Origin of the sequence: Streptomyces sp. RPT161, from assembly GCF_027533845.1 — a bacterium.
Classification (GTDB): domain Bacteria; phylum Actinomycetota; class Actinomycetes; order Streptomycetales; family Streptomycetaceae; genus Streptantibioticus_A; species Streptantibioticus_A silvisoli_A.
The window spans coordinates 114,884-224,585 of sequence record NZ_JAPZVN010000007.1 but is presented as its reverse complement, the minus strand read 5'-3'; the positions used below and the strand labels follow the sequence as shown (position 1 = coordinate 224,585).

Sequence of the window (109,702 nt, the reverse complement as noted above, 5' to 3'; positions counted from 1 at the left end):
CGCCCTCAACAACGCCGGCACCGAAGGAACGCCCGGCCCGGTCACCGAGGTGACCGACGAGAGCTACCAGGCCACCTTCGACACGAACGTCAAGGGCACGCTGCTGTGTCTGAAGCACGAGTTCCGGGTCATGAGGGAACAGGGCAGTGGCAGCATCGTCAACGTCAGCTCCACCTTCGGCTTGATGGGTTACCCCGGCGCGACCCTGTACGTCGGCAGCAAGCACGCGGTCACCGGCATCACGAAGGCGGCCGCACTCGAGGGCGCCGCGCACGGGATCCGGGTCAACGCCGTGGCCCCCGGCTACACCCGGACCGCGATGTACGACCGATTCACCGGCGACGACACCGCGCGGGACGCGGTCGATTCGGTGCTGCCCCTTCACCGGGCGGGTACCCCCGACGAGATCGCCGAGGCCATCCAGTACCTGGGCTCTGACAAGGCAAGCTACATCACCGGCCATGTCCTGGTCGTCGACGGCGGCCTCATGGCGGGCGGACCCGTGATCGCGGGCTCGTGAGTCAGCCACAGCCGAGGAGCGATCATGGCGAACCGCTGGGGCGTCGAGGTCCACACCTTCTGGGAGCAGGTCAGGCAGTCTTCCCGGAACTTTGACGCCACCGAGGACCTCGGCGTCGAGGCGTCCACCTCTGCGCATGGCGCTGCCCAGCCACACCCCCAACGCCGGTAAGGGGTCGGCAGAATGCCGACTTCTTGCGCACGGCGCCCTCGGCTACGGGACCTGCCTGCGAATGACGAGGGCATCCGATGGAGGGAGTCGCAGGGGCTCTCCCGCGCATGCAGGAGTTGCTCCGGCCCTGCGCTTTCAGGGTCAGATGGTGGCCATAGTCCCCGGCACGGGCTGGAGTTGGCCCTCCTCAAAGCGGCCGGGCTGCACCCGCGTATGCGGAACAATCTGCCGCCGGTTGTTCGTATCCGCCACCCGCAGCGCCCCGGAGGTGGTGGACCTGTAGGGGCGAACGGCGGCATCCGGTTCGTGGATCTTGTTCCTCACCACCAGGGAGCGGCAGTGGTCCGAGAGTCACGGCCACCTCATCGTCAGCTCCGCCCTGGCTTCCCCTCGTCGTCCAACCGGTGCACGCGGGTCCGCGGAGCGTGCTCCCCGGCACTCCCTGCCTACCCTGGAGGAGAGCACGTGCCGCCCCTGCCTGTAGCCACACGTGTGAAGGTTCCTTGACCGCACACCAGTACCTGATGGATTGTCGGCAAGTCAGGCACGCAGTCAGCACCGGCCCCGCCGGAGGGCGCGTCGGGGCACGGCGGACCGCCAAGACCACGAACCTCAAAAACAGACCACGACCTGCGAAGACGCTAGTCACGGCCGCGGTCCCCGAGCTAGGCTGGAGGCCCACATGAAGATGCTGATCAACGTGCCGGAGACGGTGGTCACCGACGCGCTGCGGGGACTGGCCGCGGCGCATCCGGAGTTGACGGTGGACGTGGAGAACCGCGTCGTGGTCCGGCGGGACGCGCCCGTCGAGGGCAAGGTGGCGCTCGTCTCCGGTGGGGGCAGCGGGCACGAGCCGCTGCACTCGGGGTTCGTGGGCCGGGGGATGCTGGACGCCGCATGCCCCGGCGAGGTCTTCACCTCTCCGGTCCCCGACCAGATGGCGCGTGCCGCGGCGGCCGTGGACAGCGGTGCCGGGGTGCTGTTCGTGATCAAGAACTACACCGGTGACGTGCTCAACTTCGACATGGCCGCGGAACTCGCCGAGGACGAGGGCGTACAGGTCGCCAAGGTCATCGTCAACGACGATGTCGCGGTCACCGACAGCCTCTACACGGCGGGGCGGCGCGGCACCGGCGGCACGCTGTTCGTGGAGCGGCTGGCGGGCGCCGCCGCCGAGGAGGGCGCGCCGCTGGACCGGGTGGCCGCCCTCGCCCAGCGGGTCAACGACGGCTGCCGCAGCTTCGGCGTGGCGCTGAGCGCCTGCTCCACCCCCTCCAAGGGCGGACCGACCTTCGATCTGCCGCCCGGCGAGCTGGAGTTGGGCATCGGCATCCACGGCGAGCCGGGCCGCGAGCGGCGCGCGATGATGACCTCGGGGGAGATCGCGGACGCCGCCGTCGACGCCGTGGTGACCGACCTACGGCCGGACGGCCCGGTGTTCCTCCTGGTCAACGGGATGGGTGGAACCCCGCTGCTGGAGCTGTACGGGTTCAACGCCGAGGTGCGGCGGGCGCTGGGCGAGCGCGGGGTGCCGGTGGTGCGTACCCTCGTCGGCAACTACGTCACCTCGCTCGACATGGCGGGCGCCTCGGTCACCCTGTGCCGTGCCGACGACGAGTTGCTGCGGCTGTGGGACTCGCCGGTGCGTACGCCCGCGCTGCGCTGGGGCTGTTGAGACACCTCTGGCACGACCGATCCCGTACAACAGGAGGGACGCACCCGGAAATGAACACATCCGCAGCTGGCACCCCCGATCCGCTGATCGACACCGCGTTCGTACGACGCTGGCTGAGCCTGGCCACGTCGGCGATCGAGCGCAAGTCCGGCTGGCTCACCGAACTGGACTCCGCGATCGGCGACGCCGACCACGGCACCAACATGCAGCGCGGTTTCGCCGCCGCGTCCGCCGCCGTCGAGAAGGAGCCGTCGAACACCCCCGGCGAGGTCCTCACCCATGTGGGGCGGCAGCTGATCAGCTCGGTGGGCGGCGCCGCCGGTCCGCTGTACGGCACGCTGCTGCGCCGGGCGGGCAAGGCTCTGGGCGACCAACCGACCGCCACCCCCGAGGAGTTGTGCGTCGCCCTGCGGTCCGGGGTGGACGCGGTGGCCCAGCTCGGCCGCTCCGAGCGGGGTGACAAGACGATGCTGGACTCGCTGTACCCGGCGGTCGAGGCGATGGGGTTCGCACTCGGTTCCGGTGCCGGGCTGCTGGCGGCGCTGGCGGCGGCCCGTACGGCGGCGGACGAGGGCGCCGCGGCGACGGTGCCGCTACTGGCGCGCAAGGGGCGGGCGAGCTACCTGGGCGAGCGCAGCATCGGCCACCAGGATCCCGGTGCGACGTCGGCGGCGCTGCTCATCGCCGCGTTCGCCGAGGCGGCGGAGGCGGGGGCGGCATGACGGAGCGACAGGTGGGTGTGGTCCTGGTGTCGCACAGCGCCGAGGTCGCCACGTCGGTCGCGCAGATGGCCCGCTGTCTGGCGACAGGTGGCGCCACGGCCGCGGTGGCCGCGGCGGGCGGCACCGAGGACGGCGGCATCGGAACCAGCGCCGAGCTGATCAAGCGGGCGGTCCGCGCGGTCGACACGGGCGCGGGCGTGGTGGTCGTCGCCGATCTGGGCAGCGCGGTACTGACCGTCAAGGCCCTGCTGGAGGACAAGGAGCTGCCGGACGGCACCCGGCTGGCCGACGCGCCCTTCCTGGAGGGCGCGGTGGGCGCCGTGGTCACCGCCTCGGCGGGCGGTGACAGCGCGGCGGTCACCGCCGCGGCCGAGGAGGCCTACGGCTACCGCAAGACGTGACGGACGACCGCTAGCCGACCGGCTTGTCGAACCACGTCGGCTCGTCGCCCAACGCCATCCGGATGCGCGTGAGGCATCCGTCGCCGAGCGGCGGCAGCTCGTCGAGGCCGAACCAGCCGACGTCGATGGACTCGTCGTCGTTGACCCTCGCCTCGCCGCCCACCGCGCGGCAGCGGAACGAGATCGTCATGAACTGCACCTGGTCGCCGTGCGGATAGACGGTGGGTTCCTCGGCGAAGACACTGATCACCCGCTCGGGCACCGCGTGCACCGCCGTCTCCTCGTACACCTCGCGCACCACCGCCTGGGCGGGCTGCTCACCGGGCTCGGGGATGCCGCCGACGATCGTCCACTGACCGTTGTCCGATCGGCGCACCAGCAGAACCCGCCGCCGGTCGTCCAGGACAACGGCGGAGACGCCGGGCAGGAAAACCAGCTTCTGGCCGATGCTGGCCCTCAGTTCGCGCAGGAATTCAGGTATGGCCACCCGCCGAGCATAAGAGGGGTAGCTGTCAGGAAGCCGACATGCGGATGGCCGACGGGTGGTGGCGGTTCAGACGTCGCCGAGTGCCCGCGAGGCGCGGTTCCGCAACCGGGCCCGGATCGCCAGCAGCGCGTCTTCCGGGTGGTCCACCGTCACGGTGAACCGGCGGCCGTCGCCGAGATCGAGCACCAGGCCGGGCCCGCGCCGCACCACTACGGCGGTGCCCATCTCGGGCCGCCAGCGGTACCCCCAGCCGCCCCAGTGCCGCGGGCTGATCGACGGCGCGAGATGAGCGGAGTCCACCTGGTCCAGCGGGATGCGGCGGCGCGGCAGGCCGATGTGGCCGCACCGCACCTCAAGGCATTCGCGGTCCACCCGTACCCGCACATGGGTGAACGCGATCGTCCCGAACAGCACCAGCAGCCCGGCCGCCAGGCAGCCGACCACCGACATGGCGAGCGGTGCGATCCCCGAGGTCCAGGCCGAGTCGACGGCCAGCTCGATGCCCAGCGCCACGCACCCGGCGCCCGCGGCGGCGAGCAGCCACTGGACCCGGTTGGTGGCGTGTCCGGTCCACACCTCAGGCACGGGGCCAGCGGCCCCTGCGCTGCGGGAGTCGTCCATGTCTCGGAGCGTACTCGGAGTGCGGCGGTTCGGCACTCAGTGTGCGGAACCGCGCTCAGTGAGTGGCGGCCGCCCCGGCGAGCTCGCGGCCCTCGGCGTAGGCCAGTGCCGCGGCCTCCAGCGGTTCCGGGCGGCCGTTGAGGAGGACGGTGAGGCCGCCGGTGGGCTCGGCGTCGGGCGCGGGGGTGGCACCGATCCGGCGCAGCGCCTGGGCGGCGACCGCGTCGGCCGAACCGTACATGACGATCTCGGGCGCGGTCGGCGGCTGGACGGCGGCACGGATACGGTCGGTGACCAGTTCGTAGTGGGTGCAGCCGAGCACGACGGAGCGCACGTCGCCGGGGGTGTGCTGGGCGGCGGAGGCGATGGCGGCGTCGATGGCGGCGTCGTCGGCGTCCTGCAGGGCGTCGGCGAGGCCGGGGCAGGCCACCTCGGTGACCCGTACCCCGTCGGCGAACTCGGCGATCAGAGCGCGCTGGTAGTCGCTGCCGGTGGTGGCCGGGGTGGCCCAGATCGCCACCGGACCGCCCGCCGCGGCGGCGGGCTTGACGGCCGGAACCGTGCCGATCACCGGAATGTCCGGCTCCAGGTGCTGCCGCAGCGCGGGCAGGGCGTGCACGGAAGCGGTGTTGCAGGCCACGATCAACGCGTCCGGCCGCTCCGCGGCGGCGGCTTTCGCGCAGGCCAGCGCGTGCTCGGTGACATATTGCGGGGTGCGCGGACCCCACGGCATGCTCGCGGGGGCGGAGGACAGCACCAGGTCGGCGTCGGGACGCAGTCGACGCAGCGCCGCGGCCGCCGCCAGCAGACCGATACCGGAGTCCATGAGCGCGATCTTCACTGCGGCGTGCCTCCCGGTGTCGTGTTGTCGCTGCGGTCCGACCTGGCCATCAGGGGCCGTCCGGCCGGACAGCGCCCCGGCAACTCTAATAGATCGTCTTGTCTGCTCTTGGCCCGCCTCGCAGGCGCGGGTCCGCCCGCCGTGGGCGCGGGAGCGGACCGGAGTGCGGCAGACTGCGCCGGTGACCTTGTGGACCGTGATCGCTGTTGTCTCACTGCTCTGCTGGCTGTGGCTACTGCTCGCACAGGGATTCTTCTGGCGCACCGACGTGCGCCTGCCACCCGCCGCGGAACCGGACACCTGGCCGACGGTGGCCGTGGTGGTGCCGGCCCGGGACGAGGCCCATGTGCTGCCGGTCAGCCTGCCCTCGCTGCTCGCGCAGCAGTATCCGGGCCGGGCGGAGGTGTTCCTGGTCGACGACGGCAGCTCGGACGGCACGGGCGCGCTGGCCCGCGCCCTCGCCGACGAGCACGGCGGGCTGCCGCTGACCGTGACCTCGCCGGGCGAGCCGCCCGCGGGCTGGACCGGCAAGCTGTGGGCGGTACGGCACGGGATGGCGACCGCGTCCGCCGCGTACCGGGCGGAGTACCTGCTGCTGACGGACGCCGACATCGCCCATGAGCCGTCCTCGCTGAGGGAGTTGGTGGCCGGTGCGGTCGGCTCGGACCTGGACGTGGTCTCGCAGATGGCACGGTTGCGGGTGGCGACGGCCTGGGAACGGCTGATCGTTCCGGCGTTCGTGTACTTCTTCGCCCAGCTGTACCCGTTCCGCTGGGTGAACCGGTCCGGACGCACCGCGGCGGCGGCCGGGGGGTGCGTACTGGTCCGGCGCGCCGCGGCCGAGCGGGCGGGGATCCCGGAGGCGATCCGCCAGGCGGTGATCGACGACGTGGCGCTGGCCCGCGCGGTGAAGCGGTCGGGTGGCCGCATCTGGCTGGGGCTGGCCGACCGGGTGGACAGCGTACGCCCGTATCCGCGGCTGTCGCAGCTGTGGCGGATGGTCTCCCGCAGCGCGTACGCCCAACTGCGGCACAACCCGCTGCTGTTGGTCGGCACGCTCGCCGGTCTGCTGCTGGTCTACCTGGTGCCGCCGGTCGCGGCGGTCGGCGGCGCGGCGGCGGGGAACGCGGCGGTGTGCGCGGCGGGCCTCGGGGCGTGGGTGCTGATGACGGCCAGCTATCTGCCGATGCTGCGCTACTACCGGCAACCGCTGTGGCTGGCACCGCTGTTGCCGTTGACGGCGCTGCTGTACGCGGCGATGACGGCCGACTCGGCGGTGCAGCACTACCGGGGGCGGGGCGCCGCCTGGAAGGGCCGTACCTATCCGCGCCCCGACCCCGCCGCGGTACCCGACCAGCGGGGATAGGGCCGGAACACGGCACGTGGCCGCCCACGGACCGGGGGTCCGGGGCGGCCACGTTTCATGGATGCCGGAGGAAACGGTTCGTCAGGCGTGCGGTCCTGTCGTTACCCAGGACTCACTCGCCTGTACGGCGACGGCGCAGCGCCCAGGCGCCACCACCGATGGCCGCGGCGGCGAGAGCACCGCCCGCACCGGTCTCCAGCGCGTTGCCGTTGTTCACCGAGCCACCCTCACCGGCCTTGACGCCGCCGCTGGGGTAGCTGCCGCCACTGCGCTTGCCCCCGTTGTACCCGCCACCGTTGTAGCCGCCACCGTTGTAGCCGCCACCGTTGTAGCCGCCGCCGTAACCGCCACCGCCGTGGTGGTGGTGGTGACGACGGTGGTGACGCCGCTCGATGACCTGGATGTGGGTGCGGAAGAAGCCGTCGTGCGGGCACCGACCGGTGATCAGGAAGTGCCTGCGGTGACGACGGTGGTGACGGTGGTGACGGTGGTGCCGCTTGGGGCCGGTCCAGCCGCCCCAGCGGTCGTCGCGGTCGGCCTCGCGACGGTGGCCCCAGTGCTTGTACTCGACCTTGCCGGACCCCACGTACAGCCGCTCGTCGCGGTTGCGCCCGTCGCGGTGGTCGCGGTCGCGGAAGATGCCGTCGCGGTGGAGCGTGATGTGGTCGCGACGGAACGCCTCGGAGAAGGCGCGGATGGTACGGACGTCGTCGGCCTGGGCCCTGGGGCAGCGGACCCGGACGTGGACCCGCTCGCCCGACCACGCGACCTTGGGGTGGACCCGGATGTGAGCACGCCGGTGATGGTCGTTGTCGCCGCCGGTTGCGAACGACGCGGGAGCCGTGAGGCTGATGACTGAGGCCGCGCCCACGAGGGCTGCGGTTGCCAGGCGCATAGTGCGCATGTGTGATCTCCGATTCCCGGGCGCAGCCGCAGACCCATACCGCCTGCGTAGCCAGATAACTACGCCCCGTCATATCTGACGATATGTAGGCACCTGACGACCCGCCACTTAAGATCGGCATAAGAGTGAAGAAGATCTGACACTCACCTCTAAAACATGACATTTCCCCTGCTCAAGGGCGCACTAAAGCGCCGTCAGAAATTTCTCTGACGGCACACCAGATGGACTAGTGCTTGCGTCCCGGGGTCCAGTTCATGCCCCATCCGTACGCCTGGTCGACGGTGCGCTGCGGGCTCACGCCCGGTCGCGGCACGAGGTACCGGGCCTCCCGACGCACCACCAGTTCCCCGCCATCGTTGCTGATCAGGGCCAGGGCGCAGACGGTGGACGGCACCGTGCACTCGTCCAGGAAGAACTCGACCGGCGCGCCGCCTTCCGGCCGCAGCGTGGTGGTGGCGTGCAGCCCCGCGAAGCTGCGGGCGCCCTCGTAGATGGTGACGAAGACCAGGATCCGCCGGAAGGCGTGCCGGTGGTCGAGGTTGATGGTGAGGTTCTCGCCGCTGTCGACCGCGCCGGTGCGGTCGTCTCCGTCCAGCTGGATGTACGGGGGTCGGTCGACCGCGCCGAAGGCGTTCCCCAGCGCCTGCACAACTCCCCTGGTGCCGTCGGTGAGTTCGTACAGGGCGCACAGGTCAAGGTCGATCTCGGCGGCCTGTGAGCCCATCAGCCCGGCCTTGCGCAGCCAGCCCCTCGGCTGCTCGCGCATCCGCCAGTTGAGATTGACCCGCATGGCGCCCGAGGTACCGCCCTGTTTGGTCAAGGAGACGGAGGGGGCGTCCTTCGTCAGGGTGACCTTTGTGAGCCGCACGGGGGGCGCGGAGGGCGCGGGAGGCGTCAGGGGTTGCGGAGCGGTGGCGGGGGGCGCGGGCACAGGCTCGGGCGCCGCCTGGGGCTCGGACGGCACGAACGCGTCCGCCGGTATCCCGAAGTCGGCCGCCAGCCCGGCCAGCCCGGTGTCGTACCCCTGGCCGACGGCCCGGAAGCGCCACTGCCCGGCGCGCCGGTACAACTCCCCCAGCACCAGCGCTGACTCCACGGTGGTGTCGGCGCACTCGAAGTGCGCGACCTCGTCGCCCGCCACCGCGTCCGTCACCCGGACGCGCGCTCCGGGCAGCTGGCCGAACGTTCCGCCATCCACGGAGGCGACCAGCACGACCCTGTCCAGCCCCTGCTCAACGCGTGTCAGATCCACCAGCAGGCTGTCCACCCGCTCCCCGTCCACCGGCCGCGCGCCCTCGTGGCGGACACCTCCGGACGGATGCGCCCGGCCGTACCCGACGACGTCCGCCCGCCCGTCGGCCAGCAGCAGCGCGCAGGCTTCGGTGCGCGGCGCACCGGGGCCCGTGCGCCAACCGAACTCCACCCGCAGCGGCCGCGCGGGCACGGGCACGTTGGACCCCTTGGGCATGGACATGAACTCCCCCTTCGTACAGCCCGGGACACCCCCGGCAACTCCCCTTAAAGGCTGGCGTTTACACGATCAGAACGCCGCTCCGCGACCGATTTTCACAGTTTCGATCGCATTGGGGATCAACGTTCACTCGCGGAGCCTCAAACAACCCTCTTACCGGACTCCCCATCCAGCACATCGTGGGCTTAACTTATGGAGCATGACCACCCCCCGCGGCACCTACGGCGGCGGCTACTACGCCTCGTCGTCCTTCCCGGACACCCCCATCTACGACAGCCTGGTCGCAGAGCGGGGCACCCCTCAGATCGCACCCATCCGGGTCCCGTCGCCGTACGACTCCGGCAGTTACCTGCCCGCGCTCACGGCACTCCCGGCCCTTCCCTCCGGGCCGTCCACCCACACACCCCCGCAGGGCGCGTACACCGGCTACGTGCCGAACACGCCGCCCGCCGCGTACCAGCCCCAGCAGCCCGCGCCGGCGCCGTACATCCCGCAGCAGGCGACCGCCCCGCGCGGGTACCCCGGCGGATATCCGGCCCAGGGCCCGCAGCAGGGTCCCGCCCCGACCGGGTACGAGGCGGTGCGGCCGGTCGTACCGCGCCCCGTGCCTCCGCGTCAGGTTCCCGGCGGCTTCGGGGACGACGGGTACCAGTACCGCCGCCCGTACAACGGTCAGGGGTACTGAACCCGTCCCACGAACACGCTCGGGTGGCATCCGTACTGTCGGCGGCTGCTGGCACCATGGCCGCATGAGGAGACCACACCTGAGCGCCCTGCACATCTACCCGGTCAAGTCGGTCGGTGGGCTGACCCTCGGCGAAGCGGCCGTCGAGCCGTGGGGGCTCGCCGGTGACCGGCGATGGCTGCTGGTCGACGGCACGGGCCGGTTCCTCACCCAGCGCCAGCTACCGCGGCTGACGCTGATCCAGGCCGAGTCGCTGCCGGACGGCGGGATCCGGGTGAGCGCGCCCGGCATGGCGCCGCTGGAGGTCGCCGTGCCCGAGCCGGTCGGCACCGCCGCGGTGCAGATCTGGCGCGACAAGGTGGAGGCGGTGCCCGCCGCACCGGAGGCGGGCGCCTGGTTCAGCACGTTCCTGGACAGCCAGGTGGCGCTGGTGCACCTCGACGATCCGGCGCGCCGCCGCCCGATCGACCCCGACTACGCACGCCCCGGCGAGACGGTGAGCTTCGCGGACGGCTACCCGCTGCTGCTCACCTCGACCGCGTCGCTGGACGCCCTCAACACGCTCATATCCGGGGGCCGGTTCCCCGACGAGGGGCCGCTGCCCATGGACCGGTTCCGGCCGAACGCGGTCGTGACCGGCACCGAGCCCTGGGCGGAGGACGGCTGGCGCCGGGTGCGGATCGGCGAGGTCTCCTTCCGCGTCGTCAAACCGTGCTCGCGCTGCATCGTGACCACCACCGACCAGCGGACCGCGAGGCGCGGCCGGGAACCGCTGCGCACCCTCGCCGAACACCGCAGGTTCGGCGACAAGTTGGTCTTCGGACAGAACCTGATCCCGGAGCACCCCGGAACCGTTCGGGTGGATGACCCGTTCTCGGTGCTGGAGTGACGCGTCAAGGCGGTGCTGCGGTCACGCCCCTTAGTGGGTTGTTTCGGCCGACTTGCGGCCCGCCCCGCGCGTACGCCGTGCCGTGTGCGGTACTTGGACGTGCGAAGGGGGTGTGGTGCGATGCGATCGGTTCCGGGACTGTGGCGCTGGCGGCGCAATCCGCTACGGCGCCGCAGCGATGTGGTCGAGGCGTGGGCGAGCCTGGTCACCGTGGGCCTGGTGGTCGTCGGTGCGCCCCTGGCCGGGCTGGCGGCGGGTCAGAGCGTGGGCTCCGACCTCCAGCGCACCGTGCAGCGGCAGCGGGCCGAGCGGCACCGCACCACCGCGCATGTGGTCAGCGTCGACCGGCACCGCGCCCCGGTGGTCGACTCCGAGGCCGCGCACGGGCAGGACGGCACCCGCGTGGCGCTGGTGCGTTGGCGAACGCCTGACGGGGAGTCGCGCACCGGTGTGGTGCGGATCGAGGCCCGGCACGTGGTGGGAGATCCGCTGGCGGTGTGGACCGATCGGCGCGGGCGGCTCACCGAGCGCCCGATGGACGAGTCGACGGCGACCACCAACGCGGTCGCCGCGGGCTTCGGCGTGGCCGGCGCTGCGGCGGCGCTCGTCTGCGGGGCACGGCAGTTGCTGGGCTGGCGGATCATGCGCAGACGGCTGGCCGACTGGGCGCGCGAGTGGACCCGGGTGAGCGAGGACTGGGGCCGGGCGGGCGCGGGCGGTTGACGCGACGGGAACGTCGTCGCGATCACATGCGTTTCGAGGGCGGAAGAGGACCTACGTTGTCCACCCGAACCCGCCCAACTGTGCTGATTCCCAAGCCTCTCCGCGTACGTCGGCACCTCCGGCGCGCGCTACGGTGGAGCACCGGTTGCGGGGACGGATCCCAGGGCAAGAAGGTGGGGGCAGAGCAGCACCATGGCACAGGGCGTGGCTCAGGTGACGCACACCAGCACGTCGCGGTGGCGGCGCCGCACCGGCGAGTACGAGACCCTCGCCGCGGCCCTGGAGGCGGCGGGCGACGGCGACGTCGTGGCAATCACCCCGGGCACCTACCGGGAGAACCTGGTGGTCCAGAGGGCGGTGACGCTGCGCGGCGCCGAGGGGCCCGGCTCGGTGCGGATCGCCCCGCCCGGCGGTGTCGCCCTGACCGTCCGTGCCTCCGCCACGGTGCAGGACCTGCACATCGAGGGCCAGGACAGCTCCGCCGCCGCGCTGCTGGTCGAGGGCTCCGCACCGGAGTTGCAGGACCTGCGGGTGGTCACCCACTCCGCGGTCGGCATAGAGGTGCGGGACGGCGCCCGGCCGACGGTCAAACGCTGCACGGTCGACAATCCGGCCGGGCTCGGGGTGAGCGTGCTCGACGGCTCCGGCGGGGTGTTCGAGGAGTGCGAGGTGATCGCGGCCGGGCAGTCCGGTTTCTCGGTGCGCGGTGGCGCCTCGCCGCGCCTGGAGCGCTGCCGGGTGCACCACACCACCGGCGCGGGCCTGACCGTGACCGGTGACGGCACCACGGTCGAGGCCGTCGGCTGCGAGGTCTACGAGATCAAGGGCACCGGTGTCCAGGTCGCCGCCCGCGCCACCGGCCATCTGACCGACTGCCAGGTGCACCGCACCACCGGCGACGGAGTGACGCTGGACACCGACGCGGTGCTCACCATGGCCGACTGCGATGTGCACGACGTGCCGGAGAACGCGATCGACCTGCGCTCCCGCTCGGTGCTCACGCTGACCCGCTCCACCGTGCGCCGCTTCGGCCGCAACGGCCTGTCGGTGTGGGATCCGGGCACCAGGGCGGACGCCAACCGGTGCGAGATCCACGACAGCACCGGCGACTATCCGGCGGTGTGGATCAGCGACGGGGCCGCCGCGGTCTTCGACTCCTGCCGGGTGCGTGACGTGCCGGACGCCCTGTTCGTGCTGGACCGCGGTTCCCGCGCCGATGTTGTCGACAGTGATATCTCGCAGGTCCGCAACACCGCGGTGTCGGTGAGCGACGGCGCGACGGTCCAGTTGGACGACTGCCGGATCCGCGAGGCCGCCACCGGCGCCTGGTTCCGCGACCACGGCAGCGGGGGCACGCTCGCCGCGTGCACCATAGACGAGACGGCGACCGGCGTGATCGTCACCAAGGGCGCCGACCCGGTCATCGAGCGGTGCACCGTGAACAGCCCCGCGGAGTCCGGCTTCTACGTCTCGGCGGGCGGCCGCGGCACCTTCACCGGCTGCACCGTCACCGGCAGCCGGGGCTACGGGTTCCACGTCATCGACGGCTGCCGGTCCACCGTGACCCGGTGCCGCACCGAGCGCTGCGCCCGTGGCGGTTACGAGTTCTCCGAGCCGGGCCCGGTCGCCGAGGGCTGCACCAGCGACGAGAGCGCCGAACGGCGCCCCGCCCCGGACGCCGCCGCGGGCACCGCCGACGGCCTCCCCCCGCACCCCGCCACACCCCCGGCCACCGCACCGGCGACCGCCGTACGCTCTTACGGGCTGCTCGGCGGCATCCCCGAACCGCGCCGGCCGGAACCACCCGCGCCGCGGGCCAGCACCCGCCCCTCGCAGGACGTGCTCGGCGAACTCGACGCTCTGGTCGGCCTGGAGAGCGTCAAGCGGGAGGTACGGGCGCTGATCGATCTGATCGCGGTCGGCCGCCGCCGCCAGGAGGCGGGCCTCAAGGCCCCGTCGCTCCGCCGCCATCTGGTCTTCACCGGCTCCCCCGGCACCGGCAAGACCACGGTCGCCCGGCTGTACGGCGAGATCCTGGCCGCCTTGGAGGTGCTGGAGACCGGGCACCTGGTGGAGGTCTCCCGGGTGGACCTGGTCGGCGAGCACATCGGGTCGACGGCCATCCGCACCCAGGAGGCATTCGAGCGGGCCCGTGGCGGAGTGCTGTTCATCGACGAGGCTTACGCGCTCGCGCCGGAGGACGCCGGACGCGACTTCGGCCGGGAGGCCATCGACACCCTGGTCAAGCTGATGGAGGACCACCGTGACGCGGTGGTGGTGATCGTCGCCGGGTACACCGCCGAGATGGAGCGCTTCATGGCCGCCAACCCCGGTGTGGCCTCGCGCTTCTCGCGCACCATCGCGTTCGGCGACTACACCCCTGAGGAACTGCTGCGGATCGTCGGCACACAGGCGGACGAGCACGAGTACCGGCTGGCCGAGGGCGCCGACGAGGCGCTGCTGAAGTACTTCACCGCGCTGCCCAAGGGGCCGACGTTCGGCAACGGCCGCACCGCCCGGCTGACCTTCGAGGCGATGGTCGAGCGGCACGCCGGACGGGTGGCCCAGCTCGCCGCCCCTACCCACGACGACCTGCAGTTGCTCTACGCGGAAGATCTCCCGGAACTGCCCTGAGCCCGGTACCCGCCACGTGCGAAGATGGCCCTGCCGCGGGTCGGCGGAACAGCGGGTCTATGGAAGGGACGGGGGAACAGGTGGGCGACAACCAGAACCTCCTGGCCGAGCAGCGGCGCGCCCTGATCCTTGACGAGGTCAGGCGGCGCGGCGGGGTGCGGGTCAACGAGCTGACCCGCAAGCTGAACGTCTCGGACATGACCGTGCGCCGTGATCTGGACGCGCTGGCCCACCAGGGCGTGGTGGAGAAGGTGCACGGCGGCGCGGTCCCGGTGGCCGAGGCGAGCACCCACGAGCCGGGGTTCGAGGCGAAGTCCGGTCTGGAGCAGGGCGCCAAGGAGGCCATTGCCAGGGCGGCCGCCGCCATGGTGGTGCCGGGCAGCGCGATCGCCCTGTCCGGTGGCACGACGACGTACGCGCTGGCGCACCATCTGCTGGACGTGCCGGACCTGACCGTGGTGACGAACTCGGTGCGGGTGGCGGACGTGTTCCACTCCGGTCAGCGCCGGGTCGGCGGCGGCGCCCAGTCGGCGGCGCGCCCGGGCGCCGCGACGGTGGTGCTGACCGGCGGGGTGCGCACTCCGTCGGACTCGCTGGTGGGGCCGGTGGCGGACCGGGCGATCCGGTCGCTCCACTTCGACGTGCTGTTCCTGGGCGTGCACGGGCTGTCGGTGGAGGCGGGCCTGTCCACGCCGAACCTTGCGGAGGCCGAGACCAACCGGCAGTTCGTCCGGTCGGCGCGCCGGGTGGTGGTGATCGCGGACCACACCAAGTGGGGCACGGTGGGCCTGAGTTCGTTCGCCACCCTGGAGGAGGTCGACACGCTGGTGACGGACGCCGGCATACCGGAGGTGCTGCGCGCCGAGCTCTCCGAGCATCTGGCGGACCTGGTGTTCGCGGGCGGTCCGGACGCGAGGGACCGACCAGACATGTGATATCGCGTCAGGTATCGTGTCGGGGCCAACGACCGCTTCCCGTCTGGAGGTACCGCCATGGCGCGCCGACTCCGTCCCGTGGGGCTGGACTTCATCGCTTCGGCCCAGGTGCGGCTGGTCTTCGCGGCCGGAACAAAGGCCGAGACCCCGGCCGTCTACCGGGCGTTGGCGGAGGACACCGAGGGTTGGACGAGCTGGTTCCGTTCGGTGGTCTCGGCGCTGCCGACCGACGGCGGGCGGAACATCAGGCTGATCGGCGGCGTTCGCTTCGCCGAGACCATACTGGAGGCACGGCCGGACGAGCGGTACGTGTACCGCGTGGACGAGACGAACGTGCCCGCCGTCGAGGCGATGGTCGAGGAGTGGCGGGTCGCTCCGCTGGCCTCCGGCGGCACCAGGGTGCAGTGGACCTTCGCCGTGGACGCGCCGGCGTCCGTGCGCGTGCTGCTGCGGTACGCGCGCCCAGGGTTCGGCCATGCCTTCCGGGACGCGATGCGCACCCTGGACCGACGGCTGGCGGTCACCCGGACCACCGCCTGAACCGCTACCGGTACTCGGCGAGCCGCGGCCGTACCCCGACCAGGACGAGTGCCGCGGCGCCCGCCAGCGTTCCGGTCGGGATCGCGGGCCAGCCGTCCAGCGCGTGCCCGGCGGACGCCATCCGCGTCTCGAAGTCGGCGCGCCGGGCCTGCTCCAGGCCGTCGAGACGGGTGGCGAAGTCCCAGTAGTCGAAGGCGACATGGTCGCGTCCCACATCGGTGAGGACGACGGCCGCCTCGTCGAGTCGCCCGGCGGCGAGCAGCCGACGCAGCGTCGCGTCATCGGACCGGAAGGCGGCCAACGGCTTCAAGGCCGCCGCGTACTGCGGCAGTTCGGCCGCGCTGGTGCCCGTGTCGGGGCTGAGCAGGCCGTCAAGGCGCCGCATCTGGGCCTCGTAGTCGTCACGGTAGGCGGTGCCCGCTCCGGGGTCCTGGACGAACCAGCGGCTTTCCGCGGCCACCGCGTCGGCCGCCGCCGTACGGGCCTCCGCGAGCCGCGCCCACGGCCCCAAGCCCTGTTCGGCCGCCCGGCCCAGTTCGCCCGCGGCCGCCAGCAAACCCGTCGCCCCGACCACCGTGACGGTCAGTACGGCGAGCGAGGCCGCCACCAGTGCCGGGTTGATCCGTCGCCGGTACCGCACGGCCAGGTCGCGCTGCCACCACACCAGCACGACCAGCGCCAGCACCCCGAAGACGCTCAGCGCGACGGCGTACCACCGCTGCGCGTCCCGCGCCCGGACGCGCAGTGTGGCCGCCTGCCGTTGGTAGGTCTGACTCAACTCATCGACTACGGGCAGCAGTTGGTCCCGCATCACCGCGCCCGCCTGCGCGGACAGGTCGACCGCCGGGGTCGGCGGATGGCCCGCCGCCGGGTCGGCGTCCTGGTCGTCGGCGTACTCCACCTGCCCGCTGAGTTCGTCGTACCGGCCCAGTGCGTCGAACACCGCCCGCACCCTGGCGGCTTGGGCGGGATCACCGCCGAGCTGCCGCAGCAGTCCGCTGATCTCGGTGCGCCGCTGATTGGCGGTGATCAGCGCCAGCACCTGGTCGCCGACCGGGACGTCGGGCTGGCCGGGAGCGTGACCGGGGATGAGTTCGTCGGCGCGCTCGGCGTCCAGATCGGCCAGCGCGAAGTGGAGTTCGGCGGCGGCCGCGGCCCGGTCCACCACCGCCCGGCGCAGCGCCGCGGTGCCGTCGCGCGCCGTGCCGAAGCCGAGCACGGCGGCGGCGCACAGGGCGCCGACGGCGAGCAGCGCCGCCACGGCCTGGACGACCAGTCGCACTGGCCCGGTCAGCCGGGACAGTCGCCTTCGGCCGTGAGTCATGCCGGGACGCTAGGGGCGCCGGTCGTACGGAGGGTGACGTTCCTGGGGGCTCCGGATGTCCCGCATGTCACGGAACCGCCCCGGAGGCGGCGGGAGTTCAGCTCGGCCAGGCGCCGGTGGCCAGGAAGGTGTCGATCGCCGCCGTGTACGGGAGGATGTCCAGGCCCTCTTGGGCGAGCCAGTCGTCGGAGTAGTACTTGTCGAGGTAGCGGTCACCGGGATCGCACAGCAGCGTGACCACGCTTCCGGTGCGGCCCTCGGCCAGCATCTCGGCGACGATGCGCAGCGCGCCCCACAGTCCGGTTCCGGTGGAGCCGCCCGCCTTCCGGCCGATCGCCTGCTCCAGCGCGCGTACCGCCGCCACCGAGGCGGCGTCGGGCACCTTCATCATCCGGTCGATCGCGCCCGGTACGAAACTCGGCTCCATCCGGGGACGGCCGATGCCCTCGATGCGGGAGCCCCGCTCACAGGAGACGTCGGGGTCGCCGCTGACCCAGCCGTCGAAGAAGCAGGAGTTCTCCGGGTCGGCGACGCACACCCTGGTGTCGTACTGCATGTAGTGCACATAGCGGGCGATGGTCGCCGAGGTGCCGCCGGTGCCCGCGGTGGCCACGACCCAGGCGGGTTCCGGATAGCGTTCCCTGCGCAGCTGTTGGTAGATCGATTCGGCGATGTTGTTGTTGCCCCGCCAGTCGGTGGCGCGTTCGGCGTAGGTGAACTGGTCCATGTAGTGGCCGCCGGTCTCCTGCGCGAGCCGCGCGGAGACCTCGTACATCGTGCGCGGGTCGTCCACCAGATGGCACCGGCCGCCATGGAACTCGATGAGCCGCTGCTTCTCGCGGCTGGTGGTACGCGGCATCACCGCGATGAACGGCACGCCTGTCAGCTTGGCGAAGTAGGCCTCGGAGACCGCCGTGGATCCGCTGGACGCCTCGATCACCGGACGGCCGGGCCGGATCCAGCCGTTGCACAGCCCGTACAGGAAAAGCGAGCGGGCCAGCCGGTGCTTGAGGCTGCCGGTGGGGTGGGTGGACTCGTCCTTCAAGTACAGGTCGATTCCCCAGTGTTCGGGGAGCGGGAAGCGCAGCAGATGGGTGTCCGCGCTGCGGTTGGCGTCGGCTTGGACCTGGCGGACGGCTTCTTTGAGCCAGATGCGGTATTGCTGGTCGGAGCGGTCCACGTCCATGGTGGGAAGGGGCTCGCGGGGGCTGTCGGCACCACCGCTGCCGGTGTGTTCGACGGTGTCCACTGGCCTCCGCCTCCCGCTCGTAGCCGTTCCCGGCCACGCTGCCGGGCACTCGTCGATCATAGGCAGCCGCTGACCGACGGGCGCGCCGCGGCACATCGACGCGACGGCGCCGGGTGGTCCGGGGTACGCACCATACGGGGTGCACGCCACCGGAATGGCGAGGGAGCGCGCTGCGGGAGTTGCGGAATGCGCCTCCCGGGGCGAACCTGGTCCCGCACACGGAGTACAGAAACGGTCACTCTGGGTGTTCCCGCACAGGCTTTCCCAATCGAGCGGGACGGGGCACGGTCCCGGAGGTCGGCCCCACCGCGGAGGGAGTCGCAGCCGTGATCTCTACCCAGCACAGCCTGCGGTGCGCCGTACGACTGGAGGCACTGCCGCATCGGATCGGACAGGTCCGCCGAATCGTTTCAGCACAGCTTCGGTACTGGGATCTGGAACCGCTCCTCGACACCACGCTGCTCGGCATCACCGAGCTGCTGGCCAATGTGCACCGCCATGCCCAGCCCGACAAGCAGTGCACCGTAGAGCTGTCCTACGACCGGGGCCGACTGACCGTGTCGGTCACCGACAACGATCCGCGCCCGCCCTCGATCGCCCTGGGGGCGGACGCGTTGGACACCTCGGGCCGCGGGCTGGCCATGCTGGCCGCCCTCAGCGACGGCTGGGGTACACGGCCCAACGGCGAAGGCGGCGGCAAGGTCGTCTGGTTCACCCTCGCCAAACGCGCCCCCACCACCCCACGGGTCCGCACGGCGGCACCGGTCCACACCGCAACGGTGCTACCGATCGGTAAACGCGGCGTGCCGATCGCGGCTTCGCTGGCGTAGAGGCCACCGACGGGGCCGCGGGTGGCGCGGACGGGGGCAGGTCCAGGAGGCTCGCAGGAGGCACGCGGGGGCGTCGGGGCACGCGTGCAGGGGCTCAGCGGCCTTCGACGGCGGGCAGCACGACCGGCGAAGAAGCCTGCGGTCCGGCCCCGCCCTCGCGCGCCCCGGCCCCGCTGACTCCGCGGCGACCGCCCGGCGCACATCGGGCCGGGCCGCCCGCCGCGTTGGCCCCAGCCCGGCCATCAGCCCGACCAGCGGCACCACCACCGACCGCACCGGCGGTACCGAAAAGGCGCTGACTCCCGAGGAGTCGGCGCCACGCACCAGCGCCCGGCGCAGGAACGCGCCGAGCCCCGGACCGCCGACCGTGCCGAACGCGGCCACCGGCACCGACTGCCAGCGGACCACCGCCCGCAGCTGCGCCCGGGTCTGCTCGACCGCGCGCAGCAGCCCCCCTTTCCGTGTCCGCTCGTGGACCGCGAGGGTGAGCGCGTTGGTGATGCCGAGCTGCGCGATGAGGACGGCCAGCGCCAGCAGCGCGTAGACGAGGATGGGCGTGGTGTCGATGCCCGACGCCGAGGACTTGGCGTACTCGGCGCGGGTCCGTACCGTGGGGTTCCCGTGCCCGGCGGCGACGCGTGTCACCACGGCCTTGCCGTCGGACACGGACGCCCCGGGCCGGAGGGAGACCGCGACTAGCGTGACGCTGTCCTGAGTTCGGTGCGGCTCCCATGCCTGGCGTCGGATCACGTAGTCGCCCATGCGATCGGCGTGTTGGTAGATCGCGCCGACCGTGAACCGCTGCGCGCTGCCGTCGGTGAACAGCGGTTTCGTGCTGGAACCGACCCGCCAACCATGTTTGACGGCCTGATCGCCACATAGCGCGGTGCTCCACGTACCCATCGCGTGGGGCGCGCCGTCGGCCTTCCCGAAGTCCGCCGCCCGCCTGAGCCCGGCCGTATCCGCGACCGTCAACTGCGCACCGGCGCCGTTCACCTGGGCCGTTCCCTTGCCGAGCCCGACGGCGGTGGCCACCTGCGGAAGCCTCGCGAGGGCGGGGCCCGCCGCGGGCTCAGTCCGCTGCCGCCCGCGCCGAACGCCGGTGCGCTGACCGCCACATCGCACGCGAAGGACCGCGAGACGGTCTGGTGCAAGGTGGCATTCGGCGAGGCGCCGAATGCCATGAACAGGTCACCACAGCCACCCCGGTCATCAGCGCGGTCGCGGTGGCTGCCGTCTGTTTGGGGCCGCGCAGAGCGTTGCCCCGGACCAGCGCCCACGTGACCCCGCGCAGCCGGGCGAGCGGGGCGCCGAGTACCCGAACGGCGTATCCGACCGCTACCGGATATCACGACGATGAACGCGGCCCCCTCCCCCGTGATCGTCGCCCCGACCGCGGTGACCAGGAAACAGTGCCTGCAGCTCGGCCACGCTGCGGTTCCGCCGAACAGCCCGGCGGTTGACGCGACCACGGCGACGTCCAGCGGCTCAGCCAGCGTCGAGCCGATGACCTGGCTGCTGCGCGCCAAGCGCATATCGCCGGTCAGCTACCCGGCGCCCTCAATGCGGGGCTCGGCGGCGACCCCTGGCACACCGAGGACCGTGCGCACGGGCGCGGTGTCCACCGGCTGCCGAACACCCTGGCTCTTGCCGGACACGGCGACGACGTTCGAACTGCGGACGTGGCGTCCCGCCCCCCGGCCCCAGTGGACCGACACCCCGAGCAGTACCGCGGGGAGCGTTCCGGCGAACCGGCGCTTGTACGTCCGCAACGAGGCGAGGCCCAGCCTCAGGCCGACCCGGCCGCCGTTGGTGACGGTCATGAGCGTGCCTTCTGTCGCGCCCGCCCGTCAAACGCCCTCATCCGGTCAACTACCCGGCCGAGGTGGGGCGTTACATGCGCTCGACCAGCCGTCCGTCGGCGAGGAACATCACGTCGCCTGACCGGTGGCCACCGGGGGCGCGGTGACCACCATCACGGTGCGGCCCAACTTGTGCGCGGCGTCGCGTTCTCGACGACAGTGAGGGCGGGCCACCAGATTGAACGACCGGAAGCCGAACCCGACGTGTTCCCGCCGCAGCAGCGTCAACTGGCCGTCGATCAGCGACCCCCCAGCTCGGTGTCGCCGATGTACCCGGAACCGGAGGTGAGGGTGCCGAGCCCCGGCCGCGCAGCGCATCAGCGTGGACTTGCCGGAGCCCGAGGGTCCCGTGGTCGTGGTGAAGCGCATCCGGGGAAGCCCCACGATCACTCCGTCGAGTGCCCGCGCCTCTGTGTCGCCGATGCCCTTAAACCTTCACCCGTCGCGAACTTGGGCGGCGTGCGCGACGGTACGTACCGCGCTGGCGGCGGTCATCGCGCACCGCCGAACCGCTCGTCCAGCACGGACAGCCTGCGCCAGTACTCGTCCTCGTCGATCTCACCGCCCGCGAACCGGCGCCCGAGCACGGCCACCGGTGACTGCTCGTCCGACCGCGGCGGGAACGGCCGCGCCCAAGGGCCGCCCCGGCCCCGCCACACGGTGCGCCGCAGCACGGTCACCACGCCGATAACCCCCGCCGTCCACACCAGTGGGAACAGCAGGATCCAGGGGCCGGGTCCACCCTCGTGCCAGGGGGCTGCCAGGAGGTTCATGACGTTCAACTCCTCGATGCCACCGGTCCGTTCGTTGACCGGTTTCCGGTCCGCGGCCATGGGTGGTCGCGGACACCATCGAGCGTCGCGCGTCGGGCAGTTCTGGTCGTCGTATGGCAGGCGCCAGTGTGCGTACTTCGCCAGAAGTACCGGCATCGGCTGCGGCTGCTACCCGGCGAGTGCCTCCAGCGGGTCATCGAGCACCGGCTGCCAGGCCAGCTCCGCGGCGCCGACCAGGCTGTTGTGGTCCAGCGAGCAGCTCAGGATCGGCACCGAGCCGCTGCGCCCCCACAGGCTTCGGTCGGCGACGACGGCGCGCAGCCGCTCCGGATCGGCCTCGAACAGGTACCGGTGCAGTCCACCCAGGGCGATGCGGTCGGGGTTGAGCACATTAACCAGTCCGGCGAGTCCCAAACCGAGCCGGTCGATGAGCGCCTCGGCGGCGGAGCGCACCAGCGGATCGTCGTACTCCGTGCGCAGCAGTCGGGCCGAGCTGTCCAGCAGCGACACCTCGGGGCTCGTCGGCCGTCCGGCGGCCTCAAGGAAGGCCACCGGGTCGACCTCGACGTCCAGGCAGCCGCGGCTGCCGCAGTGGCAGGGGCGTCCCTCGGGGTTGACGGTGAGGTGGCCGACCTCCAGGGCGAGGCCTGAACTGCCGGTGTGCAGCCGGCCGTCGAGCACCAGGGCGCCGCCCACACCACGGTGCCCGGTGGCGACCACGAGCAGGTGCTGGGCACCGCGTCCCGCGCCGTGCCGGTGCTCGGCTAGCGCGGCCACGTTGACGTCGTTGCCCACGAAGGAAGCCACCGGAGCGCCGCTCGGGCCGGTGACACCGTGTGCCCTGATCTGCTCGGCGAAGACATCTCTCACCGGCGCACCGGCGGGCCAGGCGACGTGGAGCGGGTTGAGCGCGGTGCCCTCGGGCTCGGCCACCGCGGACGGCACCGCGAGTCCGGCGCCGACGCAGTCGCGTCCGGAGGACTTCAGCAGTTCCACCCCGGCCTCGACGACCAGACCGAGTACGTGTGCCGGGTCGGCGGGCACCGTCATGCAGCCGGGCGTGGTGGCGATGATGCGCCCGCCGAGGCCGACCAGGGCTGCCCGGAAGCCGTCGGCGTGCACCTGGGCGGCAAGGACCACCGGCCCGTCGGGGGCGACCTGGAGCCGGTGCGAGGGGCGGCCCTGCGAACCGGCCTCCACGGTGGGGCGGGTGTCCACCCGGATCAGCCCGAGGGTTTCGAGTTCGGCGGCCACCGCACCGGCGGTCGCCCGGGTCACCCCCAGCTCCGCGGTGAGCACCGCACGGGTGGGCGCGCGCCCGGTGTGTACGAGCGCCAGCGCGGGGCCCAGCGCCGCGCGCCCCCTCTCAAGCCTTGTCCGAGTCTGCGTCACGGTCCTATTCTTACTTTGTGCCGACGCTAAACAAAATACGGACGGCCCTCACTGGAACCGCCCACAGGCCGTCCGGTACCCCTCTGACCGCCCTGCGCACCGCGCTCACCGCCTTCTTCGCCGTGGACGGATTCGTCTTCGCCGGATGGGTGGTCCGCATCCCTGCCATCAAGGCCCAAGTGGGCGCCTCCTCAGGCGCGTTGGGCCTCGCGCTGCTCGGCGTGTCCGCCGGGGCGGTCGCCACGATGGTCATCACCGGGCGGCTGTGCCACCGGTTCGGCAGCCATCCGGTCACCGTGGGGTGCGCGGCGCTGCTGGCGCTCAGCGTAGCGCTGCCGCCGCTCACCCACTCGGCGCTGGCCCTGGGACTGGTCCTGCTGGTCTTCGGCGCCGCGTACGGCGGGCTGAACGTCGCCATGAACAGTGCCGCCGTCGACCTGGTCAGGGCGCTACGGCGCCCGGTCATGCCAGGCTTCCACGCGGCGTTCAGCTTCGGCGGACTGGTGGGCGCCGGGCTCGGCGGACTGGTCGCGCCGCACCTGTCACCGACCCGGCACCTGCTCCTGCTCACCCCGGTCGCCCTGGTGGTGTCGGCGGTCGCGGGCCGGGTACTGCTGCGGCACGCGGCGCCCCGCACCCAGACGGTGGAATCGGCGCCTGTGCGCCCGCGCGCCGGTACCGGAACCCGCTGGCTCGTCGGCGTGTTCGGCCTGATCGCCCTGTGCACCGCGTACGGGGAGGGAGCGCTGGCCGACTGGAGCGCGCTGCACCTGACCCAGGACCTGGACAGCGGACCAGGTCTCGCGGCGGCGGCCTACGCGCCGTTCGCGCTGGCCATGGCCGTGGGACGGCTGTCGGGCACCGCACTGCTGGAGTGTTTCGGTCAAACCCGCACCCTGGTCCTCGGCGGGCTGACCGCCGCGTCCGGGATGCTGCTGGGAGCGCTCGCCCCACTGCCGTGGCTGGCGCTGACCGGATTCGCGGTGACCGGCCTGGGCCTGGCCAACATCTTCCCGGTCGCCATCGCTCGGGCCGGGGCACTGGCCGGACCCGGCGGGGTCGCCGCCGCGTCCACGCTCGGCTACGGCGGCATGCTGCTCGGGCCGCCCTCGATCGGCTTCCTCGCCGAGGCGGTGGGGCTGCCACTGGCGCTGACCACGGTGGCGCTGCTGGCGGCGGCCGCCGCGCTGATCGCCTTCACGGTGCGCAACGCGGAGCCACGCACGGCGTGACGCCACCCCGAGGGCCGTTGTCAGACCCCGGTGCCACCATGTGGTCATGGAAACAGCCGAGTTCATCGAAATCCTCCGCCAGGACGGCGAGTTGTTGGCGGATGCGGCGGAGGCGGCCGGGTGGGACGCGCCCGTGCCGCCGTGCCCCGACTGGCGGGTACGCGATCTGGTCGCGCACTTGGGCGGCGTGCACCGTTGGGCGACCGGCTTCGTCGCGGGGGCGACGCAGCCCGCGCGGCTGGTGGTCGACGCCCCGCCGGACGAGGCGCTCGCCTCCTGGTACAGGGACGGCCACCGGCAGTTGCTGGACCGGCTCACCGCGGCCCCGGCCGACCTGGAGTGCTGGGCCTTCCTGCCCGCCCCCTCCCCGCTGGAGTTCTGGGCCCGTCGCCAGGCGCACGAGACGGCGATCCACCGCTTCGACGCGGAGGCCGCGCTGGGCAAGGGCCACTCCCCGTACCGCACCGACTTCGCCCTCGATGGCATCGACGAGTTGCTGACCGGCTTCCTGGCCGGATCCCGCAGCCGACTGCGCTGCCAGACGCCGCGGGTGCTGCGAATACAAGCGGCGGACGGCCCCTCCGGCCCGGTCGACTGGTGGCTTCGGCTGTCCCAGGACCCGCCGCGCGTGGAGCGTACGGACGGCGCGCCGCCCGTCGGCATCGGAACGCCCGACTGCGCCTTCAGCGGCCCGGCCACCGCGCTCTACCTCGCACTGTGGAACCGGGGACCGTATGACGGCATCGAGGTGACCGGCGACGGCTCGCTGGCCGAGCTGTTGCGCGACAACTCGTCGGTCACCTGAGCCTTGTCGGCTCAGCCAAGCCAGCCGGGCCGCACCAGGCCGGACTCATAGGCCAGCACGACGAGTTGGGCGCGGTCCCGGGCGCCGAGCTTGACCATGGCCCGGCTCACATGCGTCTTGGCGGTGAGCGGGCTGACCACCAGGCGGCGGGCGATCTCGTCGTTGGACAGCCCGATGCCGACCAGCGCCATCACCTCACGCTCGCGCTCGGTGAGTTGCTCCATGCCCTCGGCCGCCGCCGGCTCCTTGGAGCGGGCGGCGAACTCGGCGATCAGCCGCCGTGTCACGCCGGGCGACAGCAGGGCGTCCCCGGCCACCGCGGCCTGTACCGCCCGCAGCAGTTCGTCCGGTTCGGTGTCCTTGACCAGGAACCCGGTGGCGCCGGAGCGGATCGCCTCGAAGACGTACTCGTCCAGTTCGAAGGTGGTGAGGATGACGACCTTGACGTCGGTCAGCGCCGGGTCGCCGGTGATCCGGCGGGTGGCGGCGAGCCCGTCGAGCACCGGCATGCGGATGTCCATCAGCACGACATCTGGTTTGAGCCGGGCGACCTGACGCAACGCCTCCTGACCGTCGGCAGCCTCGCCGACCACCTCGATATCGGGTTGCGCGTCCAGCAGCGCACGGAATCCGGCACGCACCAGCACCTGGTCGTCCGCCAGCACCACCCGTGTCATCGGTCCTCCTCCGTCACCACGCCGTCCAGCCCGGTCACCGGAAGCGTGGCGACCACCCGGAATCCGCCGTCACCGCGCGGACCGGCCTCGACGCCGCCGCTGAGGGCCGCCGCCCGCTCGCGCATGCCGATCAGTCCGTTGCCGCCTCCGGAGTCGCCGCCCGCGGTGGCGGGCCCATCATCGTCGATCCGCAACTCCACCTCCCGCGGCCGGTAGCCGATCCGCACCCGAGCGGTACGGGCGCCCGAGTGCCGCACCACGTTGGTCAACGCCTCCTGAACGATCCGGAACGCGGCGAGGTCCACGCCTGGCGGCAGCGTCCGTGCCCTTCCGTCGATGTCAACGCTGACCTGAAGCCCAGCAGCCGCCGCCTGCCCGGCGAGTTCCGGAATCCGGTCCAGGCCCGGTGCGGGGGTACGTGGCGCCGAGCCCGGGGAGCGCAGCGTCCCGAGCACCTGCCGCACCTCGCCGAGCGCCTCCTTACTCGCGGCCTTGATGGTGGTCAGCGCGATCCGCGCCTGCTCCGGGCGCTCGTCGATCAACGCCAGGCCCACGCCAGCCTGGACGTTGATGACCGACAGGCTGTGCGCGATCACATCGTGCAGCTCCCGGGCGATCCGCAGCCGCTCCTCGTCGGCCCGGTGCCGTTCGGCCTCGGCGCGCTCCCGGCGGGCCCGGACGAACTGTTCCCGGCGCACTCTGATCAGTTCGGCGACGGCGCCCAACGCCAGCAGCGAGGCCGCGATCCCGAACTCCTGGCCCCAGCCCTGGGCAGGTTGGCCGGCGGGCGGCAGCCAGCGGTAGAGCCAGTGGCCGACCAGCAGGTGACCCGCGTACAGCCCGGTCGCGGCGGCCCAGGCATCCCGGCGGCGGCCGTGGACGACGGCGGAGCAGAAGGCGACCAGGAAGCAGAGGAAGAACGGCCCCCGGGCAAAACCGCCGGCCAGATAGCCAAGGGTCGTGACCATCGTTCCGTACACCGCGACCTGCGGCAGCCGTAGTCGCAGCACGAGCAGTGCTGGCCCGGCGAGCAGCAGGGCATAGCCGAGCGCGTTGAGGTGGACCTGGTCGACAGCGTGGCGGCTGGCGAACGTCGAGGCCATCACCTGGATGAAGGCGACGGCGAGCGAGGACCGCACGGGCCAGCGGAGCGGCGAGTCCGGCCCGTTCCGCATCCAGGGGCCAACGCCCCATGGCGGGCCACCCCGCAGTGCGGCGCCACCGGGCCACTCGCGCCGGGGCACCTGATCGTCGCTCATGCCGCAACGCTAGACCGGGCGGGGCCGCCGCGGCGTCCCTCGCACGTGGTGATCGTCCGTACTCCCGGGGAAGTAGGTGGCGGCCCGGCGCCCTACAGCCCCACCTGCCGGGCGAGCACGGCGCACGAGTGGTCGAAGAACGCGTCGCGGGCTTCCACCACGCGATGGAAGTGACCGAAGACCTCGAAGCCGATCAGGCCGAAGAGTTGCGACCACGCGGCTGTCAGCCCGGCCAGCGTTGGCTCCGGCAGATCGGCCGCCAGCAGGGCAGCGAACCGTTCCACATCGGTGCGCAGTTCATCGGGCAGCGGTTCGTCGGCAGGTGGGGTCAACTCGCCCGCGGCTTGGGCGTCGCGGGCGATGGCCACCAGCGCCAGACCGACTCTGGAGGCGGGCGCGACGGTGTCCTGCGGAGCCGTGTATCCGGGCACGGGCGAGCCGTACAGCAGGGCGTACTCGTGCGGATGCGCCAGCGCCCAGGCTCGCACCGCACGGCACACCGCCGTCCAGCGTGCGACGGGAGCGTCACCGGCGGTCTCGCCCAAGGCGGCTTCGGCGGCCTCGCCGACGGCGTCGTAGGCGTCGATGATGAGCGCCGTCAGCAACTCGTCCCGGCTCGGGAAGTAACGGTAGAGCGCGGAGGAGACCATGCCCAGCTCCCGCGCCACGGCCCGCAGGGACAGCCGGGCGGCGCCCTCGGCGGCCAGCTGGCGCCTGGCCTCGTCCTTGATGGCGGCGGTTACCTCGATGCGCGCGCGTTCCCTGGCCCCTCGGATCACACTCATGGCCACAGTCTGCCAGTTCACGGAGCGGCAGCCAACAACCGGATCGGAGGACATAAATGAGAGCAGTGCTCTTGCGCGGGTGCGTCGACGATGCCAGACTGATCTGGAACGAGAGCACCGCTCTCACCAATGCGATGGGGAACCGCCGTGACTGAGCAGCGCTATCTCAAGCCGGGCCGGATCCAGGTCCAGCTCCTGCACAACGCCGTCGGCTGGCTGACGCGGCACGGCATCAGCATCGCGGGCTCCCGCGAACTGGCGGTGCGCGGACGCAAAAGCGGTGAGTGGCGGCGCAATCCGGTCAACCCGGTGACCGTCGGAGCACAGCGCTTCCTGGTCGCGCCCCGCGGCCAGACCCAGTGGGTGCGCAACCTGCGCGCGGCCGGAGGCGGCGAACTGCGGCTGGGCAACCACATCGAGCGGTTCACCGCACAGGAGGTGCCCGACGCGGAGAAGCCAGAACTGCTCCGCACCTACCTCGCCCGATGGCAGTGGCAGGTCGGAGCGTTCTTCAAGGGAGTCAATCCCAACTCCTCGGACGAGGAGCTACTGCGCATAGCCCCCGACCACCCGGTCTTCCGCATAACCGAGCAAGCCTGACCCGGGCACCCAGGACGCCACCGGCCGCGAACTCTCAATAGGACGAAGCAGCGGCAAGTTGACCCGCCCCTTCACCACCCGTCGACACCAGCGGCCCACTCGATGCCGCCGAACCCCGCGACCCAGGGGCCACGGCTCCGTCGCCCCAGAAGACGTTACGGGCGGCCCAGGCCGGAGAGCAGCCGCCCGGCCATGGGGTGGTTGCGCACGATCTCGGCCAGCGACGTCGAACCGTTGGTGATCCCGGCGAAGGCGTTCCAGGCGGGCGGAAGCGAGATCAGCGCCGAGTGCAGCAGACCCGGGCGGCGCTCGAAGACGGACAGCATCCGGCGGCCCACCGCCATCTCCACACCCAGACCGGCCTTCACAGCGAACGCGTAGTTGAGCGCCTGGCGCCGCGCGTCCACCGCGTCCTGCGCCTCGGCGATGCGGACCGCCCACTCACCCGCCATCCGCCCCGAGCGCAGCGCGTACGAGATGCCCTCGCGGGTCCACGGCTCCAACAGCCCGGCCGCGTCACCACAGACCAGCACCCGCCCGCGGGAGAGCGGGGAGTCATCGGCCCGGCAGCGGGTCAAGTGGCCGGAGGACACGCTGGGTTCGAAGCCCGCCAGACCGAGCCGGGCGATGAAGTCCTCGAAGTACCGCTTGGTCGCCTCACCCTGCCCACGCGCTGAAATCACCCCGACCGTAAGGGAGTCGCCCTTGGGAAAGACCCAACCGTAACTACCGGGCAGCGGGCCCCAGTCGACCAGCACCCGGCCCGCCCAGTCCTCCGCCACGGAGGCGGGCACCGGGATCTCAGCCTCCAGGCCGAGGTCGACCTGGTCGAGCTTGACCCCGACATGAGCGCCTATCCGGCTGGCGCTGCCGTCGGCGCCGACGACAGCGCGAGCCAGCAGCGTCTCACCCGTGCTGAGCACGACCGCCACCGTCCGGCGATCGGGCACGGCGGGGCCGTGCTGCTCGACCCGGGAGACCTGGGTACCGGTGCGCAGTACGGCACCGGCACGCTGGGCGGCCTCGGTCAGCTGCGCGTCGAACTCGGGCCGGTTGATCAGTCCGAACAGCGTCCGGCGGGAGCGGCGGGTGCGGGCCATCCGGCCGTTGAGGCTGAAGGTGACCGCGCGCACCCGGTCGCGCAGCGGGAGTTCGAAGCCGGGCGGCAGGGCGTCGCGGGACGGGCCGATGATGCCGCCCCCGCAGGTCTTGTAGCGCGGCAGCTCGGCCTTCTCCAGCAGCAGCACCCGTCGCCCGGCGGAGGCCGCGGCGTGCGCGGCGCTGGCGCCCGCGGGCCCGGCGCCCACCACGACGACGTCCCACACCTCCGGGTGCCCGCCGTCCGCCGTCTCCCCGCCCCGCGCTGCGTAGTCGCTGCTCACGTGTGTTCCGCTCCCGCTTCGTCTGCCGGTCTCCCGCATCCTATGGCGCGGCGCGAATTGGTCCGCTATGGGACCATCGGCTGCGCGGTCACCCGCACCCACCAACCACCGCACCCACAAGGAGCGCCCATGTCGCAGGCCTCGCACGCCCCACTCGCCGAGGCGGTCGCCGCACTGATGCCCCGAGCCAGGGCCGAACTCGCCGAGTTGGTCTCCTACCGTTCGGTCGCCGACCCGCGCCAGTTCCCCAAGAGCGAGTGCGAGAAGGCCGCGCGCTGGGTGGCCGACGCACTGCGCGTGGAAGGCTTCCAGGACGTGGCGCTGCTCGACACCCCGGACGGCACCCAGTCCGTCTACGGCTTCCTGCCCGGGCCCGAGGGAGCGCCCACGGTCCTGCTGTACGCGCACTACGATGTGCAGCCGCCTCTGGACGAATCAGCGTGGATCAGCCCGCCGTTCGAGCTCACCGAACGCGACGGCCGTTGGTACGGGCGCGGCGCGGCCGACTGCAAGGGCGGTCTGGTGATGCATCTGACCGCGCTGCGGGCACTGCGCGAGCACGGCGGTGTCCCGGTCTCGGTGAAGGTGATCGCCGAAGGTTCCGAGGAGCAGGGCACCGGGGGGCTCCAGCAGTACGCCGAGGCACACCCCGAGCTGCTCGCGGCGGACACCATCGTGATCGGCGACACCGGGAACTTCCGGGTCGGGCTGCCCACCGTCACCGCGACGCTGCGCGGGATGACGCTGGCCGAGGTCAGCGTCGAGACGCTGGAAGGCAATCTGCACTCCGGCCAGTTCGGTGGCGCCGCGCCCGACGCGCTCGCCGCGCTGATCCGGATACTCGACTCGCTGCGTGACGAGTCCGGTTCCACGACCGTGGACGGCCTGCAGCCGGACGCGAGTTGGCAGGGGCTGCAGTACGGCGAGGAGGAGTTCCGCGCGGACGCCAAGGTGCTCGACGGTGTCGGCCTGGTCGGTACCGGCACCATCGCCGACCGCCTGTGGGCGCGCCCCTCGGTCACCGTGCTGGGAATCGACTGCCCGCCGGTGGTGGGCGCCACCCCGTCGGTGCACGCCAGCGCCCGTGCCCTGGTCAGCCTTCGGGTGCCGCCGGGCACCGACGCCAGCAAGGCCCAGGATGCGCTCAGCGCCCACCTTCGGTCGGCGGCACCGTGGGGCGCGCGGGTCAAGGTCACCCAGCGCGGTGAGGGCCAGCCGTTCCGCGCGGACACCTCCAGCCCGGCGTACACCGCGATGGCGGAGGCGATGCGCGCGGCCTACGACGGCACCGAGATGCAGGTCGCCGGGCAGGGCGGCTCGATTCCGCTGTGCAACACCCTGGCCGCGCTCTACCCCGGGGCGGAGATCCTACTGATCGGGTTGAGCGAGCCGGAGGCCCAGATCCACGCGGTGAACGAGAGCGTCTCACCGCAGGAGTTGGAGCGGATGTCGCTCACCGAGGCACTGTTCCTGGCCAACTACGCACACAGCAAGCGCGGCTGAAGCGCATGGTGACCGTCCAGCGGTGAATCGTGCCGTTCGACAGCTAGTCGACCGCCGCGATCGGTTCGCCCGCTTCGAGGTCTATCGCCTTTCCCTGGGCGCGAGCCCGTAGCGCCCAGTGGAGGCGGGCGAACCGCTCGGCCGGCAGCAGAACGGACGCCTCGTCCTCGGTGACGAAGCGCCAGCCGCGCAACTCGGCCGCGGGCAGCAGCAGCCGCCCGGCATCGGTGGCGGTCAGCAGGCCGCCGTCGAACAGCAGCCGCAGCCCGCCGAAGCCCGGCGGCCGTGGCGGCTCCCAGTCGACAACGAGCAGCCGTAGACCCGCGCCGGTCCCGAGGTCGACGCCGAGTTCCTCGGCGACCTCGCGCAGCGCGGCCCGCGTCGGCGGCTCACCGCGCTCGACCACGCCACCGGGAAACTCCCAGCCTGGTTTGTAGGTTGGGTCGACGAGCAGCACGCGGTCGCGTTCGTCGAACAGCAGCACCCCGGCCGCCAGCGTCTCCCGGGTCGGCTCGGGCGTCTGCACGATGCCACAGGCGCCAGCGCCCTCTCCCACGGCGACCGCGACGCGCTCCGCGATCTCGCGCGGCGGTGCGCCACCGACGTCGAGGACATGGGCGTCCCGAGTGAGCCAGGGCAGCGCCGCACGGTAGGCGGCGAGATGGTCAAGGCACCAGCGGCGCACCGAGGCGCTGGCCTCCGGGTCGCCGGGCACCTCCTCGCGGTGCGCGATGCGCTCCCGCAGGATCGTTTCCTCAACCCGCAGCAGCACATGTCTCACCGGAATGCCCCGGGCGGCCAGCGCACCGAAGATCTCGTCCCGGTAGTCCTGACGCAGCAGCGCCATCGGCGTCACCAGCGGCCCGCCGGTCTCCATCAGCAAAGCGGCCGCGGTGTCGACGACGAGCCGCCGCCAGGAGGGCAGCTCCTGGTAGTCGGTGATCTCACCGAGACGCTTCTCCGGCAGCAGTAACCGCAGTGTGCTGCCGATCAGTTCGGGGTCGTACAGGGTGCTTCCGGGTATCAGGTCGATCAGTTCGCGGGCGGCGCTGGTCTTTCCCGCACCGAACGCGCCGTTCAGCCAGACGATCACGGTGCCCCCTCCTCCGTAGCCCCCTAAGAAGTGCCCGGGCGGCACGGTCGGGCAAACGCGCGGGGCGCGGCGAGACCGCAATGGAACCCAATGCCGCCCACCCTCATCCAGCCATCATCGAAACTCACCACCACCAAACAGCCTCGCACGCCGCCCACTCAGACAAAAGCGGCACAACACAACCCGCCACTCACCGCCTCCCACCAATCCCAAACACCATCCAACGTAACCGATCGAGCCTGACGGGAACATGACGCACTCACAGGTCGGCTCAACAGCACCAGCGGCACGTCGACCGACCGGAAGGAGACACCGCAGCCATGCACCCCCTCGCCACCGGCACCGCACACCACAAAGCCCTGGCGGCGCTGGGCACAGCCCTGTTGTGCTCCGCCGGGCTGGCCACCCCGCCACCGCCGCAACCCACCAGCGCCAAACCACCGCCCCCTCCCCTCCGACGCGCGAGAACCCCCAACCCGCTGCTCAACAACGGGCTGGCCCGCACCCCGCCCATGGGCTTCAACAACTGGAACAGCACGCACGGCGGCCCCTACCTCAACGAGGCGATGGTCAAGGGCACCGCTGACCTCTTCGTCAGCAAGGGCCTCAAAGTGGCCGGTTACCGCTAGGTCAACCTCAACGAGTGCTGGGCGGTCCCGAACCGCGACGCCAACGGCCACTGGGCGCCTGACTCCGCCCAGCTCCCGTACGGCCTCAAGGCAATCGCTGACTATGTGCACGCCAAGGGACTCAAACGTCTACACCAGCGCGGGCACAAAGACCTGCCACAGCAAAGGCTTCCCAGGCGCTCTGGCCATGAGTACCCCTACGCACGGCAGTTCACCGACCAGGGAGTGGACTACCTGAAATACGACAACTGCAACACCCAAAGCGTGGACGCCAAGCACCGCTACACCACGATGCGCGACGCACCGAAGGCCACCGACCGCCCAATCATCGCGGCCGCCACCCCAACGACTCAGCGCTTCACACACCCGAACGGCCGCCGCCCAGCCCCCACCTGCCAGGCCACGTGCCCCTCGGACACCGCCGTCGAACGCCACGCCCTGACGCTGGCCGCCGCAGCCAGTTCCCGCTCGGCCAGCGCGCCAGCGCAGAGGCGTAGGCGCTCACGCCACCACCGACATCAACCAGCCAAGCACCAACAGCGGTTAGCGCCACGCCCCATCAACACCAGACAAACTGGCACCGCGACCAGCAGCCGCCTCAGATGTTTCCGCAAACCCCGCGCCCGCCACCCCGGCCTCCAACGCCGACGAGTGCCAGCCCCCGCCCCCCGGAAGCCGAGTCCCCGAACGTCAACCGGCATCCGCCGCCCCAGCAGTTGCCGCCGCCGCCGCACCGTAGGCCGCGGCGGCGGCCCCCACCAGGCCCGCGTCCGTGCCCAGTTGGGCCGGAACCACCTCAACCCCCGAGGCGAAGGACAGCGTGGCGTAGCGCCGCAACTGTTCGCGAAGCGGACCGAACAGCACCTCACCGGCCCCCGCCACTCCCCCGCCGATCACCACCACTTGGATTTCCACCAGGGTCGCGCAGGCCGCTATCCCGGCGGCCAACGCCTGCGCGGCCCGCTCGAAGGAGGCGCGGGCTATCGGATCCCCGGCCTGCGCCGAGGCGGCCACCGCCGCGGCGGTCGGTTCGGCGCCGTCCTCCGGCTTCCAGCCCTCCTCCAGCGCACGTCGGGCGATGTTGGGGCCACTGGCCAGGCGCTCCACGCAGCCGCGCGCACCGCAGGGGCACGGCGGCCCGTCGAGATCGACGCTGATGTGCCCGATGTGCCCCGCGTTCCCGGTGGGCCCCGGGTGCAGCGCACCGCCCAGTACGAATCCGCCGCCGACACCGGTGGACACCACCATGCACAGCGCGTTGTCATAGCCGCGGGCGGCGCCCTGCCAGTGTTCCGCCGCTGCGATGGCCACCCCATCCCCCGAAAGGGTGATGGGCAGCTCTCCGGTCATCTCCCGGACCCGCTGGACCAGCGGGAATCCGCGCCACCCCGGGACATTGACCGGGCTGACGGTACCGGTCGAGGCATCGACCGGCCCGGCGCTGCCGATACCGACGGCGCTCGCCCGCGCCCAGGACGGGTCGACGGCCAGCTCGCGCAGCACCTCCGCGACCGCGCGCATCACCGTCTCACCGTCCTCCGCGGCCGGGGTGCGCCGCTGAGCGCGTACGAGCAGCCGCCCGGTGCTGTCGACCAGCGCTCCCGCGATCTTCGTTCCGCCGATATCGAGGGCCACGACCGGCCCTTCGACGGCCGGGACCCGCACTGCGGCGCCTTCGCTGTGCATCGGTACGGTGTCTCCCTTGTCCACGTTGGCGTCCCGTACGGGGGCGACCCCTGGGCGGTGGCGAGCCAGAGTAGTCTGGCCCTTGTTGACAACGTTGTCTAGCCCTAGGCTCACGTTACCCCGTGCGCTCGACGACAGGACTGCCGCCCGTGCCCGACTCCCAGCACGTCCCCCGCCCCACCGCCACCGCCGTACGGTACGGCAGCCGCCCGACGATGAAGGACGTGGCCGCCAGGGCGGGCGTCGGCCTGAAGACCGTCTCCCGCGTCGTCAACGGCGAGCCCGGTGTCACCGCCGACACCGAGTCGCGGGTTCGCGCCGCGATAGAAGCACTCGGCTTCCGGCGGAACGACAGCGCCCGCATCCTGCGCAAGGGCCGCACAGCCAGTATCGGCCTGGTCCTGGAGGATCTGGCCGACCCCTTCTACTCCCCGCTGAGCCGCGCTGTCGAGGAGGTGGCCCGGACCAACGGCAGCCTGCTGTTCGCCGGATCGAGCGCCGAAGTACCGGAACGCGAAGAGGAGTTGGCGCTGGCGCTGTGCGCCCGCAGGGTGGACGGACTCGTGATCGTTCCGGCCAGCGATGACCACCGCTACCTCGAACCGGAGATCGCCGCGGGCATCGCCACTGTCTTCGTCGACCGCCCCGCTAGCCGGATCGACGCGGACGCGGTACTCACCGACAACGCGGGGGGCGCCAGAGACGGTGTGGCCCACCTGATCGCGCACGGTCACCGGAGAATCGGCTTCATCGGCGACCGCCCGCACATCCACACCGCGGACGAACGCGTTCGCGGCTATCGCGAGGCGATGGCCGCGCACGGCCTCGCCGTGCGCGAGGACTGGGTGTCGATGGGCGGCACCGCGCCGGATCGGGTTCGGGCCGAACTGGAGCGCATGGCGTCCGGGCCGGACGCCATCACCGCACTGTTCTCCGGCAACAACCGGGTGACGGTCACCGCGGTGCGGGTGCTGTCCGAGCGCGATCGTCCGATCGCGCTGGTGGGCTTCGACGACTTCGAACTCGCGGATCTGTTGCGGCCGGGAGTCACGGTGATAGCGCAGGACCCGGCCCGGCTGGGCCGGACCGCGGCGGAAATGCTGTTCCGCCGCCTCGACGGGGAGACGGCGGAGCCCCGACGCGTCGAGTTGCCCGGGCGGCTCATTCCCCGGGGGTCCGGGGAGCTGCCCCCGCCCCAGTGACGGTGCGTTGAGGGCATTTCCCCGCAGACCCGATCACCGGCGCCCGTATCTCACCGTTGCGCACAGCCTGTTGGAGGTCGAAGGCGCGCCGGGTCGTCTCCTCACTCCAACCACCGCCTCACACTCGCGGTACACGCGAGGTCGCTGCGGGGGCGCCCCGGCACGCCATCCTCCGCGCCCGCAGCTGGTCGGTGACGGATACGAGGCCCAAGGAGCAGCGAGCCACAAGCGGCCGCACCCCTGCGGGCCCAACAGGCGGGCGGGCGGGAAAGCCCGCTCACCGCAACCCGAGCAGCACCTCCCGCCCCACCCCCGCCACAGCCGTGACCTCAGCAAGGTCGACGGCCCCGCACTCGATCCCCCGCAGCAAGTACCCGCTGAGGGCCCGAGCCGTAGCGGGCTCGTCCATGACATCACCGGAGGCCCGAGCGACGTACGCGGCGAGCCGCTCCGCCGCGGCCGTGAATCCCTCACGGTAGAAGGCGTAGACGGCCGCGTACCGGGTCGGCAGGTGCCCCGGATGCATGTCCCACCCCTGGTAGTAGGCGCGCGCCAGCGACCTGCGCACCAACCCGTAGTGCAACTGCCAAGCCGCCCGCACCTGTTCGCTTCCGCCGACCGGCAGCACGTTCGTGGAACCGTCCGACAGCCGCACCCCGGTACCGGCGGCGGCGACCTGCATCACGGCCTTGGCATGGTCGGCGACGGGATGGTCCATGGACTGGTACGCCGCGCTCACCCCGCACGCCGCGCTGTAGTCGAACGTCCCGTAGTGCAGCCCGGTGGCGCGCCCCTCGGCCGCGTCGATCAGCCGCGCCACGGTCGCGGTGCCGTCCGGCCCGAGGATCGCCTGGGTGGTCTCGATCTGGATCTCGAAGCCGACCCGTCCCGCCTCAAGCCCGTGCGCCTTCTCGAACTCCTCACACAGCCGCACCATCGCGGAGACCTGCTCGGGAAAGGTCACCTTGGGCAGGGTGAGGACCAGCCCGTCCGGCAGCCCGCCGGCCGCCATGAGCCCGGTCAGGAAGACGTCCAGGGTGCGGATGCCACGGTCCCGCACGGCGGCCTCCATGCACTTCATGCGAATGCCGATGAACGGCGGCGCACTCCCGTCGGCGACCGCGGCGGCCACCAGCCGCGCCGCGCGGACCGCGGCGGCGTCCTCCTCCGCGTCGGAGCGCGGACCGTACCCGTCCTCGAAGTCGATCCGCAGATCCTCGACGGGCTCGCTGCGCAGTTTGCCCCGCACCCGCTCGTAGACCTGCCCGGCGAGCCCGTCGGGCAGCCCGAGCGCCGCGGCGAAGGACCCGGCATCAGGCGCATGCCGATCGAGCAGGTCCAGCGCCTGCTCCCCCCAGACCCGCACGGTGTCGGCCGCGAAGGCATCGGCAGGCACGTAGACGGTGTGCACCGGCTGCCGGGTGCCGGGATCCCCCGGATAGCGCCGGGCCAGCTCCGCGTCGACCCCGGCGAGGGATGCGGCCACTCCGTCCCGTACCGCCCCCGACAGGCTGGTCGCCACCGGCATATCGTCCGAGCCCATCCGACACCCTCCAGATTCCGCAAACCGAAATACCCAATCCGCACAGCGGATTTTCCCAGCGTCCCAGCGTCAACGTCAATGCCCGGTCACCCAGGTCAGTCGGGCGGCAGCAGCCGCCCCCGTATGTGCCCGAAGATCAGGCTGGTCTCGGTGTGCTGCACCGCCGGGTGAGTGGTGAGGTGATCGAGCACGAAGTCCCGCAAGGCGTCGGAGTCCCGCACCGCCACCCGCAGCAGGTAGTCGTCTGCCCCGGAGACATGGAACAGCTCCACCACACCGGGAAGCCGCGGCACCTCCCGAACGAAGCGGTCCACCTGGTCCCTGCGGTGCGAGTGCAGCCGCACGGAGATCATCGCCTGGATGCCGAGCCCGAGCGCCGCGGGATCGAGTTCCGCCCGGAACCCACGGATCACCCCTCGCTCGCGCAGTGAGCGGATGCGGGACAGACAGGTCGACGGCGCGACGCCGACAGCCGCCGCGATGGCGCTGTTCGGCATCCGGGCGTCCTGGGCCAGCAGGTCCAGGATCGAACGGTCGACCGGCCCGAGGTCATCGGCCTGCTGATTCTTCGGCATACGGCCGAGAATGACTCTTGACACCGCACATTGCCAAGGCCCTTCGGCCGGTCCGCGAATTATCTGCGGCTACTCACCAGTTCGGGCATCGGATTCTTCACCATGGCGCCAGCCACGAGCCACCGCAGGCCGCGCATCACAGATAGGGGCCGTCAATGCAGCCGACCGCACTTCGTCCGGACACCGCCGCCGTACACGCCGGACGCGGGGACCTGCGCACGCTGGGCGTGCATGTGCCGCCCGTCGACTTGTCGACGACCAATCCGCTGCCGGACGTCGAGATCGGCGGTGAAAGCTACGAGGCACTGGCGACCGGCGGCACGCCGTTCGACGGCGGCAGCCATGTCTACCAGCGGTTGTGGAATCCGACGACCGCCCGCTTCGAGCAGGCGCTGGCCGAGGTGGAGCACTGTGCCGAGGCGGTGGCGTTCTCCTCCGGCATGGCCGCCATCACCGCCTGTCTGCTCGCCGCGCGCGCCGAGGGCAGGGGCCATGTGGTCGCGGTAAGGCCGCTGTACGGCGGCACCGACCACCTGCTGGCCACCGGCCTGCTGGGCACCGAGGTGACCTGGGCGGAGCCGGACCGGATCGCCGAGGCGCTGCGACCGGACACCGGGCTGGTGGTGGTGGAGACCCCGGCCAACCCGACCCTGGAGCTGATCGACCTGGCGGCCGTGGCCGAGCGCTGCGGCGATGTGCCGCTGCTGGTGGACAACACCTTCGCCACCCCGGTGCTCCAGCAACCCGCCCTACACGGTGCCACGTTGGTGGTGCACAGCGCGACGAAGTACCTCGGCGGTCATGGCGACGTGCTCGCCGGAGTGGTGGCGACCAACGCCGAGTGGGCCCGCCGGCTGCGTCCGGTGCGCGCGCTGACCGGCGGCATCCTGCACCCGCTGGCCGGATACCTGCTGCACCGCGGGTTGCAGACGCTGCCGCTGCGGGTACGCCACCAGTGCGCGTCCGCGGACAAGCTCGCCGGGCGGCTGGCCGAACACCCCGCCGTCGAGCGGGTCTTCTATCCGGGCCTGCCCGAGTGCGACCCGTCGGGGCTGATAGGCCGCCAGATGTCAGGGCCGGGCGCGGTCATCTCCCTTGCGGTGCACGGCGGTTACCGGGCGGCGGCCGGTGCGGCGGCGAACTGCCGGTTGATCACGCACGCGGTGTCGCTGGGCGGCGTGGACACGCTGATCCAGCACCCGGCGGCGCTCACCCACCGTCCGGTGGCCGCGGAGGCCAAGCCGAACGCCTCGATCCTTCGGGTGTCGGTGGGACTGGAGGACGTGGAGGACCTCTACGAGGACCTGGACCAGGCCCTGCGGCGGGCCTGAACAGCGCGAGGGGCCACGCGGAGCGATCCGCGTGGCCCCTCGGCTTCGCGGGTCAGCCCTTGCGGGCCTTGACCTCATCGGTCAGCTGCGGCACGACCTCGAAGAGGTCGCCGACCACGCCGTAGTCGACCAACTCGAAGATCGGCGCCTCGGCGTCCTTGTTGATGGCCACGATGGTCTTCGAGGTCTGCATGCCGGCCCGGTGCTGGATCGCGCCGGAGATGCCGGAGGCGATGTACAGCTGCGGCGAGACGGACTTACCGGTCTGGCCGACCTGGTTGCTGTGCGGGTACCAACCGGCGTCCACGGCGGCGCGGGAGGCGCCGACGGCCGCGCCGAGCGAGTCGGCGAGGTCCTCGATGACCTTGAAGTTCTCGGCGCCGTTGACACCGCGGCCACCGGAGACCACGATCGCGGCCTCGGTCAGCTCGGGGCGGCCGGTGGACTCGCGCGGGGTGCGCGAGACGACCTTGGTGCCGGTGGACTTCTCGCCCACGGTCACCGCGAGCGGCTCCACGGTGCCCGCGGCCGGGGCGGCCTCCGGAGCGGCCGAGTTCGGCTTGACCGTGATCACCGGAATGCCCTTGGTGACCCGCGACTTGGTGGTGAACGCGGCGGCGAACACCGACTGCGTGGCGACCGGGCCCTCGTCCCCGGCCTCCAGGTCCACCGCGTCGGTGATGATGCCGGAGCCGAGGCGCACCGCGAGGCGGGCGGCGATCTCCTTGCCCTCGGCGGAGGACGGTACGAGGACGGCGACCGGCGAGACGGCGGCGACGGCCTGCTCCAGGGCGTCCACCTTCGGTACCACCAGGTACTCGGCGAACTCCGGCAGGTCGGCGGCGAGCACCTTGACGGCGCCGTGCTCGGCCAGCGTGGCCGCGGCGGTCTCGGCACCCGGGCCGAGGTGGACGGCGACCGGCTCGCCGATCCGGCGGGCCAGGGTCAGCAGTTCGAGGGTCGGCTTGCGGACGGCACCGTCCACGTGGTCGACGTAGACGAGGACTTCACCCATGGGATTGCTCTCCTGCGCGTATAAGAAGGGGCGTTGGGAAGGCGGCTCGGCGGCTCAGATGAACTTCTGCTCCGCGAGGAACGCGGCAAGCTGCTTGCCGCCCTCGCCCTCGTCCGTGATGATCGTGCCCGCGGTGCGGGCCGGGCGCTCGGCCGCGCTGTCGACCTTGGTCCAGGCACCGGCGAGACCGACCTCGTCCTCCTCGATGCCCAGGTCCGACAGGTCGAGCGACTCGACCTTCTTCTTCTTGGCGGCCATGATGCCCTTGAACGACGGGTAGCGGGCCTCGCCCGACTGGTCGGTCACGGACACCACGGCGGGCAGCTGGGCCTCAAGCTGCTCGCTGGCGGCGTCGCCGTCGCGGCGGCCGGTCACCTTGCCGTCCTCGACCTTGACCTCGGACAGCAGCGTGACCTGCGGGACGCCGAGGCGCTCGGCGAGCATCGCGGGGACGACGCCCATGGTGCCGTCGGTGGACGCCATGCCGCACACCACCAGGTCGTAGCCGACGTGCTCGATGGCCTTGGCCAGCACCAGGGAGGTGCCCAGCGCGTCGGTGCCGTGCAGGCCGTCGTCCTCGACGTGCACGGCCTGGTCGGCGCCCATGGACAGTGCCTTGCGCAGCGCGTCCTTGGCGTCCTCGGGGCCGACGGTCAGCACGGTGATCTCGGCGTCGTCGGCTTCCTCGGCGATCTGCAGCGCCTGCTCGACCGCGTACTCGTCCAGCTCCGACAGCAGGCCGTCCACGGCGTCGCGGTCGGTGGTCAGGTCCTCGGCGAAGTGACGGTCGCCCGTGGCGTCGGGCACGTACTTCACAGCGACTACGATCCTCAAGCTCACGCCTGCTCTCCTACTGCATCGGTTCGGCGGTCCGGGCCGCGACACCGCACCGGCGTCGTGGGCCGTGGAACCCAGTAACTGCCCTGTGAAGGCAGCATAGGCGCCTTCGACGGCGACTTTCGGCCGGGACTCCTAGGCGCTCCAACCGAAATATTACTCGCCAGTACACTCGGCTGATTCCCAGTCCGCAAGGCCGTTGAACTGTGACCTTGCCGACGCCCTACCGCAGACCCGGACGGGGAGGATTCAGTGCCGCAGGGCGTTGAAGCGGCCCTGGTGGTACAGCAGCGGGCGGCCGGGACCGTGCGGGTCGCCGTGCACGGCCTCGGCCACGACTATGCGGTGATCACCGGCCGGAACGCGTGCCACCACCCGGCACACCAACCATGCGGAGACGCCCTCCAGCAGCGGCACCCCGTGCGGGCCGCTGCGCCAGACGGTGGGCGGCCCGAAGCGGTCCGCACCACTGCGGGCGAACGTAGCCGCCAACTCCTCCTGGTGTTCACCGAGGACATGCACTCCGACGTGCTCGGCCGCGGCGACCGTCGGCCAGCTCGACGAGCCGATGCTGATGCCGAAGGAGAGAAGGGGAGGTTCGGCGGCGACGGAGGTGAGCGAGGTGGCGGTGAAGCCGACCGGACGGGCACCGTCCGCCGTGATCACCGCGACTCCGGCGGCGTGCCGACGGAAGACGGAGCGGAAGACATCGGTCGCGGAAGGGGCGGATCCGAGATCGGTCGAAGCAGTCATGGAGTTGTCCTTCTGATGCGGTCGAGCCGGAACTGAATGGGAGTCAGAGGCGCTCAACGGCTTGGACAACGCGCACTCGCGTGCCGACCGAAGTCGACATCGGCTCGCTCATAGAGAAGGACGACCTTCGACATAACGTCAGGCTGACGATTCAGGACGCGCTCCGTCAAGGGCGGTCTGTCATCTGGGATGTGGATCACGGCGGGTCCCGGCACCGGTCGGTTCACGCCTCCACCGCCGCGCCGACCGCCGCGATCACATCGGCCTTGCGCGGCTGCCCCGCGGCGCGCCGGGCGACCACACCGCGGGCGTCGAGCACCAGGACGGTGGGTGTCTTCAGCACCGACAGTCGGCGCACCAGGTCGAGACGGGCCTCGGCGTCGATCTCCACGTGCGCCACCCCCTCGACCATGGCGGCGACTTCGGAGAGCGTGCGACGGGTGGCCCGGCAGGGTGCGCAGAAGGCACTGGAGAACTGGAGCAGCGTGGCCCGCGCGCCGAGCGGCTCGCCGATCTCGGCCGCCGTCAGCCGCTGCGCGCCGTCCTTCTCCCGCATTCGCATCCTTCCGTCATGCCAGCGGTGGAGCAGTCCCAACAGCCCTGCCGCGGCAAGCACCGTGAGGTACACCACCGTCCCCACCATCTTCGCCTCCCGCAGGAGTGCAGCGCTCATCGGACCGCGATGATTCCCGGGCATCGGGCCGAACGCCGAGGAGAGCGGCTGCCATGGGTTCGCGGAGCATCGACGTTCGGGGGCAGCGCCTCGGCGCGGCGATCATCGGCCACGCCGGTTGCACCGCGCGGGGCCGCTGTGGCTGGGGCTGGGGCCGGCCGCGACGGGCTGCGCCGGCGCCGCGTTCCTCGGCTCGGTCCGCGAGGTGTACCTGCTGCCGCGCCGGGCCACACGTGACAAGAATCTCCCCAGGTTCCGGGCACTGCGGATGACAACGCACGCGTTGACGGGGCACCATCCTGCGACGGCCCTAACCTACGGCCGCGTAACTGCTGACCCAAGAGGTGTCCCCCGACGTGGCTGAACTCGTCTACCCGCCGGTCATCGGCTTCGCCCGCACCATGTTCCAGGTGCAGGGCCTGCGCTTCGACATCGCGGGCACCGAGCATGTGCCACGGCGCGGCGGCGCGGTGCTGGTCAGCAACCACATCAGCTACCTGGACTTCGTCTTCTGCGGGCTGGCCGCCCGCCCGGCGAAGCGTCTGGTGCGTTTCATGGCCAAGGAGTCGGTCTTCCGGCACAAGGTCTCCGGGCCGCTGATGCGGGCGATGAAGCACATCCCGGTCGACCGGGAGCGCGGGGTGCACGCGTACGAGAACGCGCTGAGCGCGCTGCGGTCCGGCGAGATCATCGGGGTCTTCCCCGAGGCCACGATCTCCCGCTCGTTCACCCTCAAGAACTTCAAGTCGGGCGCCGCGCGGCTGGCTCAGGAGGCGGGGGTTCCGCTGCTGCCGATGGCACTGTGGGGCACCCAGCGGATGTGGACCAAGGGCCGTCCGCGGCGGCTGGGCAGGCACCGCTTCCCGATCACGCTGCGGGTCGGGGCGCCGATGGCCGCGGCCCCCGAGGAGAACGCGGAGTCGCTGACCGAACGGCTGCGGTGCCGCGTCCAGGACCTGCTGGAGGCGGCCCAACAGGCCTACCCGGTACGCCCGAAGGACGCTCAGGGCGCCTGGTGGCTCCCCGCCCACCTGGGCGGCACGGCCCCCTCCCCCGAGGAAGCCGCCGCTCCGACACCGGGCCTGGCGTAGGGCCGGCGAAGACCTCCGCCGCCGCAACGGCGAGCGACCACACCGGCGAAGCCCGGCGGTGCCGAACCAACCGCGCGCCCTACTGCGGACCGCGCACCGTGACATCCGCCCCCGGGCTCAACCGCCGTACGTGGTCGGCGAGTTCGTCGGCAGCCGCCGTCAACTCGCCCAGAGGCATGGGATCCAGCCGCTCCAGCAAGAAGAGAGCCGAGCCCGACCCTTCCGTCAGGCGAGTCCGCAGCCCCTGCCGCCAGTTCCAGCGACGGCAGGTGACCCCGGCGCCGTCGCGCCAGACCACCTCGCCGGGCTCCGGCCGCTCGATGACCGGCTCGCCGCCCGCCGCCGTCTCGAACGGTTCGTCCCCGCTGGCGCGGACCAGCCGCATGCCGCCCTCGATCCGGTCGGTGTCCTCCCCTCCGACCGGCACCAGGTACGCCACACTGATCGCGTTGTAGGCGTCGACCAGAAGGTTGATCCGCGGCAGCCCGCCGTCCGCGAGCGCCCGGCGGGCCAGCGCCTCGGCGGAGTTGCGGGTACGCGAGGGCTTGGCCCCGAAGGCGGTGTACGCCGCGCGCCACGCGGCAACATGCTCGTCCTCGTGCGGTGCGCGTCCGGCGAGCCGGGTGGTCAGCCGTCGTTGGGCGTCGGCCAGGAGGGCCGAACTGCGCTCGTCGCTGGGTCCGTTCACCAGGCCGCGCGCCTCGACGGCGATGTGGGTGAAGCTGGGCGCGAGGGCGCGGACCTCGTCGCTGACGGTGAGGTCGAGGGGCGGTGCGGTCGTCATGCTCCGACCGTAACCGCCACCCCACCATCGATCAATTCACTTTCCGAACCTCCGCATACTTATGCGGAGATTATGCCGCCGCCATCTCCTCGGCGATCGCCGCCGCGAAGGCGTCCACATCGGCCTCGGTGGTGTCGAAAGCGCACATCCACCGCACCTCGCCGGTCTCCTGGTTCCAGGTGTAGAAGCGGTACCGCTTCTGCAGCCGCTCGGTGACCTCCCGCGGCAGGGTCGCGAAGACCGCGTTGGCCTGGACCGGACGTACCACCGTCACGCCGTCGATGCCGGAGACGGCCGCCGCGAGACGGGTCGCCATGGCGTTGGCGTGCCGGGCACTGCGCAGCCACAGATCCCCGGCGAGCAGCGCCTCGAACTGCACCGAGACGAAGCGCATCTTGGACGCCAACTGCATGGACAGCTTGCGCAGGTACTTCATCGTCGTGGTCGGCACCCGGTCCGGGTTGAGCACGACGACGCACTCACCGAACACCAGGCCGTTCTTGGTGCCGCCGAAGGTGAGGATGTCCACGCCCACGTCACTGGTGAACTCCGCCAGCGGAACCCCCAGTGTGGCGGCGGCGTTCGCCAGCCGGGCGCCGTCGAGCTGGACCAGCATCCCGCGCTCGTGGGCCCGTTCGACTATCGCCCGAAGCTCCTGGGGCGTGTAGCAGGTGCCCAGCTCGGTGGTCTGGGCGATCGAGACGACCTGCGGCTGGGCGCGGTGCTCGTCGTCGAAGCCCCAGGCCTCGGTGTCGATCAGTTCGGGGGTCAGCTTGCCGTCGGGGGTGGCCACCGGCAGCAGCTTCAGGCCGCCGACGCGTTCCGGCGCGCCGCCCTCGTCCACGTTGATGTGGGCGGTGGCGGCGCAGATCACCGCGCCCCAGCGGTTGGTGACCGCCTGCAGGGCGGTGACGTTGGCGCCGGTGCCGTTGAAGACCGGGAACGCTTCGGCGCGCGGGCCGAAGTGGCGGCGGAAGACCTGTTGCAGATGGGCGGTGTACTCGTCCTCGCCGTAGGCGATCTGGTGACCGCCGTTGGCGAGGGCGAGGGCGGCCAGCACCTCCGGGTGCGCCCCCGCGTAGTTGTCACTGGCGAAGCCGCGTGCGTCCGGGTCGTGCCGCCGGACGGCGTCGGTGGTGTGCTGTTCTGTCATGGTTGGGGCGTCAGCCACAGACGGGTTCCGTTCACTTCTTCTGCGGGCCGGCTCCACACGCCCCCGATGGCCTGCGCCAGGTCGTTGACGTCGGTGAATCCGGCGAACTTGGCGTTGGGCTTCTGTGCCCGCATCTCCTCGTGCACCAGGGCCTTGATCACGATGATCGAGGCGGCGGCGGTGGGTCCGCTGTCGCCGCCCGCCTTGCGGAAGGAGTCGGCGAGGGCCAGCGTCCACGCCTCGGCGGCGGCCTTGGCGGCGGCGTACGCGGCGTTGCCCGCGGTGGGCTTGGTCGCGCCGGACTGGCTGATCAGCACATAGCGGCCGGCGGAGCTGCGCAGCAGGGCGTCGTGGAAGGCGAGCGAGGTGTGCTGGACGGTCCGGACCAGCAGGTCGTTCAGGACCGTCCAGTCCTCCAGGCTGGTCTCCGGGAAGGTCGCGGAGCCGCGCCAGCCGCCCACCAGGTGGACCAACCCGTCGACCCGGCCGCACTGCTTCTCGGTGCGGTCCGCCCAGTCCCGGGCGGCGGCCGGGTCGAGCAGGTCGACCGACTCCCCGGTGATGTAGGCGCCGCCCCCGGCGTAGCGGGCCGCGTCGACCGCTTCGGCCAGCCGCTCCGGGTTGGCGTCCGCGGCCACCACCTGCGCGCCGCTCTCCGCCAGGTGCCGCAGGGTCGCCTTGCCCGCGGGGCCACCCGCCCCGGCCACCGCGATCACCATGCCGCTCAGCGGTCCGTTGTTGTTGCCCTCTGCCATCGCCTTCGCCTCCTTGGCCGCCACGCGCGTCATGCCGCCACCTGGACCGCGCTGTCCGCCGTGATCCCCTTGGTCGAGGCGATCACATCACGCAGCTTCTTCGCCAGGGCCTCATAGAACATGCTGAGCGGAAATTCGTCCGGCAGCACGTCGTCCACGAGTTTGCGCGGCGGCTGACTGAGGTCCAGGGCGTCCGGGCCCTTGGCCCAGCGGGAGGCCGGGTGCGGCGCCAGGTGGCTGGAGACCAGCTCGTAGGCGGCGAACCAGTGGACCAGCTTGGGCCGGTCGATGCCGTCCCGGTAGAGCTTCTCGATCTCGGCGCACAGCCGCGTGGTGGCCTCCGTAGCCCGCGGCCAGTCGATGCGCAGGGTGTTGTCGGTCCAGCGGACCGCGTCGTGCTTGTGCAGGTAGGCGAACAGCAGCTGCCCGCCGAGGCCGTCGTAGTTGCGCACCCGGTCGCCGGTGACGGGGAACCGGAAGAGGCGGTCGAAGAGGATCGCGTACTGGACGTTGCGGCCCTGCTCGTAGCCCTCGGCCTCCAGCTTGACCGCCTCCTTGAACGCGGTCAGGTCGCAGCGCAGTTCTTCGAGCCCGTACATCCAGAAGGGCGCGCGCTGCTTGATCATGAAGGGGTCGAAGGGCAGGTCGCCGTGGCTGTGCGTACGGTCGTGGATCATGTCCCACAGGACGAAGGTCTGCTGGGCGAGGTCCTGGTCGGCGACGAGCCGGGCGGCGTCCTCGGGCAGGTCGAGGCCGAGCGTGCGTACCGCGGCGTCGGTGACCCTGCGGAACCGGGCGGCCTCGCGGTCGCAGAAGATGCCACCCCAGGAGAACCGTTCCGGCACCTCTCGCACCGCGACCGTCTCCGGGAACAGCACGGCCGAGTTGGTGTCGTAGCCGCTGGTGAAGTCCTGGAAGGTGATGGGCACGAACATGGGGTTGTCGTAGCGGGTGCGCTCCAGCTCGGCCAGCCACTCGGGCCACACCACGCGCAGTGCGACCGCCTCTAGGTTGCGGTTCGGGTTGCCGTTCTGGGTGTACATCGCGAAGACGACCAGGTGCTCCAGTCCGTCCCGGCGGTCGGCGGCGGGCTGGAAGGCCAGCAGCGAGTCCAGGAAGTCCGGCACGCCGAAGCCGGTCTCGGCCCAGCGGCGCAGGTCGGCCACGAGAGCGGTGTGGTACGCCGCGTCGTGCGGCAGCAGCGGGGCAAGGTCCTCCACCGCGGCGATCACCCGCGCCACCTCGGCCTCCACCGCGCCGCGGCCCGGCGCGTCGTCGGCGGAGAGGTCGATGGAACCATCCTTCTCCTGCCACGGCCGAATGGTTTCGACCGCCGCCTTCAGCACTGCCCACGACGGGTGCTCGACGATGCCGTCAGCACCACCCGTCGCAACAGACAGAAAATTTTCCCTCATGACCCCTCCTCCACAGGAGAACCTTGCGTTAAGACACCGTATCCATGCGAGGTTCTTTCACTCAAGAGGCTTCTCACACGATTATCCTGCGAGGCCGCCATCTGACCGTCGTTTTTCCTGTCAGGCCCGAGACTGACAGAAGTTTGTGAAGAACCTTGCCGGGGCAGCCGTCGGTACACGCGCTGATCCCCCGGCATTCGCCCCGTGGACACCGGGCGCCACTAGGCTCGCCCCACGCAACCGCGCACCACACCAAGCCGCACCCAAGGGCAGTACCACCGTGTCTTTCTTCACCATCGGCCACCGCGGCGTCATGGGCGTCGAGCCGGAGAACACGCTGCGCTCGTTCGTCCGCGCGCACCGCGAGGGCCTGGACGGCATCGAACTCGACCTGCATCTGAGCAAGGACGGCGCGCTGGTCGTGATGCACGACGAGACGGTCGACCGGACCACCGACGGCAAGGGCCCGATCAAGGACTTCACCCTCGCCGAACTGCGCCAGCTCGACGCCGGCCAGGGCGAGCGGGTGCCGCTGTTCGAGGAGGTGCTGGAGGCGGTGCCGGAGCTGCCCGTCCAGGCCGAGATCAAGGACGTGGCGGCGGCCCGGGTGCTCGCCGGGCTGCTGCGCGAGCGGGCCCTGCTGGAGCGGGTCTCGGTGCTCTCCTTCCACGACGAGGCGCTGTGGGAGGTACGGGAGCTGCTGCCCGAGGCGCGCACCGTGCTGGTCGCCGGACGCACCGGCCCGGACCTGGTCTCCCGGGCGCGGACGGTGGGCGCCCGACTGGTCAGCCTTGAGCTGCGCAAGCTCAGCCTGGACGTGGTGGAGCGCTGCCATGCCGCGGACGTCGAGGTGATGGCCTGGACCGTCAACACCCCGCGCGATCTGGCCCTGGCCCGGGCGTTGGGCCTGGACGGCGCGGCCACCGACGTACCCGACATCAAGCGGGCGGTAGCCGCCGACCGCTGAGGCACCTCGGGCAGGAAGCCGCCCGGTTGGCATCGGGCCCTACCCGAGGCCCCACCGGGCGATCGGCAGCCGAAACGTGACGTTCACAAACGTCCGACATACGGTCAACCAGTGTGCTGACCTGGACAGTTGGCGGCTTGCGGTGCCAGTCTCCCGCTATGCGTCCCGTCTTCGCCCCGCCCCGGCCCCCGGATGGTCCACGTCTCACCACGGTCGCCGCGGTCTGCGTCCTCGTCCTGGTGGCCCCGGGCTGCGCCCCGCAGCAGGACAGCACGTCCGCCTCGGGCTCCTCCTCCGCGGCGAGCTGCGCGCCGGGCTCGCTGCGTACCCACACCCCGGGGAAGCTGACGATCGGCACCGACAAGCCCGCGTACGCGCCGTGGTTCCAGGACGACGACCCGGCCGACGGCAAGGGGTTCGAGGCCGCCACCGCGTACGCCGTCGCCAAACGGCTGGGCTACGGCCCCGCCCAAGTGGCCTGGCGGACCGTCCCGTTCAACAACGCCATCACTCCCGGCGCCAAGAACTTCGACCTCGACATCAACCAGATCTCCATCAGCGACGAGCGGCGGCGCGCCGTCGACTTCTCCTCCGGCTACTACGACGTGCGCCAGGCACTGATCGCGCTCAAGGGCTCGAAGATCGCGAACGCCAGGTCCATCGCCGATCTGCGCGGTGCCAAGCTCGGCGCCCAGGTGGGCACCACCAGCCTGGACGTCCTCAACCGCGTGGTGAAGCCGACCCGGCAGCCCGCGATCTACCAGAAGAACGACCTGGCCAAGAGCGCGCTGAAGAACGGGCAGGTGGACGGGATCGTGGTGGACCTGCCCACCGCGTTCTACATCACCTCCGCGGAGGTGACGGACGCCAAGGTGGTCGGGCAGTTCGCGGACACCGGCGGTCGCCCCGAGCAGTTCGGCTTCGTCCTGGACAAGGGCAGCGCGTTGACGCCGTGCGTCAGCAAGGCCGTGGACGGACTGCGCGCCGACGGCACGCTGGCGGCGCTCGACAAGCGCTGGCTGTCCGACGCCGTCAACGCCCCGTTCCTCAAGTAGGGGGCTGGCCAAAGGTGTTGAACGAGTCCGAAGCACCGCCGAAGGACCCCGCACCGGCGGAGGACGACTACCGGCCGTCCGCCCGCCGCCTGGAGCGCGAGCGGCTGCGGCGTGCCCGTACCCGTCGGGCCGTCGCCATCGCCGCGGCCAGCACACTGGCCACCGCCGTGGTGCTGTACCTCGCGGTGACCCATGCCCCTGGCTGGCCGCGCACCCGGGAGACGTTCCTGAACGCGCACTACGCGCGGGTGGCGCTCCCCCAGGTGCTGAAGGGCCTGTGGCTGAACGTGCGGCTGCTGGTGTGCTGCGGGGCGCTCATCCTGGTGCTGGGGCTGCTGCTCGCGCTCGCCCGCACGCTGCGCGGACCGGTGTTCTTCCCGTTGCGCGCGCTGGCCACCGCGTACGTGGACTTCTTCCGTGGACTGCCGCTGATCATCTGCCTGTTGGGGGTGGTCTTCGGGGTGCCCGCGCTGCGGCTTCAGGGGGTCACCAACAATCCGGTGGTCCTGGGCGGCGCCGCGCTTGTGCTCACCTACGCCGCGTACGTCGCCGAGGTGTTCCGCGCCGGGATCGAGAGCGTGCACCCCAGTCAGCGCGCCGCGGCCCGTTCGCTCGGGCTGACCGGCGTCCAGGCCATGCGGTACGTGGTGCTGCCACAGGCGGTCCGCCGCGTGGTGCCACCGCTGCTCAACGACCTGGTGTCCTTGCAGAAGGACACCGGCCTGGTGTCGATCGCGGGCGCCGTCGACGCGGTGTACGCGGCGCAGATCATCACCGGCGAGAGCTTCAACTACACGCCGTACGTGGTGGCCGGGCTGGTCTTCGTCGCGCTGACCATTCCGATGACGCGCTTCACCGACTGGGTGACGGCGCGGATGAACCGCAGGCAGTCCCAGGGAGGTGTGGTGTGACGCGGGTCGTGCTGCGGATGGAGGCGGTCCGCAAGTCCTACGGGCACGCGGTGGTGCTACGGGATGTGGACCTGGAGGTTCCGGAGCACACGGTGACGGCCCTGATCGGAGCCTCCGGTTCCGGTAAGTCCACGCTGCTGCGCTGCGCCAACCTCCTTGAGGAGGTGGACGACGGTGCGATCTTCCTGGACGACGAGGAGATCACCGACCCGCGGGCCGACCAGGACGCGGTGCGCCGCCGGATCGGCGTGGTCTTCCAGGCGTACAACCTCTTCCCGCACATGACCGTGCTGGAGAACATCACCCTGGCGCCGCGCCGGGTGCACCGCGTCCCCCGTGCGCAGGCCGAGGAACGGGCGCGCGAGCTGCTGACCCGGCTCGGCCTGGCCGACAAGGCGGCCGAGTACCCCGACCGGCTCAGCGGCGGCCAGCAGCAACGCGTCGCGATCGCACGGGCGTTGGCCGGGCAGCCGCGGCTGCTGCTGCTGGACGAGATCACCGCGGCCCTCGACCCGGAACTGGTCGGCGAGGTGCTCTCGGTGGTACGGGACCTCAAGGAACAGGGCATGACCATGGTCATCGCCACCCATGAGATGGGTTTCGCCCGTGAGGTCGCCGACCAGGTGTGCTTCCTGGACGGCGGGGTGGTACTGGAACGCGGCGCGCCGCAGGAGGTGTTCGGCGCCCCGCGGCAGGAGCGGACCCAGCGCTTCCTGCGCCGGATCGTCGAGGCGGGGCGTCTGTAGGACCCCGCTATCCCAACTTCTTGACCAGCAGCTCGAATTGCAGGTCGGAACGGCGCGGCACACCGAACCGCTCGTCGCCGTAGGGGAACGGGGTCATCTCGCCGGTGCGCCGGTAGCCGCGGCGCTCGTACCAGGCGATCAGGTCGTCGCGTACCGAGATCACGGTCATCCGCATCTCGTCCACGTCCCACTCCTGCCGGGCGAAACGCTCCGCCTCGGCGATGATCAACTTGCCGAGGCCGCCGCCCTGCCGGGACGGCCGGACCGCGAACATCCCGAAGTAGGCGTGCCCGTCGCGGCGTTCGAGCTGGCAGCAGGCGATCGGCTCGCCGTCCTCCTCGACCACCACCATCCGGCTGTCGACGCCGCTGACCACCTCGGCGACGCCTTCCGGATCGGTGCGCTGGCCGTCCAGCAGATCCGCCTCCGTCGTCCACCCGGCGCGGCTGGAGTCACCCCGGTACGCCGACTCGATGAGCGTCACGAGAGCGGGCACGTCCGTGGGCGTCGCGGTACGGAACACAGGGGCGGGAATGGTCATGGTGGCGCGAATCCTCTCCGACGCGCGGGTGGCGAACGGTTCCGAGGGTAACCCGAAGCGTATTGTCCGCCCCATGGTCAACGTACTGAGCAGCCGCATCCTGCTGCGGCCGACCGATCTGGAGCGGTCCCGCGCCTTCTACCGCGATGACCTGGGCCTGGCCATCTACCGCGAGCTCGGGGAGGACCCGCAGCGCGGCACGGTGTTCTTCCTGGGCGGCGGCTATCTGGAGGTCTCCGGCCACTCGGAGGAACCCCCGGCGCCCGGGATGGAGCTGTGGCTCCAGGTGCCGGACGTGGAGGCGGCCCGCGAGCGCCTGGCGGGGCGCGGGGTGCGGGTGCTGCGCGAGCCGAAACGTGAGCCCTGGGGGCTGATCGAGATGTGGATCGCGGATCCGGACGGTGTGCGGATCTGTGTGGTGGAGGTGCCGGAGGACCATCCGATGCGGTACCGGCCCGGGACGTAGCGAACGCGCCCCAGGTGCCCCTTCCACGCGCCCGCCGTACCACCGTGCGCCAGCGTGTGCGCCCGCCCTCGCGGGAAGCCTCTTCGGGGGCGGCACGAACCGGGGAGGGGCGCCATGCACGGACCACCGTTGGTGGGCTGGCTGCTGGTGGTGATCGGTTCTGCCACGGGGGTCTCGTGCCTGCTGCGTACGAGAGCGCGGTGCGCCGCCGCGCCGGGCGAGCGGCGCACCGCGCGGGACGAGGGCATCATGGGCCTGGGCATGGCGCTGATGGCCGTCCCCGGCACCGCCCTGCACGAACACACCTGGGGCCCACCGCTGTTCGCCGCGCTCTTCGGTGCCATCGCCCTACGCTCCGCGCTACTGGTCCGCCGCGAATCCCACCGCGCCCACCACGCCCTGGAGGCGGCGGCCATGGTCTACATGGCCGCCCTGATGGCGATGCCGTCACGCGCCTCCGACGACATGGCGGACATGCCCCACAGCATGGTCGGCATTCCCGCCGTAACCGCCCTGCTCCTCTGCTACTTCGCCGCATACGCCCTGTGGACGGCCGTCCGCCTCCTCCCCGCGACGTCTCCAGCCGCACCGGGCGCCCCAACTCCCGCGCTCCTTGGGGCTCCTGGCGTGGCCACGGCCTGCCGGGTCTCCCTGAGCATCGGAATGCTCACCATGCTCCTGACCATGTGAGGCCTTCGAGGCGAACCCGGATCGCACGCCGCCGCGGGCACAGCTCCGCGCGGCGCCCCGGGGCTCACGGCGAAGCCCAGGACCCGGTAGCCCGGGGGCGGGCCGGGGGGCTGGCGGAGGCCGCGGGCCGGGGCCGGGGGCCGGGCGAGGCCCCAGAGATCACCCCAGCCCGCGGCTTGCGGCGAAGCCTCCGAACGCACCGCCGCCCAGGACGCAGAGGCAGAGCCCCGGGGGATCACGGACCACCCGCCGTGAGGCGTAGCTCACCTTCGTGAAATGTCCGTACCCATCAGTAGCGCAGCGCCTTAGTGTGTGCGCCATGACGGTCCCGTTCGTGCTGCTGGTTCTCGGCGCACTTGCGGCGGCAATGGCGCCCCGTCTCCTGTGCCAGGCCGACTGGCCGGAGCGGGAACCCGTGCTGGCGCTGTGGGTGTGGCAGTGCGTGGTCGCCTCCGTGCTCCTGTGCTGCGTCATGGCGATGGCGTTGTGCGCTTCGGCGGCGTCGCCCACGGTGCGCTGGCACCTGTTCGCGCTCGCCCCGCGCGGCGTCGTGGACGCCTACGCGCTCTCCGAGTACGGCCCCTGGGCGGGGACGCTCGCGGTGCTGCTGGCCTGCGGCGGTGCGTGGTCGGCTGCCATGCTCACCCGCGAGGTGCGCGGCGCCCGCGCACGGCGCCGCCAACGGCGTGCGGCGCTCCTCGTACGCTCCCCCAGGCTGCCCGGCGAGCTGCCGTCCGACGGCGAACGCCTCGTCGTGCTGGAGAGCGGCCGACCCGACGCCTGGTGGCTGTCCGGTCCGCAACCCCAGCTGGTGATCACCACCGCGGCCCTGCGGCGGCTCAGGGGGCGGCAGTTGGACGCCGTACTCGCACATGAACAGGGGCACGCCCGCGCCCGGCACGACTGGCTGCTGCACTGCGCGTACGCGCTCGCGGCGGGCTTCCCTCAGGTACCGGTCTTCGAAGGCTTCCGCCAGCAGGTGCACCGTCTGGTCGAGTTGGCCGCGGACGATGTCGCCTCGCGCCGCTTCGGGCGGTTGACCACCGCCCTGGCACTCGTCGAACTCAACGAGCACCGCGGGGTGTTCGGCCCCTGCCCGACACCGCTGGCCCAACTCCCCGGCCGGGTGCGCCGACTGCTGGACCCGGCACCACGGCTCCCCCTGAACCGCCGCATGCGGATGTCGGCGATGGCACTGCTGCTACCGGCCGTACCACTGCTGGTGACCTTCGGCCCGGGGCTCGGCGCGCTGTCGTAGCCTCCCGTGGCCCACAGCCCGGTCCCATACGATCCTGGCCGTGCCCACCACCGCCCGATCACCCAGAACCCGCTGCCTGGCCTGGACCGCCGCGATGACCGCGTGTTTCGCCGTACTGCTGGCGTTCGTCCTGGTCAGCGGCGCGCTGCCACTCGACCACCGGATCGACTCGGCGTTGCACGGCGTCGCACTGGTCCACCCCGGATGTACCCGGCTGAATCTCGACCTCACCAACTGGGTGTGGGGCCCCACGACGACGCGGCTGCTCACCGTCGCGGCGGCGGCCGTACTGCTGCGGCTGCGCCAACGCCGCCAAGCGCTGTGGGCCTTGACCGCCTGCGGGTTCGGCTGGGCGCTGGAGGTCACGGTGAAGGCCGCGGTCGGCCGGGACCGCCCGCACTGGCGGCACCCGTTGGACACCGCGACGGACGGCTCCTTCCCCTCCGGCCACGCGATGGCGGCGACGATCGCCTGTGTGACGCTGGTGTGGCTGCTGCGACTGCACGGGGCGCGCGGCCGTCGTTGGACCTCGGTCGTGGCACTGGGGGCGGTGTCGGTTCTCGGCGTAGGCTTCACCCGGTTGTACGTGGGGGTGCACTGGCCGTCCGACGTGCTCGCCGGATGGCTGCTCGGCGCCGCCGTCGTCACCGCGACCGCTGCCGCCCTCGCCCCGTGGCGGACGCCCCAGGCCACCTGACGAGCGCGCTCACCGCCGGACGGGTCCGACGCAGGAGGAGACGATGACACCGTTCCAACTCACCTTCGACTGCGCCGATCCCACCATCATGGTCCGCTTCTGGGCCGACGCGCTGGGCTACGAGGCGGAGCCCGCACCGGCGGGTTTCGACAACTGGAACGCGTACTGGCGCAGCGCGGGCGTACCGGAGGAGGACCTGGACCCGGCGGGCGACGGCTGCGGCTCGATCGTGGATCCACGCGGCAGCGGGCCGCGGATCTGGTTCCAGCCGGTGCCGGAGGGCAAGGCGGGCAAGAACCGCCTCCATCTGGACATCCGGGCCAGCGGTGGCCGCGAGGTACCGCTGGCGATCCGCAAGGAGCGCATCGAGGCGGAGGCGGCGCGGCTGGAGTTGGCGGGAGCGACCAGGCTGCGGGTGCTGGCACCGGACGACCAAGAACACTACGCGGTGGTGATGCAGGACCCGGAGGGGAACGAGTTCTGCCTGGCCTGACGGGGCGCCCCGCACGTCAACCCGCCGTTCAGCCCGGCACATTAACCTGGCGCCATGACGATCAAGGGCTGTCTCTTCGACTTCTCCGGCACCCTGTTCAGGGTCGAGCCGACCGAGCGCTGGCTACGGGGTGCGCTGGCGCAGGCCGGCATCGAGGCGTCGGACGGCGACATCGCTGAGTACGCCGAGCGGCTGGAGTACGTCGGCGCGCTGCCCGGTGGGGCCCCGCCGCACGCCGTTCCCGAGGGCCTGCGGCGGCTGTGGGACGAACGCGATCTGGACCAGGCGCGGCACCGGGCGGCCTACCTCGGCCTCGCCCGGCAGGTCCCGCTGCCCTGGCCCGAGTTGTACGACGTGCTCTACGAGCGTCATATGTCGCCGGACGCCTGGGCGCCCTACCCCGACGCGGTCGATGTCCTGGCCGGGTTGCGCGAGCGCGGCATCCGCGTCGCGCTGCTGAGCAACATCGGGTGGGATCTACGTCCGGTACTGCGTCGGCACGGCGTCGACGGCTACTTCGACACAGCCGTGCTCAGCTATGAGCACGGCGTCCAGAAGCCGGACCCGCGGATCTTCCGCATCGCCTGTGACGGGATCGGACTGGCGCCGGAGGACGTCCTGATGATCGGCGACAGCGAGGAGGCCGACGGCGGCGCAAGGGCCCTGGGCTGCGCGTTCCTGCGGGTACCGCCACTGCCGGTGGAGCAGCGCCCGGGCGGGCTGCGGCCGGTTCTGGGCCTTGCCGACGCCGCCACTGGTTGAACTGGTGAGGCCCTGCGGACGGGGGGATACCGCAGGGCCTCGACCTGTCCAACGGATGACCTTCGCCCTGGGTTCCGCGGCGTCGCGGAAAATTCTCCTCGCCCTCACACGTCCCCCATGTTCCGCCGGATCGTTCCCGCGGTCAGGGACCATGGAGGCATGTCCGACAACTTCACCAGTGACACCCTCGACCTGACCACCGGCTCACAGGAGGCCGCGGTCGACATCACCGACCGCTGCGCCGCGTTCCTCGCCCGGGCGGCGCGCGGCCGGGACGGGCTGCTGAACGTGTTCGTCCCACACGCCACCGCGGGCATCGCGATCATCGAGACCGGCGCGGGCAGCGACACCGACCTCCTGGCCCAGTTGCGGGAGTTGCTCCCCGCCGACAACCGCTGGCACCACCGCCACGGCACCCCCGGCCACGGCCGCGACCACGTCCTCCCCGCCTTCATCGCCCCCCACGCCACCCTCCCGGTCCTCGGCGGACAACTGGCCCTCGGCACCTGGCAGTCGGTGGTCTTCGTGGACACCAACGTCGACAACCCGCACCGGCAGGTGCGGTTGAGCTTCCTGGGCTAGTCGTGGCGACCGTGGAGACTGCGGGGCGCGCACCGCATGGGCGGCCGGGGTGCTCTGCGGTCCCCTCGTGCATGCCACGTTGGGAGCGGGGTCTGACCGTCCATCTGTGAACCGCCGTGTGAGTTCTGGGCAGTTGGGCGCCTCCACCACGTTCCCATCGCAATCTGCCTGCGCTAACTGAATGGTTGCCTTCGGGTCGTGTCGGATCCGGCCGGCCAGGGGCGACGGCCCGCCCGCTCCCCCGAGTGCGGGCGGGCCGTCGTGCGGGTCAGCAGAAAGAAGGGGCCACCCGCAGCTTGCGCCAGGTGTTGGGGCCGACCACTCCGTCGTCGGCCAACCCGTTCTTCCGCTGGAAGGCGACAACGGCGCTTCTGGTGTTCGCGCCGTATATCCCGTCCACGGTGCCGGGCTTGCAGTGCCAGCCCACGAGCATGCACTGGGCCTCGGCGGTGGCGCTGCCCTGGCTGCCGGAGCCGACGATCGCGGTCATCGTCCGGCTGAACCCGGCGGTCCAGCCCGAGCTGCCGTCCGCCATCGTCTGCCAGCTGTACTGCGACTTCAGGCCCGTGCAGTGGTACGAGGCGGCGGGCGCCTCGGTGGCCGCGTGGGCGGTGGGAGCGATGGCGAGGCCGCTGCCGAGGACCGCGGCGGCTGACGCCAGGACGACGCGTTGTGCCCGGTTCATCGTGATGTTTTCCCTTCGAGCCGACGGGCGGCGCTGGTGGAGCGCCACGGGCTTGCCCCACCGATGTTGGCGGCGGCGAGCCGGGCGAGGCCACAGCTGCCGGACAAGTGCCGACACCACGGGACGTCCCCACTTGCGACCTGCTGCGACGGTGCCCGCGGTGACGACGGGACGGGACGCGGGAGACGGCGGAAATGGCCGGTGAGCACCTTGCGGGCCGGACGAGTTGAGGTTGCGATGCATATCGACAGGGGGAAGGCCTGGGGGCCTGCGGATGCTGACGGGGTGGAGCATGTCGCGTTGGAAGGGACTACCCGAAGGACTTGACCCGCGGGCCCGGCAACTCGTCGTGCGGCTGCGCGGGTTGAAGGATCACAGCGGTCTCAGCCTGGCGCAGTTGGCGGCGAAGACCGGGTACAGCCGGTCGTCCTGGGAGCGGTATCTGGGCGGTCGGCTACTGCCGCCGGAGGCGGCGGTGGAACAGCTCGCCCGCACGGTCGGAGCCGACCCGGCCCGGCTGCTGGCGCTGCGGGAGGTCGCGGCGGAGGCCTGGACGGAACCCTCCGTTCCGGACACGGCGGCCGAGGCGGCGGCACCCCCGACATCCCCGGCGCGGCGGCGCGGACGGCGGACGGTGGTCGCAGTGGTCGTGGCGGCGGTCGCCGTGGGCGCAGCGCTCCTGGCGGTACTGCGCCCGTGGGAGGATCGGCGACCACGTACCGCGCCCGGCGCCCTGCCGACGTACACGTGCCACATCGAGCATCGAGCGGGCCACTGGTACGCCGGAAACAGCACCACCGACGACGCCGTGCTCCAACAGGGCATGGTCGGCCCCGAGGTGGCGGAGGCCCAGTGCCTGCTGCAGCGGGCCGGATATCCGCCCGGCGGGATCGACGGGATCTACGGCGATCTGACGGAGCGTGCCGTCAAGCGCGTCCAAAGCGCCTTCGGGCTGGTCGTGGACGGCAAGGTCGGCCCGCACACCTGGGGAGCGCTGCGCGGATGACGGTCCCCGAATGCGAGCGACTGGCCGCCGGGCTGCGCGAGTTGAAGGAGCGAACCGGGCTCAGCCTCGCAGGACTCGCGGCCGCCACCCCGTACAGCAAGTCGTCCTGGGACCGCTATCTGAAGGGCCGCGTCCTCCCGCCGCGCCAGGCCGTCGAGCACCTGTGCCGACTGGCGGACGAGCCGCCCGGCCGTCTGCTCGCCCTGTGGGAGCTGGCCGATCCCGCCTGGTCAGGCCGCGCCATGACGGCTCCGCCCCGCGCCCCGGAATCCGACCTGGTGAAGGAGCCGCCCGGTCCTCCCGCGCGGTCTGCGACGGCCGGGCGGCGCCGAAGATGGTGGGGCGCAGTGGCCGCCGCCGTGCTGGTGGGCGGTGCGGTGACCGGTTGGGCGCTCTGGCACGGGGCACCGGATCGGGCGGCGCAGCCCACGGGGGCCGCCGCCTCACCGCCCGCACCCGGCTGCCGGGGGCGCGACTGCGAGGGGCGCGGCCCCGAGTCGATGATCTGCGCGGCGCGTCCGACCACGCTCGGCGCGTACCAGGCACGCACCGGGGCACGGCTGGAGACGCGCTACAGCAAGGAGTGCGGGGCGGCGTGGGCGCGGCTGTGGCACGCGCGGATCGGTGACCAGGTGGAGGTGACGGCGCCCGACGGCCGTACCTACCGCGCGGCGGTGTCCGATCAGTACGACGTGCAGGGTTATGTGTTCACGCCCATGGTCGCGGACAGTACCGGGCAGCCCGTGGAGGTCTGCCTGGTGCCCGGCGCGGGCGGCGCTCGGGAGTGCTTCGGCGGGAGCGGCCCACGATCACCGCGACGATGAACAGAACTGCCCAGCGGCTGCGACCGCTTGGCGGATCGATCAGGCGGTCGCCGTCCACGCGGGCTCCGGCCTGCTCCACGCCCGTATCGCTCCGACCTGCTCCACGCCCGTATCGCGGACCGGCCTGCCCGCGGTGTTCGCCGGGGAGACGAGGCCCTCTCCTGGAGAGGGCAACCGCCTGCCCTGGCCGCGCAGTTGGAGCTTGGCGGAAGCGCGGTCTCATATGTGCGCGCCGCCAGGGCGTGGACGGCTGCCAGGGGCCGTAATCGCGCGGCAGGTCCCGCCGCGGCGCGCGGGTGCGAGGACCCGCGGTTCGAAAGGACCGCCTAGCGGCTGCGACCGCTGGGCGGATCGATCAGGCGGTCTCCGTCCACACGGGTTCCGGCCTGCTTGATCTGGCGGAAGACGGGACTGACTTCCATGGCCTCGACGCCGGGAAGGGTCCCGACGCGGTCGGAGGTGAACTCGAAGAGTTCGTCGAGGTCGCGGCAGTGGACGACAGCCTGGAGGTTGTTCGGCCCGGACAGTGCGACGGCGAATCCCACTTCGGGCATCTGCGCCATCGCTCGTCCAACGGTTTTGATCTTGGCTGGGTGGACTCGCATCCACAGGTTCGCTCGGGCCCGGTATCCCAGGGCCGTCGGTGCGATCTCCACGTCGATGTGGACCACTCCGCCGGAGAGCAGTGCGTGCAGACGTCGTGACGCTCGGCCCGGGGTGAGGTCGGCCGCGGCTGCGAGCTGGACGAGACTGGCCCGTCCGTCGGCGGCGAGGGCGGCGAGCAGTTTCTCGTCATGGGCGCTGAGTTGGCACGGCTGATTCCTCACGACCGGCTGTTCGGTGAACGGCCGGTCGCCGGGCCCGAGGGCGGACTCCTGCTCGGGGGTCAGGGCTCCGGTGAGTGCGGCCCAGTAGTGCCCGCGTCCGCCGAGGAACTGGCGGAGCATCACCGACGCCTGTAGATCGAGCACGGCGGCGGCGCGCGGGAGGCGGCGGCCGAGCAGGTCGTCGCGCTGCTCCTGTGAGCGCGAGCGCACGGCGCAGGTGACCTCGGAGCCGGCAGCGCTCAGCGCGACCCAGCTGACGTCTTCGCGTTGCGCGAGTGCTTCGGCCAAGGCTGTGACGCTGCCGGGTCGGCAGCGCAGGCGCACCATCCATCGGCTCTGCCCGAGCGCTCCCGGGTCGACCACTCCGATCACCCGGATCACCCCGGCACGCCGCATGCGGCGGTAGCGGCGGGCGACGGTCAGCTCGGAGAGCCCGAGGACCGTCGCCACGGTCGCGAATCCGACCCGAGGATCAATCTGAAGGGCACGAAGGATTCGCACATCATCCGACTCAAGAGTGACGGAATCAGCTATTTCCGGGCGTGCCATAGCAGCAATACTACAGAGAGCGCCGCTTCCGGGCCGTTGTGCACCGCGCGTGACCGAGGCTTGCACGGGTACGACGACGTGGGCCGAAGGAGCACGATGAGAGTCATCGCAGTCGAGGAGCACTGGACCACCCCGGGAATCGACCGGGCCTTGCGAGCGCAGCCGACACGGTCGCGCGACGAGAGCGTGGCGTTGAACGACCGAGGGGACATCCCCGCGCGTCTGCTCGACATCAGCGAGCACCGGGTTGAGGCGATGGACGCGGCAGGCATCGACCTGCAGATCCTCTCGATCGCCCCGCCCGGGACCCATGGCCTCCCGGCCCGCGAAGCCATCGCGCTGAGCCGCGAGGCGAATGACCGTGCCAGCGAGGCCGTTGACCGCCATCCGACTCGTCTGAGGGCGATGACGACATTGCCGATGTCGGATCCGGATGCGGCCGTGACCGAGCTTCAGCGGACCGCGAACGCGCCCGCGCATGTGGGGATCATGTCCTACGGCCGCAGCGGCGACCGTCCGCTGGATGATCCCGTCTACGACGAGCTGCTCGCGGCCGCCGCCAGCATGGGGCGGCCGGTGTTCATCCACCCCCAGATCCCGTCGAGCGCGGTAAGAGACGCCTCCTACCGCGGGTTTGACCCAACCGTCGAGCTCGCGCTTGCCACCTTCGGCTGGGGATGGCACATCGAGGCGGGACTCGCGGCGCTTCGCCTGATCCTGCGTGGCACGTTTGACCGGCACCCGGACCTGCAGATCGTTCTGGGGCACTGGGGTGAGATGCTCTTGTTCGCCCTTGATCGGGTCGACAGCCTCTCGAACGTCGCGACCGGCCTCGACCGTCGTGTCGCCGAGTACTTCCGGACCAACATCTACATCGCGACCAGCGGCATGCTGACTCCCCGTCTGCTCCGACACGCGCTGGACTTCACGAGCGTCGACCGGATCCTGCTCTCGGGCGACTATCCCTTCCATCGACTCGACGCCGCGACGATCGCCGACTTCCTCAGGACGCTCCCCGACCGTGAGGACCAGCACAAGGTCGCGTACGCCAACGCCCAGGCGCTCTACCGCCTCGAACCGTCCCCGTCCGGATCAGACGATCAGACAACGCGACTCCTGGAGCAGTCATGAGTGTGGTTTCACAGAACACGACCGTTCTTCTCATCGGTGCGTCTCGCGGCCTGGGCTATGCGATCGCCGCTGAGTACATCGACCGGGGATCCCGCGTCGTGGCGACCGTCCGCGGTCCCGGCCGGACCGCGTTGCACGACCTGCAGCAGACTGCCGGTGGGCGGCTGGAGATCGAGCACGTCGACATCAACGCGCCGGAGCAGGTCCACGCTCTGCGTGACCGGCTCGGCGCCCGCGGGTTTGATCTGCTCTTCGTCAACGCGGGTGTGGCCAACCGCCCGGAGGAGACCACCGCGGACGTCACGACCGAAGAGTTCACCCGCCTGATGATCACCAATGCGCTGAGCCCGATGCGGGTCATCGAAACACTCGCTGAGCTCGTCGAGCCGGACGGCACCATCGCGATCATGTCGTCCGGCCAGGGCAGCATCGCCAACAACGAACGCGGCGGCTTCGAGATCTACCGAGCCAGCAAATCCGCCCTCAACCAACTGATGCGCAGCTACGCGGCCCGGCACCGCGACGACCCCCGCACACTGCTCTTGATGGCGCCCGGCTGGGTCAAGACCGACCTGGGCGGTCCGAACGCCCGGCTCACCGTCAAAGAGAGCATCCCCAACCTCGTCACGACCATTGACGCCCAACGCGGCCGCACCGGCCTCCGATTCCTCGACTACCTGGGGCAGACCGTCGCCTGGTGAGGCACCTGGCGGAGCCGCGGCCCGTTCAGCGCGAACCGGCTTCGGATCGGGCCGAACCCCTCGGGGATGCGCCGGGGTGGCCGCCAGGCCGCCCATGGTCGGCAGGGCGGCGCGGCCGCCGATCGCCGAGGTGCCGCGCGGCGAGTGACCGCCAGTCCGCGCCGCATTGGGGGCGCGGTACGGCGTGGCCGACCGGTCACCGGCCGGTCACGCCGTACCGCGCTCTCTCAGGAGGGCAGCTTCCAAACCTGGTTGGCGGCTCCGGTGCAGTCCCAGATCTGCACCTGGGTGCCCGGGGTGGTGGACCAGTTGGTGTCGTCCAGGCACTTGTTGGACTGCGGGTTGTACAACGCCCCGTTGGACTGGGGTATCCAGACCTGGGATCCGGTGTTGTTGCAGTCGTACAGGTCCACTGGTGTGCCGTTGGTGGTACCGGCCGCGTAGACGTCCAGGCACTTGCCCAGTACGTGCAGCGTGGTACCCGCCTGGACGAAGGTCCACTGCTGGGCGCCGCTGCCGTTGCAGGTGTAGACCTGAACGGGGTTGTAGTTGGCGGTACTCGCGGAGCGGTCATCTAGGCACAGGCCGCCGTAGCCGGTGATCTGGCTGCCCGAACCGCCGCCGCTGGTGCTGCCGTTCGTCGTGTAGGCGGCGACGTAACCGACGCTCATCGTCCCGCCGGAGCTGGTGGAACCGTTCGGTGTGGTGCAGCCGCACTGGCCGTTCGGGAAGCCGCCGCCCATGGCGAGGTCGAAGATGATCGACATGTTGTGGTCGAACGCCTGCTGCCAGGTGGCGGCGCCGACCTGGCTCTCGTCGACGCTGAAGTACTGGGCGCCGTCGAGGTAGAACGTGATGGACTCGTTCGAGGCGTTCGTCCGGTCCAGGATCATCGAGTAGGTGTGGTAGCCGCTCTGGCACCCCGGGCAGGCGCGCAGCCCGCTGCCGATGCCGTTGCCCTCGTTGCACGGGCCGCCCGGGTCGGTGCCGCAGTGGATGGTTCCGGCGACGTCGGAGAGCGCGTTGACGTCCTCCATGATGTCGATCTCGCCGTTCTCCGGCCACTGGCCGGGACCCAGCATCCAGAACGCCGGCCAGTAGCCGGAGCCGCTGGCCGGGGAGGGCTGCTGGATCGACGCGGTGACCTCCAGCTTGCCTCCGGCCGGGGCGCCGACGTTGGGGCTTGTCGTCTGTATCCGGCCGGAGGTCCAGTTGCCGCCGTTGTTCAGCGCGGTGATGTCCAGATGGCCGTTGCCGTCGAGGTGGACGTTGCTGGGCGAGTTGGTCATGGTCTCGATCTCGCCGGTGCCGAAGTTGGAGCCGGGGCCGGTGTCGTACATCCAGTTCGACGACGGGCCGCTGCCCGCCGCGCCGGAGAAGTCGTCGCTGAAAACGGTCGCCCACCCGGGAGGCGCCCCGGGCACCGGCGCGGCGTCGGCCGCGGTCGGAAAGGCCGCGAAAACCGCGAGCAGGCCCACCCCCACCAGCGCCGCTTCCCGGCGGCAGTGTCTGAGGATTGAACGCACGCCCCAAGAGGCGCGCGGCACGGCGGTGTCCGATGTCATATGCGGCTCCCAAAGATCCTCGACCGCCACACCAGGTCACCGGCGACCGCCGTATGAGGCGGTACTCCACCGCGTTCGGGCAGCACGACACCCACGACGCTTCGGGTGGGGACGTCGCCGCCGGGCAGCGGGGGAACACCGGCAGCCGGGCGGACGGAGCCCGGTAGCGCTGCGATTGAGTACACGAAGTGAAGCCCGGCCAACTGAGCTTCCGGCTCCGCTTCGGCAGTATGTGGTCTACGCCAATGGGCGGTCAAGAGGTCTGAAACACCGGCCAGTTGGGGATCAGCGGGCGAATCCAAAGGCCAGCGTCTGATCCGATCGCGTTGCTCGGGACCGGGGCTCGCGGGGTGCCGATGAGGCGTGAACGACCTTGTTCACGTCGACTCTTGAAGACCTGCCGCGCCCTCACCACTCTCCCGCGGCGGCCTGCCGGCGAGTGAAGGGGCCAGCAGCGAGTCCAGGGTGTGGTTCGGCCTGCGCGGCCGAGGCCCCCGTGCCGCTCACGCCCCGGGCGCGCCGGTGCGCAGCCCGTCCATGACGATGTCCATGAGCCGCCCGGCGCGGGTGTGCCAGTCACCGTGCGGATCGATCTGCCAGAGTCCGGCGATGGCGAGGACGAAGTCGTCCGGGGTCACGCCCGGCCGGATGGTGCCCGCTTCCTCGTTCGCCTTGAGCAGTGTTTCCACCGCCGAGGCCACCGAGCCACGCCCCAGCTTGGCCAGGGTGCCGTGCGCACTGGTCGTCCTGCGCATCGCCTCGGCCAACCCGGCCTTGGCCATGGCGTACTGGGCGAGCCGGTCCATCCACTCCCGCAGCGCCTGGTCAGGGGCGCGGGTCGCGAGCAGTTCCCTGGCGGCGTCGGAGACCTGCTGGACCTCGTAGCGGTAGACCTCCAGGACGAGTGACTCGCGGTTGGGGAAGTTGCGGTAGAACGTTCCCTGTCCGACGCCCGCCTTCTTGGCGATGGAGCTGAGCGGCGCGTCGGCGCAGCGGGTCAGCTCCTCCAGCGCGACTTCCAGAATGCGCTCGCGGTTGCGTTGCGCGTCCGAACGCAGTGGCGCATCGTTCCTCTGCCGCACTCGTCACTCCTTCCGGGAATCCCGGCCGGGCGGGCCTTGCTAAGCGGACAAGTGTCCGGTAACTTCAAGCTTCCGGACAGTTGTCCGGTTAGGCCCACCATAGCGACAGACGCCCGCCGCGCACCACCTACGCGAAGGAAGGCTGATCATGTCCCACTCGACGGCCAGCGTCATCACCCTGAACATCAACGGCGAGAAGCACACGCTGCCCGTCGACCATCGCACCACCCTGCTGGACGCGCTCCGCGAGCGCCTCGACCTCACTGGCACCAAGAAAGGCTGCGACCAGGGCCAGTGCGGTGCTTGTACGGTGCTGCTCGACGGCCGCCGCGCCGTCTCCTGCCTGCAACTCGCGGTGGCCGCCGAAGGGCGGGAGGTCACCACCATCGAGGGCATCGCGGACGGCGATCAGCTCCACCCCGTACAGCAGGCGTTCCTCGACCTCGACGGCTACCAGTGCGGCTACTGCACTCCGGGCCAGGTCTGCTCGGCCATAGCGATGATCGAGGAGCACGCGGCGGGCTGGCCCAGCGCCGTCACCGCCGACGTACGCCCGCAGGCGGAAGCGGCACCGCTCACCGCCGAGGAGATCCGGGAGCGGATGAGCGGCAACCTGTGCCGCTGCGGCGCCTATGTGTCGATCGTGCGAGCGATCGCCGAGGCGGCGCGGCCCGGTGTCCCCCGACCCCCGTCACCTTCCGGGGAGTTGGGCCACCTCGCGGGCTCGGAGGAAACGGAGGGCGTGGCATGAGGGAGTTCGGCTATCAGCGCGTGTTCGACGTACCCGGCGCCGTCACCTTGGGCGCTGATCCCGAGGCGCGCTATCTCGGCGGGGGTACGAATCTGGTCGACCTGATGAAGTCCGGTGTGGAGCGGCCCGGATTACTGATCGACGTACGGGAACTCCCCCTCGACCGGATCGTCCCCACGGAAGGCGGCGGGCTGCGCATCGGTGCGACCGCCACCAACAGCGATCTCGCCGCCCACCCCGAAGTGCGCCGCCGCTACCCGGCGTTGGCGCAGGCCGTCCTGGCCGGGGCCTCCGGCCAGCTGCGCAACATGGCCACGGTCGGCGGGAACCTGCTCCAGCGCACGCGCTGCGCCTACTTCACGGAGCCGGCCCAGCCGTGCAACAAGCGCACCCCCGGAAGCGGCTGCGCGGCCGTCAACGGCGAGCACCGCAACCACGCGATCCTCGGCGCCTCCGAGCACTGCGTGGCCGTCCACCCGTCGGACATGGGAGTGGCGCTCACCGCCTTCGACGCCGTCGTCACCTATGAAACGGCGGATGGGCCGGGCGAGTTGCCACTAGCGGAGTTCTATCTGCCCGTCGGCGACACCCCGCACCTGGAGACCGCGCTCCCGTCCGGCGCGCTGATCACCGGCATCACCCTGCCACCGGCTCCGGTGGCCGCCAACTCCCGCTACCGGAAAGTCCGTGAGCGCGCGTCCTACGCGTTCGCCATCGGCTCGATCGCCGCCGCCCTCGACACGCGGGACGGAGTCGTACGCGAGGTCCGCCTGGCCTTCGGGGCGGTCGCGTCCCGGCCATGGCGGGCCAGGGCGGCCGAGCGGGCGCTGACCGGCGCACCGGCGACGGCCGAGTCGTTCGCCGCCGCGGCCGACGCCGAACTGGCCGCCGCCAAGGCGCTGCCGCACAACGGGTACAAGGTGACGCTGCTCCGCAACCTCGTCGTCGCCGTCCTGACCGAGCTCACCGAGGAGGCCGCCCGATGACCACGATGACGGGACCCACCCCGGTCACGGGGGCCGTCGGCACCGCGCACACCCGTATCGAGGGCCTGGACAAGGTCACCGGAGCGGCGCGCTACGCGGGCGATGTCCCCTATGCCGAACTCGCCCACGGCTGGCTGGTGTTGTCCACCATCGCCCGTGGCCGGATCCGCTCGGTGGAGGCCGATCCCGTGCTGGCGATGCCCGGCGTGCTCGCCGTCCTCCACCACGGCAACGCCCCACGTGTCAACGCCGACTACACCGGCCTGCTGGGGCGGCCGGACCCGACCGTCGCGGTCTTCCAGCACGACCGCGTGCCGTTCGCGGGCTGGCCGGTTGCGCTGGTCGTCGCGGAGACCTCCGAGCAGGCCCGGGAGGCCGCCGAAGCACTGGTGGTCCATTACGACGAGGAGCCGCACGATGTGGCGTTCTTCGCCGGGCACCCCGGTACGTACACGCCGGAGGGCAACCCCAGGATGCAGGCGGAAGCCGGCAAGGGCGACCTCGAAGCCGAACTCACGGCGTCCGCCGTGGTGGTGGACGCGGAGTACACCACACCGCAAGAGCACCACAACCCGTTGGAGCCGCACGCGGCGATGGCGCGCTGGGACAGCGGGCGTCTGGAGGTGATCGACTCCAATCAGGGCAGCACGTGGGTGGCGGAGGAACTGGCCAACCTGTTCTCCCTCGACCCGTCCTCGGTGCGGGTGCGTGCGGAACACGTCGGCGGCGCCTTCGGCTCCAAGGGGGTGCGCCCGCACCAGGTGCTCGCCGTGATGGCGACGACCGTTCTGCACCGGCCGGTCCGGGTGGTACTGACCCGCCGCCAGTTGTTCTCGCTGGTCGGCTACCGCAGCCCCACGGCGCAGCGGGTCAGGCTCGGCGCCGACCCCGACGGGCGGCTGCGCGCGCTGGACCACCAGGCGCTGAACCTCACGTCGAAGGTGCATGAGTTCGTCGAGACCAGCGCCGGGTTGGGGCGGGTGATGTACGACGCCGACGCCCACCACACCGTCAACCGGGTCGTGGCGCTCGATGTGCCCACCCCGACCTGGATGCGCGCCCCGGGTGCGGCGCCGGGTTCGTTCGCGCTGGAGTGCGCGCTGGACGAGCTCGCCGAAAAGTGCGGCGTGGATCCGATCGCGCTGCGCGCCCGCAACGAACCGGACGCGGGACCCGTCTCCGGACTGCCGTTCAGCAGCCGCAACGTGCTCGCCTGCTTCCAGGAGGGCGCCCGCAGGTTCGGCTGGGCGGACCGTGATCCACGCCCCGGCCAGCGCCGGGACGGCCGCTGGCTGATCGGCACCGGTACGGCGGCGGCGACGCACCCTTCGGGCGTCGCTCCGTCCACGGCATCCGTCACAGCGGAGCCGGACGGCACCTTCACCGTGCGGATCACCGCGGCGGACGTCGGCACCGGTGCGCGCACAGCGCTGACACTGATCGCCGCTGAGGCGCTGGAAGTCGAGCCGGAGCGCGTTCGGGTACGGATCGCGGACAGCGACTTCGGCCAGGCGATGGTCGCGGGCGGCTCGATGGGCACCCGCTCCTGGGCCTGGGCGGTCACCAGCGCGGTACGCGAGCTGCGTGAGCTGTTGGTGCTGGGCGACGGCATCCCACCGGAGGGGATCACTGCACGCTCGAACACCGCCGAGGCGGTGGGCGCGCTGCCGATGCGGGAACGGCACGCCTTCGGGGCGCAGTTCGCAGAGGTCGGCGTGGACGTCGTCACCGGCGAGGTGCGGGTGCGGCGGATGCTCGGTATCTTCGCCGCGGGCCGGATCGTCAACCCGCTGACCGCGCGCAGCCAGCTCGTCGGCGGCATGGTCTGGGGTCTTTCCATGGCGCTGCACGAGGAGGCGGCCCGGGACCAGGCGTCGGGCGCTCTCGTCGGCGCCGACCTCGCGGGCTACCACTTCGCCGCCAACGCCGACGTGCCGCTGATCGAGGCGGACTGGGTGGACGATCCGGACGACGAGGACCCGGTGGGAGGCATCAAGGGCATCGGCGAGGTCAGCATCGTGGGCGTCGCGGCGGCGATCGCCAACGCGGTCTGGCACGCGACCGGTGTACGCCACCGCCACCTGCCGATACGCCCCGACCGCGTCCTGCTGGCTGGCACCGCGACCGCCTGAGCGGGGCTTGTGGAGGGCGGGTCCCCAAAACCCAAAGGGGCGTTGGGGACCTGCCCCCAAAGAGCCGGTCCGGTCTAGGAGTTGAAGCCCACATGCACATGGTCGTGGTGCGTGTCATCGCTGAAGAACTGGTTGGCGGTGGCACCGCCCGACAGCTGTACGGGACCGCCGACGTTGTACGACCCTGCCGCCGCCGCATCGCGCATGAACGACTCGATCAGCCCGCGTGAGGTGGCCGGGTCGACCACCGCATGACCGTTGATCCGCCAGACGTCGAAGGCCCGGCCGAGCGGATGGTCGCTCGGTCGGTTGGTGCCGAAGACGTCCAGCGGATGGCCGGAACGCACGACACTGATGTCCATCCGGTAGCTGCCCGCGAGGTCGAGCATGGCCCGCAGCGCGCTCTGGTGGACGGCGCCGCTACGGATGTCCGCCGCCCCGGCGGGCGGCAGCGAGATCCGGGAGTCGGCCAGCACCCTGCGGGCCTCCCCCGGCAGGGCTGCCGCCGCCGGGCCAGGCCGCGCCGGGTGCAGTGCGGTGACGTCCCATCGCGGCCGCGCCGCGCTCAGCCGCACGTCAACGGTCGTACCGCCCGCAGTGACGGGTCCACCGCCGCTGCGGGTCCACTGCCGGCAGACGACCAGCACGCTGCCGGAGTCCGCCAGGATCCCGCCGTACTGCGCCTCGATCACCTGGAGCGCCGCCTCGTCCACGTCGGGCAGCAAGGGCCCCGCCTGGTCGGCCAGCGCGGGTGGCAGTCCCAGCGCCGAGACGCGGTCCCGCGCACGCCCCACGCCCTTGCCGCCGGGCGGCCAGGCGCCGAGGGACTCGATGAGCTGTACGGCGCGCAGCTTCACAGCGGGATCGATGTCGGCGGGACTCGGCCGCCACGGCGTGGTGCGCGGCAGCCCACCGCCGGACGGTGCCGGACCGGACGGGGAAGCGGTCGCGGTCGGCCGGTGCGTCGCCGTACCGGAGCACCCGGCGGCCGTCACCGCGGCAGCGGCGGCACCGAGCAGGACGGCGCGGCGGCCGATGCCGCCTGGGGGTGGCTGAGGTTCCATCGTGCGCTCCGCGGACGGGAGGGTGCCCGTCCAGTGTGCCCCCGCTCCGGCACCGGCGCGCGGCGATACGGATTCCGCCTGGCGGGCGCGCCCGGCGCGACCACAAGTGCTCCGGCGCGAGCCGCAGTTGACGGATCCGGCATGCCGTGAAGCGTTGACGACGCTGGTTGTCAGTGCCCGCGGCTATCTTGGTTCGCATGTCCCCGACCTCCCCGCCGCAGGTCACGCCTGCGCCCGCTTCCGTGCGTCTGGCACGGGCCCAGGCAGCCATCCGGGCCCTGACGACGCGCGGCGGCCTGTCCCCCGAGGAACGGCTGGAGTTGGCCCACTGGCAGCGGGAGTGGCTCGCCGCCTGGGGCGACAACCGATACGTCATCACGGCGTAGCGCCACGGTCACGTGAAGGACCGCAGGAAGAAGGAGAGAGAAGGTCATCTGGCTTCCGGGCCGCGACCCCGGTACTGGACGATCCCCCGCGTCGCCCAGTACCAAGGCGCGCCCCCGGCACCTCCGCGCCCACTACCGCGGGGGTCGCAGGAGGTACTGCGCTGAGTATATTGGCTCGGAGCCAGTCAACGCAGGAGTTACAGCATGTCCCCGCGAAGCGCATCGGTCAATGAAGAATTGCGGCGCCGTTCCCGCGAGCGGCTGCTGCAGGCGACGATCGAGCTGGTCGGCGAGCGCGGCTACGAGGCCACGACCTTGGCGGACATCGCGGACCGGGCCGGTGCGGCCCGCGGACTGGTCTCCTATTACTTCCCCGGAAAGCGTCCACTCGTGCAGTCGGCGGTGCACCGGCTGATGCATCTGACGCTGGCCGAGGCGCTGGATCGCGAACCGCGCACCGAGGACGGCGCGGAGCGCCTGGCCCGTGCGATAGACGCGATCCTGGGCCTCACACGCACCCACACCACACTGATGCGCACGCACATGGCCTCGATCCTCCAGAACGAGGGCTTCATCCAGTGCCCCGAGCAGCAGCAACTGGCCGCGTTGCTGGAGGAGACGGTGACTCGCTGGGGCGCGGAGAAGCCGCCGGAGGACTACCGCATGCTGCGCGCGCTGCTCATGGGCGCCGTCGTCGCACTGCTGCTGCCGGGTGCGCCGATGCCGTTGGGCAGCCTGCGCGCGGAGCTGTTCCAGCGCTACGGGCTGGACTGGAAGCTGGGCTTCCCCCCGGAGGGTGCTCCGCCGCCCCGCGCCTGACGCACTTGACACACCAGCGGCGACGCACAGTCCCGCACACGGCTTCGCGGTGCGATCCTTTAGGTGACCGGCAAGTGACCGACGGGTACGCGACCGGCGGGCCTTCCGGTGGCCGACGGGAAGGAGCCGCAGGTGCTTCGAGTGGCAGTCGTGGGATCCGGTCCCAGCGGGGTGTACACCGCGGAGTCGCTGACCCGCCAGACCGCGGTGCCCGATGTGGCGGTGGACGTGCTCGACCGGCTGCCGTGCCCGTACGGCCTGGTGCGCTACGGGGTGGCGCCCGACCACGAGAAGATCAAGTCCTTGCAGGGCGCGCTGCGGCGGGTGCTGGAGCAGCCCGGTGTGCGGTTCCTCGGCAATGTGCCGGTGGGCGGCACGGGGGTGTCCCCGGACCGGTTGCTGTCGCTTTACCACGCCGTCGTCTACTGCGTCGGCGCCTCCACCGACCGGCACCTGGGGATCCCCGGCGAGGAGCTGCCCGGCAGCGTCTCCGCCACCCGCTTCGTGTCCTGGTACAGCGCCCACCCCGACACCCCGCCGGACGGCTTCACCCTGGACGCCCGGTCCGCGGTGGTGATCGGCGTGGGCAACGTCGCCGTGGACGTCGCCCGCGTCCTGGCACGCGGCGCGGGCGAGTTGCGGCACACCGACGTACCGCAGGCGGCCCTGCGCGCGCTGGACGCGAGTCGGGTGCGCGAGGTGCACATGGTGGGGCGGCGCGGCCCGTCCCAGGCCAAGTTCACCACCAAGGAGCTGCGCGAACTGGGCCAACTGGCCGATGTGGACGTCCGCGTGCGGCCGGACGAGCTGGCGATGGACCCGGCCGCGGCCGATCCCGCCGCGCTGCCCGCGGTCGCGCGGCGCAATCTGGAGGCGCTGCGCGGCTGGGCGGAGCGTTCCGCGCGGGATCTGCCGCGCCACATCCAACTGCGGTTCTTCCTGCGGCCGGTGGAGCTGCTCGGCACCGACCGGGTGGAGGCGGTACGGCTGGAGCGCACGGTTCCGGACGGCCGGGGCGCAGTGGTGGGCACCGGCCGGTTCGAGGAGATCGAGGCGCAGTTGGTGCTGCGTTCGGTGGGCTACCGGGGCGTACCGCTGCCGGGTCTGCCGTTCGACGCGGAGCGCGGCATCGTGCCCAACGCGGCGGGACGGGTGCTGCGCAACGGTGTGCCGTCGCCGGGTGAGTACGTGGCCGGGTGGATCAAGCGTGGTCCGACCGGGGTGATCGGCACCAATCGACCGTGCGCCAAGGAGACCGCCAACTCCCTACTGGACGACGCCGATCGGCTGGTGTCCCGCTCGCTGCCGGACGAACCACTGGACGGGCTTTGGGAGTTGGGACTGGATCCGGTGCCTTGGTCGGGCTGGCTGGGCATCGAGGCGGCCGAGGCGGCACTGGGCCGGACGCTGGACCGCGGCCCGGTGAAGATCCCCGACTGGGCCGGGCTGCTGGCGGCGGCGCGGACGGTCACCTGAGGCGGAGCGCCTGGCAGCTGACACTTCCGGGGCGTCGACGGGCGCCGCCCGCCAGGTGTCAGCGGGCGGTGCCGAGCCGCCGTTCCTCACCCTCCGCGGCGGCGAGCACGCTGTCGAGCAGTCCAGGGAAGATCATGTCGAGGTCGGCGCGCCGCAGCCCGTTCATCTTCGAGGTGCCGCGGTAGATCTGGCTGATGACCCCGGCCTCGCGCAGCACCCGGAAGTGGTGGGTGCAGGTGGACTTGCTGACGTCCAACTCCACGTCGGAGCACGCCATTTCGGACCCGTGCGAGGCCAGTGCCCGCACCACGCGCAACCGCATGGGGTCGGAGAGCGCGTGCAGCACCGCTTCGAGCCGGATCGCCGAGCGGTCCGGGTGCTCCAGGGTGCGACCGGAAGGGGCCGCGGTGGCGCTGGTGCTGGGCTGAGTCGACATGCCCCCATAATACGAGGAAGCTCGTAGTTTGACAGGCGACGTACTACGACAGCTATCGTCGTAACATGCCGGGGCGAAGCCTCGGACACCGGCTGAGCCCGACGACGAGGAGTGTGCCGTGAGCGCCCTGTTCGAGCCCTACACCCTGCGATCGCTGACCATCCCCAACCGGATCTGGATGGCGCCGATGTGCCAGTACAGCGCGGCGGCGGACGGGCCGGACACCGGCGCCCCCAACGACTGGCACTTCGCGCACCTCGCGGCACGCGCTGTCGGCGGTACGGGGCTGGTCATCACCGAGGCCACCGCCGTCTCGCCCGAGGGCCGGATCAGCCCGGCCGACCTCGGCCTGTGGAACGAGCGACAGCAGGAGGCCTTCGGCCGGATCACCCGCTTCCTCAAGGAGCACGGTTCGGTTCCGGGCATCCAGCTCGCGCACAGCGGCCGCAAGGCGTCCACGGACGCGCCATGGCGTGGCGGCGCCCCGATTCCGCCGGAGCAGGGCGGCTGGCAGCCGTACGGGCCGAGCGCGGTCCCGTTCGCGCAGGGCCACCCGTCTCCGACTGAACTGACCACCGACCAGATCGACGAGATCGTGGGGCAGTTCGCGGCCGCCGCACGCCGTGCGCTGGCCGCGGGCTTCGAGGTGGCCGAGATCCACGGCGCCCACGGCTACCTGATCCACGAGTTCCTCTCGCCGCACAGCAACCACCGCGCCGACGCCTACGGCGGCGGTTTCGAGAACCGGATCCGCCTGGCCCTCAGGGTGGTTGACGCGGTCCGCGCGGTCTGGCCGGACGAACTCCCGGTCTTCTTCCGGGTGTCGGCCACCGACTGGCTGGAGGAGAACGGTGAGGGCGGGGGCTGGACGGCCGAGGAGACGGTACAGCTGGCGAAGGAGTTGCAGGCGCACGGGGTGGATCTGCTGGACGTCTCGACGGGCGGCAACGCGGCCAAGGTCCACATCCCGGCCGCGCCGGGCTATCAGGTTCCGTTCGCCACCCGGGTCCGGGAGCAGACCGGTCTGCCGGTCGGGGCGGTCGGGCTGATCACCGACCCCGAGCAGGCCGAGCGGATCGTGGCTGACGGGCAGGCCGACGCGGTACTGCTGGGGCGCGAGCTGCTGCGCAATCCCTACTGGGCGCGGCAGGCCGCTCACGCGCTCGGCGCACAGGCGCGCACCCCCGACCAGTACGCCCGAGCGTAGCCGCGCGCGCCTGCGGTTCCGGTTCCGGTTCCGGTTCCGGTTCCGGGCTAGGTGTTCCACGTCCGTTCGACCTGGCGGGCGGGCCTTCCCCGCCCGCCCCTGCCTGCCCTCGCCCACGGCTGGGCAAAGTCCCAACCCGTGGCGAACAGCGCGCAACGGCGCCCGAAGGGGGCGGCGAACGGGTGGGCGGAAGGGAGAATTCCCTACTCTCTGTGGTACAGGACACATCCCGCACCCAGAGGGGGCCGCCCCATGGAAACCGTCCTACTCGCAGTGGGCACGAAGAAGGGCCTGTTCCTCGGACGCCGCCGCCGCTCGCGGCCGGCGGCCGAGTGGGAGGTGACCGGCCCGCACTTCCCCATGCAAGCCGTCTACTCGCTCTGCATCGACACCAGAGGCCCCCGCCCCCGTCTCCTGGCGGGGGCGGACAGCTCACACTGGGGCCCGTCCGTCTTCCGCTCCGACGACCTGGGAGCGACCTGGCACGAACCCAGCCGCCCGGCGGTGAAGTTCCCGGCGCACACCGGCACCTCGCTGGTGAGGGTCTGGCAGCTGCACCCAGCCGGTCCCGCCGCGCCAGCGGTGGTGTACGCCGGAACCGAGCCCGGCGCGCTGTTCCGCTCCGAGGACGGCGGCGAGACCTTCGACCTGGTACGCAGCCTGTGGGACCACCCGCAACGCCCGCACTGGGGCGCCGGTTACGGCGGCCAGGCCGTGCACACCGTCGTCACCGACCCCCGTAGCACGGACACGTTGATGGTCGCGGTGTCCTCCGGCGGCGCGTACCGCTCGTCGGACGGCGGCGCTAGCTGGCAACCGCGCAACTCGGGCATCAGAGCTGATTTCCTGCCGGACCACTATCCGGAGTTCGGCCAGTGCGTACACAAGATCGCGCAGGATCCGACCGACCCCGACCGCCTCTTCCTGCAGAACCACGGCGGCGTCTACCGCAGCGACGACGGCGGAGCGCAGTGGTCCGAGATCGGCAAGGGCCTGCCCGCCGACTTCGGCTTCCCGATCGCCACACATCCGCGGCGTGGCTCGGTCGCCTATGTCTTCCCGGTCAACGACGGCTCCGACCGCTACGCGCCCGACTACCTCTGCCGGGTGTACCGCACCGAGGACGCCGGGGCGAGCTGGACCGCCCTGGGTGGCGGGCTGCCCACCGAACACCACTACGGCATCGTGCTCCGTGACGCCCTGCGCACCGATGACAACGACCCAGCCGGGGTCTACTTCGGCACCCGCAACGGCGAGGTGTACGCCAGCGCCGACGAGGGCGACAGCTGGCGGCTGGTCGCCTCGCACCTGCCTGACGTGCTGTGCGTACGGGCGGCGGTGGTCGGCTGAGCCCGATTGGGGGCGTCACGCTTTGAGCCAGTAGAGTGACTGCCCGTGGCTGCACGACCTTTGCACGAGATCGTTGAAGAGGGCTGGGCGAAGGCCCTTGAGCCGGTGGCGGGCCGGATCGCCGCGATGGGCGACTTCCTGCGCGCCGAGATCGCCGCCGGACGCACCTACCTACCGTCGGGACAGAACGTGCTGCGCGCCTTCCAGCAACCGTTCGACGACATCAAGGTGCTGATCGTCGGCCAGGACCCGTACCCCACACCGGGTCACGCGGTGGGTCTGAGCTTCTCGGTGGCCCCCGAGGTGCGCCCGCTGCCGGGCAGTCTGCTCAACATCTACCGCGAGTACGGCACCGACCTGGGCCTGCCGCAGCCGTCCAACGGCGATCTGACCCCCTGGACCCGCAACGGCGTACTGCTGCTCAACAGGGCGCTGACCACCGCCCCGCGGAAACCGGCCGCGCACCGCGGCAAGGGCTGGGAAGAGGTGACCGAGCAGGCCATCAGGGCACTGGCCGCCCGCGGCAAGCCGCTGGTGTCCATCCTGTGGGGACGGGACGCCCGCAACCTCCGTCCGCTGCTGGGCAGCTTGCCCGCGGTCGAGTCCGCGCACCCCTCTCCCATGTCGGCCGACCGCGGTTTCTTCGGCTCGCGGCCGTTCAGCCGCGCCAACGAGTTGCTGGCGCGCCAGGGCGCGGATCCGGTGAACTGGCAACTGCCCTGACAAGGTGTCCGCGATAGTCTGCCCGCCGTGACCACGCAATCGAATGTCCCTGCGGGCTGGTACGCGGACCCCCAGGGAGCACCGAATCTGCTGCGCTGGTGGGACGGTTCGCGGTGGACGGAGCACACCCACGCCGACCCCCGTCCCGCCCAGCCGCAACAGGTCCAGCAGCCTCACCCGCACGTCCCCCCGCAGCAGGTCCACCACGCGCCGCAGCCGCAGACCGTGCCCCCGCAGCAGGCCATGCCCGCGCAACCGCCGCACGCCGTGCCCCAGCACGCCATGCCGCCGCAGGCGCCCAACGCCCCGCAGGGCGTCAACGGGTTCCACGACCCGTCCAGGATCCAGCGTCAGGTCCAGCACCAGGCGGGCGTCGGCCCGACGGCGGGCGGCAGCGGCACCCTGTTCACCGAGCCGATCCTGGTGGTCAACCAGAAGGCCAAGCTCGTCGAGATGGTCGACGAGTACAGCGTCTACGACCAGGCGGGCAACCAGATCGGCGCGGTGGCCGAGATCGGCCAGAGCGCCGCCAAGAAGGCGGTCCGCGCCCTGACCAAGTACGGCCAGTTCATGACCCACCGCCTGGAGGTGCGCGACGCGCACGGCCAGCCGGTGCTGTACCTGACCCGGCCCGCGAAGCTCCTCAAGTCGAAGATGATCGTGCAGCGTGCGGACGGCGCCCAGATCGGCGAGATCGTCCAGCAGAACGCCATCGGCAGGATCCACTTCGCCTTCATGGTGGGCGACCAGAAGATCGGTGCCATCAAGGCCGAGAACTTCCGCGCCTGGGACTTCGCGATCGTCGACCACACCGACACCGAGGTCGCCCGGATCACCAAGACCTGGCAGGGGCTGGCCAAGGCCATGTTCACCAGTGCCGACAACTACGTCCTGCAGATCCACCAGCCGTTGCCCGACCCGCTGCTGAGCATGGTCGTCGGTTCGGCGCTCACCGTGGACGTCGCGCTGAAGCAGGGCACCAACTGACCGCGCGGCGGCGGCCGTCGGCCGCGGACCACTGGCTACTGGGCGTCGACTCCGGCGGCTCCGGGGTGCGCTTCGCGCTGGCGCGCGTCGCCGACGACGGCCAGCCGTGCCCGCCGGAGTTCACCCACGCGACCAAGGAGCCGGTGCGCACCGGCCCTGACGGAATCGACGCCGGCCATCTGCTGGCCCAAGTGGCCCCCGTGCTCAGGGACTTCGCGGGGCGCGGCGAGGTGGTGGCCGCCTGTGTGGGGGCGGCCGGGATGGCTTCGCTCGGCGCTGACCTGCGCGACCGGCTTCCGGGCGCGCTGCGCGCCGAGTTCGGGGTGCCACGGCTGGCGCTCGCGGCGGACGCGGTGACGGCCTACGCGGGGGCGCTGGGCATGCGCGCCGGCGTGGTGGTCGCGGCCGGCACCGGATTGATCGCGCTGGGCACCGGGCTGGACGGCTCCGGTTGGCGGCGCGCGGACGGCTGGGGGCACCTGCTCGGTGACTGCGGCAGCGGTGCGTGGATCGGCCGGGCCGGGCTCGATGCGGCGCTGCGCGCGTATGACGGGCGTACGGGCGGTTCGGCCGCGCTACTGGCCCGGGCGCAGGCCGTGTTCGGCCCGGCGCCGACACTGCCGGGGCGGCTGTACCCGCGCGACGACCGGGCCGCGGTACTGGCCTCGTTCGCGCCGGAGGTTGCTCGTTGCGCGCAGGACGACCTGGTGGCGGCGGGCATTCTGCGGGCGGCCTCCCGGCACATCCTGGAGGCGGCCGCCGCCGTTCGGCCCGACCCGCAGGCCGGTGAAGTGGCCCTTACCGGCGGCCTGTTCAACGTAGGCGAGCCGCTGCTGGGCCCGTTGCGGGCGCAGGCCCCCCAACTGCTGCCGGGGGCCGAGCTGTTGGCGGCCGAGAGCGAGCCGCTGCACGGTGCGCTGCGGATCGCCGCGGCACTGTCCCGCGACGAACTGCCGCTGCCCGTCGACGGGACACTGCTCGCCGTCGACTGATGGCGACCCCGTTAACCGTCGCCTGCCCGTCAAGCGCCGTGAAGCGTCTCAAACCACCCCGCCGGTTAACGGCATTTCCCCAGATCAGCGAGGTAAGGCCGCCAAACAGACATACCATGACGGGAGGGCCGATGGCGTCACCCGACCGCGCGGCCCGCCCCGGTGAACCGTTAGCATGCGACGCCATGAGCTCAGCCACTGGCCCCGCACCCGGTCTGCCCGTACGAATGCCGCGTCCACGTCAGCCCGGTCGGCACCGCAGGCCCGAGACCCTGTCCGCCCCGCAGGACGCGCCGCCGCTGGTCCTGGCCGTTCCCGGCACGCCCTCGGCCGCGGTCCGCGCTCTCGTGGACGAGATCGTCAGCATCGCCCGTTGGGAGCTTTCGGGGCTCAACCCCGTGGTCGGCTACATAGAAGGCGGCGCGGAGGACGCCGAGTACCCGTCGCTGACGGAGGTACTGGCGAAGTCGCGCGCCGAGGGGGCCGCGGAGGACCAGGTCGCCGCCGTGGTGGTGCCGCTGCTGGCCAGTCCCGACGAGACCGTACTGGGGCACATACGCCAGGCCATCGCGGACAGCGGAGTCCGCGCCGATCTGACCGACGCGCTCGGCCCGCACCCGCTGCTCGCGGAGGCCCTGCACGTGCGGCTGTCGGAGGCCGGTCTGGCGCGCGCCGACCGTGCCCGGCTGTTCACCGTCGCCACGGCGGCCGACGGCATCATCCTGGCCACCGTCGGCGGCGAGGAGGCGGTTCAGGCCGCGGGTGTCACGGGACTGCTGCTGGCCGCCCGGCTGGCCGTGCCGGTGCTGGCGGCGGGTCTCGACATGGACGGCGCGATCGAGCGCACCGCCGAGCAACTGCGCTCCTCCGGCTCCGCCCGCCTGGCCATCGCACCCTGCCTGATCGGCCCCGAACTGCCCTCCGGCCTGCTGGAGAAGGCGACCGAGGCCGTGGAGTGCTCGGCTGCCGAGGCGCTCGGCCCGTATCCCACCGTCGGCAAGCTCGTGCTCGCCAAGTACACGACGGCCATCGGCATCGCGCCGCAGCAGCCCCAGGGCGCCCCGCTGCGCTAGCGCTCGGCCGTCCTGGTGGGGTCGCGGTCCAACTCCGGCGGCCCCACCAGGCGCCTCAGCCGAAGACGACGCAGGAGGCGGCGGGAACCGGTAGTGAGCCGGTGCGCCGCGGGCGGCCGGTGGCCTGCTCCAGGTCGAACCAGGTGACGTCCCCAGAGCGCTCGTTGGCCACATAGAGACGCCGCCCCTCGGGGTCAAGGGTGAGGTGGCGGGGCCAGTGGCCGCCGCAGGGGTGGGTGCCGAGCAGTTCCAGCCGGTCGCCGTCGACGGACAGCACGGCGATGCTGTCGTGGCCCCGGTTGGCCACCCAGATGAACCGTGCGTCCGGTGAGATGACCACCTCGGACGGGTAGTTGGGCTGGTCCGCCGCATCCTTGGGCAGCGTCGCCGTCGAACCGAGCGGCGTCAGCACACCCGTCTGCGCGTCCCAGGCCAGGACGGTGACTGAGGACTCCAACTCGTTGACGACATAGGCCCGGTGGCCGCCCGGATGGAAGACGAGATGGCGCGGCCCGCTGCCCGCGCGCAGCACCGTCTCGTGGTGTACGCCCAGTTCGCCGCTGACATTGTCGAGAGCGCAGACCCGTACCGAGTCAGTCCCGAGGTCGACGGAGAGCACCCAACGGCCGCTGGGGTCCGGCAGCACCGCGTGGGCGTGCGGTGCCTCCTGCCGCTCCCGGTTCGGCCCACTGCCGGTGTGCTGGATTACGTGGCGCGGCGCGCCGAGCGCGCCGTCCGGGCCCACGGGGAGCGCGCTGACGCTGCCGGAGGCGTAGTTGGCGGTGAGGAGGTGGCCTGCCGCCAGGCACAGGTGGGTTGGGGCGCCCCCACCCACGGGCACGGTCGCGCCCAACTGCGCGGGGGCGTCCGGGTCCGTGAGCGAGAACGCGGCGGCGCCGCCGTGCTCGGGGCGCTCGCTGACCGTGTAGAGCACGGTCGTGTCCGGTGACAGCGCCAGGAACGACGGGTCGGCCACGGCGTCCGTACGCCCTGACTCGGTGAGCTTGCCCGTGTCGGGATCCACCGTGGCGGTGGTGATCCCGTACCCGCCCGCCGAGGTGAACGATCCGATGTACGCGCGCCGCACGTCTGCCACATCCAACTCCCATCCGCCGCCAGGTCACTACCCCGGCAACGCTATAGCGCGGTCGACCCGGGGCGATCGGGGGCAGGCCCGCCAAACGAATCCCGCCTCGACGGCTGGCGACCACAAGGGCGCACACCGGAAGTGCCAGACCAGCCAGGACGGCGCTACGCGGGCACCGGCTCCCGCAGATGGCCGTCAAGCTCCGCCAATGACCGCTCAAGCCCGTGCACATGGGCCAACGCCCGCTCCACCACGGAGCCGTCGCCCGACGGCACGGTGTCTGGAACCGTGAGCGGTTCAGGACCCCGCGCGACCAGCCGCTGCACCGCCGCCTCGACGCGCCCGCACGCCGCGAGCAGCCGCTGGTCGTGCGAGGCGTGCGGATGCGCCACGACCTCCGCCAGCCCCCGTACCTGCCGCACGCAGTCGTCCAGCAGCGCCAGCACCCGCGTCGCCCGCGCCCTGCGGGACCGCAGCGGGCTGAGCGGGTGGACCAGCGGTGCCAGCGATACCCGCACCCGTCCGAGCAGCGCGTCGAGTTCCTCGACGTGCCGCTCCAGCGACTGCTCGGCACCCCCGATGTGCCGCGCCGCCGCACCCGTGGCGTCCCGCACCGCGTGCAGAGCGCGCTGGATCCACGCGTCGGTGGTCGCGTGCGTGGTCACCGGCAGCACCAGCAGCACCGCGAGCAGCGCGCCCACCGCCCCGACCGCCGTCTCCTCAAGCCGCAGCACCAGCAGCCCGGGGTGCAGCACGCCCAGCAGCCCGTAAAGGAGTCCGGCCAGGACCGTCACGAAGAACATCATCCAGCTGTAGGAGACGGCCGCCGTGTAGAAGATCCCGAAGACGCACACGCCGACCAGCACCGCCGTGGGCACCGGAGCGCCGTTGACCGGCAGTGCGATGCCCAGGCCCGCCACGATGCCGATGACGGTGCCCAGTACGCGTCGGAATCCGCGCACCAGCGTCTCGCCACGCGACGCGGTGTTGACGAAGATCCACCAGGCCGCACCGACCGCCCAGTACCAGCGGTCCTGCGACAGCAGTTCACCACCGATCACCGCGAACGCCGCCGCCGCCACCGCCTGGAACGCCTGCCGGGTGGTGGGCCTGCGCAGCCCAGCGGGCTGCTCGGGCGGCGTGACGGTGTGCGGCACCGGCGTACGCCGCTCGTAGCACCACAGCCCGAACCGGACGAGTGCCGCGGCGCCGAGCCCGATGGTGAGCGCCGCGTACAGCTCGGGCAGCAGCACCGGTCCGGCGCGCAGGAACTGGGCGGCGAAGAACATCATGAACGCGAAGACGCCGAGCGCGTGCCCGCGCGTCCCCCAGCGGCGCGCGTACGCCCCGGCGAAGACCACAGCGAGGAAGGCCACGTCCCGCGCGAACACATACGGATGCAGCCAGGCCGCCAGGGCCAGTACGGGGTATCCGGCCACCGGCAGCAGAGCGGTGGTCACCACCTGCTGCGGCACCCGGGGATCGGCCACGGTGAACAGTGCCAGCATCGCGGCCAGTCCACCCGCGACGACCGCGGGCAGCGGCAGCCCCGCGAACCCGATCGCGGCCACGGCGACGGCGACTCCCGCGACCGCCCGCGCGGCGAAACGCAGCCGCGCCAGATCCGGGTCGGGTGCGACGAACATCCTCTTCACCGGTGGCTTCCCCCCAAGGTCATCAGTGCACTGCCGCACGTGTTCGGCCGCAAGGACGGCCGGGTCGGGGTCCGCGCGCCGGTGCGCGGCCCTCACGGCAGGGTCGAAAAGGCATGGGACTCGGCGGTGCGGGGGAGACAGCGGCCTCGTCGCCATGCTGTCGCTGCCCAGCGCAACGCCATCGATACAGCCAGGAAAGCATCCCCAGCCCCGACGGCTCAAGTGATCCCGTCAGGAGTATGCCATTGGTACAGTCGAAGCGCTGTTTCGCCGACCGTGAGGAGGCCGCTGGCCCATGCCCGTGGACGCGCTGGACGCCAGGATCCTGCGGCTGCTGCTGGAACAGCCGCGCACCAGCGTGCGCGAGTACGCCCGGATCCTGGGGATCGCCCGTGGAACGCTCCAGGCGCGGCTGGACCGACTGGAGCGGGAGGGGGTGATCACCGGCTACGGCGCCCGGCTCTCGCTCGCCGCGCTCGGCCACCCGGTGCTGGCGTTCGTGCACATCGAGGTCACCCAGGGGCATCTCGACGACGTCGGCACACGGCTGGCGGACATCCCGGAGATCATCGAGGTCTTCTCGATCACCGGCGGCGGCGATCTGCTGACCCGGGTCGCGGCCCGCGACAACGCGCATCTGGAGGATGTGATCCAGCAGGTCATCCGCATGCCGGGGGTGGTGCGCACCCGTACCGAGGTGGTGCTGCGCGAACGCGTTCCGCAACGGACGCTGCCCCTGGTGGAGTCCATCGGGCGAGGCGCAGCCAACGTCACCCCCGCGTCCAACGCGTAGCTCCTCACCGCAACGTCACTTGATGGGACGCGACGTCCAACTGCCGAGACACCATTGACCGTCGGCCGACCCTCTCTGCTACGTTCTCCGGCATGTCGCGTTCAGCCCTGCTCACCACGCGCGGTCACATCGACCTGCTGCGGGTAGCCTCCTCCGCGTGTCGTCGCGGCTGCTGACGCCCTCTTAGCGCAACCCGTCCTCTTCCTGCGGCCACGCCGCCTGCCCGTGCCGCGCTGAACACGCTCACGCGCCCGTTCAGCCCCGCGCGCCTTCCGGGACGCCCCACCACACCGCCCGCCGTGGAGCCAGCATGACCGTCGACCATGCCCCACCGGACATATCCGGAATATCCCAACAGACGCTTTCGGTAAGCGCCGACGCCCCCGACCTCGAGCCCATCGCCTCCGCCGCCACCCGCCGCCGCTCGCTGCCTCGCGGCCTGCGCCGGGCCACTGGCCCCGTGCTCCTCCTCGCCCTCTGGCAACTGTTCAGCTCGACGGGACTGCTGCCGAGCAACATCCTGGCCGCGCCCAGCGCCATCGCCCGCACCGCGAGCGGCCTGATCGCCGACGGCACGCTGCCGTCCGCCATGGCCGTCTCACTGCAACGCGTCACCATAGGGCTCGCGTTCGGCGCCGTGGCGGGCATCGGACTGGCGCTGCTGTCCGGCCTGTCGCGGCTCGGCGAGGACCTGATCGACACCACGGTGCACATGCTGCGCGCGGTGCCGTTCATCGGCATGATCCCCCTGTTCATCATCTGGCTCGGCATCGGCGAGACACCCAAGATCACTCTGATCGCGCTGGGCGTCGCCTTCCCGCTGTACCTCAACGTCCACGCCGGAATCCGAAGCGTGGACGACCAGTTGATCGAGGCCGGCGCCTCGTTGGGCCTCACCCGCTGGGGGCTGATCCGGCACGTCATCCTGCCCGGCGCGCTGCCGGGCGCCATGACCGGACTGCGGTTCTCGCTGGCCAGCGCCTGGCTGGCGCTGGTCTTCGGCGAGACGGTCAACGCCGACGACGGCATCGGCTTCCTGATGAACCAGGCACGCGAGTTCTTCCGCACCGACATCATCGTCGTCTGCCTGCTGATCTACTCCTTCCTCGGCATCGCCGCCGACCTTGTCGTCCGCGCTCTGGAAAGGCTGTTGCTGCAATGGCGACCGACGTTCACGGGCCGCTGACCGTCCCCGCCGCCGATGCGGTACGGATCGACGGCCTCACCCGCTCCTTCGACGGCCGCACGGTGATCGGCGGCCTCGACCTCACCGTGGCGCCCGGCGAGTTCGTCGCGCTGCTCGGGCGCAGCGGCTGCGGCAAGAGCACGCTGCTGCGCGTACTGGCCGGCCTGGACCGCGACTTCCAGGGCACCGTACTGGTGCCCCGTCGCCGCGCGGTGGCGTTCCAGGCGCCCCGCCTGATGCCGTGGAAGCGGGTGTGGCGCAACGTGCTGCTGGGTCTGCCGGACCGGCCGCCGCGCGAGCGGGCGGTCACCGCGCTGGCCGAGGTCGGTCTTGAGCACCGGGCCGACGCTTGGCCCAAGACCCTCTCCGGCGGAGAGGCCCAACGTGCCTCCCTGGCCAGGGCGTTGGTACGCGAACCGGATCTGCTCCTGCTGGACGAGCCGTTCGGCGCACTGGACGCGCTCACCCGGATCAGGGCACAGCGGCAGGTGGCCGAGGTGTGGCAGCGGCGCGGCTGCGCGGTGCTGCTGGTCACGCATGACGTCGAGGAGGCCGTGCTGCTGGCGGACCGGGTCCTGGTGATGGACGGCGGTGTGATCGCCCATCAGGCACCGGTCGACCTGCCGCGTCCACGCGATGTCGGCGACCCCGGATTCACCAGGCTGCGCGCCGAGTTGCTGGACCGACTCGGCGTCGGGGCCCCCGCCGCGGCCGCGACCGTCACCATCGACGCCGCCTGATCCCTGCCGGTCAATGAGCGAAGAAGGACATCTGCCATGAAACTGCGCGCTGTTGGCGCTCTGCTCGTCCCGCTGGCGCTCCTCACCGCCGCCTGCGACGGGGCCTCGTCGGCCGCTGACGCCGCCGGGTCCGTGGGCGGCCGAACCGATGGTTCGGGCAGCACAACACTCAATGTCGGTGACCAGAAGGGCGGCTCCGAGGCGGTGCTTCGTGCCGCCGGAGAGCTGAAACATCTCCCGTACAAGATCAAGTGGTCCACGTTCACCTCCGGCCCGCCGCTGCTTGAGGCGGTCAACGCCAAGGCGGTGGACATCGGTGGTGTCGGCAACACCCCGCCTGTCTTCGCCGCGGCCGCCGGGTCCAGGATCACGGTGGTGGCCGCGGCCCACGCCTCCTGCGCGGGCGACGCCCTGGTCGTACCGCGGGACTCACCGCTGAAGACGGCCGCCGACCTGAAGGGCAGGTCGATCGCCGTCGCCCAGGGCAGCTCCGCGCACGCCCAGTTGGTCGGCTCCCTCGCGAAGGCGGGACTGACGCCGTCCGACGTCAGACTCGACTACCTTCAACCGGCGGACGCGCTCGCCGCGTTCACCCAGCACAAGGTCGACGCGTGGGCGATCTGGGACCCGTACACCTCCCAGGTGCTGCGCCAGAACAAGGCCCGGATCCTGACCACCGGCGAGGGCGTCACCAACGGCCTCAGCTTCCAGGTCGCCTCCCCCTCCGCGCTGGCGGACAAGAACAAGTCCGCGGCGATCGCCGACTACCTCAAGCGGCTGCACAAAGCACAGGACTGGGCCGACACCCACCCCGAGCAGTGGGCGAAGGTGTGGGCCAAGGACACCGGACTGGACTACGCCGTGGCGCTGGACTCCGTGAAGCGCACGGAGAGCTCCACGGTGACCGTCGCCGTGGACGACGCGGCGGTCGCCTCGGAACAGCGACTGGCGGACGCGTTCGCCCGACTGAAGCTGATCCCGCACACGTTCGTCTTCGCCGACTACGTGGACAAGCGCTTCAACGCGGGCCTCCCGCCGTCCACCACGCCGCCGCGTACCAGCTGACCCCCGCATCGGAGCTGCCCCATGTCCGTTCATCTGCACTGGTTCCTGCCCACCGGCGGCGATGGCCGCACCCTGGTCGACCGGCACGCCTACACCGACGGCGGCATCAGGCGTTCCCGCGTCACCCCGGTCAGCGGAGTGCGCGCGCCCGACATCGACTATCTGACACAAATAGCCAAAGCCGCCGATCAGTTGGGCTTCGAGGCGGTGCTGACGCCGACCGGCACCTGGTGCGAGGACGCCTGGCTGACCACCGCGGCTCTGTCCCAGCACACCGAACGCCTGAAGTTCCTGGTGGCGTTCCGGCCCGGGGTGATCTCTCCGGTGCTGGCCGCGCAGATGGCGGCGACATACCAGCGCATCACCCGTGGCCGACTGCTCCTCAATGTGGTCACCGGAGGTGACTCGACCGAGCAGAGGCGCTTCGGCGATCACCTCGGCCACGACGAACGCTACGCGCGCACCGACGAGTTCCTCCAGGTCGTACGGGGAGCGTGGCGCGGCCAGCCGTTCGACTTCCAGGGCGACCACTACCAGGTGGAGGGCGGACTGACCGCGCTGCCGCCCGACCCGCTGCCGCAGATCTTCTTCGGCGGCTCCTCGGCCGCCGCCGGGCCGGTCGCCGCCCGCAACGTGGACGTCTATCTCACCTGGGGCGAACCTCCTGAGCAGGTGAAGGAGAAGACGGACTGGATCCGTGGACTGGCAGAACAGGAGGGCCGTACCGTCCGCTTCGGCATCCGGCTGCATGTGATCTCGCGGGACTCCGCCCGCGAGGCATGGGCCACGGCGGACCGGCTCTTGGTCGACCTGGACGAGGACACGATCACCGCCGCCCAGCAGGCACTCGGCCGCAGCGAGTCGGTCGGCCAGCGCCGGATGCTGCAACTGCACGGCGGCACTCGCGACGACCTGGAGATCTCCCCCAACCTGTGGGCGGGCGTCGGCCTGGTGCGCGGCGGCGCGGGTACGGCACTGGTCGGCAGTCACGCCGAGGTCGCCGACCGGATCGAGGAGTACCACTCCCTGGGGATCGAGCACTTCGTGCTCTCCGGCTACCCACACCTTGAGGAGGCGTACTGGTTCGGCGAGGGCGTCGCCCCCGAACTCGCGGCGCGCGCACTGCTGGACCGCGCGCCGGTCTCCCCCCTCGCGGGCGTGCCCGCCACCAACGGCCGGCCGGCGTCCGCGCCGGGCGGCGCCCCACTGCTGCTCTCCGGGGGTCGCTGAGCGGCAGCGGGCACGTGTGTGGCCGTCCGTCCGCTCCGTCCAGCGGACGGACGGCCACCCGACGTCGCGGCGCCCGGAGGCGGCCTCAACGGCCCCACGTCCCCCGGGCGTTGATCTCCGCCACCCGTGCGCGCAGTTCGTCGGACGGGCTGGCGGGACGCACCTCGTCCCGCCGCACGTTCCACGGTGCTCCGCCGCCTGCGGGCCGCAGGCTGACGGTTCGCGCATTGCTGCCCAGTACGACGCCCACCCGGTCCGTCCCCGTGTCCAGCACCACCGCACCCATCTGCGGCCAGTCCTCGGTCGCCATTCCCCAGTCGCCTTCCGTGACGTTGCGTGTTCCTAGCGTTGCGGTGCGGCGGTACGGTGGGCAGGGGGAGCCGCCGGACAAGATCCCTGTCCAGTGAGGGAGTTGCACGTGACCCAGCCCAAGTCGTTGGACGGTTCAGCGAACCCCCGCGCCTTCTTCGGCTCGGAGCTACGGCGCCTGCGCACCGCAGCGGAACTGACCCAGGAGCGGCTGGGATCGCTGGTGTACTTGTCCGGCGACACGATCGCGAAGGTGGAGAAGGCGGTTCGGGCGCCCACGGAGGAACTCGCGCAACGACTGGACGCCGCGCTGGGGACGGACGGGCATTTTCAACGGCTCTTCGAGTTGGCGGAAAAGAGCAGCAAGCATCCGCAGTTCTTCGCGCTTCACGCAGAGTTGGAACGTACAGCACGGAGGATCGAGGAGTTCTCGCCGTATCTGGTGCCCGGACTGCTCCAGACCGAGGGGTACGCGCGTGAGATCTTCCGAGCCTTCTGGCCGTACCTCGCGGATGAGCAGATCGGCCAGAAGGTCAAGGCGCGCATCGGCCGAGCAACCTTGCTCGACAAGGACGTTGAATACTGGGCGGTGCTGGATGAGACGGTACTCAAAGAGCCGGGGCTCCCGCGCGGCGTCATGCGGGAACAATTGCAGCACCTCGTCGCTCTGGTGCGAGACCATCGCGCCATCGTGCAGGTGCTGCCACGTTCTGCTGGCATGCACGCGCTACGCAGCGGCCCACTCACGATCCTGACCCTCCCGGACGACACGCCCGTGGCATACGTAGAAGCCCCACACACAGGCCAACTCCTCGACAGCGCAGAGCAGGTGCGCGCTTGCCGACTGTCTTACGATCTCGTACGGGCCGCCGCCCTGCCGCCTCAGGCGTCCCTGGAACTGATCGAGTCAGCCTTGGAGGAGTACGGCACATGAGCAACAACCGCACAGCGTGGCGCAAGAGCAGCTACAGCGGCGGCGAAGGCGGCAACTGCATCGAAGTAGCGGACGGCATACCCAACCTGATCCCCGTCCGAGACAGCAAAGACCCCCACGGCCCCACGCTGACGTTCGACGCGGCCGCCTGGGCCGCGTTCGTGGCCGGGATCAAGGCCGGAGACTTCGATTAGCGTCGCGTAGGCGAGAGCACCGTACGTCGGCCGCGAGCCGGCCGAGCAGCCAAATCCGGCGAAGATCCCGATCAAGGCGGAATGCGACGTACGTCGCATTTTCTGGCGAACCCTTCCGTCGCCCCGCGGCGATTTGTTACACACGACAGATTGATCCGCACACGCGAATCGGGAATTTCACCATGCGAGACGACTCCCCCAACGAACATCTGCACCTGATGGAAATAGACCTCACCCGCGAAGAAGCACGGCGCCGGGCCGAGGTCATCGCCGCGCTGGGCGAGGACTGGGACCCGATCGCGGTGCTGGAGGGCGAGGAGGAGGCGTACCGCCGCCTCTACTCCGGTCTGGACGAGGAGCAGCGGGCGATCTACCGCCAGCTGCGGGAGGCCGGTGTGCTGCCGCCCCGCGAGGGGGACGAGAATGCTGCCGATTGATCCCAGCGCCGACATAGGCCGCAGGGCGTGGGTGCCGTGCCCGCGCTGTGAGGACCACCAGGGGTGCGACCCGTGCGCGGCCGGACGCAACTGCCCGGACCACTGGCGCTATCTGCTCTCCAACCGGGGCCGTCTGCTGCACCTGCAGTGCCCGAACTGCACGCATCTGTGGTCCTGGGACTCCGGTTTCGGCGCCCAGCCGCCGACTCCGCTCAACTGACCCGGCGGACGCCGGTCACTCACCGCTCGCCCGGCTCACGGCGAGTACCGCGATGTCGTCCTGCCGCTTGCCCTCGGCATGTCGGGCCACGTCCCGTAGCAGGGTGTCCACCAGCTCGTCCGGCGAGGCGAACCGTACGCCGGTGAGGCGTTCGACGGGATCGTAGAAGGCACCGGCGCGGTCGCGGGCCTCGGTGACCCCGTCGGTCATGAACAGGAGCGTGCTGCCCGGCACCATCTTGACCGCGTCGGCCGGAGAGCGTCCCTCGCGCAGGGCGCCCATCCCGAACGGGACATCCGGCTCTGCGGGCTCCAGCGCCCGTACCGTGCCGTCCTGTAGCAGGAGCGGCGCCGGATGGCCGCGGTTGATGATCCGCACCCGGCCGTCGTCGGGATGGATCTCCGCGACGACGGCCGTGACGAAGCCCTCCAGCGGTAGGTCTCCAGCCCGGCGGCGTGCCTCGCGTACCGCGGAGTCCTCAAGGCGCTCCACCATCTCCACCAGCACCGGTTCGGTGTCCGCCAGCTCGCGGAACGCCCCCACGACGACAGCGACCGCGCTGACCGCCCCCATGCCCTTGCCTCGTACGTCGGCGACGACCAGCCGCACCCCGTAGGGCGTCTCCTGCACGGCGTAGACGTCGCCGCCGATCTGCGCCTTCGCCTGGGCCGCCACGTAGCGCGCGGCCAGCCGCAGCGGGCCCAGCCGGGTGGGTGGGTGCGGAAGCACGGCGCGTTGCGCGGCGACGGCGACGTCACTCACCGTCACCAACAGTCGCCCCTGGCTGCGCAGTACGTGGTTGAGGTACACCGCGACGACGGCGATGATCGCCACGTTGGCGATGTCGATCGGATGGTTGGCCTGCGGGTGGCCGACGGGCGTCATGCCCAGGATCAGGTCCACCACCACGGCCACACAGCCGACGAGCACTGTCCCGCGCTGGGAGAGGAGCGCCGCCGCCACGGCCGGTGCCGCCGCGAGCAGCGGCGATGAGGAGTACTGGGGCGGTGTGGAGACGTCGAAGATCACGCTGATGACGATCAGCACCGCCGGGAGCCACCGGAGATCGCGGACTCCACGCGGCCCGGCCGTCGCGTCCGCCGCACTCGTCTTCCCGCGGGTGGACCACATCGCTTCCAGCCTGCCGGACCGGCACAAGCCGCGCACGCCAGTCACCACCCGCCATTACGCAGAGCAAGGGTTGACGACTTAGCGCTGCTAGACGAAGGACCGGCCCGCACCGGCGCCGCCCACGGAAAGCGCTTGGTTCGCGCCACGCACTAAGTAGTTCGTGCCACATACTAAAAAGTTGGCTGCACGAACTACCGGCGCTACGCTGGCGGCATGACCGCATCCGTCCCATCCGGAACCGGTAGGTCCCGGCGCGTGCCGGACCTCGGCGTCACCGACGGGCTCGTCCAGCTGTCGTTCCTCGTCCAGGGCGTTCTGGCCCGCGCCGCCGACGCGCACGGCCTGTCGGTCCAGCAGGCACGCCTGCTCGGCATCCTGCGGGACCGCGAGCCGGGCATGGCCCAACTGGCCGTCGTGCTGGACCTGGACAAGTCCAGCACGACGGGCCTGGTCAGCCGGGCCGAACGCCGGGGCCTGGTGGACCGCGCCGCCGTACCCGAAGACCGAAGGGCGGTGAACGTCGTCCTGACCGCCGAAGGCCGGCGCCTCGCCCAGGAGATCGCCGCCGAGGTCGAGCGACAACTGCACCAGGCTGTCAGCGGCCTCACCGAGACCAACCGCAAGCGGCTGTCCCAGCTGGCGAGTCAGGTGGTCCACCAGCACGCCGACCGGCACGGTCTCGACCTGTCGACCGGCGTGACCGCCTCGGCGGCCCCCCGCGCCCGGCGTGACTGACCGCAGCCGACCGAACCACGGAGCACGCCCATGCCCACAACTTGCGAACCGTCAACCGGCGACCGGATCGCGGTTGTCGTCGGCAGCACCCGCCCCGGCCGTATCTGCCCCGGCATCGCCGCGTGGATCCGCGACGTGGCGCAGCAGGGCAGCCCACTGCGCCACGAACTGCTCGACCTCGCGGACGTCGGCCTTCCGCTGCTGGACGAACCCCTCATGGCCGCTCTCCAGCGGTACGAGCACCAACACACACGGCGATGGAGCGCCACCGTCAGCTCCTACGACGGCTTCGTGTTCGTCTTCCCGCAGTACAACTGGGGCTACCCCGCCGTGCTGAAGAACGCCCTCGACTTCCTCTACCACGAGTGGCGTGCCAAACCAGCCGCGGTGGCCAGCTACGGAACCCGTGGCGGAAACAAGGGAATCGCCCAACTCCGCACCGTCCTACAGGGCCTGCACATGCGCCCCCTGCAACAGCACCTCGAACTGGTCATCACCGAGACCGACATCGACGACAACTGGCAGCTCAAGGACATCGACACCACCCTCCGCCCTTACCGCGACCAGATCAGGGCCGTCGACAAGCAGATACGCGAAGCCCTCAACGCCTTGTGACCGTCCCCTTGACGCGAGCAGGTCCGCCTGGTGCGGTGCGCTTGTGGACTCTTCAGCGAAGCCCTTCGTGCTTGATCCCACACGGTGCGGCCTGCACGCCGAGAACGACCGGTTACGGGAGATCGGGCCACTGGTCCCCGTGGAGCTGGTCGGCGGCGTGCGGGCCTGGGCGGTCACCCGCCACGCGACGCTGCAAACGGTGCTCACCGATCCCCGTGTCTCCAAGGACATCCGGCACTGGCGCGCCTGGGCCGACGGCACCGTCCCCGGCAACTGGCCGCTGACCGGCATCGTCGCCGTGGAAGCCATGACCACCGTGGACGGCGCGGATCACCGTCGGCTGCGCGGCCTGGTATCCCAGGCGTTCACATCGCGCCGCGTCGAGGCACTTCGTCCCCGCGTCGCGCAGCTCACCAATGAGTTGCTGGACCGGCTCGCCCAACTCCCGCCTGGGCCGGTGGACCTGCGGCAGGAGTTCGCCTATCCGCTGCCGCTCCACGTCATCTGCGAGCTGATCGGCCTGCCGGAGGAGCGGCGAGACGAACTGCACACGCTCACCAACGTACTGCTACGTGCGGTGGACACTCCTGAACAGACGGCCATCCGGACCGGCACCCTCCATCAACTGCTGGCCGAGGTCATAGAGTTGCGCCGCCTGGACCCCGGAGACGACCTGACCAGCGCGCTGATCGCGGTCCGCGACGAGGACGGCACGAAGCTGAGCGAGGCCGAACTCTTCGGCACCGTGCTGCTGATGTTCATCGCCGGGCACGAGACCACGCTCAACCTCATCACCAACGCCGTACGCGCCCTGCTCGGCCACCCCGATCAACTCGCCCTGGTGCAGGGTGGATCGCGCCCGTGGGGCGCCGTGGTGGAGGAGACGTTGCGGTGGGACTCCCCGGTGGCGCACTTCCCGATGCGGTACGCGACCGAGGACCTGGAGATCGACGGCGCGACGCTGCACAGGGGCGAGGCGATCCTCGCCTCCTACGCTGCCGCCGGACGCGATCCGGCACAGTACGGCGAGCGGGCGGGCCGCTTCGACGTGGCGGCGCCTTCGCCGCGCCATCTGTCGTTCGGCCACGGTGCGCACTACTGCCTGGGCGCCCAACTGGCCCGCCTGGAGGCGGAGGTGGCACTGCCCGCGTTGTTCGACCGGTTCCCGCAACTGGCCCCCGCCGTACCGCTGGCGGAGCTGGAGCCGCTGACCACGGTGGTCAGCAACAGTACGGGCACGCTCCCGGTACTGCTCGGCGCTCAGCGGTCCAACGGGCGCCGCGCGGTCTCCGGCAGCACCAGGTAGCAGACCGCCGAGACCAGGCACAGCACGGACACGTACCACGGGAACCAGCCCGGGTGCCCGGCCTGCTTGAACCAGGTGCCGACGTACGGTGCCGTGCCACCGAACAGCGCGACGGTCAGCGAGTACGGGAAGCCGATCCCGGCCGCCCGCACCCTGGCCGGGAAGACCTCGGCGTTCACCGCCGCCGCGACCGCCGTGTACCCGGTGAGCAGCACCATGCCCGCGCACTGCACCAGCAGCAGCGAGAGGAAGGCGGACGTGACGAGGTGCAGCAGCGGTACGGCGAGCACCGCGAAGCCCACCGAGAAACCCAGCAGCAGGGGTTTACGGCCGATCCGGTCGGAGAGTGCGCCGCCGAGCGGCTGGAGGACGGCGAAGAACGCCAGCGAGATCGTGCCCGCTGTCAGTGCGTCGCCCTTGTTGAAACCGGCGTTCACCGTGGCGTAGGTGGGCAGGTAGGTGGTCCAGGTGTAGTAGGCGATCGTGCCGCCCACGGTGATGCCGCAGATCAGCAGTGAGGCGCGCGGATACTGGCGCAGTGCCTCGAACAGCCCTGGCCGCGGGGCCTTTCCCTGCTCCTCGCTCCTGGTCTCGACCGCGCCACGCCGGATCCAGAAGCCCACCAGGCTGATCACGGCCCCGAACAGGAACGGCACCCGCCAGCCCCAGTGCGCCATCTGGCCGTCACTGAGCAGATGGGCGAGCAGCGCGGCGATCCCGGAGGCCACCAACTGGCCGATGGTGGTGGACACGTACTGGAAGCTGGAGAACAGCCCGCGCCTGCCCGGCCCGGCGGACTCCACCAGGAACGTCGTGGAGGCCGCGAACTCACCGCCCACCGAGAGGCCCTGCACCAGCCTGGCGATCACCAGTACCACGGGAGCCAGCAGGCCGGTGGCCGCGTACGTGGGGGTCAGGGCGACCAGCAGGCTGCCGCCGCCCATCAGCAGGATGGTGACGGTCAGCGCCGCACGTCGGCCGCGCCGGTCGGCCACCGCGCCCATCAGCAGCCCACCGACCGGCCGCATGAAGAAGCCGACCGCGAAGACCGCGAAGGTGGACAGCAGCGGCACCAGGGAGTTGCCCGCGCCCTTCGGGAAAACCTGGTCGGCGAAGTAGACGGCGAGGAAGGAGTAGGCGTACCAGTCGTACCACTCGACCGCGTTGCCGATGGAGGCGGCGACGAGCTGCCGTACGGACGCGCGGGGCGGCAGCGGGGGGCGCACGGTCGCTATGGGGCCGGGGTCGGTCATCTCGTACGTGTTCCTTCGTGCGGGCTCGCCTGCCAGGGTCGGCAGGCTGATCAACCGACTCTCCCCCTCGGGTATGCCCGCTACACGCGGTGAAACACGGAATTCATGATCGGGCATTCATCGGATGTCTGCTTCACTCCGGTTGATCGTTAGGGCACTATGGGCCCAGCACGATCCACCGGCAGGCGAGCACAGCGGAGGCGGCACGTGCGGGTAGCGCTGTTCATCACGTGCGTTAACGACGCGTTGTACCCGGGAACAGGCCGGGCGGTGGTGACGCTGCTGGAGCGACTGGGTGTCCAGGTCGACTTCCCCGCCGAGCAGACCTGTTGCGGCCAGGTGCAGTACAACACCGGCTACCGCCACCAGACCGAGCCACTGGTCAGACGATTCGCCACCGTCTTCGCCGACTACGACGCCGTGGTGACCCCGTCCGGCTCGTGCGCCGCCATGGTGCGCGAGCACTACCCGCGCATCGCGCGGCGCGCGGCGGACGAGGGCCGGGACGGCGAACTGGCGGAGTTGGCCGGGCGGACCGTGCCCAAGGTCCACGAACTGTCCGAGTTCCTGCTGGATGTGCTGCGCGTCGAGGACGTGGGCGCGTACTTCCCGTACACGGTCGCCTACCATCCGACCTGCCATTCACTGCGTCTGCTGGGGGTGGGCGACCGGCCGACCCGACTGCTGCGCGCCGTCAGGGGAATTGACCTCGTGGAGCTGCCGGGCGCCGAGGAGTGCTGCGGGTTCGGCGGCACGTTCAGCGTCAAGAACCCCGACGTCTCCGCCGCCATGGGCGCCGACAAGGTGCGCAACGCCGTCGACAGCGGCGCACGGGTGCTGTGCGCCGCCGACAACTCCTGTCTGATGCACATCGGCGGCACAATGTCGCGGCGCGGCGGCGGGCCACGGGTGCTGCACCTTGCGGAGATCCTGGCCAGCACGGAGGGAAACGTCACATGAGCGACGCCACATCGTTTCCGCAGGCCGCCCGGGTCTCGGTACGCAACGCCCAACTCCGCGGCAATCTGCGGCACGCCACCCACACCATCCGCGCCAAGCGCGCCAAGGCGGTGGCCGAACTCGCCGACTGGGACCGGCTGCGTGCCGCGGGCGCCGCCATCAAGGACCGCACCCTGCGCCATCTCGACGACTACCTGGAGCAGTTGGAGACCGCGGTCACCGCGGCGGGCGGCACGGTGCACTGGGCGGTCGACGCGGACGAGGCCAACCGCATCGTCACCCGCCTGGTGAAGGCCACCGGCGAAACCGAGGTGGTCAAGGTCAAGTCCATGGTCACCCAGGAGATCGGCCTCAACGAGGCCCTGGCGGCGGCCGGCATCCGCGCCTACGAGACCGACCTGGCGGAACTGATCGTGCAGCTCGGCGACGACCGCCCGTCGCACATCCTGGTACCGGCCATCCACCGCAACCGGACCGAGATCCGCGACATCTTCCGCCGCCAGATGGGCCGTTGGGGCCGACCCGCGCCCCAGGACCTGTCCGACTCCCCCGCCGAACTGGCCGAGGCGGCCCGGCTGCATCTGCGCGAGAAGTTCCTGCGCGCCAAGGTGGCGGTCTCCGGGGCGAACTTCATGGTCGCCGAGACCGGCACACTGGTGGTCGTGGAGTCGGAGGGCAACGGCCGTATGTGCCTGACCCTGCCCGAAACGCTCATCTCGGTGGTCGGCATCGAGAAGACCGTGCCCACCTGGCGGGACCTTGAGGTCTTCCTGCAACTGCTGCCGCGCTCGTCCACCGCCGAGCGGATGAACCCCTACACCTCCACCTGGACCGGCACCACGGACGGCGACGGCCCGCGCGAGTTCCATCTGGTGCTGCTGGACAACGGCCGCACCGACGCGCTGGCCGACCAGGTGGGCCGCCAGGCCCTGCGCTGCATCCGCTGCTCGGCGTGTCTGAACGTCTGCCCGGTGTACGAGCGGGCCGGGGGCCATGCGTACGGTTCGGCCTACCCCGGGCCCATCGGCGCCATCCTCACCCCGCAACTGCGCGGCACGGCAAGCGCGTTGGAGGCCTCGCTGCCCTACGCGTCCTCGCTGTGCGGCGCGTGCTACGAGGTGTGCCCGGTGGCCATCGACATCCCGGAAGTGCTGGTCCATCTGCGCGAGCGGGTCGCCGAAGGCGGTTCCACGACCCGCGACGGGGCCAGGGTCACCATCAAACCGGCGAAGGGCCACGCCGCCGAGCGGGCCGCGATGCGCGCCGCCCGCTGGGCGTTCGAGCATCCCCGGGCGCTGCGCGCGGGCGAGCGGTTGGCGGCACGCACCCGCCGGGCGCATCCGGCCCGGCTGCCGGGCCTGTCGTGGAGCGCCAGCCGCGATCTTCCGACGGTACCGCCCGAACCGTTCCGGGACTGGTGGCAGCGCACCCACGGCGGCGAGGAGGCCAAGTGAGCAGCCGGGAGACCATCTTGAACCGCATCCGGCAGGCGCTGACCGACGTACCGCTCGCCGAAGCTGCCCAGGACGTGACGGTCGACCGCTCCTATCTGCGCCGCCACGGCGAGCGCACCCCCGAGCAGACCGCCGAACTGCTCGCCGAGAACCTGGCCGACTACCGCGCGGTGGTGCACCGCTGCACCAATGCGGAACTCCCCGCCCGCATCGCCTCGTTGCTGGCTGCGCACGGATCGCGCACGGTGGTCGCCCCGGCGGGCGTCCCGGCACGTTGGCTGGCCGACAGCGCGGACGTGGAACGCGTTCCGGAGGAGTCCACCGCCCGCCAACTCGACATGGTGGACACCGTGGTGACCGGTTGCGCCCTCGCGATCGCCGAAACCGGCACCGTGGTCCTGGACGCCTCACCGGACCAGGGCCTCCGCCGGGTGACCCTGGTTCCTGACCACCACATCTGTGTGGTCCGCGTCCCTGAACAGGTGGTCGACTCCCTCCCCGAAGCGCTGGAACGCCTCTCTCCGCGACGCCCGTTGACCTGGATCTCCGGCCCCTCGGCCACCAGCGACATCGAACTCGACCGCGTGGAGGGTGTCCACGGGCCACGGACGCTGGAGGTGGTGCTGGTCAGGGGCTGACGGTCCAGGCCCGCGGCGACGCCAACGGCGGCAGCGTTCGCGTGCACCCGCCGGAAATCCAGGGGGCGGCACGGGCCGGAGAAGCTGCGAACGTGCGCGGATGCTAGCTTCCTTCCCCGTGATGGGGCACCAGGACAAGACCAGGGCGGCCTACGACGGAGTCGTCGAGCTGTATGCGTCGATGTTCGCCAATCGGTTGGAGACCCGGCCGTTCGCGCGGAACATGATCGGCACCTTCGCCGAGCTGGTGCGTGGGACGGGCAACCTGCAGGTAGCCGACGTCGGGTGCGGACCTGGACATCTGACGGCCATGCTGCACGACCTGGGGCTGGAGGCCTTCGGGCTCGACCTGTCGCCGGCCATGATCGAACACGCCCGGCGGGCCCATCCGGCGCTGCGGTTCGAGGAAGCGCGAATGGAGGACCTGCCGGTCGAGGACGGCGCGCTCGGCGGAGTGCTGGCCCACTACTCGATGATCCATACCCCGCCTGGGGAATTGCCCGCGCTGCTCGCCGAGCAGGTGCGTGTCCTGGCGCCAGGGGGCCTGCTCCTGGCATCGTTCTTCGCAACCGACGGACCGGAGCCGGTCCGCTTCGATCACAAGGTGACGCCCGCTTATAGCTGGCCCGTGGACCGGTTCGCCGAGTTGCTGGCTGGGGCCGGGCTCGTCCCGTTCGCCCGGCTGCTCCACGACCCGGCCTCCGAGCGGGGCTATCTCGACGCCCACTTGCTGGCCCGCCTCCCCTAGAACGGTCCCGTGGCCTTTTGACAACCGGCATCGGCGCTGGTCGCTGAACGAGACCTGGGAGCGGCCCCTGGACGGATGCCGTGCCGTCGCCACCCGCTACGACGAACGCCAGCTCATCTACCAAAGCACCGTTGAGGTCGCCTCGATCCGCATCTGGCTCCAAGCCCCTGTCACATGATCACTGGACAGTCCCTAGCACTCCAAGACCGCCGCGCTGGTCGCTCCGGGCTCCAAGGAGACCGTCAACACCCTGGTTCCCATGGGGTGTTGGTCCTCGATGACCCGTTGCAGGGTCATCAGGACGCCCGTTGGGCGCCCGCACTCGGTGATGCGGGTGCTGTGGGAGCCGAAGCGCTCGCGGAAGCGGCGCTCCAGGGCGGGGGTGTCGGTGTGCAGGGCGACACGGTCGATGCGGGACCAGGCGATACCGGCCTCCCGTAGGGCGCGGCCGATCAGGCGGTCCAGCTCCCGGTCGGCGGTGTCGCGGCCGGTGACCACGGAGCGGACACGGTTGTGCGGCCAGTGCTGTTCGGCGAGGAGAACGGCGGCGGTGCCTTCGTTGGTGGGCGCCATCACCAGGCCCTGCCGCAACGTTCCGTCGGTGATCAGATGCCCGGCCACTCTGGCCAGCAGGGCCAGCGCGCTGGTGCCGACCTCCGCCACCCGGTACGAGCAGGCACGGCCGATGCCCAGCGCGTCCAGGCCCTGGCGCGCGGCGAGTTGGGCCTGCGCCCCGCCATCGTGCTCCGTGCCGCAGACCATGTAGTAGGGCAGCACCAGGTCCGCTGCCGCCATCGAGGCCCGCGCCAGCGCGTCTCCGGTCGCCGCGCCGAGTTCACTGGAGCTGCCCACCGCACGGATGCCTATCGCCGCCGCCTTCACGTTGCCGCCCCTCTCCGCTGCGTCGCTTGATGCACGGTTGTGTCCGGTGCGGACCGCCGCGTACGCCAATCTATGCGGCATGGACGGGCATCTCGGTCATGTCGCACCCGCCTTGACTTGCCTCTGGCGTCCGAAAGGGCCTTCTTGACGTGGTGTTGATGTAGCGGCGACTGGTGCTCCTGGTCAGGCCTGGACGGCTCATTCCGATGTGGCTACCGAGGTTGAACGGGTCAACGCCCTGTCTGTACTCCCGGACGTACGCCAGCATTCGGAATGATTCGGAATGACTCATCTAGGGGACCGGCCGGGGCGCCGGGCCTACATAGCGGGCGTCCGGGCGGATGATCTTGCCGTCCTCGGCCTGCTCCAGGATGTTGGCGCTCCAGCCCACCACGCGGGCGCAGGCGAATGTCGGGGTGAACATCTCCCGCGGCAGACCGCACCGTTCCATGACCACACCGGCGTAGAACTCGACGTTGGTATGGAGTTCGCGGCCCGGCTTCAGCTCGGCCAGTATCTCCTCGACGCGCCGCTCGACCTCGATGGCGAACTCCACCCGCGGCCCGCCGAATTGCCGCGCCACCTCCTTGAGCATCCGCGAGCGCGGGTCCTCGGTGCGGTAGACGGCGTGCCCGAAGCCCATGATGCGCTCCCCCGCCAGTACGCGTTCGCGGATCCATGGGGTGATGCGGTCCGGGCTGCCGATGGCGTCGAGGGTGTCCAGCGCGCGGCTGGGCGCACCGCCGTGCAACGGGCCGGACAGCGCCCCGATGGCCCCGGTCAGGCAGGCCGCGAGGTCGGCGCCGGTGGAGGCGATGACCCGCGCCGTGAACGTTGACGCGTTGAAGCCGTGATCAATGGTGGAGATCAGGTACTGCTCGACGGCACGGGCCCGCACGGGGTCCGGCTCCTCGCCGGTGAGCATGTACAGGTAGTTGGCGGCGTACGGCAGATCGGCGCGCGGTTCGACGGGCTGTAGCCCGTGCCCGAGCCGGTGCAGCGCGGTCAGCAGGGTCGGCACCCAGGCGCAGGCGGCAAGCGCGTCCTCGGCGCGCTGGGCGGGGGTGAGGTCGTAGAGCGGCTGGAACCCGGTGGCCGCCCCGGCCAGCGAGAGGGCGGTGCGCAGCGCGGCCAGCGGTCCGGCGCCCGCGCAGCCACTGGCGATGGCGGGCAGTGCGGCTCGTACGGCGTCGGGCAGCGGACGCAGGGCGCCGGTGCGGGCCGTGAAGGCTGCGCGCTGGGCGGCGGTCGGCAGGTCACCGTGGAACATCAGGTGCCAGACGTCCTCGAAGGTGCGGGTGCGGGCCAACTCGACGGCCGGGTACTGCCGGTAGTGGTAGAAGCCCTCCCGGCCGCGGACCGCGCCCAGCGCGGTGTCGGTGACCACGACTCCCTTGAGGCCGCGGGGGACGTCGATGGGGGCGTCGGCCGGGGCGGGTGCGGATGTGTCGTCGTGGGCGGTGCTGGTCGGCATGGTGTCGTCCTCCGTCAGCTGTCTTTCAACGTTGGCGTCTCGCAACATTGCCATCTCGCAATATTGAGTCGACTGTCTATGGTTGACTAGATCTTGTCAATGTTGATTGAATCAATGTGAATGCGGAGCGGAGCGCCACGATGCGATGGGATGGACCGCATGACGGATCAGGCGGCACAGCAGCGGCGACTGACCACCAGGGAGGCCGCGCAGCGCCTCGGCGTCAAACCCGAGACGCTCTACTCGTACGTCAGCCGCGGGCTGCTGAGCAGTGAGCGTGTCTCCGGCGGCCGGGGCAGCACCTTCGACGCGGCCGAGGTCGACGAGCTGGCGCGGCGCGGCCGTCGTGTACGCCCCAGCGCCTCCGAGGAGCCGCCGGCCGCCGCTCACGCCGTGCCCGTGACCACCGGCATCACCCTCATCGATGACGACCGCTACTTCTTCCGCGGTGTCGACGCGGTCGAACTGGCCGCCCGGTACGACTACGAGGAGGTCGCCCATTGGTTGTGGACCGGAGCCCTGCGGCCCGGCACCCGCTTCACCGCGCCCCCGGACGTGCTGGCCGCCGCGGACCGCTCGGTCGCCGCCCTGCCCCCGCACAGCGGCCTGACCGACCGCCTACGCGCCGCGACCGTGGCCGCCGCCGTGGCGGATCCACTGCGCTTCGACCTCGCACCGCAGACAGTGATCGCCGCCGCCCGGGGTCTGATCGCCACGCTGGTCGACGCGCTGCCGCTGGCGGGCGACCGGTTCCACAGGCCGGGCGGCTCGATCGCCCAGCGCCTGTGGTCCCGGCTGGCTCCGAGGGACGCCGACGACACGTCGATCAAGGTCCTTCAAGCGGCACTTGTACTGCTGATCGACCACGATCTGGCCGCCTCCACAGTCGCCGCCCGGGTCGCCGCCTCGTCCCGCGCGCACCCGTACGCGGTGGTCTCGGCCGGACTGGGGGCCGTCGACGGCCCGCTGCACGGCGCCGCCAGCGGGCTGGCGCACCGGATGCTGACGGAGGTGCTGGAGCGCGGCAGCGCGGGTGCCGTCGTCTCCGACCACCTGCGCACCGGACGGGCCGTGCCCGGGCTGGGCCACCGGCTCTACCGGGGTGAGGACCCGCGGGCGCGGGCGCTGTTCGAGTTGCTGGCCCAGGTGCCGTCGGCCGAGCGGGCGCTGGATGCCGCACGGGCCGTGGAGCGGGCGGCGGCCCGGGATGTGCCGGTGCACGCCAATGTCGACCTGGCGCTCGCGGTGCTGTCGGTCTCGGCCGGGATGCCGATCGACGCGGGCGAGACGGTGTTCGCGGTGGCCAGGACGGCGGGGTGGATCGCACACGCGCTGGAGGAGTACGGCGAGCGGCCGTTGCGGGTGCGCCCGCGCGGCCAGTACACCGGCCCGCGCCCGCCTCAGCCGCTGCCCTGAGTCAGCCCGCCGCTTCCACCGCCGCCAACTCCTTTTCCAAGGTGGCCGGTTGGGCGTCCGAGGGCGCCAACCGCGCGTCACGGCGGACCAGTTCCGCGTACCGCCCGCCCATGGCCAGCAGTTCGTCGTGCTTGCCGCGCTCCACGATCCGGCCGTGGTCCAGCACCACGATCTGGTCGGCGTCCCGGACCGTGGACAGCCGGTGCGCGATGGTGATCGTGGTGCGTCCGGCGGCGAGCGCGTCGATGGCGTCCTGAACGGCGTGTTCAGTGCGGGTGTCCAGCGCGCTGGTCGCCTCGTCCAGGATGAGCACCGGCGGATCGCGCAGGATCGTGCGGGCGATGGCCAGCCGCTGCTTCTCGCCTCCGGAGAAGCGGTAACCGCGCTCGCCGACCACGGTGTCGTAGCCGTCTGGCAGTCCGGCGATGTGGTCGTGGATCTGCGCGGCCCGGGCGGCGGCGGTCAACTCCTCGTCCGTCGCGTCCGGCTTGGCGAACCGCAGGTTCTCCGCCACCGAGGCGTGGAAGAGGTAGGTCTCCTGGGAGACCACCCCGACGGCGCGGGAGAGCGTGTCGAAGGACAGATCCCGGACATCGACTCCGTCGATGGTGACCCGGCCCGCGGTCACGTCGTACAGCCTCGGCACCAGATAGCTCAGCGTGCTCTTGCCAGAGCCGGTGGCGCCGACGATGGCGAGGCTGCCACCCGCCGGAACCGTCAAGTCGATGCCCGAGAGGGTGAGTTCCGGCGCGTCGGCGTCGTAGCGGAAGTCGACTTTGTCGAAGCTCACATCACCGCGGACCTCGTCCAGCCGTACCGGGTCCGGGCGTTCGGTGATCTCCACGGGCAGGTCCAGGTACTCGAAAATCCGCTGGAACAGCGCTATCGAGGTCTGCACCTGCACACCGGTCTGCAACAGGCTGACCGTGGGCCGGAACAGGCCCTGCTGAAGCGAGACGAACGCCACCAGCGTGCCTATGGAGATGGTGGGTCCGCCGAAGTGCAGCGCGATCCCGGCCGCCCAGTAGATCAGGGCCGGCATGGCGGCCATCACGATGCTGATGGTCGACATCCGCCAGCGTCCGGCCATGTCGGAGCGCACCTCAAGGCCGACGAGCTGCTCCGACTCGTCCTCGAAGGCGCGGGTGAGCGAGTCGGCGCGGCCCATGGTGCGGCCCAGCAGGATGCCGCTGACCGACAGAGATTCCGTCACTATCGCGGACATCGCGGCCATCTGCTTCTGCCGCTGCGTGGTGATCTTCCGGCGTTCGCGGCCCACCCGGCGGCTGATGGAGACGAAGACCGGCAGCAGCAGGAGGGAGGCGAGGGTCAGCCGCCAGTCGAGGGCGAGCATCGCCACGATGGAGGCGATGACGCTGGTGGTGTTGGAGACGATCGAGGTCGCCGTGTTGGTGACGGTCGCCTGCATCCCGCCGATGTCGTTGGCGATGCGGGACTGCACCTCGCCGGTGCGGGTGCGGGTGAAGAACGACAGCGACATGCGCTGCAACTGCGCGTAGACGGCGGCCCGCAGATCGTGCATGACGCGCTGGCCGACGGTGGTGGAGATCAGCGTCTGCAACACCCCGAAGACGCTGGTGATCACGGCGGTGGCGATCATGCCGAGGGCGAGCAGGCTGAGCAGTCCGGTGCGGCCGTGCGGGATGGCGGTGTCCAGGATCGCCCGCAGCAGGAACGGTGAGGCGATCGAGACCAGCGAGGAGGCCGCGACCAGCAGCAGTACGACGGTCAGCCGCCAGCGGTAGGGACGGAACAGCCGCAGGATCCGCCGTACGTCGGCGGGGCGGTCAGGGTCCTTGGGCGGCGGGGTCCAGTCGATGTCTCGGGAGTGCGGATTCATGTGCTCCTACGGAGGGCTAGGGGAAGAGTGCGGTTTTTTTGGGACACCGCGCCGTGCCTCGGCACCGTGTCGACATATGCGAGGGTAGTTCATTGTTACCTATATTCACAATGAGTATGGTCCTGATAGCCTATGGCCCATGACCACCGGAACAGCGCCATGACCACCGAGACCGGGGAAGCCACCGGAAACCTCGCCGACCAGTTGCTGCAGCTGACCCGGCGGCTGCACCGCAGGCAGAAGGAACATCTGCGGCCACTGGGCATCACCCCTGCCATGTCACGGCTGCTGCGCACGGCAGCGCACAGCCCCGAGCCGCTGCGCATGGTGGACCTCGCCCAGCGTCTCGACGTGGTACCGCGCGCGGTCACCTCACTCGTCGACGGACTGGAGGGGTACGGAATGGTCCGCCGGATGCCCGACCCGGCGAACCGGCGGGTGGTACGGGTGGAACTCACCGACAACGGCCGGGCCGCGCTGGAACAACTGCGCGCCGCCCGCCGCGCCGCCGCCGAGGAACTTCTCGCTCCGCTCGGCCCGGGCCAGCGGCGGCAACTCGGCGAACTGCTCTCCGCGCTGGTCGCCGATCCGGATGGTGGCCACGCGCCCTGCGCGTGACCACCGCCGCGTCAGCCGCCGATCAGCCCCAGCGCGGCGGCGCAGCTCACTCCGCCGATGCCCATGAACAGCGGCATCAGCACCTTCAGCTCCACCCAACCGCCGGCCTTGAAGCGCATGAAGTGCGGCGTGCCTATCGGGTACCAGCGCTTGCGGCCGATGGGCAGGGGCCACAGGATCGGGCAGCCGGAGACGGTCAGCGCGTCACCGAGGCAGTGCACCAGGGCGCCGAGGGCCACCGGCACGCCGATCCACAGGTAGTGCTGGTCGGGCTGGGTGAACAGCCAGGACTGCCCCATACCGGGGTCATTGAGGATCCCGGCGAGCAGCCAGGAACCGGCGGCGCCGAGCAGCCAGACCAGCAGGTGGTGGCCGCCCTTGACCTCCTTCCACAGCAACCCGTCGACCGCCAGCACCAGGTGGACGAAGAGCACCCCGAGCACACCCCAGCGGCCGCCGTAGGTGGCGATCGCCGACGCGCCCGCGCCGCAGCCCACCGCCCACACCAAGGTGTGGGTCAGCGTGCGGTGACCGCCGTTGCGATGCGGGTCGCCCTTCATCCGGGTGGCGTTGTAGACGCCGAGGGACAGCTTCTCGACGATCTCGCACAGGCCCCGGGACAGCGGCCCGAAGGCGCGGGATATCGTCGCGGGCTTGTGGTCCAGGTCCGGTGCGAGCGCGGCGCCCGCACAGATCAGTGCGCCGACGACCAGGGTCGGCCAGGGCATCGGATGGTGCATCCCGGCGGCCACCGCGCCCACCGCCAGCCATGCCGCCGCTCCGGACAGTGAATGCGCCGGTCCCATCATGGTTGCTGCCCCGCCCCCTTCGGCCCGCCCACGGACGGGAGTTGACACTTCTGCGACCGCACAGCCTATCGGGGAGTGATCTTCGTTCTGACCGCCGGTTCCCGGTTGGTCGCCAAAGGCAGGCAAGATGGTTGGGTGACCCTCATCGATCAGCTCCCCGCGTCCCCCGATCCCGACAACCTCTTCGAGGCGTTCTCGTCGTGGACCGAGGAGCGGGGCATCGCCTTGTACCCGGCCCAGGAAGAGGCGCTGATCGAGGTGGTCTCCGGGGCCAACGTGATCCTTTCCACCCCCACCGGTTCCGGTAAGAGCCTGGTGGCCGCCGGAGCGCACTTCACCGCGCTCGCCAACGACCAGGTCACCTTCTACACCGCGCCGATCAAGGCGCTGGTCTCGGAGAAGTTCTTCGACCTGTGCAAGATCTTCGGAACCGAGAACGTCGGCATGCTCACCGGCGACGCGTCCGTCAACCCGGACGCCCCGGTGATCTGCTGCACCGCCGAGGTGCTGGCGTCCATCGCGTTGCGGGACGGCCGGGACGCCGACGTCGGCCAGGTGGTGATGGACGAGTTCCACTTCTATGCCGAGCCGGACCGCGGTTGGGCCTGGCAGATCCCGCTGCTGGAACTGCCGCAGGCGCAGTTCCTGCTGATGTCGGCGACGCTCGGCGATATGTCGCGGTTCGAGCAGGACCTGACCCGGCGCACCGGGCGGCCGACGACCGTGGTCCGCTCGGCGACCCGGCCGGTGCCGCTGAGCTACGAGTACCGCTCGACGCCGATGACCGAGACGCTCACCGAGTTGCTGGAGACCCACCAAGCACCGGTCTACATCGTGCACTTCACGCAGGCGGCGGCGGTGGAGCGGGCGCAGGCGCTGATGAGCATCAACATGTGCACCAGGGCCGAGAAGGACGCGATCGCCGAACTCATCGGCAACTTCCGCTTCACCACCAAGTTCGGCCGGAACCTGTCGCGTTTCGTGCGGCACGGGATCGGCGTGCACCACGCCGGAATGCTTCCCAAGTACCGGCGGCTGGTGGAGCGGTTGGCGCAGGCCGGACTGCTGAAGGTCATCTGCGGCACCGACACCCTCGGCGTGGGAGTCAACGTGCCGATCCGCACGGTACTGTTCACGGCGCTCACCAAGTACGACGGCTCGCGGGTGCGGGTGCTGCGGGCCCGGGAGTTCCACCAGATCGCCGGACGCGCCGGACGCGCGGGGTTCGACACCTCGGGCCTGGTGGTGGCGCAGGCCCCCGAGCACGTCATCGAGAACGAGAAGGCGCTGGCAAAGGCCGGTGACGACCCGAAGAAGCGCCGCAAGGTGGTGCGCAAGAAGGCGCCGGAGGGCTTCGTCAACTGGTCCCAGCAGACCTACGAGAAGCTGATCGCCGCCGAACCCGAGCCGCTGACCTCGCGTTTCCGGGTCACCCACGCGATGCTGCTGTCGGTGATCGCCCGGCCGGGCGACGCCTTCGAGGCGATGCGCCGGTTGCTGGAGGACAACCACGAACCGCGCGCGGCCCAGTTGCGGCACATCCGGCGGGCCATCGCGATCTACCGCTCGCTGCTGGACGGCGGAGTCGTCGAGCGCCTGCCTGAGCCGGATGCGGAGGGCCGTATCGTCCGGCTCACCGTGGACCTCCAGTCGGACTTCGCGCTCAACCAGCCGCTGTCCACCTTCGCGTTGGCGGCCTTCGACCTTCTGGACCCGGAGTCCCCCTCGTACGCGCTCGACATGCTCTCGGTGGTCGAGTCCACGCTGGACGACCCGCGCCAGATCCTCGCCGCGCAGCAGAACAAGGCACGCGCCGAGGCAGTCGCCCAGATGAAGGCCGACGGGGTGGAGTACGAGGAGCGCATGGAACTGCTCCAGGACGTGAGCTACCCCAAGCCCCTGGAAGAGCTGCTGTTCCACGCCTACGGCGTCTACCGCAAGAGCCACCCCTGGGTCGGCGACCATCCGCTGTCGCCCAAGTCCGTGGTGCGGGACATGTACGAGCGGGCGATGACCTTCACCGAGTTCACCTCCCACTACGAACTCGCCCGTGCCGAAGGCATCGTGCTGCGCTACCTGGCCAGCGCGTACAAGACGCTTGAGCACACCGTGCCGGAGGACCTCAAGTCCGAGGACCTTCAGGATCTGATCGCATGGCTGGGCGAGATGGTGCGCCAGGTGGACTCCAGCCTGCTTGACGAGTGGGAGCAGTTGGCAAACCCACAGGAGGAGACGGCGGACGAGGCGGCCGACCGCGCCGACCAGGTCAAGCCGGTGACATCCAACGCCCGCGCCTTCCGGGTGCTGGTCCGCAACGCGATGTTCCGCCGGGTGGAGCTGGCCGCGCTGGAGAAGTACGAGGAACTGGGCGAGCTGGACGCCGAGACCGGCTGGGACGCCGACGCCTGGGCGGACGCCATGGACGCCTACTGGGACGAGTACGAGGACCTGGGCACCGGACCGGACGCGCGCGGCCCGAAGCTGCTCCAGATCGAGGAGGAGCCGCAGCACGGACTGTGGAAGGTCCGGCAGGTCTTCGCCGATCCCCAGGGCGACCACGACTGGGGCATCAGTGCCGAGGTCGACCTGGCCGCGTCCGACGAGGAGGGTCGTGCCGTAGTCCGGCTCACGGATGTGGGCCAGTTGTAACCGTGGGAGGTGAAGGTACGCTGACGCCGCCTGAGTTCGCCCCGAGGGAGTCCCGATGACGAATCCCGCAGAACGGCTGGTCGATCTGCTCGATCTGGAGAAGATCGAGGAGAACATCTTCCGTGGCCGCAGCCCGCAGGAGCGGTTGCAGCGGGTGTTCGGCGGACAGGTCGCGGGGCAGGCGCTGGTTGCCGCTGGGCGCACCACCGACGGGCAGCGTCCCGTGCACTCGCTGCACGCGTACTTCCTGCGGCCGGGCCGGCCTGGTGTGCCGATCGTGTACCAGGTGGAACGGGTGCGGGACGGGCGGTCGTTCACCACTCGGCGGGTGGTGGCCGTCCAGGAGGGGCGCACCATCTTCAATTTGACCGCCTCCTTCCATCTTCCCGAGCCGGGTTTCGAACACCAGCTACCGATGCCCTCGGTGCCGGATCCCGATCAACTGCCAAAGCTTCCGGACGAGTTGCGCACTCACCTGGGCACCCTCCCGGAACCACTGGAGAGGATGGCCCGGCGGCAGCCCTTCGACATCCGGTACGTGGAGCGGTTGCGCTGGACGGCGGAGGAGATCGAGGGGGCCGAACCCCGCAGTGCGGTGTGGATGCGGGCCGTTGGACCGCTCGGTGACGATCCGCTGGTGCACACCTGCGCCGTGACCTACGCGAGCGACATGATGCTGCTCGATGCCGTACGGGTCCCGGTGGAGCCGTTGTGGGGCCCGCGCGGCTTCGACATGGCCTCCTTGGACCATGCGATGTGGTTCCACCGCCCGTTCCGCGCCGACGAGTGGTTCCTGTACCAGCAGGAGTCCCCCATCGCCACGGGCGCCAGGGGCCTGGCTCGGGGCCAGATCTACGACCGCGAGGGCAGGCTCCTGGTCTCCGTCATGCAGGAGGGGCTGTTCCGCAAGGTGGGCAACTGAACCAGCGCCTCGACGGAGCCCGTCGCGCTGGCTCAGCGGACGTCGATGCTGAACGTCCGCGACACCAGACGCACCTTGGGGTGCTTGTCCTTCGGGGACGAGCCCTCCACGAGCGCACCGCGGAACTGCACGACGCCCCGGTGCTGGGCTCGTATCGACATGTTGATCCCGCCCCCGCCGTTGTAGTCACCGTGTGAGCACCTCAGCGTCCGCCAACTCCCGTGGCCGGAGCGCTCCTGTATGCAGAACCTGTTGTAGGTCGAGTTGTCGTCGTCGCCGTTGCCGGTGAGGTGGATCAACTTGCCCACGCGTACGTCGTGCGGTCCGGCTGAGAAGTAGATGTCGGACTTCGCCCAGGCCGAGGTGCTGGCCAGGCCGATCGTTGAGATACCGACGGCGGCGATGACGGCGGCACGCAGGGTGCCGCGGCTGCGGTTGAACATCAGCTTCCCTTCGCTGAATCAGGTGGTCAGACGGACTGGGTACCGGCCAGGGCGACCTCCCCGTTGGCCAAGGCCCGTACCGTGAGTGGTCTAGTCCGTGTAGCTACACAGACAGCGGAAGCACAGGCTCCGTTGCGCCCCCGTCTGTCACCGTTCCGCAACAGGCCCCACCCGTTCCGTACTCCGCCGCGCCCGCACGCGTCCTTCGCCCGTTCTATGGAGCAA

General features: G+C 71.2%; 114 protein-coding genes and 2 pseudogenes (2 of these 116 cut by a window edge). 70 read left to right on the top strand and 46 right to left on the bottom strand.

Annotated elements, in window-relative coordinates:
• From O5O46_RS17255 to O5O46_RS17235, 5 genes are all read left to right on the top strand, one after another.
• Positions 1-520 carry the 3' portion of an SDR family NAD(P)-dependent oxidoreductase gene (locus O5O46_RS17255; protein ID WP_269856324.1) on the top strand. Its footprint begins 248 nt before the window's first position, so only the last 520 of its 768 coding nucleotides appear in the window; the start codon falls outside the window, past its left edge; it ends in the stop codon at positions 518-520.
• Positions 521-544: 24 nt separating this feature from the next.
• A complete protein-coding gene (locus tag O5O46_RS17250) occupies positions 545-691 on the top strand; it encodes a hypothetical protein (RefSeq protein ID WP_269856323.1) in 147 nt (48 codons plus the stop codon).
• Positions 692-1,373: 682 nt separating this feature from the next.
• Entirely contained in the window at positions 1,374-2,366 is a 993-nt protein-coding gene (gene dhaK, locus O5O46_RS17245; protein WP_269856322.1) for a dihydroxyacetone kinase subunit DhaK, read from the top strand.
• Between the two features lie 50 nt (positions 2,367-2,416).
• Positions 2,417-3,088 carry a dihydroxyacetone kinase subunit DhaL gene (gene dhaL / locus O5O46_RS17240; RefSeq protein WP_269856321.1) on the top strand — a complete coding sequence of 224 codons (672 nt, stop codon included), beginning with the start codon at positions 2,417-2,419 and terminating at the stop codon, positions 3,086-3,088.
• Positions 3,085-3,489 carry a PTS-dependent dihydroxyacetone kinase phosphotransferase subunit DhaM gene (locus O5O46_RS17235; RefSeq protein ID WP_269856320.1) on the top strand — a complete coding sequence of 135 codons (405 nt, stop codon included), beginning with the start codon at positions 3,085-3,087 and terminating at the stop codon, positions 3,487-3,489. The genes dhaL and O5O46_RS17235 overlap by 4 nt, the downstream gene beginning before the upstream one ends.
• A gap of 10 nt (positions 3,490-3,499) precedes the next feature.
• Here the strand turns inward: O5O46_RS17235 and O5O46_RS17230 are convergent, their stop codons facing one another.
• The 3 genes from O5O46_RS17230 to O5O46_RS17220 form a co-directional block, all read right to left on the bottom strand.
• Positions 3,500-3,976 (bottom strand): NUDIX hydrolase, encoded by a 477-nt coding sequence (locus tag O5O46_RS17230; protein WP_269856319.1) that lies wholly within the window; start codon positions 3,974-3,976, stop codon positions 3,500-3,502.
• 66 nt (positions 3,977-4,042) lie between these two features.
• A complete protein-coding gene (locus O5O46_RS17225; protein WP_269856318.1) occupies positions 4,043-4,597 on the bottom strand; it encodes a hypothetical protein in 555 nt (184 codons plus the stop codon).
• 55 nt (positions 4,598-4,652) lie between these two features.
• Positions 4,653-5,438, bottom strand: coding sequence for a glutamate racemase (locus O5O46_RS17220; RefSeq protein WP_269856317.1), 786 nt, complete (start codon positions 5,436-5,438; stop codon positions 4,653-4,655).
• Between the two features lie 187 nt (positions 5,439-5,625).
• Here O5O46_RS17220 and O5O46_RS17215 point away from each other — a divergent pair, with 187 nt between their 5' ends.
• Complete coding sequence (locus tag O5O46_RS17215; RefSeq protein WP_443072557.1) at positions 5,626-6,804, top strand: glycosyltransferase; 1,179 nt, start codon at positions 5,626-5,628, stop codon at positions 6,802-6,804.
• Between the two features lie 112 nt (positions 6,805-6,916).
• Here O5O46_RS17215 and O5O46_RS17210 read toward each other — a convergent pair whose 3' ends face one another.
• Entirely contained in the window at positions 6,917-7,708 is a 792-nt protein-coding gene (locus tag O5O46_RS17210) for a hypothetical protein (protein ID WP_269856315.1), read from the bottom strand.
• A gap of 226 nt (positions 7,709-7,934) precedes the next feature.
• Complete coding sequence (locus tag O5O46_RS17205; RefSeq protein WP_269856314.1) at positions 7,935-9,182, bottom strand: TerD family protein; 1,248 nt, start codon at positions 9,180-9,182, stop codon at positions 7,935-7,937.
• Between the two features lie 196 nt (positions 9,183-9,378).
• Here O5O46_RS17205 and O5O46_RS17200 point away from each other — a divergent pair, with 196 nt between their 5' ends.
• The 6 genes from O5O46_RS17200 to O5O46_RS17175 all read left to right on the top strand — a co-directional run bounded on the left by O5O46_RS17200 (position 9,379) and on the right by O5O46_RS17175 (position 15,585).
• The gene (locus O5O46_RS17200; protein ID WP_269856313.1) at positions 9,379-9,864 is read left to right on the top strand and encodes a DUF6643 family protein; all 486 of its coding nucleotides are present in this window, start codon (positions 9,379-9,381) and stop codon (positions 9,862-9,864) included.
• Between the two features lie 64 nt (positions 9,865-9,928).
• Entirely contained in the window at positions 9,929-10,753 is an 825-nt protein-coding gene (locus tag O5O46_RS17195) for an MOSC domain-containing protein (RefSeq protein ID WP_269856312.1), read from the top strand.
• A 120-nt stretch (positions 10,754-10,873) separates the two neighbouring features.
• Positions 10,874-11,476, top strand: coding sequence for an Rv1733c family protein (locus O5O46_RS17190; protein ID WP_269856311.1), 603 nt, complete (start codon positions 10,874-10,876; stop codon positions 11,474-11,476).
• A 192-nt stretch (positions 11,477-11,668) separates the two neighbouring features.
• Positions 11,669-14,110, top strand: a complete 2,442-nt coding sequence (locus tag O5O46_RS17185; protein ID WP_269856310.1) for a right-handed parallel beta-helix repeat-containing protein — start codon at positions 11,669-11,671, stop codon at positions 14,108-14,110.
• A gap of 80 nt (positions 14,111-14,190) precedes the next feature.
• Entirely contained in the window at positions 14,191-15,045 is an 855-nt protein-coding gene (locus tag O5O46_RS17180; protein WP_269856309.1) for a DeoR/GlpR family DNA-binding transcription regulator, read from the top strand.
• 57 nt (positions 15,046-15,102) lie between these two features.
• Complete coding sequence (locus O5O46_RS17175; protein WP_269856308.1) at positions 15,103-15,585, top strand: SRPBCC family protein; 483 nt, start codon at positions 15,103-15,105, stop codon at positions 15,583-15,585.
• Positions 15,586-15,589: 4 nt separating this feature from the next.
• Here O5O46_RS17175 and O5O46_RS17170 read toward each other — a convergent pair whose 3' ends face one another.
• Positions 15,590-16,909, bottom strand: a complete 1,320-nt coding sequence (locus O5O46_RS17170) for a hypothetical protein (RefSeq protein WP_269856307.1) — start codon at positions 16,907-16,909, stop codon at positions 15,590-15,592.
• Between the two features lie 97 nt (positions 16,910-17,006).
• Positions 17,007-18,095, bottom strand: a complete 1,089-nt coding sequence (locus O5O46_RS17165) for a PLP-dependent cysteine synthase family protein (protein ID WP_269856416.1) — start codon at positions 18,093-18,095, stop codon at positions 17,007-17,009.
• Between the two features lie 392 nt (positions 18,096-18,487).
• Between O5O46_RS17165 and O5O46_RS17160 the strand changes: the two genes are divergently transcribed.
• Positions 18,488-18,988 (top strand): ATP-binding protein, encoded by a 501-nt coding sequence (locus O5O46_RS17160; RefSeq protein WP_269856415.1) that lies wholly within the window; start codon positions 18,488-18,490, stop codon positions 18,986-18,988.
• Positions 18,989-19,165: 177 nt separating this feature from the next.
• Here O5O46_RS17160 and O5O46_RS17155 read toward each other — a convergent pair.
• The 5 genes and pseudogenes from O5O46_RS17155 to O5O46_RS17135 form a co-directional block, all read right to left on the bottom strand.
• Positions 19,166-20,333: pseudogene (locus O5O46_RS17155) on the bottom strand (FtsX-like permease family protein); the annotation flags it as partial.
• A 202-nt stretch (positions 20,334-20,535) separates the two neighbouring features.
• Positions 20,536-20,811 (bottom strand): hypothetical protein, encoded by a 276-nt coding sequence (locus O5O46_RS17150; protein WP_269856306.1) that lies wholly within the window; start codon positions 20,809-20,811, stop codon positions 20,536-20,538.
• Positions 20,812-20,919: 108 nt separating this feature from the next.
• Positions 20,920-21,234, bottom strand: a complete 315-nt coding sequence (locus O5O46_RS17145) for a hypothetical protein (RefSeq protein ID WP_333482384.1) — start codon at positions 21,232-21,234, stop codon at positions 20,920-20,922.
• 107 nt (positions 21,235-21,341) lie between these two features.
• Positions 21,342-21,623 (bottom strand): SHOCT domain-containing protein, encoded by a 282-nt coding sequence (locus tag O5O46_RS17140; protein ID WP_269856414.1) that lies wholly within the window; start codon positions 21,621-21,623, stop codon positions 21,342-21,344.
• A gap of 168 nt (positions 21,624-21,791) precedes the next feature.
• Complete coding sequence (locus tag O5O46_RS17135; protein WP_269856305.1) at positions 21,792-23,015, bottom strand: ROK family protein; 1,224 nt, start codon at positions 23,013-23,015, stop codon at positions 21,792-21,794.
• A 17-nt stretch (positions 23,016-23,032) separates the two neighbouring features.
• Between O5O46_RS17135 and O5O46_RS17130 the strand changes: the two genes are divergently transcribed.
• Both O5O46_RS17130 and O5O46_RS17125 read left to right on the top strand, forming a co-directional pair.
• On the top strand, positions 23,033-24,247 hold the full coding sequence (locus tag O5O46_RS17130; RefSeq protein ID WP_269856304.1) for an MFS transporter: 1,215 nt from the start codon (positions 23,033-23,035) through the stop codon (positions 24,245-24,247).
• Positions 24,248-24,293: 46 nt separating this feature from the next.
• Positions 24,294-25,052: a maleylpyruvate isomerase family mycothiol-dependent enzyme gene (locus O5O46_RS17125; protein ID WP_269856303.1), complete on the top strand. Its 759-nt coding sequence runs from the start codon at positions 24,294-24,296 to the stop codon at positions 25,050-25,052.
• A gap of 11 nt (positions 25,053-25,063) precedes the next feature.
• On the opposite strand, the gene O5O46_RS17120 is transcribed toward O5O46_RS17125, so the two are convergent.
• The 3 genes from O5O46_RS17120 to O5O46_RS17110 all read right to left on the bottom strand — a co-directional run bounded on the left by O5O46_RS17120 (position 25,064) and on the right by O5O46_RS17110 (position 27,773).
• Positions 25,064-25,729, bottom strand: coding sequence for a response regulator transcription factor (locus O5O46_RS17120; protein WP_269856302.1), 666 nt, complete (start codon positions 25,727-25,729; stop codon positions 25,064-25,066).
• Entirely contained in the window at positions 25,726-26,988 is a 1,263-nt protein-coding gene (locus O5O46_RS17115) for a sensor histidine kinase (RefSeq protein ID WP_443072554.1), read from the bottom strand. Before O5O46_RS17115 ends, O5O46_RS17120 begins: the two co-directional genes overlap by 4 nt.
• Before the next feature lie 92 nt (positions 26,989-27,080).
• Positions 27,081-27,773, bottom strand: coding sequence for a TetR/AcrR family transcriptional regulator (locus tag O5O46_RS17110; protein WP_269856301.1), 693 nt, complete (start codon positions 27,771-27,773; stop codon positions 27,081-27,083).
• A gap of 129 nt (positions 27,774-27,902) precedes the next feature.
• On the opposite strand from O5O46_RS17110, the gene O5O46_RS17105 reads away from it, so the two are divergent.
• Positions 27,903-28,373: a nitroreductase family deazaflavin-dependent oxidoreductase gene (locus O5O46_RS17105; protein ID WP_443072553.1), complete on the top strand. Its 471-nt coding sequence runs from the start codon at positions 27,903-27,905 to the stop codon at positions 28,371-28,373.
• A gap of 155 nt (positions 28,374-28,528) precedes the next feature.
• On the opposite strand, the gene O5O46_RS17100 is transcribed toward O5O46_RS17105, so the two are convergent.
• Positions 28,529-29,755 carry a geranylgeranyl reductase family protein gene (locus tag O5O46_RS17100; protein ID WP_269856299.1) on the bottom strand — a complete coding sequence of 409 codons (1,227 nt, stop codon included), beginning with the start codon at positions 29,753-29,755 and terminating at the stop codon, positions 28,529-28,531.
• A gap of 129 nt (positions 29,756-29,884) precedes the next feature.
• Here O5O46_RS17100 and O5O46_RS17095 point away from each other — a divergent pair, with 129 nt between their 5' ends.
• Complete coding sequence (locus O5O46_RS17095) at positions 29,885-31,258, top strand: dipeptidase (protein WP_269856298.1); 1,374 nt, start codon at positions 29,885-29,887, stop codon at positions 31,256-31,258.
• Between the two features lie 43 nt (positions 31,259-31,301).
• Here O5O46_RS17095 and O5O46_RS17090 read toward each other — a convergent pair whose 3' ends face one another.
• Positions 31,302-32,351, bottom strand: coding sequence for an NUDIX hydrolase (locus tag O5O46_RS17090; protein WP_269856297.1), 1,050 nt, complete (start codon positions 32,349-32,351; stop codon positions 31,302-31,304).
• Between the two features lie 320 nt (positions 32,352-32,671).
• Here O5O46_RS17090 and O5O46_RS35555 point away from each other — a divergent pair, with 320 nt between their 5' ends.
• A complete protein-coding gene (locus tag O5O46_RS35555; RefSeq protein WP_443072552.1) occupies positions 32,672-32,980 on the top strand; it encodes a hypothetical protein in 309 nt (102 codons plus the stop codon).
• 12 nt (positions 32,981-32,992) lie between these two features.
• Positions 32,993-33,307: pseudogene (locus tag O5O46_RS17085) on the top strand (NPCBM/NEW2 domain-containing protein); the annotation flags it as partial.
• Between the two features lie 363 nt (positions 33,308-33,670).
• Here O5O46_RS17085 and O5O46_RS17080 read toward each other — a convergent pair.
• Complete coding sequence (locus O5O46_RS17080; protein ID WP_269856296.1) at positions 33,671-34,666, bottom strand: ROK family protein; 996 nt, start codon at positions 34,664-34,666, stop codon at positions 33,671-33,673.
• A 215-nt stretch (positions 34,667-34,881) separates the two neighbouring features.
• Here O5O46_RS17080 and O5O46_RS17075 point away from each other — a divergent pair, with 215 nt between their 5' ends.
• Positions 34,882-35,868, top strand: coding sequence for a LacI family DNA-binding transcriptional regulator (locus O5O46_RS17075; RefSeq protein ID WP_269856412.1), 987 nt, complete (start codon positions 34,882-34,884; stop codon positions 35,866-35,868).
• 277 nt (positions 35,869-36,145) lie between these two features.
• Here O5O46_RS17075 and O5O46_RS17070 read toward each other — a convergent pair whose 3' ends face one another.
• Positions 36,146-37,411, bottom strand: a complete 1,266-nt coding sequence (locus O5O46_RS17070) for a DUF6986 family protein (RefSeq protein ID WP_269856295.1) — start codon at positions 37,409-37,411, stop codon at positions 36,146-36,148.
• Between the two features lie 95 nt (positions 37,412-37,506).
• Positions 37,507-37,986, bottom strand: a complete 480-nt coding sequence (locus O5O46_RS17065) for an Lrp/AsnC family transcriptional regulator (RefSeq protein ID WP_269856294.1) — start codon at positions 37,984-37,986, stop codon at positions 37,507-37,509.
• A gap of 155 nt (positions 37,987-38,141) precedes the next feature.
• On the opposite strand from O5O46_RS17065, the gene O5O46_RS17060 reads away from it, so the two are divergent.
• Positions 38,142-39,317 (top strand): trans-sulfuration enzyme family protein, encoded by a 1,176-nt coding sequence (locus O5O46_RS17060; protein WP_269856293.1) that lies wholly within the window; start codon positions 38,142-38,144, stop codon positions 39,315-39,317.
• Positions 39,318-39,369: 52 nt separating this feature from the next.
• Here O5O46_RS17060 and O5O46_RS17055 read toward each other — a convergent pair whose 3' ends face one another.
• From O5O46_RS17055 to O5O46_RS17040, 4 genes are all read right to left on the bottom strand, one after another.
• Positions 39,370-40,332 carry an electron transfer flavoprotein subunit alpha/FixB family protein gene (locus tag O5O46_RS17055; protein WP_269856292.1) on the bottom strand — a complete coding sequence of 321 codons (963 nt, stop codon included), beginning with the start codon at positions 40,330-40,332 and terminating at the stop codon, positions 39,370-39,372.
• Positions 40,333-40,386: 54 nt separating this feature from the next.
• Complete coding sequence (locus O5O46_RS17050) at positions 40,387-41,172, bottom strand: electron transfer flavoprotein subunit beta/FixA family protein (protein ID WP_269856291.1); 786 nt, start codon at positions 41,170-41,172, stop codon at positions 40,387-40,389.
• A 246-nt stretch (positions 41,173-41,418) separates the two neighbouring features.
• Positions 41,419-41,922, bottom strand: coding sequence for a flavin reductase family protein (locus O5O46_RS17045; protein ID WP_269856290.1), 504 nt, complete (start codon positions 41,920-41,922; stop codon positions 41,419-41,421).
• Between the two features lie 223 nt (positions 41,923-42,145).
• The gene (locus O5O46_RS17040; RefSeq protein ID WP_269856411.1) at positions 42,146-42,565 is read right to left on the bottom strand and encodes a TlpA family protein disulfide reductase; all 420 of its coding nucleotides are present in this window, start codon (positions 42,563-42,565) and stop codon (positions 42,146-42,148) included.
• Between the two features lie 386 nt (positions 42,566-42,951).
• Between O5O46_RS17040 and O5O46_RS17035 the strand changes: the two genes are divergently transcribed.
• Positions 42,952-43,686 carry a lysophospholipid acyltransferase family protein gene (locus O5O46_RS17035; protein ID WP_269856289.1) on the top strand — a complete coding sequence of 245 codons (735 nt, stop codon included), beginning with the start codon at positions 42,952-42,954 and terminating at the stop codon, positions 43,684-43,686.
• A gap of 79 nt (positions 43,687-43,765) precedes the next feature.
• Here O5O46_RS17035 and O5O46_RS17030 read toward each other — a convergent pair whose 3' ends face one another.
• The 4 genes from O5O46_RS17030 to O5O46_RS17015 all read right to left on the bottom strand — a co-directional run bounded on the left by O5O46_RS17030 (position 43,766) and on the right by O5O46_RS17015 (position 47,793).
• The gene (locus tag O5O46_RS17030; protein ID WP_269856288.1) at positions 43,766-44,470 is read right to left on the bottom strand and encodes a B3/B4 domain-containing protein; all 705 of its coding nucleotides are present in this window, start codon (positions 44,468-44,470) and stop codon (positions 43,766-43,768) included.
• Between the two features lie 70 nt (positions 44,471-44,540).
• Positions 44,541-45,623, bottom strand: coding sequence for a threonine aldolase family protein (locus O5O46_RS17025; RefSeq protein ID WP_269856287.1), 1,083 nt, complete (start codon positions 45,621-45,623; stop codon positions 44,541-44,543).
• On the bottom strand, positions 45,620-46,411 hold the full coding sequence (locus O5O46_RS17020; protein ID WP_269856286.1) for an SDR family NAD(P)-dependent oxidoreductase: 792 nt from the start codon (positions 46,409-46,411) through the stop codon (positions 45,620-45,622). Before O5O46_RS17020 ends, O5O46_RS17025 begins: the two co-directional genes overlap by 4 nt.
• Positions 46,408-47,793 (bottom strand): DUF6421 family protein, encoded by a 1,386-nt coding sequence (locus O5O46_RS17015; RefSeq protein WP_269856285.1) that lies wholly within the window; start codon positions 47,791-47,793, stop codon positions 46,408-46,410. The genes O5O46_RS17020 and O5O46_RS17015 overlap by 4 nt, the downstream gene beginning before the upstream one ends.
• A 280-nt stretch (positions 47,794-48,073) precedes the next feature.
• Between O5O46_RS17015 and O5O46_RS17010 the strand changes: the two genes are divergently transcribed.
• The 4 genes from O5O46_RS17010 to O5O46_RS16995 all read left to right on the top strand — a co-directional run bounded on the left by O5O46_RS17010 (position 48,074) and on the right by O5O46_RS16995 (position 51,472).
• Entirely contained in the window at positions 48,074-48,760 is a 687-nt protein-coding gene (locus O5O46_RS17010) for a glycerophosphodiester phosphodiesterase (RefSeq protein ID WP_269856284.1), read from the top strand.
• 158 nt (positions 48,761-48,918) lie between these two features.
• Positions 48,919-49,815 (top strand): ABC transporter substrate-binding protein, encoded by an 897-nt coding sequence (locus O5O46_RS17005; RefSeq protein WP_269856283.1) that lies wholly within the window; start codon positions 48,919-48,921, stop codon positions 49,813-49,815.
• Positions 49,816-49,832: 17 nt separating this feature from the next.
• Positions 49,833-50,726 (top strand): amino acid ABC transporter permease, encoded by an 894-nt coding sequence (locus O5O46_RS17000; RefSeq protein ID WP_269856282.1) that lies wholly within the window; start codon positions 49,833-49,835, stop codon positions 50,724-50,726.
• A gap of 17 nt (positions 50,727-50,743) precedes the next feature.
• On the top strand, positions 50,744-51,472 hold the full coding sequence (locus O5O46_RS16995; protein ID WP_269856410.1) for an amino acid ABC transporter ATP-binding protein: 729 nt from the start codon (positions 50,744-50,746) through the stop codon (positions 51,470-51,472).
• Positions 51,473-51,479: 7 nt separating this feature from the next.
• Here the strand turns inward: O5O46_RS16995 and O5O46_RS16990 are convergent, their stop codons facing one another.
• A complete protein-coding gene (locus O5O46_RS16990) occupies positions 51,480-52,013 on the bottom strand; it encodes a GNAT family N-acetyltransferase (RefSeq protein WP_269856281.1) in 534 nt (177 codons plus the stop codon).
• Positions 52,014-52,086: 73 nt separating this feature from the next.
• Between O5O46_RS16990 and O5O46_RS16985 the strand changes: the two genes are divergently transcribed.
• The 7 genes from O5O46_RS16985 to O5O46_RS16955 all read left to right on the top strand — a co-directional run bounded on the left by O5O46_RS16985 (position 52,087) and on the right by O5O46_RS16955 (position 56,961).
• Positions 52,087-52,479, top strand: coding sequence for a VOC family protein (locus O5O46_RS16985; RefSeq protein ID WP_269856280.1), 393 nt, complete (start codon positions 52,087-52,089; stop codon positions 52,477-52,479).
• A 114-nt stretch (positions 52,480-52,593) separates the two neighbouring features.
• Positions 52,594-53,169 (top strand): DUF5134 domain-containing protein, encoded by a 576-nt coding sequence (locus tag O5O46_RS16980; protein WP_269856279.1) that lies wholly within the window; start codon positions 52,594-52,596, stop codon positions 53,167-53,169.
• A gap of 319 nt (positions 53,170-53,488) precedes the next feature.
• Positions 53,489-54,427: a M56 family metallopeptidase gene (locus tag O5O46_RS16975; protein ID WP_269856278.1), complete on the top strand. Its 939-nt coding sequence runs from the start codon at positions 53,489-53,491 to the stop codon at positions 54,425-54,427.
• 40 nt (positions 54,428-54,467) lie between these two features.
• Positions 54,468-55,124, top strand: a complete 657-nt coding sequence (locus O5O46_RS16970; protein ID WP_269856277.1) for a phosphatase PAP2 family protein — start codon at positions 54,468-54,470, stop codon at positions 55,122-55,124.
• A gap of 43 nt (positions 55,125-55,167) precedes the next feature.
• Complete coding sequence (locus O5O46_RS16965) at positions 55,168-55,617, top strand: VOC family protein (protein WP_269856276.1); 450 nt, start codon at positions 55,168-55,170, stop codon at positions 55,615-55,617.
• Between the two features lie 54 nt (positions 55,618-55,671).
• Positions 55,672-56,379 carry an HAD family hydrolase gene (locus O5O46_RS16960; RefSeq protein WP_269856275.1) on the top strand — a complete coding sequence of 236 codons (708 nt, stop codon included), beginning with the start codon at positions 55,672-55,674 and terminating at the stop codon, positions 56,377-56,379.
• 159 nt (positions 56,380-56,538) lie between these two features.
• Positions 56,539-56,961, top strand: a complete 423-nt coding sequence (locus O5O46_RS16955; protein WP_269856274.1) for a secondary thiamine-phosphate synthase enzyme YjbQ — start codon at positions 56,539-56,541, stop codon at positions 56,959-56,961.
• A 268-nt stretch (positions 56,962-57,229) separates the two neighbouring features.
• Here the strand turns inward: O5O46_RS16955 and O5O46_RS16950 are convergent, their stop codons facing one another.
• Positions 57,230-57,646, bottom strand: a complete 417-nt coding sequence (locus tag O5O46_RS16950; RefSeq protein ID WP_269856273.1) for a peptidoglycan-binding domain-containing protein — start codon at positions 57,644-57,646, stop codon at positions 57,230-57,232.
• 292 nt (positions 57,647-57,938) lie between these two features.
• Here O5O46_RS16950 and O5O46_RS16945 point away from each other — a divergent pair, with 292 nt between their 5' ends.
• Together O5O46_RS16945 and O5O46_RS16940 are read left to right on the top strand one after the other, a co-directional pair.
• Positions 57,939-58,652, top strand: a complete 714-nt coding sequence (locus O5O46_RS16945; protein ID WP_269856272.1) for a peptidoglycan-binding protein — start codon at positions 57,939-57,941, stop codon at positions 58,650-58,652.
• Entirely contained in the window at positions 58,649-59,476 is an 828-nt protein-coding gene (locus O5O46_RS16940) for a helix-turn-helix domain-containing protein (RefSeq protein ID WP_269856271.1), read from the top strand. The genes O5O46_RS16945 and O5O46_RS16940 overlap by 4 nt, the downstream gene beginning before the upstream one ends.
• A gap of 326 nt (positions 59,477-59,802) precedes the next feature.
• Here O5O46_RS16940 and O5O46_RS16935 read toward each other — a convergent pair whose 3' ends face one another.
• Complete coding sequence (locus O5O46_RS16935) at positions 59,803-60,852, bottom strand: Lrp/AsnC family transcriptional regulator (RefSeq protein WP_269856270.1); 1,050 nt, start codon at positions 60,850-60,852, stop codon at positions 59,803-59,805.
• Positions 60,853-60,948: 96 nt separating this feature from the next.
• Between O5O46_RS16935 and O5O46_RS16930 the strand changes: the two genes are divergently transcribed.
• Positions 60,949-61,983, top strand: a complete 1,035-nt coding sequence (locus O5O46_RS16930) for an amidohydrolase family protein (RefSeq protein WP_269856269.1) — start codon at positions 60,949-60,951, stop codon at positions 61,981-61,983.
• On the top strand, positions 61,980-62,684 hold the full coding sequence (locus O5O46_RS16925) for an SDR family NAD(P)-dependent oxidoreductase (protein WP_269856268.1): 705 nt from the start codon (positions 61,980-61,982) through the stop codon (positions 62,682-62,684). The genes O5O46_RS16930 and O5O46_RS16925 overlap by 4 nt, the downstream gene beginning before the upstream one ends.
• A 227-nt stretch (positions 62,685-62,911) precedes the next feature.
• On the opposite strand, the gene O5O46_RS16920 is transcribed toward O5O46_RS16925, so the two are convergent.
• A complete protein-coding gene (locus O5O46_RS16920) occupies positions 62,912-64,249 on the bottom strand; it encodes a ricin-type beta-trefoil lectin domain protein (protein WP_269856267.1) in 1,338 nt (445 codons plus the stop codon).
• 503 nt (positions 64,250-64,752) lie between these two features.
• Positions 64,753-65,331 carry a TetR/AcrR family transcriptional regulator gene (locus O5O46_RS16915; RefSeq protein ID WP_269856266.1) on the bottom strand — a complete coding sequence of 193 codons (579 nt, stop codon included), beginning with the start codon at positions 65,329-65,331 and terminating at the stop codon, positions 64,753-64,755.
• A gap of 148 nt (positions 65,332-65,479) precedes the next feature.
• Here O5O46_RS16915 and O5O46_RS16910 point away from each other — a divergent pair, with 148 nt between their 5' ends.
• The 3 genes from O5O46_RS16910 to O5O46_RS16900 are packed head-to-tail and all read left to right on the top strand — an operon-like array spanning position 65,480 to position 69,200.
• Positions 65,480-66,082, top strand: a complete 603-nt coding sequence (locus tag O5O46_RS16910; RefSeq protein WP_269856265.1) for a (2Fe-2S)-binding protein — start codon at positions 65,480-65,482, stop codon at positions 66,080-66,082.
• A complete protein-coding gene (locus O5O46_RS16905; protein ID WP_269856264.1) occupies positions 66,079-67,068 on the top strand; it encodes an FAD binding domain-containing protein in 990 nt (329 codons plus the stop codon). Before O5O46_RS16910 ends, O5O46_RS16905 begins: the two co-directional genes overlap by 4 nt.
• Positions 67,065-69,200 carry a xanthine dehydrogenase family protein molybdopterin-binding subunit gene (locus O5O46_RS16900; RefSeq protein WP_269856263.1) on the top strand — a complete coding sequence of 712 codons (2,136 nt, stop codon included), beginning with the start codon at positions 67,065-67,067 and terminating at the stop codon, positions 69,198-69,200. Before O5O46_RS16905 ends, O5O46_RS16900 begins: the two co-directional genes overlap by 4 nt.
• Positions 69,201-69,274: 74 nt before the next feature.
• Here the strand turns inward: O5O46_RS16900 and O5O46_RS16895 are convergent, their stop codons facing one another.
• Entirely contained in the window at positions 69,275-70,264 is a 990-nt protein-coding gene (locus O5O46_RS16895) for a hypothetical protein (protein WP_269856262.1), read from the bottom strand.
• 197 nt (positions 70,265-70,461) lie between these two features.
• Here O5O46_RS16895 and O5O46_RS16890 point away from each other — a divergent pair, with 197 nt between their 5' ends.
• From O5O46_RS16890 to O5O46_RS16880, 3 genes are all read left to right on the top strand, one after another.
• Positions 70,462-70,650: a hypothetical protein gene (locus tag O5O46_RS16890; RefSeq protein WP_269856261.1), complete on the top strand. Its 189-nt coding sequence runs from the start codon at positions 70,462-70,464 to the stop codon at positions 70,648-70,650.
• 204 nt (positions 70,651-70,854) lie between these two features.
• Positions 70,855-71,469, top strand: coding sequence for a TetR/AcrR family transcriptional regulator (locus tag O5O46_RS16885; RefSeq protein ID WP_269856260.1), 615 nt, complete (start codon positions 70,855-70,857; stop codon positions 71,467-71,469).
• Between the two features lie 132 nt (positions 71,470-71,601).
• Positions 71,602-72,945 carry an FAD-dependent oxidoreductase gene (locus O5O46_RS16880; protein ID WP_269856259.1) on the top strand — a complete coding sequence of 448 codons (1,344 nt, stop codon included), beginning with the start codon at positions 71,602-71,604 and terminating at the stop codon, positions 72,943-72,945.
• A gap of 58 nt (positions 72,946-73,003) precedes the next feature.
• Here O5O46_RS16880 and O5O46_RS16875 read toward each other — a convergent pair whose 3' ends face one another.
• On the bottom strand, positions 73,004-73,381 hold the full coding sequence (locus O5O46_RS16875) for an ArsR/SmtB family transcription factor (RefSeq protein WP_269856258.1): 378 nt from the start codon (positions 73,379-73,381) through the stop codon (positions 73,004-73,006).
• A 118-nt stretch (positions 73,382-73,499) separates the two neighbouring features.
• On the opposite strand from O5O46_RS16875, the gene O5O46_RS16870 reads away from it, so the two are divergent.
• The 6 genes from O5O46_RS16870 to O5O46_RS16845 all read left to right on the top strand — a co-directional run bounded on the left by O5O46_RS16870 (position 73,500) and on the right by O5O46_RS16845 (position 79,713).
• Positions 73,500-74,588, top strand: a complete 1,089-nt coding sequence (locus O5O46_RS16870; RefSeq protein WP_269856257.1) for an NADH:flavin oxidoreductase/NADH oxidase — start codon at positions 73,500-73,502, stop codon at positions 74,586-74,588.
• A gap of 252 nt (positions 74,589-74,840) precedes the next feature.
• Positions 74,841-75,938: a WD40/YVTN/BNR-like repeat-containing protein gene (locus tag O5O46_RS16865; protein WP_269856256.1), complete on the top strand. Its 1,098-nt coding sequence runs from the start codon at positions 74,841-74,843 to the stop codon at positions 75,936-75,938.
• A 45-nt stretch (positions 75,939-75,983) separates the two neighbouring features.
• Positions 75,984-76,661 (top strand): uracil-DNA glycosylase, encoded by a 678-nt coding sequence (locus O5O46_RS16860; protein ID WP_269856255.1) that lies wholly within the window; start codon positions 75,984-75,986, stop codon positions 76,659-76,661.
• 27 nt (positions 76,662-76,688) lie between these two features.
• Positions 76,689-77,648 carry a phospholipid scramblase-related protein gene (locus O5O46_RS16855; RefSeq protein WP_269856254.1) on the top strand — a complete coding sequence of 320 codons (960 nt, stop codon included), beginning with the start codon at positions 76,689-76,691 and terminating at the stop codon, positions 77,646-77,648.
• Positions 77,645-78,640 carry an N-acetylglucosamine kinase gene (locus O5O46_RS16850; protein ID WP_269856409.1) on the top strand — a complete coding sequence of 332 codons (996 nt, stop codon included), beginning with the start codon at positions 77,645-77,647 and terminating at the stop codon, positions 78,638-78,640. Before O5O46_RS16855 ends, O5O46_RS16850 begins: the two co-directional genes overlap by 4 nt.
• Positions 78,641-78,825: 185 nt before the next feature.
• Positions 78,826-79,713 carry a sirohydrochlorin chelatase gene (locus tag O5O46_RS16845; RefSeq protein ID WP_269856253.1) on the top strand — a complete coding sequence of 296 codons (888 nt, stop codon included), beginning with the start codon at positions 78,826-78,828 and terminating at the stop codon, positions 79,711-79,713.
• A 55-nt stretch (positions 79,714-79,768) separates the two neighbouring features.
• Here O5O46_RS16845 and O5O46_RS16840 read toward each other — a convergent pair whose 3' ends face one another.
• Positions 79,769-80,809: a lactonase family protein gene (locus tag O5O46_RS16840; protein ID WP_443072551.1), complete on the bottom strand. Its 1,041-nt coding sequence runs from the start codon at positions 80,807-80,809 to the stop codon at positions 79,769-79,771.
• 155 nt (positions 80,810-80,964) lie between these two features.
• Positions 80,965-82,446, bottom strand: a complete 1,482-nt coding sequence (locus O5O46_RS16835; protein ID WP_269856408.1) for an FUSC family protein — start codon at positions 82,444-82,446, stop codon at positions 80,965-80,967.
• Positions 82,447-82,750: 304 nt separating this feature from the next.
• Between O5O46_RS16835 and O5O46_RS16830 the strand changes: the two genes are divergently transcribed.
• The 6 genes from O5O46_RS16830 (at position 82,751) to O5O46_RS16810 (ending at position 87,469) form a co-directional block, all read left to right on the top strand.
• The gene (locus O5O46_RS16830; RefSeq protein WP_269856251.1) at positions 82,751-83,248 is read left to right on the top strand and encodes an Lrp/AsnC family transcriptional regulator; all 498 of its coding nucleotides are present in this window, start codon (positions 82,751-82,753) and stop codon (positions 83,246-83,248) included.
• Positions 83,249-83,340: 92 nt separating this feature from the next.
• Entirely contained in the window at positions 83,341-83,424 is an 84-nt protein-coding gene (locus tag O5O46_RS35550; RefSeq protein ID WP_358229513.1) for a putative leader peptide, read from the top strand.
• Positions 83,425-83,558: 134 nt separating this feature from the next.
• Positions 83,559-84,434 (top strand): ABC transporter permease, encoded by an 876-nt coding sequence (locus O5O46_RS16825; RefSeq protein WP_269856250.1) that lies wholly within the window; start codon positions 83,559-83,561, stop codon positions 84,432-84,434.
• The gene (locus O5O46_RS16820) at positions 84,407-85,174 is read left to right on the top strand and encodes an ABC transporter ATP-binding protein (RefSeq protein WP_269856249.1); all 768 of its coding nucleotides are present in this window, start codon (positions 84,407-84,409) and stop codon (positions 85,172-85,174) included. The genes O5O46_RS16825 and O5O46_RS16820 overlap by 28 nt, the downstream gene beginning before the upstream one ends.
• A gap of 36 nt (positions 85,175-85,210) precedes the next feature.
• Positions 85,211-86,239: an ABC transporter substrate-binding protein gene (locus O5O46_RS16815; protein ID WP_269856248.1), complete on the top strand. Its 1,029-nt coding sequence runs from the start codon at positions 85,211-85,213 to the stop codon at positions 86,237-86,239.
• 21 nt (positions 86,240-86,260) lie between these two features.
• Complete coding sequence (locus O5O46_RS16810) at positions 86,261-87,469, top strand: LLM class flavin-dependent oxidoreductase (RefSeq protein ID WP_269856247.1); 1,209 nt, start codon at positions 86,261-86,263, stop codon at positions 87,467-87,469.
• An 85-nt stretch (positions 87,470-87,554) separates the two neighbouring features.
• Here O5O46_RS16810 and O5O46_RS16805 read toward each other — a convergent pair whose 3' ends face one another.
• Positions 87,555-87,779 carry a hypothetical protein gene (locus O5O46_RS16805; RefSeq protein ID WP_269856246.1) on the bottom strand — a complete coding sequence of 75 codons (225 nt, stop codon included), beginning with the start codon at positions 87,777-87,779 and terminating at the stop codon, positions 87,555-87,557.
• 108 nt (positions 87,780-87,887) lie between these two features.
• On the opposite strand from O5O46_RS16805, the gene O5O46_RS16800 reads away from it, so the two are divergent.
• The 4 genes from O5O46_RS16800 to O5O46_RS16785 all read left to right on the top strand — a co-directional run bounded on the left by O5O46_RS16800 (position 87,888) and on the right by O5O46_RS16785 (position 89,563).
• On the top strand, positions 87,888-88,712 hold the full coding sequence (locus tag O5O46_RS16800; RefSeq protein WP_269856245.1) for a helix-turn-helix domain-containing protein: 825 nt from the start codon (positions 87,888-87,890) through the stop codon (positions 88,710-88,712).
• Entirely contained in the window at positions 88,709-88,906 is a 198-nt protein-coding gene (locus O5O46_RS16795) for a DUF397 domain-containing protein (protein ID WP_269856244.1), read from the top strand. Before O5O46_RS16800 ends, O5O46_RS16795 begins: the two co-directional genes overlap by 4 nt.
• A 182-nt stretch (positions 88,907-89,088) precedes the next feature.
• Complete coding sequence (locus O5O46_RS16790; RefSeq protein WP_269856243.1) at positions 89,089-89,343, top strand: DUF6400 family protein; 255 nt, start codon at positions 89,089-89,091, stop codon at positions 89,341-89,343.
• On the top strand, positions 89,330-89,563 hold the full coding sequence (locus tag O5O46_RS16785; RefSeq protein WP_269856242.1) for a hypothetical protein: 234 nt from the start codon (positions 89,330-89,332) through the stop codon (positions 89,561-89,563). Before O5O46_RS16790 ends, O5O46_RS16785 begins: the two co-directional genes overlap by 14 nt.
• Before the next feature lie 15 nt (positions 89,564-89,578).
• Here the strand turns inward: O5O46_RS16785 and O5O46_RS16780 are convergent, their stop codons facing one another.
• The gene (locus O5O46_RS16780; RefSeq protein ID WP_269856241.1) at positions 89,579-90,694 is read right to left on the bottom strand and encodes a PP2C family protein-serine/threonine phosphatase; all 1,116 of its coding nucleotides are present in this window, start codon (positions 90,692-90,694) and stop codon (positions 89,579-89,581) included.
• 213 nt (positions 90,695-90,907) lie between these two features.
• Here O5O46_RS16780 and O5O46_RS16775 point away from each other — a divergent pair, with 213 nt between their 5' ends.
• From O5O46_RS16775 to O5O46_RS16765, 3 genes are all read left to right on the top strand, one after another.
• Positions 90,908-91,429 (top strand): MarR family winged helix-turn-helix transcriptional regulator, encoded by a 522-nt coding sequence (locus tag O5O46_RS16775; protein WP_269856240.1) that lies wholly within the window; start codon positions 90,908-90,910, stop codon positions 91,427-91,429.
• 30 nt (positions 91,430-91,459) lie between these two features.
• Complete coding sequence (locus O5O46_RS16770) at positions 91,460-92,044, top strand: NADPH-dependent FMN reductase (RefSeq protein WP_269856239.1); 585 nt, start codon at positions 91,460-91,462, stop codon at positions 92,042-92,044.
• A gap of 67 nt (positions 92,045-92,111) precedes the next feature.
• Positions 92,112-93,350 (top strand): cytochrome P450 family protein, encoded by a 1,239-nt coding sequence (locus O5O46_RS16765; protein WP_269856238.1) that lies wholly within the window; start codon positions 92,112-92,114, stop codon positions 93,348-93,350.
• Here the strand turns inward: O5O46_RS16765 and O5O46_RS16760 are convergent.
• Entirely contained in the window at positions 93,305-94,603 is a 1,299-nt protein-coding gene (locus O5O46_RS16760; RefSeq protein ID WP_269856237.1) for an MFS transporter, read from the bottom strand. The genes O5O46_RS16765 and O5O46_RS16760 overlap by 46 nt on opposite strands.
• A gap of 207 nt (positions 94,604-94,810) precedes the next feature.
• Between O5O46_RS16760 and O5O46_RS16755 the strand changes: the two genes are divergently transcribed.
• From O5O46_RS16755 to O5O46_RS16740, 4 genes are all read left to right on the top strand, one after another.
• Entirely contained in the window at positions 94,811-95,563 is a 753-nt protein-coding gene (locus O5O46_RS16755) for a (Fe-S)-binding protein (protein ID WP_269856236.1), read from the top strand.
• The gene (locus O5O46_RS16750; protein ID WP_269856235.1) at positions 95,560-97,017 is read left to right on the top strand and encodes a lactate utilization protein B; all 1,458 of its coding nucleotides are present in this window, start codon (positions 95,560-95,562) and stop codon (positions 97,015-97,017) included. The genes O5O46_RS16755 and O5O46_RS16750 overlap by 4 nt, the downstream gene beginning before the upstream one ends.
• Positions 97,014-97,655, top strand: a complete 642-nt coding sequence (locus O5O46_RS16745) for a LutC/YkgG family protein (RefSeq protein WP_269856234.1) — start codon at positions 97,014-97,016, stop codon at positions 97,653-97,655. Before O5O46_RS16750 ends, O5O46_RS16745 begins: the two co-directional genes overlap by 4 nt.
• Before the next feature lie 118 nt (positions 97,656-97,773).
• Entirely contained in the window at positions 97,774-98,403 is a 630-nt protein-coding gene (locus O5O46_RS16740; protein ID WP_269856407.1) for a class I SAM-dependent methyltransferase, read from the top strand.
• A 192-nt stretch (positions 98,404-98,595) separates the two neighbouring features.
• On the opposite strand, the gene O5O46_RS16735 is transcribed toward O5O46_RS16740, so the two are convergent.
• Together O5O46_RS16735 and O5O46_RS16730 are read right to left on the bottom strand one after the other, a co-directional pair.
• A complete protein-coding gene (locus O5O46_RS16735; RefSeq protein WP_269856233.1) occupies positions 98,596-99,366 on the bottom strand; it encodes a hypothetical protein in 771 nt (256 codons plus the stop codon).
• A 211-nt stretch (positions 99,367-99,577) separates the two neighbouring features.
• Complete coding sequence (locus O5O46_RS16730) at positions 99,578-100,759, bottom strand: citrate synthase/methylcitrate synthase (protein ID WP_269856406.1); 1,182 nt, start codon at positions 100,757-100,759, stop codon at positions 99,578-99,580.
• Between the two features lie 159 nt (positions 100,760-100,918).
• Here O5O46_RS16730 and O5O46_RS16725 point away from each other — a divergent pair, with 159 nt between their 5' ends.
• Positions 100,919-102,175, top strand: coding sequence for a citrate synthase (locus O5O46_RS16725; protein WP_269856232.1), 1,257 nt, complete (start codon positions 100,919-100,921; stop codon positions 102,173-102,175).
• A 1-nt stretch (position 102,176) separates the two neighbouring features.
• Here O5O46_RS16725 and O5O46_RS16720 read toward each other — a convergent pair whose 3' ends face one another.
• Entirely contained in the window at positions 102,177-104,036 is a 1,860-nt protein-coding gene (locus O5O46_RS16720) for an ABC transporter ATP-binding protein (protein ID WP_269856231.1), read from the bottom strand.
• A 159-nt stretch (positions 104,037-104,195) separates the two neighbouring features.
• Between O5O46_RS16720 and O5O46_RS16715 the strand changes: the two genes are divergently transcribed.
• Positions 104,196-104,654: a MarR family winged helix-turn-helix transcriptional regulator gene (locus O5O46_RS16715; RefSeq protein WP_269856230.1), complete on the top strand. Its 459-nt coding sequence runs from the start codon at positions 104,196-104,198 to the stop codon at positions 104,652-104,654.
• 11 nt (positions 104,655-104,665) lie between these two features.
• Here the strand turns inward: O5O46_RS16715 and O5O46_RS16710 are convergent, their stop codons facing one another.
• The gene (locus tag O5O46_RS16710; RefSeq protein ID WP_269856229.1) at positions 104,666-105,463 is read right to left on the bottom strand and encodes a metal-dependent hydrolase; all 798 of its coding nucleotides are present in this window, start codon (positions 105,461-105,463) and stop codon (positions 104,666-104,668) included.
• A 135-nt stretch (positions 105,464-105,598) separates the two neighbouring features.
• Between O5O46_RS16710 and O5O46_RS16705 the strand changes: the two genes are divergently transcribed.
• Together O5O46_RS16705 and O5O46_RS16700 are read left to right on the top strand one after the other, a co-directional pair.
• Positions 105,599-108,112, top strand: coding sequence for a DEAD/DEAH box helicase (locus O5O46_RS16705; protein WP_269856228.1), 2,514 nt, complete (start codon positions 105,599-105,601; stop codon positions 108,110-108,112).
• 55 nt (positions 108,113-108,167) lie between these two features.
• The gene (locus O5O46_RS16700) at positions 108,168-109,034 is read left to right on the top strand and encodes an acyl-CoA thioesterase (protein ID WP_269856227.1); all 867 of its coding nucleotides are present in this window, start codon (positions 108,168-108,170) and stop codon (positions 109,032-109,034) included.
• Positions 109,035-109,066: 32 nt separating this feature from the next.
• Here the strand turns inward: O5O46_RS16700 and O5O46_RS16695 are convergent, their stop codons facing one another.
• Together O5O46_RS16695 and O5O46_RS16690 are read right to left on the bottom strand one after the other, a co-directional pair.
• Positions 109,067-109,477 (bottom strand): hypothetical protein, encoded by a 411-nt coding sequence (locus O5O46_RS16695; protein ID WP_269856226.1) that lies wholly within the window; start codon positions 109,475-109,477, stop codon positions 109,067-109,069.
• 147 nt (positions 109,478-109,624) lie between these two features.
• Positions 109,625-109,702, bottom strand: partial view of a DUF6397 family protein gene (locus tag O5O46_RS16690; RefSeq protein WP_269856405.1) — the 3' end only. Its footprint extends 837 nt past the window's final position; 78 of the gene's 915 nt are visible here — the last part of the coding sequence; its start codon lies beyond the right edge, outside the window; it ends in the stop codon at positions 109,625-109,627.

What these genes read in the sequence shown, in the direction of transcription:
- O5O46_RS16730 (WP_269856406.1), bottom strand. Translation starts at nt 100,759, where the DNA reads ATGCCGACCAGCACCGCCCACGACGACACATCCGCACCCGCCCCGGCC.
- O5O46_RS16885 (WP_269856260.1), top strand. Translation starts at nt 70,855, where the DNA reads ATGTCCCCGCGAAGCGCATCGGTCAATGAAGAATTGCGGCGCCGTTCC.
- O5O46_RS16810 (WP_269856247.1), top strand. Translation starts at nt 86,261, where the DNA reads ATGTCCGTTCATCTGCACTGGTTCCTGCCCACCGGCGGCGATGGCCGC.
- O5O46_RS16805 (WP_269856246.1), bottom strand. Translation starts at nt 87,779, where the DNA reads ATGGCGACCGAGGACTGGCCGCAGATGGGTGCGGTGGTGCTGGACACG.
- O5O46_RS17115 (WP_443072554.1), bottom strand. Translation starts at nt 26,988, where the DNA reads ATGAGCGACGATCAGGTGCCCCGGCGCGAGTGGCCCGGTGGCGCCGCA.
- O5O46_RS16925 (WP_269856268.1), top strand. Translation starts at nt 61,980, where the DNA reads ATGAGTGTGGTTTCACAGAACACGACCGTTCTTCTCATCGGTGCGTCT.
- O5O46_RS17020 (WP_269856286.1), bottom strand. Translation starts at nt 46,411, where the DNA reads ATGACGCGCGTGGCGGCCAAGGAGGCGAAGGCGATGGCAGAGGGCAAC.
- O5O46_RS16890 (WP_269856261.1), top strand. Translation starts at nt 70,462, where the DNA reads ATGTCCCCGACCTCCCCGCCGCAGGTCACGCCTGCGCCCGCTTCCGTG.
- dhaL (WP_269856321.1), top strand. Translation starts at nt 2,417, where the DNA reads ATGAACACATCCGCAGCTGGCACCCCCGATCCGCTGATCGACACCGCG.
- O5O46_RS35550 (WP_358229513.1), top strand. Translation starts at nt 83,341, where the DNA reads ATGTCGCGTTCAGCCCTGCTCACCACGCGCGGTCACATCGACCTGCTG.
- O5O46_RS17095 (WP_269856298.1), top strand. Translation starts at nt 29,885, where the DNA reads ATGTCGCAGGCCTCGCACGCCCCACTCGCCGAGGCGGTCGCCGCACTG.
- O5O46_RS17185 (WP_269856310.1), top strand. Translation starts at nt 11,669, where the DNA reads ATGGCACAGGGCGTGGCTCAGGTGACGCACACCAGCACGTCGCGGTGG.
- O5O46_RS16715 (WP_269856230.1), top strand. Translation starts at nt 104,196, where the DNA reads ATGACCACCGAGACCGGGGAAGCCACCGGAAACCTCGCCGACCAGTTG.
- O5O46_RS16965 (WP_269856276.1), top strand. Translation starts at nt 55,168, where the DNA reads ATGACACCGTTCCAACTCACCTTCGACTGCGCCGATCCCACCATCATG.
- O5O46_RS16770 (WP_269856239.1), top strand. Translation starts at nt 91,460, where the DNA reads ATGCCCACAACTTGCGAACCGTCAACCGGCGACCGGATCGCGGTTGTC.
- O5O46_RS16835 (WP_269856408.1), bottom strand. Translation starts at nt 82,446, where the DNA reads ATGTTCGTCGCACCCGACCCGGATCTGGCGCGGCTGCGTTTCGCCGCG.
- O5O46_RS16955 (WP_269856274.1), top strand. Translation starts at nt 56,539, where the DNA reads ATGTCCGACAACTTCACCAGTGACACCCTCGACCTGACCACCGGCTCA.
- O5O46_RS16845 (WP_269856253.1), top strand. Translation starts at nt 78,826, where the DNA reads ATGAGCTCAGCCACTGGCCCCGCACCCGGTCTGCCCGTACGAATGCCG.
- O5O46_RS16720 (WP_269856231.1), bottom strand. Translation starts at nt 104,036, where the DNA reads ATGAATCCGCACTCCCGAGACATCGACTGGACCCCGCCGCCCAAGGAC.
- O5O46_RS16975 (WP_269856278.1), top strand. Translation starts at nt 53,489, where the DNA reads ATGACGGTCCCGTTCGTGCTGCTGGTTCTCGGCGCACTTGCGGCGGCA.
- O5O46_RS17110 (WP_269856301.1), bottom strand. Translation starts at nt 27,773, where the DNA reads ATGAGTGTGATCCGAGGGGCCAGGGAACGCGCGCGCATCGAGGTAACC.
- O5O46_RS17170 (WP_269856307.1), bottom strand. Translation starts at nt 16,909, where the DNA reads ATGACTCACGGCCGAAGGCGACTGTCCCGGCTGACCGGGCCAGTGCGA.
- O5O46_RS16980 (WP_269856279.1), top strand. Translation starts at nt 52,594, where the DNA reads ATGCACGGACCACCGTTGGTGGGCTGGCTGCTGGTGGTGATCGGTTCT.
- O5O46_RS16695 (WP_269856226.1), bottom strand. Translation starts at nt 109,477, where the DNA reads ATGTTCAACCGCAGCCGCGGCACCCTGCGTGCCGCCGTCATCGCCGCC.
- O5O46_RS17080 (WP_269856296.1), bottom strand. Translation starts at nt 34,666, where the DNA reads ATGCACAGCGAAGGCGCCGCAGTGCGGGTCCCGGCCGTCGAAGGGCCG.
- O5O46_RS17005 (WP_269856283.1), top strand. Translation starts at nt 48,919, where the DNA reads ATGCGTCCCGTCTTCGCCCCGCCCCGGCCCCCGGATGGTCCACGTCTC.
- O5O46_RS16990 (WP_269856281.1), bottom strand. Translation starts at nt 52,013, where the DNA reads ATGACCATTCCCGCCCCTGTGTTCCGTACCGCGACGCCCACGGACGTG.
- O5O46_RS16830 (WP_269856251.1), top strand. Translation starts at nt 82,751, where the DNA reads ATGCCCGTGGACGCGCTGGACGCCAGGATCCTGCGGCTGCTGCTGGAA.
- O5O46_RS17175 (WP_269856308.1), top strand. Translation starts at nt 15,103, where the DNA reads ATGGCGCGCCGACTCCGTCCCGTGGGGCTGGACTTCATCGCTTCGGCC.
- O5O46_RS17030 (WP_269856288.1), bottom strand. Translation starts at nt 44,470, where the DNA reads ATGACGACCGCACCGCCCCTCGACCTCACCGTCAGCGACGAGGTCCGC.
- O5O46_RS16710 (WP_269856229.1), bottom strand. Translation starts at nt 105,463, where the DNA reads ATGATGGGACCGGCGCATTCACTGTCCGGAGCGGCGGCATGGCTGGCG.
- O5O46_RS17015 (WP_269856285.1), bottom strand. Translation starts at nt 47,793, where the DNA reads ATGAGGGAAAATTTTCTGTCTGTTGCGACGGGTGGTGCTGACGGCATC.
- O5O46_RS16815 (WP_269856248.1), top strand. Translation starts at nt 85,211, where the DNA reads ATGAAACTGCGCGCTGTTGGCGCTCTGCTCGTCCCGCTGGCGCTCCTC.
- O5O46_RS17235 (WP_269856320.1), top strand. Translation starts at nt 3,085, where the DNA reads ATGACGGAGCGACAGGTGGGTGTGGTCCTGGTGTCGCACAGCGCCGAG.
- O5O46_RS17045 (WP_269856290.1), bottom strand. Translation starts at nt 41,922, where the DNA reads ATGACTGCTTCGACCGATCTCGGATCCGCCCCTTCCGCGACCGATGTC.
- O5O46_RS16940 (WP_269856271.1), top strand. Translation starts at nt 58,649, where the DNA reads ATGACGGTCCCCGAATGCGAGCGACTGGCCGCCGGGCTGCGCGAGTTG.
- O5O46_RS17140 (WP_269856414.1), bottom strand. Translation starts at nt 21,623, where the DNA reads ATGAACCTCCTGGCAGCCCCCTGGCACGAGGGTGGACCCGGCCCCTGG.
- O5O46_RS17075 (WP_269856412.1), top strand. Translation starts at nt 34,882, where the DNA reads ATGAAGGACGTGGCCGCCAGGGCGGGCGTCGGCCTGAAGACCGTCTCC.
- O5O46_RS17150 (WP_269856306.1), bottom strand. Translation starts at nt 20,811, where the DNA reads ATGACCGTCACCAACGGCGGCCGGGTCGGCCTGAGGCTGGGCCTCGCC.
- O5O46_RS16700 (WP_269856227.1), top strand. Translation starts at nt 108,168, where the DNA reads ATGACGAATCCCGCAGAACGGCTGGTCGATCTGCTCGATCTGGAGAAG.
- O5O46_RS17060 (WP_269856293.1), top strand. Translation starts at nt 38,142, where the DNA reads ATGCAGCCGACCGCACTTCGTCCGGACACCGCCGCCGTACACGCCGGA.
- O5O46_RS16775 (WP_269856240.1), top strand. Translation starts at nt 90,908, where the DNA reads ATGACCGCATCCGTCCCATCCGGAACCGGTAGGTCCCGGCGCGTGCCG.
- O5O46_RS16795 (WP_269856244.1), top strand. Translation starts at nt 88,709, where the DNA reads ATGAGCAACAACCGCACAGCGTGGCGCAAGAGCAGCTACAGCGGCGGC.
- O5O46_RS16735 (WP_269856233.1), bottom strand. Translation starts at nt 99,366, where the DNA reads ATGCCGCATAGATTGGCGTACGCGGCGGTCCGCACCGGACACAACCGT.
- O5O46_RS17125 (WP_269856303.1), top strand. Translation starts at nt 24,294, where the DNA reads ATGGAAACAGCCGAGTTCATCGAAATCCTCCGCCAGGACGGCGAGTTG.
- O5O46_RS17040 (WP_269856411.1), bottom strand. Translation starts at nt 42,565, where the DNA reads ATGGTGGGGACGGTGGTGTACCTCACGGTGCTTGCCGCGGCAGGGCTG.
- O5O46_RS16900 (WP_269856263.1), top strand. Translation starts at nt 67,065, where the DNA reads ATGACCACGATGACGGGACCCACCCCGGTCACGGGGGCCGTCGGCACC.
- O5O46_RS16945 (WP_269856272.1), top strand. Translation starts at nt 57,939, where the DNA reads ATGTCGCGTTGGAAGGGACTACCCGAAGGACTTGACCCGCGGGCCCGG.
- O5O46_RS17205 (WP_269856314.1), bottom strand. Translation starts at nt 9,182, where the DNA reads ATGTCCATGCCCAAGGGGTCCAACGTGCCCGTGCCCGCGCGGCCGCTG.
- O5O46_RS16920 (WP_269856267.1), bottom strand. Translation starts at nt 64,249, where the DNA reads ATGACATCGGACACCGCCGTGCCGCGCGCCTCTTGGGGCGTGCGTTCA.
- O5O46_RS17025 (WP_269856287.1), bottom strand. Translation starts at nt 45,623, where the DNA reads ATGACAGAACAGCACACCACCGACGCCGTCCGGCGGCACGACCCGGAC.
- O5O46_RS17165 (WP_269856416.1), bottom strand. Translation starts at nt 18,095, where the DNA reads ATGGACGTGGACCGCTCCGACCAGCAATACCGCATCTGGCTCAAAGAA.
- O5O46_RS17225 (WP_269856318.1), bottom strand. Translation starts at nt 4,597, where the DNA reads ATGGACGACTCCCGCAGCGCAGGGGCCGCTGGCCCCGTGCCTGAGGTG.
- O5O46_RS16950 (WP_269856273.1), bottom strand. Translation starts at nt 57,646, where the DNA reads ATGAACCGGGCACAACGCGTCGTCCTGGCGTCAGCCGCCGCGGTCCTC.
- O5O46_RS16995 (WP_269856410.1), top strand. Translation starts at nt 50,744, where the DNA reads ATGGAGGCGGTCCGCAAGTCCTACGGGCACGCGGTGGTGCTACGGGAT.
- O5O46_RS17055 (WP_269856292.1), bottom strand. Translation starts at nt 40,332, where the DNA reads ATGGGTGAAGTCCTCGTCTACGTCGACCACGTGGACGGTGCCGTCCGC.
- O5O46_RS16825 (WP_269856250.1), top strand. Translation starts at nt 83,559, where the DNA reads ATGACCGTCGACCATGCCCCACCGGACATATCCGGAATATCCCAACAG.
- dhaK (WP_269856322.1), top strand. Translation starts at nt 1,374, where the DNA reads ATGAAGATGCTGATCAACGTGCCGGAGACGGTGGTCACCGACGCGCTG.
- O5O46_RS17200 (WP_269856313.1), top strand. Translation starts at nt 9,379, where the DNA reads ATGACCACCCCCCGCGGCACCTACGGCGGCGGCTACTACGCCTCGTCG.
- O5O46_RS16910 (WP_269856265.1), top strand. Translation starts at nt 65,480, where the DNA reads ATGTCCCACTCGACGGCCAGCGTCATCACCCTGAACATCAACGGCGAG.
- O5O46_RS16820 (WP_269856249.1), top strand. Translation starts at nt 84,407, where the DNA reads ATGGCGACCGACGTTCACGGGCCGCTGACCGTCCCCGCCGCCGATGCG.
- O5O46_RS17190 (WP_269856311.1), top strand. Translation starts at nt 10,874, where the DNA reads ATGCGATCGGTTCCGGGACTGTGGCGCTGGCGGCGCAATCCGCTACGG.
- O5O46_RS16905 (WP_269856264.1), top strand. Translation starts at nt 66,079, where the DNA reads ATGAGGGAGTTCGGCTATCAGCGCGTGTTCGACGTACCCGGCGCCGTC.
- O5O46_RS17210 (WP_269856315.1), bottom strand. Translation starts at nt 7,708, where the DNA reads ATGCGCACTATGCGCCTGGCAACCGCAGCCCTCGTGGGCGCGGCCTCA.
- O5O46_RS17195 (WP_269856312.1), top strand. Translation starts at nt 9,929, where the DNA reads ATGAGGAGACCACACCTGAGCGCCCTGCACATCTACCCGGTCAAGTCG.
- O5O46_RS16750 (WP_269856235.1), top strand. Translation starts at nt 95,560, where the DNA reads ATGAGCGACGCCACATCGTTTCCGCAGGCCGCCCGGGTCTCGGTACGC.
- O5O46_RS16875 (WP_269856258.1), bottom strand. Translation starts at nt 73,381, where the DNA reads ATGTCGACTCAGCCCAGCACCAGCGCCACCGCGGCCCCTTCCGGTCGC.
- O5O46_RS16985 (WP_269856280.1), top strand. Translation starts at nt 52,087, where the DNA reads ATGGTCAACGTACTGAGCAGCCGCATCCTGCTGCGGCCGACCGATCTG.
- O5O46_RS17120 (WP_269856302.1), bottom strand. Translation starts at nt 25,729, where the DNA reads ATGACACGGGTGGTGCTGGCGGACGACCAGGTGCTGGTGCGTGCCGGA.
- O5O46_RS16790 (WP_269856243.1), top strand. Translation starts at nt 89,089, where the DNA reads ATGCGAGACGACTCCCCCAACGAACATCTGCACCTGATGGAAATAGAC.
- O5O46_RS17070 (WP_269856295.1), bottom strand. Translation starts at nt 37,411, where the DNA reads ATGGGCTCGGACGATATGCCGGTGGCGACCAGCCTGTCGGGGGCGGTA.
- O5O46_RS17105 (WP_443072553.1), top strand. Translation starts at nt 27,903, where the DNA reads ATGCGATGGGGAACCGCCGTGACTGAGCAGCGCTATCTCAAGCCGGGC.
- O5O46_RS17250 (WP_269856323.1), top strand. Translation starts at nt 545, where the DNA reads ATGGCGAACCGCTGGGGCGTCGAGGTCCACACCTTCTGGGAGCAGGTC.
- O5O46_RS16725 (WP_269856232.1), top strand. Translation starts at nt 100,919, where the DNA reads ATGACGGATCAGGCGGCACAGCAGCGGCGACTGACCACCAGGGAGGCC.
- O5O46_RS16780 (WP_269856241.1), bottom strand. Translation starts at nt 90,694, where the DNA reads ATGTGGTCCACCCGCGGGAAGACGAGTGCGGCGGACGCGACGGCCGGG.
- O5O46_RS16785 (WP_269856242.1), top strand. Translation starts at nt 89,330, where the DNA reads ATGCTGCCGATTGATCCCAGCGCCGACATAGGCCGCAGGGCGTGGGTG.
- O5O46_RS16930 (WP_269856269.1), top strand. Translation starts at nt 60,949, where the DNA reads ATGAGAGTCATCGCAGTCGAGGAGCACTGGACCACCCCGGGAATCGAC.
- O5O46_RS17065 (WP_269856294.1), bottom strand. Translation starts at nt 37,986, where the DNA reads ATGCCGAAGAATCAGCAGGCCGATGACCTCGGGCCGGTCGACCGTTCG.
- O5O46_RS35555 (WP_443072552.1), top strand. Translation starts at nt 32,672, where the DNA reads ATGCACCCCCTCGCCACCGGCACCGCACACCACAAAGCCCTGGCGGCG.
- O5O46_RS16760 (WP_269856237.1), bottom strand. Translation starts at nt 94,603, where the DNA reads ATGACCGACCCCGGCCCCATAGCGACCGTGCGCCCCCCGCTGCCGCCC.
- O5O46_RS16895 (WP_269856262.1), bottom strand. Translation starts at nt 70,264, where the DNA reads ATGGAACCTCAGCCACCCCCAGGCGGCATCGGCCGCCGCGCCGTCCTG.
- O5O46_RS16935 (WP_269856270.1), bottom strand. Translation starts at nt 60,852, where the DNA reads ATGGCACGCCCGGAAATAGCTGATTCCGTCACTCTTGAGTCGGATGAT.
- O5O46_RS16865 (WP_269856256.1), top strand. Translation starts at nt 74,841, where the DNA reads ATGGAAACCGTCCTACTCGCAGTGGGCACGAAGAAGGGCCTGTTCCTC.
- O5O46_RS16960 (WP_269856275.1), top strand. Translation starts at nt 55,672, where the DNA reads ATGACGATCAAGGGCTGTCTCTTCGACTTCTCCGGCACCCTGTTCAGG.